Consider the following 112312-nt stretch of genomic DNA (forward strand, 5'->3'; position numbering starts at 1 on the left):
CAGCGAGTGCACGTACTCGTTGAACTTGGTCATCTTCACGCCGAGCACCGAGACTTCGCAGGACTTGCGCAGCACATTGAACAGGTTGGCGCGGAAGTAGCGGGCGAAACGGTCGTTGACCATTTCCAGGGTCGGCAGGCGACCACGGACGATGCGATCCTGCTGGGTGAAGTCGTAATCCAGGATGCCGCCGGGCGGCGGAAGCTCGATCTCGGTTTCGACCGAACCGCCTTCCACGCCGGCCAGGAGGGCGTCGATTTCTTCCTGGGTAAGGATGTCACTCATGGCCGAAGCGTCCCGTCACTGCATGATGAAGCTGGTGAAGTAGACCGCGTCCACACCGGGACGGCCGATCTTCTCCTTGAGCACGCGCTGGATCTCGCCCAGCGCGGCGGCCTGCAGCTTCTGTTTGCCCTTCACGTCGGACAGCGACTTGATGTCCTGCGCGGAGAACAGCATCAGCAGCGCGTTGCGGATCTCGGGATCGGCTTCCTTGGCGGCAGCGATGGCTTCGGGATCGTGGGACATCACGTTGACGCCGACCTGCAGAAAACGCAGGGCGGTGTCGTCCTGGAAGTTAACGACGAAAGCGGGATCCAGCTGCAGATAAACGGCCGGCTTGGACTTGGCGACTTCCGCCGCGTCGGCCCCCGCCTTGCCGTGGCCGCCCTTCATCAAGACGTAGCCGCCCGCGCCGCCGGCAACGAGCACGACCAGCGCGGCGATGAGCACGAGTCCGCCCTTGCCCTTTTTCTTGGGAGCGCCTTCGGCGGGATCTTTGGGTGCTGCAGCCATGCGTGGAACCTCTGGAATGCGAATACGTCGATGGTCTTGCCCGTGGGGCTTACGGGTATTGTTGCAAGCGACGTGCCATCTGCGTCACCCGTGCCTCGGATGGAAGGATGGCGCTGTGACGCGGTTCTCGGCGCGATCGTGATACCGGCGAATGAGGCGATAATTTGACGCTCGCCGATATCCCGTCACCGGACGGCGTCACGCCACCTCGTCGACCAGGCTTCGGGAAACACGCGACGTCGCCACCACGTCGGTCGCGGCCTTATCGTCGGCCACGGCCGTGCCCTGCCCGCCCGCTCCATTGCCCTGGCCCGTGTTCTGGCCCGGGTCGCGCTGGCCGACGTTGGTCTCGCCCAGGGACAGGCCATGGTGCGCAAGCATGGTGTCGAGCTGCGACAAGGTCTGCTGCACGGCATGCACGGCCGCGGGGTGCTGGGCGAGGATGGCCACGTTGACCTTGCCGCCGTCCATGCTCACATGCACATCCATGCTGCCGAGCTCTTCCGGGTGCAGCTTGATGCGTGCCGACTTGACGTCGCCCGAACCCATCCACGCGATCTGCTCACCCAGCTCCTGACTGAACTGCGGCGATGTGGCCGCCTGCGTCGCCTGCACCTGCACGGCGGGAGCGGCCACGCCGTTCATGGCCGGCGCGTGCATCAGGGGCATGGGGCTGGCCTTTGCCAGATCGATCGCCGGTGCATCGTCCTTGCTCACCGGCAGGTCGCCACCCTGGGCGGCAAGCAGGCTGGCGAAAGGCGACGCGACGGCCGCGGCAGCGGGTGCCGCTGCCGGCATGGCGTCCATGGCAGGCAGGCCCGCGGAAACGCCGTCCTTCGCGGCGGCCATCGCGTTCGCTGCGGCGCCGGCACCGGGCGTCGGAGCCGCACCGGTGATCGCACCCAGGGCATCGCCCAGCTTGCCAGCCGCGGTTGTCGCGGTGGCGACCGCCTTTGCTGCCAGCTCGCCGACCTTCGGTGGCACACCGATCAGGGCGAGGACGCTGGTGGCAAGCGATGTGTCGCCATCGGCCGTATCGTCTTTCTTCGTCGCATCGTCATCGGGATGCGTGTCGGACGCCTGCGCCGATGTCGTCTTGTCGGGGCTCGTATCCTTCGCCGCGGACGAAGCGCTGGACGTCGCCGAACCCTGATCCGACGAGGCGTCCTTGGTCTTGCGCGCATCGGCATGCGCCGCGTCCATCGCCGCGTCGAAGCGCTTGTTCGACGCCGTGTCGTCCGTCGACTTGCCAGCTACCGACGAAGCGGCAGCGCCGGCGACGGGCGATGCGGCAGGGGTGGCCGGGCGGGCGACGTTGAGGGCAAGCGTGGCGTTGTTCATGCGGAGTACTCGTTGAGGTCGTTCGGGAGGCGGCCGACGCACGCAGGCGTCATGCCTCGCTCCGGGGATTTCGGCGGTATTGCGAGCGTTCGTCGGCCTGCGCCTGCTCGCGGCGATCATCCGACTTACGCTCCTGCTCGCGATATTTCGTAGTCACCGAGTCCAGCGCCTTCGCGCGGCCCCGTGCGTCCGTCCACAAGCCACGCGCGTGCTCCAGCGCCTGCTCACGACGCTGTACCTCGCCCAGCTGCTGCACGATCGCCATGTCGATCTTCTGCAGGAACTGCTGGCGATTGAGCAGGGCGGCGATGCCGATGCCGTCGGGCATCTCGGCATATTCGTTACGGTATCGGCGCAACTCAACGAGCTGATGCTCGGCATCGGCCAGGGCGCGCTGCTGCGTGGCGAGCACACGCACCGCGTCCTCGGCCTTCTCTTCGGCCAGGTCGACGACGGGCTGCAGGCGGTCGGCGCGAGAGGGCATCAGCCGGCCTTCGTCGTGTCAGCGAGGCCGGATTCGGCGTCGGCGAGATTCACCGGCTCGTCGGTTTCCTGCTGTAGGAAGGCCGACAGGCGCGGGTAGAGCGCGATGGCTTCGTCCGTGCGCGGGTCGCTACCCTTCTGGTACGCACCCACGGCGATGAGATCGCGTTGCTGGCGGTACGCCGAATAGACCTGGCGGAACCGCTGGGCAGAACGCATGTGGTCCTTGCTGACCACGGCGGGCATGACGCGGCTGATCGAGGCCTCGATATCGATGGCCGGATAGTGACCGGCCTCAGCGAGATCGCGCGACAGCACGATGTGACCGTCGAGAATGGCGCGGGCGGCATCGGCGATCGGATCGTGCCGGTAATCGTCGCCCTCGGTCAGCACGGTGTAGAACGCCGTAATGGAACCACGACCCTCGGCATCGTTGCCGGCGCGCTCGACGAGCGCGGGCAGCATCGCGAACACGGACGGCGGGTAGCCCTTCGTGGCCGGTGGCTCGCCGATGGCCAGCGCGATCTCGCGTTGTGCCTGGGCATAACGGGTGAGCGAGTCCATCAGCAGAAGTACGCGCAGGCCCTGATCACGAAAATGTTCGGCCACCGCCGTAGCGACCTGCGCCCCGCGCAGGCGGCTGAGCGGCGGCGCATCCGCGGGCGCGGCGACGACCACGGCACGGCGGCGGCCCTCCTCACCCAAAGTATGGTCGACGAATTCCTTCACTTCACGACCACGCTCGCCGATCAGGCCGACGACGACGACATCGGCATCGGTGAAGCGGGTCATCATGCCCATCAGCGTGGACTTACCCACGCCCGAACCGGCGAACAGACCGATACGCTGGCCACGGCCAACCGTGAGTAGCGAATTGATCGCCCGGACGCCGACATCGAGCGGCGTATCGATCGGACGACGCATCATGGGATTGATGGGATCGCGACGCAGTGGCGCGCGCTCCCGGGCCAGCAGCGGACCCAGGCCATCCAGCGGCGCGCCGTCGGGACCGATGACACGACCCAGCAGCGAGTCGCCGACCGGGACGCCGGAGACGGCAGCCACCGGCGTCACGCGCGCATTGGGCAGCACGCCATGCATTTCACCCGTGGGCATGAGTAGCAGACGGCCATCGGAGAAGCCGACCACCTCAGTTTCGAGCTGCCGGCCGTCGGCACCGGCGACCATGCAACGGGCGCCCACCGGCGCTTCGCAGCCGACGGCTTCGAGCGTCAGTCCGACCACCCGGCGCAACTTGCCCTCCGCCTGCAGCGGACGCACGCGCTCCGCATTCGCCCGCTGGGCGGCGAGCGATTCGCGCCAGTGCGCGATACGGGTAGCCGTGTGGCTGTCGGCGCTCACGAGGGGTCGACCTGACCTTCGAGCACACTGTCGATCACGGCAGCCAGGCGCGTACGAACGCGCGCATCGAGACGCGACTGCTCGCTTTCCAGGCGGACATCGCCGCGTTCAAGGGCGGCATCGTCGACCACCGTGCCTTCATGGTCGACGCCGACGCGATGCTCGCGCACGAGTGCCGCGTCGGCGGGATGGAGATGGATCTTGAGATGACGTGTGGCGGCAGGCAGCGCATCGACGGCCTGGCGGACGACATCGAGGATTTTTTCCGGCTGTGTAGCGATTTCGTAACCCAGCACGCGTTCGGCGATGACCGTCGCCAACACGGCGAGGTCGCCGGCGACCTCATGATCCAGCTCGGCGAACGGACGCTCGACCGCGGCAAACAAGGCATCCAGGCGGGCAACCTGCTCGGCAAGCTCGCGCCGGGCCATGGCACGACCTTCGGCAAGCCCACCATTGAAGCCTTCTTCGCGCGCCTGGCGTTCGATCGCCTCGATCTCGGCCACGGTCGGCCGATGCGGACCGTCGTCTTCGACTTCTGCGCGCGCGGCAAGCGGATCCGGGCCGCCGACGACCGGCAGCTCCCAGCGCTCGAACTGGTCGACACGTTCGCGTGCGAGGATCGAGGTAAGGCTCATCAGACGAATTCTTCCCCGCCACCGGCGAGATTGATCTGGCCTGCGTCAGCGAGACGACGCGCCGTGGCCAGGACTTCCTTCTGTGCCGCGTCCACCTCGGAGAGGCGAACCGGACCCTTGACCTCGAGGTCGTCGCGCAGCATGTCGGCGGCGCGCTTGGACATGTTGGCGAAAATCTTCTCGCGGATGGCCGCTTCCGCACCCTTAAGGGCGGTGATGAGACGCGCCGAAGGTACTTCGCGCAGCAGCGTCTGCATGCTGCGGTCGTCGAGATCGGCAAGATCGTCGAAAACGAACATCAGCTCTTCGATGCGCTCGCCAAGACCGGTGTCGATGCCGCGGATCGAGGCCATCAGCTCGGCTTCGCGCGAGGTTTCCATCGCATTGAGGATATCCGCTGCGGCCTTGAGGCCACCGACGCTAGCCGACTTCAGCTTGTTGGAGTTACCCGAGAACTGGCGCTCCATGATTTCGTCCAGCTCATTTAGGGCGTGCGGCTGCACGCCATCGAGCGTGGCGATGCGCATGACGACGTCGCTGCGCGTCCGTGCCGGCAGGTAACCGATCACTTCGGCAGCCTGATCGGCCTCGAGGTGGGCCATGACCAGCGCGATGATCTGCGGATGCTCCTGGCCGATCATCTCGGCGATGGCGCGGCTTTCCATCCACTTCAGCGATTCCAGGCCCTTGCTGCTGCGCCCCAGAAGGATGCGGTCGATAAGGCCACCCGCCTTGTTCTCGCCCAGCGCGTTGACGAGGATGCGACGGATGTATTCCTCCGTGCCGACGCCGATCGAGGTGTGCTGACCGACGTCTTCCTGCAATTTGGTCAGGACGGTTTCGACCTGTTCCTTGGAGACATTCTTCAGCGCGGCCATGGCCGTGCCGACAGCCTGCACGTCGCGTGCGCCGAGGTGCTTGAGGATCGAGGCAGCGTCTTCCTCACCCAGGGTGAGGAGCAGGATCGCTGCCCGCTGCGCGCCCGTGAGCGCGTCTTTCGGTTCAAGCGCCATCGTCGGATACCCAGCTCTTCACGACTTGCGCAACCTGTTTGGGATTCTCGGCGGCCATGCGCTTGGCCAGGCCGACCTTCTGTTCGTAAGCCAACAGCGCGGGCGAGCCCAGCTGCGGCGATGTGCTCACGCGATCCGGCGTCATGTCGTCATCGTCGACCATGACCGACACCGTCGGCATCGGACCCGCGAGCGCTACGTTGTTCATCATCATCGGCGCCGGCTTGAGCAGGCCCTTGAGGATGGGACGCAGGACGAAGAAGCCGACGATCAGGGCGATCATCACGCCGAGGCCCTGCTTGATCAGGTCGAGCATGCCCGGGCGTTCCCAGAACGGCGTCGACTGCGGCTCCTCGTCGGCGATGGCGCCATGGAATGCCTCATTGATCACGCTGACGCTATCGCCGCGCGCGGCGCTGAAGCCGACGGCATTCTTGGTGAGTTCGGTCAGGCGGGACAGTTCTTCGGACGTGAAGGCGACGCTCTTGTTCTTGCCGTCCTTGTCCGGGACCTGCTTGTTGTCGACGACCACGGCGACGGACAGGCGCGCAACCTTGCCGGCGGGATCGGTGACATGGCTGACCGTGCGGTCGAGTTCGAAGTTGCGCGTGGCGCTCTGCGTCTGCTGCGTGGGGGTCTGTGCCGTCTGCGTGGCGGCATTCTGGCCCTGACCCGGCTTGGCACCGGCGCCAGCGGCAGGATTGGCGGCGGTCGCGTTCGCGCCGGTGTTCGGCGGCTGATTGCTCAGCGCACCCGGCACGCCACCGTTGTTCGCGGCGTCCGTACGCGTTTCGCTGTTGGTCTGCTCGCTGCGCAGCGCCGGGTTGTCGTGATTGAACGTTTCGCTGGCCTTCTCGGTCTGCGAGAAGTCGAGGTCGGCGAAGACCTGGGCGCGGACCTTGCCGGCGCCGACGAGCGGGGTCAGCAGGTCTTCAACGCGCTGCGTATAGGTGGCTTCGATACGGTTGGAAAGGCGCAGACGGCTGTCGCCGATGGCGGACGCGCTATCGGGATCGCTCACGGTCAGCAGGTTGCCGCCCTGGTCGATCACCGATACCTGGCGCGTATCGAGATCCGGCACGCTGGCCGCTACCAGATGCACGATGGCGGCGACCTGACCCTGGTCGAGCTGGCGGCCCGGATAGAGCGACACCACCACCGACGCGCTCGCCGGCTTGTTGTCGCGGACGAAGGCCGAAGGCTTGGGCAGCGCGAGGTGCACGCGCGCCGCGCGGATCGACTGGAGGCCGGCGATCGTGCTGGAGAGATCGTTCTCGAGCATGGACTGGTAGCGCGACCGCTCGGCCATGTCGCTCATACCGAACGGCGAGTCGGTCTGCGGTACGGCGCTCGCGGCGCTGCCCTGCGGCAAGCCCTGGCCGGCGAGCTTGAGACGGACGCCAGCCACGTCGGCGGCGGGTACGAAGATAGAGCTGCCGTCGTTGCTGAGCGTGTAAGGCGTGTTGCCCGCCTGCAGCGCCTGGGTCACGGCGGCGGCGTCTTTCTGTTCCAGGCCGCCATAGAGCAGGCCGTAGTTCGGCGCGCGCGACCACATCACCGCGGCGATACCGATCGCGACCGCGCCGGCGATACCCGCGAGCATGAAAAGCTGTCGCGCCGCCGGCGTCTGCGCCAGCGACTTCAGCGAGTCCATGCGCTTGCCGTCGTTGTTGTCCGTGGTGGCTACGCCGTTATCTGCCATGGTTCGACTTCAGTCCTTTCGGGAGACGCATGCCGCTTAGAGCGACATGTTCATGATTTCTTTGTAGGCATCGACCATCTTGTTGCGCACTTCGGTCATGGCGCGGAACGAGAGGTCGGCTTTTTGACCCTGGATCATCACCTGCGCCAGATCGATGCCGGGATCCCCACGCTCGAATCCTGCTGCCATCTGGCCGGCCTTCTCCTGAGTCTTGGCCACGCCGTCGATGGACTGCTTGAGCAGGTCACCGAACGAACTCTTCTCGGCGCCTGCGGCCTCGCCCACGCCGCGCAGGGCGGGCATCTCGGTCTGCGCGCTGATGCGGCGCATCTGGAGCAGGAGGCTGTTGACATCGATCGTGGTCATGACGGTTTTCCAACGCGTTATCGGCTTACTGACACTCGATGCACGAGCTATGCCAACCGAACGCGATCCACGCCGTGGGCGATCAGCCCACTTGCGCCGTCTCGGACAAACCGTACTTGCGCAGCTTTTCGACGAGCGTCGTGCGCTGGACACGCAGGAGCTTGGCAGCATGGGCGACCACACCGTTGGCCGAATTGAGCGCCTGACGGATCAGGCCGATCTCGATACCGGCCAGGTGATCCTTGAGGTCGAGGCCACCCAGCGGAAGCACGGCGGGATCGCCCTCGCCGAAGCCGAAGGTTTCGGTCACCGGCTCCGGCTCGGCTTCCATCATGGCGATCAGCGCGGCACCGGAAACTTCTTCCACCGGCAGTGCGCCACGGTATTTTTCCGGCAGGTCCCCGGCACGCACTTCGCCGTGCGGCATGAGGATGGCCATGCGCTCGACCAGGTTGGACAGCTCGCGCACATTGCCTGGCCAGGGGTGCTGGCACAGGGCGTTCATCGCGCTCGGCGAGAAGCGCACCGACGACAGGCCACGCTGGACCAGGCGCTGGTTGAACTCGGAAATGAGAGCCGGCAGGTCTTCGAGACGCTGACCGAGTGCCGGCATCTCGAGCGGGAAGACGCTGAGGCGGTAGAAGAGATCCTCACGGAAGCCGCCGCGCTCGATCGCCGATTCGAGGTCGCGGTGGGTCGCCGCGATGATGCGCACGTCGCAGCGCTGGGCACGATTGCCACCGACGCGCTCGAACACGCGCTCCTGCAACACGCGCAACAGCTTCACCTGCATCGGCAGGCTCATGTCACCGATCTCGTCGAGGAACAGCGTGCCGCCCTCGGCCATCTCGAAGCGCCCCTTCCGGGTGCTGATCGCACCGGTGAAGGCACCCTTTTCGTGACCGAACAGCTCGCTCTCGAGCAACTCTGCCGGGATGGCGCCGCAGTTGATCGCGACGAAGGGCTTGTCGCGACGCGGCGAGCAGTCATGGATGGTGCGGGCGACCAGTTCCTTGCCGCTGCCGGACTCGCCCAGCACCAGGACACTGGAGTCGAACGGCGCGACCTGGCGGATCAGCGCATTGACCCGCTGCATCGGGCCGGACTGACCGACCAGGCGACGGCTGGCCGGGGTTGGCTCGATGCGGGAATGGAGGGCACGCAGGGCTTCGGAAAGGCGCTCGTAGCGCAGCGGCACGTCGATCAGCTCGATGTTCTGGCTGCGCGCGTCGTCGCCGGCGATCAGCGGCGTGGCCATCGGCGAGTCCGCTGCCACGAGCAGCGGCAGGTGGCGACCATGCCGGCCGAGGCTGCTCAGGTAGCCTTCCATCTCGGCTTCATCTTCCACCGTGCCAACGAAGGCACCGCGCCAACTCTCGCTCGTGTCCAGCGTCGACATGCGATTCGCCAGCACCGGACGGTAGCCGAGGAAGGCCAGCGCGGAGACAACGTTGTCCGCGCGGGCGGCGTCGGATTCGATGACGAGAAAGTTGGAAGACTTCACCTGAAATACCTCACGTTGCGTGTGATCGAAGTGCCGGAGCAGGGTTCGCGGTGGAATCCCGTCGGCTTCGTTGCAAGGTATCAATCAAGGAGCGTGCCAACGTCGGAATTCCGGCGCCTCGCGGCAAGAACTCACGCTATATGGCGGTGTCGCCCGCCGTGAAGAAAACCTTTTCGGCAGGTCGAGGGCATGTGAAGAGGCGGCGCCACGTCAAGGCTGACGACACGCGTCACGAATGTGACGCAGGGCGCCACGCGACGTTAAGACGTCACGTGACGTAAAAGGTCACTTCACCCTTCCGAGGGTTCTTGCGGGCGGGCGTGCGCCCTGGCCTCGGCCACCTGGCGCCGGTGCTGGCGGAAGACCAGGCGCTCGATGCCGTCGCGAACCGGCTCGGTGAGCCCCTCGAAACCCAGGAAACCCTTGCCATCGGTCGGCCCGGCGAGGCGTACAGCCGGCAGTTCCAAAGGCAGCGCCCGGCAGGCGTCGAAGTGGATCTTCAGCAAGGCGGTCTGCCCCACAGGCGGCAAGCCATCCCAGGGCAGGACGGCTCCGGAGGCGTTGAAGCGCAAGGTGATACGGGGCGGCAGACCGGATTGGGGCAGGAGCAGCCGGTTGACGATTTCCATGAGCACATTGAGCTTGGCATCCAGCCGGGCCACTTCCTGGGTCAGCGGACTGTCGTCTTCGCTGATGTCGCTGCGGCGGTCCATCAGGGCCGAGACGGCGACCAGGACGCTGGCGTTGCGGTCGTTGATCAGGGCCAGGGCGGCGGCATCGGGACGCGGCCCCGGCTCGCAGGTCGCATGGAAGCGAGCGTCCCAGGCGACGCGTTCGGAAAATGCCAGCCAGCCTTCGTCACTCATGCGCCCGCCCCTGCCAGAGATACGTCGGTCAGAACGAACTATACGCGGCGACGGCCCGGCGCACGCGCCGGGAAGCGTCCCATGCGGCGGCCGCCTCGTCGCGCGCGGCAGATACCAGATCCTTGATCAGGCCGTCGGTCAACATGATCGCCTTGAGCGATTCGAGGGATTCCGGCGTGTCGCGCATACTGCCGCTGCGGATCACCGGCTCGCGCTCGGCCTCCAGGGCGGCCAGTTGGTCCCACTCGCTTTCACTGGCTGCGGCGTGCATCGCCTCGGTCAGCGTGAGTACCCGGTCGAGATCGCACCAGACCGTGTCGTTCACGCGCCGGTCCCGGCGACCTGGCGGGCTTCCACCGGAATGGCCACCCAGCTTTCGCGAATCTGGCCAAGCAGGTTGCTGACTTCGTCCAGGGCGCTGATGTCGTTATGGACATTGGCGTGGAGCAACCGGCGGCTCATATAGTCGTACAGGCTGTCGAGCTGATCGACCAGCGGCGTCTTCACGTTATGGTTCAGGCCCGCCTGCAGCGCACCGACGATCTCGATCGACTTGGAGATCGCCTCGCCCTTGCCGGCGATATTGCCATTGACCGTGCAACCGCGTGCGAAGCGGATGCGCTCGAGCGCGCCATCCATGAGCATGGTGACCAGACCGTGCGGGTCGGCGGTTTCGACGCCGCCGTGGGTACGGACCTGCTGATAGGCGCCAGCGCCTTGGGAATATCCGAGTGCCATGTGTGTGTCCTGGGGTGTCCGCTCAGCTCTTCGAGGCGGTCAGCGAATCGAACTGCTGCTGAAGGAAGCTGCTCGTACTGCTCAGCTTGCTCATCATCGTGTCGAGCGCGGTGTACTGCGTCGTCAGGCGTGTGGTGTAGTCCTGCATGGTGACGTCGTAGTCACTCTGCTGCTGAGCGATGTCCTTGGCTTTCTGGTTCAGATTGGCCGTGCGCTCGGTCAGGATGCCGCTGGACGAGGTCCAGCTGGTGATCATGGCGTCGAGCTTCGGCGCGATACCGTTCGTGCCGCTGAGCAGCGCCTGGGTCGCCTTGGGATTGGAGGCCAGCGCGGCCGTCAGTTTGGTCGAGTCGAAGGCCAGCGTACCGTCCACCTGGAACGACACACCGAGATTGCTGAGCGAGGTCGGACCTGGCGCGTTGCTCGAAAGCTGGGAGCCGATCAGGCTGGTCACCTGGCTTTTCAACGACGTGACCGTCGCATCGCCGATGAGGGCACCGACTTCGTTGGTGGTCGAGTCGTACTTCGTCAGCGACTGATAAGTCGAAACAAACGAGTTATACGAGGTCACCAGGCTCTGCAGTGCAGACGTCACCGCCGACGGATCGTTGGCGATGGTGAGCGAACTGGAACCGACCTTCGACAGGGTGAGCGTCACGCCGTCGATCGCACCGGTGACTGAATTGGTCGTGCTGGTGGCGGGCGTGCCGTCGATCGTGAACGTGGCGTCCTGCGCCTTGGTCGTCGGGGTGTCCGTGGCCGGATCGAAGTCGAGCTTCGAAAGATTGCCGTCGCCGCCACTGGTCGTGACGGTGAATGCGTTTGCCGCACCGGTCGCCGAGGACGTCAGCACCAGATGGGCGCCGTCCGTACCGGTGATGATGCTGGCCGTGACGCCAGGGTTGTCGGAGGACTTGTTGATCGAATCGCGGATGTTCTGCAGCGAGTTCGCGCCCGCCGCGACATTGAGGCTCATCGACTTGCCGCCGATGGAGATCGTCAACGTGCCGGTGCCCGCCGCGGAGGTCGCGTCAGTGAACCCGCCGGACGTGGTCTTCTGCACGGAAGCCAGCTGGCCAACGACGATGTTGTAGACGTTGGGCTGGGCCGTCGCATCGGCGGATGCGCCGATGATGGTCGAGTCGCCGACCGTGGTCTTCTGCGTGGTGAACGCGGAACCGTCGGTGAGCGCCTTGATCGCGGTCTGCAAACTCGTCAGCGAGGACGTGAAATTGCCGATCGCGGAAACCTGGGTGGTGTTGTCACTGGCCTGCGTGGCCAGGGCCTTGTCCGTCGCTGCGCGTTTGTTGGCAACCAGGTTGCTGACAATGGACGCGACGTCGATGGAGCTGGAGCCGAGTGTGATGGGGGTCGTGGCCATGAAGCTCTCCTGGTGGACGCCTCACTGCCCTGGGCGCCAATTTGTCGACGGCTGGCCCCCTTGCGAGGACCAGCCGCAGACAACTAAGCAATTACCCTGCCAAGCCTGTTACTGGAGCAGCTTGGTGACGATCTGCTGGCTCTGGTTGGCCTGGGCGAGGACCGAGACGCCGGCCTGCTGCAGGATCTGAGCCGAGGACATGTTCGCCGTTTCCTGGGCGAAGTCGGCGTCGGTGATGGCCGACTTCGACGAGGTCAGATTCTGCGAGATGTTCTGCAGGTTGGAGATGGTCGACTCGAAGCGGTTCTGCACGGCGCCGAGGGTGGAGCGCAGGCTGGAAACCGACTGCAGGGCGGCATCGATGTGGTTGATCGTGTCGTTGGCGCCGTCGACCGTCTTGACGCTGGAATCGGCCAGGGTCTGCGTGGTGCTGACTGCGTCGGTCTGGGTGGTGATACCCAGGGCCAGCGCGCCACCCGTGGTCTTGGCCGTCACGGAGATGTCGGAAGCCGACGAGAACTTCAGCGAACCGTCCGTCGAGACGTAGGCGTTGATGCCCTTGCCCGACTTCGAGTTGATCGCGTCAGCCACGTCCTGCATGGACTTGAACGAGCCGGTCAGGTCGAAGGAGTTGCCGCCGACGGTGAAGGAAGCGTCGCCAGCGACGAGGTCGATGCTGGTGGCGGTGCCCTTGACGGCGCCGGTCGACACAGCGCTGGTGTTACCCGCCGTCGTCGTCGCGGCCAGACCGAGGGCCGTGTTGGATGCGCCGCCGATGACGACGTCGCCCTGGCCGGCACCGGTACCCGTGGTGGCCGTGATCTTGATTTCGCCGGTCGTGGCATCGACGCCGGCCACGTTACCGCCCGCGGCCTTGTTGATGGCGGCCGCGAGGTCGGTGGTGTTCGTGTAGTTGCCAGCGGCAACGTTGACGGCGGCGCCGGTACCGACCTTCACGGTCAGGCCGCCAGCGGGCAGGGTCAGGCCGGTCGGGAAGGTGGCGGCGGCGATCGAACCGGTGGCCAGCTGGCCGACCTGGTTGGCCTTCATGCCCTGGTTGAGGCCGACGTTGATGACTTCACCGACGTTCGCGCCAACCTGGAAGCTGAGGTTCTGGGCGGAGCCGTCCAGGACCTTCATGCCGTTGAAGTTGGTCTGCGTGGCGATACGGGTGACTTCCGACAGACGCTGCTGGACTTCGGCGTCGAGAGCGGCGCGGTCGCTGTCCGAGTTGGACGCGTTGGTCGACTGCACGGCCAGCTCACGGATGCGCTGAAGGTTGTTCGTGACTTCGTCGAGGGCCGACTCGGTGGTCTGCGACAGCGAGATACCGTCGTTGGCGTTCTGCACGGCGCGGTTGAGGCCGTTGATCTGCGTGGTCATGCGGGTCGAAATGGCGAGGCCGGCGGCGTCGTCCTTCGCGCTGTTGATGCGATTACCCGACGACAGACGCTCGATAGCCGAGGCCAGCTTCGTCTGCGAAGTGCCCAGGTTACGCTGAGCGTTCAGCGACATGATGTTGGTGTTGATGGTCAGAGCCATGGGAATAATCCTTTGTAAGCGGAACCGAAATGCCGGAGGTTGTGCGGCGTAGTCCGGCGGGGTTCCGTGATGGAAGCCTTCCGCCTCAGAGAGGTTTACGGCACGCCGGGAAGAAACTTGAGAACTTTTTCTGCCTGTCAACAACTTTCTTGATCAGGGTCCGGAAGAAACTGCGTTCCCAGGCTCTGTCGGGTTCCTTATCGGCACCATGTGCTCCGGGTTTAGGCCCAATTTCATAGAGACATGTGGGAGCCGATTCATCGGCGAATGCTGAATACACCCGCGGCGCAGCCGCGACCTTGAGGTTGCTTGCCTCGATTTCCAGCGGAGGGCGAAGCAAGAGCTCGCCGATGAATCGGCTCCTACGAAGAGCGGTGTCGGCAGACATAAAGAAAGAGGCGACCCGAAGGCCGCCTCTTTCTTCAGCGAATCGCCGATGAATCGGCTCCTACATGTGCTGTGTCGCCGTTATTTAAGGTAATTGAACAGCGAGAGGTTCTGCATCTTTACGTAGGACTGCTGTGCAGCGTCGAGTGCCGCCTGTTGCTGCGAAAACTTGCTCGCGGCGCTGGCGACATCTAGCTCGGTCAGATCGGACAACGTGCCGGCGTACTGAAGCGACGTATCGGCACTGATCTGGGTCTGCTGGTCGAGGATGTTCATCCGCGCACCGATTTTGGTACGCGTATCGGTGAAGCTCGTCTGCGCCTGGTCGAGGTTCTGCAGCTGCGCATTGAGCTGGTTGTTCATGCCGGCGCCGCCGCCCGGCGTTTCGAATGCGGTGATGATGCCCGCCACGGTCGAGAAGACATCCTGCGACGACGACGGGGCCACGGCGAACGAATCGCCTGCGGCCGGGGTGCCGGTGATATTGAGCTGCGCGCCCTTGAAATTGATCGTGCCGCTGTCGCCGGAGTACGTACCGGTGGACAAGGCCGGACCGGTCGGATTGGTCGCGTCGTGTATCTCGTAGGTCGTCGCCGAAGTGAAGTTGACCGTGTAACTGCCACCATCCCACTGCGACGTGTCGGTGACCGAGGTGGCACCGACGACACCCGTGCCTGTGTTGGTCGCGCCGGCCGTTGTCACGAACGTGCCGTTGCCTCCGCGGATCGACATGAAGACGTCGGAACCGCTGTCGCCGGTGGCTACCTGCAGGCCTGCCGCGGCCGCCACCATGCGCTGGTTCTGGTCGCCGCCGTAGGTCACGCTGAGGTCGGACTGGGTGAAGGGCTGCGTGGACGTACGGCTGCCGGCGAAGAGGTATTCGCCCTGCCCGTCTTTCGTATTGCCAAGGGCGACCAGCTGCCCGAGCGTCTGTCGCAGCTCGGTGGCGATGGACTGGCGCGACTGGTCGGTCTGCGTACCGTTCATGCCTTCCAGGGTGAGCGTACGGATGCGATCGAGGATATCCCCCGCCGATGCCACCGTGCTCTCTTCGGCCGATAACTTGGTGTTGGCCGACTGGATATTCCGCGTGTACTGGTCGTTCTGTGCGCTGGCCGAACTGACGTCGACCGCACGGGCCGCCGCGGCGGGATTRTCCGAGGGCGTCTGGATGGCCTTGCCATTGCCGAGTGCGAGCTGGGTCTGCGACAGATCGTACTGCCGATCCAGCATCGTGTTGACGGCTTGCTGCGCGCCCCAGGAAGTTGAAATACGCATGATCAGCCCTGCACGGCGGTAAGGAGGGAGTTGAAGATCGTGTTGGCGGTGTTGATCACCTGCGCCGCGGCCGCATAGGACTGCTGGAAGCGCAGGAGATTGGCCGCCTCTTCGTCCATGTTCACACCCGAAAGGCTCTGCTGTGACGCCGTTGCCTGGTCGAGGATGCTCTGCTGCGCGGTCAACGCGGTATTCGCCTGGGCACCGGCCGTACCCACCTGGGCGATCAGCTGGCTATACGACTTGCCCACCGTGGTGACACCGTTGTCTAGCACGCCCTTGGTGGCGACGTTTGCCATGGCGAGCGCATTGCCGTTGTCACCACTGGCCGAACCCGCCGGTTTTACCGAGAACGTGTCGTTAGCGGCAGGCGAGCCCGTCAGCTTTAGCGTCCAGCCCGGACCGGTAATCGTGTCGCCGTCGGCGTAGGTCTGCGGCGCACCGCCATTGATCGAGTACGTGGTGGGCGAGGTGAAGGTGATCGTGGCGGGCGTATTGAAGGCCGGATTCGTCACGTCCGTCACCGTGAGGTTGCCGAGCACGCCCTTGCCGGTGTTGCTCGCGCCCTTCGTCGCGGCCAGCGGGCCCGATGCGGCGATCTTGCTGGTATCGGACACCGCGACACCCATCGTCGATGCCGCGTTGCGCGTCGGCTGGATCTGGAAGCTGTCACCCGCCACGGCGCCGGCGCTGACCGTCACGTTCAGGCCGCCGACCACGAACGGATCCGCCGCCGTGCCGGTACCGGTCATGGGTACCGTCACACCCGCCGTCGTCGTCGCGGACCAGTTCGTACCGTCGTAACGCATGATGTAGTCGGAGGCGTCGAGCTTCGAGACATCCGCGACCGTGGCCGCCACCGAACCCGTACCCTTGTTCGTCGTGCTGTTGAACACGGCGGGATCGGAGATGCTGAAGAAGTCGCCACCGGCGGCGCCATTGAGGTCGATGCCCTGCGCGCTCTGCTTGTTGAAGGCATCCGTCATGGCGATGGCGGCGCGACCGAGCTGGTTGCGCGCCGGATCCAGCACATTGGTACGGAAATCGAACGTGGCACCCAGCGAACCGGAGCCCAGTTGGTTGCTGATCACCGAGCCGCCGGGTCCCACGACTTCCAGCCGCGAGGCGTCGTACTGGTTGTTCGCCGTGCTCAGCTGGGTCGCATTGGTCCCGTTGACCAGCGGCTGGCCGTTGCCCACGGAGACCGTATACATATGATCGCTGGTCTGCGTGACGTTGACCCCGACGATCTGGGAAAGCTGTGACACCGCCTGATCGCGGGCATCGAGCAGGTCGTTGGGCACTGCCCCACCGGCGTAGCCCTTCTGGATCTGTCCGTTCAGGTCCGCGATGCTCTTGGCCAGCGAGTTGATGCTGTCGACGGCGGCGCTGATCTGCTGGTTGGTCTGCTGGTCGAGCTGTTGGAACTGCGAGGACAGCGACTTGAACGTGGCCACCAGCGTATTCGCCTTGCCGATCATGGCCTGGCGGCTCGCGGTGTCGATCGGCGCATTGGCCACGTCGCTCACCGAACCGAAGAAGCCGTCGAGTGCGGTCTGCAGGTTCGCCGAACCGCTCACCGCATTATTCACCGAGGCGGTGAGCGTGGCGTACTGCGATGCGCGGCTTTGCCCGGAACTGGCCGACCACACCGACTGAGTCAGGAACTGGCTGTAGGCGCGCTGGACGCTAATCGCATCGGCGCCCTGGCCGACGTAATAGCCGCCGTTGTATTGAGGCGTGCGCGCGTTGAATGTCGTCGTTTGCCGCGTGTAACCCGCGGTGTTGACGTTGCTGATGTTGTGACCAACGGTCGACAGGCCCACTTGCGAGGCAAGCAGTCCTGATACACCGGTGGAGAGCAGATCGGCCATCGTCTTTTCCTTCGCTTAACTATTCGTGGGCCCGTGCTTACAGTTCGCCGGCGACTTGCTTGAGCGCTGCGAGCGCCTGCTTCATCACTGGCCCGTTGGCGATATCGGTGAGCTTCTGCGCGTAGCTGGGATCGGTGGCATAGCCGCCGTTAGTCAGCGCGTGCGCGAAGCCGGCGATATCGTCGCCACGGCCGACAGCGTTCGCGAAGCGCGGGCTGCTGGCGACCATGTTTGCGTAATCCTTGAAGGAGTCCGACGGCGAGTCGTAGGCGCGGAAGCTATCCTTCTTGCGCACGGCGACGCCGTTTTCGTACTCGAGCGTGGGAACGTTGACGCGCTTGCCGTCCCAGCTGCTGCCGGCCTTGATGCCAAACATGTTGTTGCTCGCCGTCGTGCCCTGCGCCGGCATGTGCTTGCCCCAGCCGGTTTCGAGCGCGGCCTGCGCCAGCAGTGCCCGCACGGAAACGCCGAGCTTCTTCGCTGCCTCGATCGCATGCGGTGCGAGCTTCTGCACAAAGTCCTCGGGGCTGGAGATGGACATCTTGCCTACTGCGCTGACCACGGCATTCGCGCCGTCGCCGACCGCCTGCCCCGCCTTGCCGAGCATGCGCTCGAGCGAATCCATGAGACCGCTGTCCTGATCCGACTTCGACGACACGGCATCCGCCGTGCTGGCGCCGCCGGTGACACCGGCGAAGAGTCCGTTGTCCGCTGACGTGCTCTGGGTCGGCTGCGCCCCACCGAGCTGGCGCATCAGCATGTCGGCGATACCGATACCCTTGCCCTGCGACAGCGTCACCGACAACTGGTGATCGAACATGTCACGGTATGAGTTGGCCGCCTGCGAGCCCATCATGTCGTCACCCATCGCAGCGCTGGCGTCACGCATGGACTTCAGCATCATCTGGGTAAAGATGGATTCGAACTGTTTGGCGACAGTCGGCAGTGCCGCCTTGGAATCCTGCTTGGCGGCCGAGCGCAGGCCGGCAAACCCGGACATGTCCGAGTAAGTGCCAAGCCGCTGCGCGTCGACCGTGTTGGCCATGTCAGATCACCACCAGCTCGGCGTGCAGGGCGCCGGATTCCTTCAGCGCCTGCAGGATCGAGATGAGATCGCTCGGCGAGGCGCCGACCTGGTTCACCGCGCGCACGATGGCGTCGAGGCTGGTGCCCGGGCCGAACTTGAACATGTGGCCGCCGTCTTCGCTCACCGCCACCTGGCTGCTCGGTACAACGGCCGTCTGGCCACGCGAGAAGGCATTCGGCTGGCTGACCTGCGGTTGCTCGCTAATGGTGACCTGGATCGACCCGTGGGCCACGGCAGCGGCACCGACCTTGACGTCGGAACCGATCACGACCGTGCCGGTGCGCGAGTTGACGATGATGCGTGCCGGCGCGTCGCCCGGCGTGACTTCCAGGGCCTGGATCGTCGACAGCCAGGCCACGCGCTGGGAAGGATCCATCGGCGCGCGGACGGCGACCGAGCCGGAATCCATCGCATTGGCCGTGCCCGAGCCAAAGTTGTGGTTCACCGCCTCGGCGATGCGTGCGGCCGTGGTGAAGTCGGCCGTATTGAGATTGAGCATGAGGTCGCCGCCCTTGTCGAAGGACGACGCCACGCTGCGCTCGATGCTAGCGCCACCGGGAATGCGACCGCTGGCGGAGATGTTCACCTGCACGCTCGAGCCGCTCTTGCCTTGGGCGCTGACGCCACCGACGATGACACTGCCCTGGGCGATGGCGTAGACGTTGCCGTCGGCGCCCTTCAGAGGCGACATGAGGAGTTCGCCACCACGGATGCTCTTCGCGTTGCCGATCGAAGCGACCGTCACATCGATGCGCTGCCCGGGCTTGGCGAACGGCGGCAGCTCGGCGGTGATCGTCACCGCGGCGGCGTTCTTCAGCTGCGGGCGCACATTGGCGGGCACAGTGACGCCGAACTGCTGGAGCATGTTCTCCAGGCTCTGCGTGGTGAAAGGGGCCTGGCTGGTCTGGTCGCCGCTGCCGTCGAGGCCGACGACCAGGCCGTAGCCGATCAGCTGGTTGCTGCGCACGCCACCGACCTGGACCAGGTCGCGGATGCGATCGGCGTGCGCCGGAACAGCGGCGCCGAGAGCGAGGACGACGGCAGCCGTGCGAACGATGCCGCGAAGGTGAAGCGCGAAGGTCTCCATCAGAACGGCATCCACTTCGAATCGAAGAAGCGCGACAGCCAGCCGCGCGTATTCGAATCGGCCAGCGTGCCCTTGCCCACGTATTCGATGCGCGCATCGGCGACGCGGCTCGAGGGCACGACGTTGTCGTTGCCGATGTCCTGCGCGCGAACGATGCCCGAGATCCGCACGAGCTCTTCGCCCTGGTTGATCGTGAGCCACTTCTCGCCGCGCACGATCAGCGCGCCGTTGGACAGGCGCTGCGCCACCGTCACGGTGATCTGGCCGGTGAGCGCATTGCTCTGACTCGAGGAACCGTCGCCGGCGAATTCGTTGTCGCTCGACAGCGAGCTGTCGGCGGTCTTGCCACCGACCTTCAGGCCATGACCGAGCAAGGTCGGTGCAGCGATGTTGTTGCCATTCTTCTTGCTGGTCGCCGTCGTCGCCTTCTTGCTGGCCTGCGTGCTTTCCACCAGCGAGATGGTGAGGATGTCGCCGACGCGGTGCGCCCGCGGATCGGAGAACAACTCCAGCGAGGTCTGGTCGGCATAGATCGAGCCGGTCGCCTGCGGTGCGGTCGTCTGTTCGGGCGGCAGCGTGGCGGCGTACATCGGCTTCGGTGTCGGCGGCACGATCGCGCAACCCGTGAGGGCGGCGAGCGGCAGCGCGGCGAGCAGGATGCGGGCGAAGGAACGATTCATGACGTGTCTCAGGTCTTGTTGGAGATGAACTGAAGCATCTGATCGGCCGTCGAGATCGCCTTCGAGTTCATCTCGTAGGCGCGCTGGGTCTCGATCATGTTCACCATTTCCTCGACGACGTTCACGTTCGACGCTTCGAGGGCGTTCTGGTCGAGGGTGCCGAGGCCGTTGAGGCCGGCGGTGCCCGTCTGTGGAGCGCCGCTGGACGCGGTCTCCAGGTAAAGGTTGTCACCACGCGGCTGCAGGCCGGCGGGGTTGACGAAGTCGGCGAGCTGGATCGTTCCGACCTGCTGCGACGCGGCGTTGGCGGCGGTAGTGACGCTCACCGTGCCATCCTTGCCGATGGTCACCGTGCTGGCGTTCGCCGGGATCGTGATGGAAGGCTCGAGCGGATAGCCGTCGTTGGTGGTGATCTGGCCGTCCTGGTCACGCTTGAGCGAGCCGTCACGCGTATAGCCCACGGTGCCGTCCGGCAGGGTCACCTGAAGGAAGCCACGACCGTCGATGCGTACGTCGAGCGGGTTGTCGGTCTGCTGCGAACCGCCCTGGTCGAACATCTTCTGCGTGCCGACCACACGGACACCGGTACCCATCATGAAGCCGGTGGGCGACTGGGTCTGCTCGGTCGTCTGTGCACCGGCCTGGCCGCGGTTCTGGTAGGTCAGATCCTCGAACTCGGCGCGGGCCCGCTTGAAGCCCGTGGTGTTCGTATTGGCCAGGTTGTTCGAGACGACGTCCATGCGCGTCTGCTGCGCATCGAGGCCGGTCTTGGCGATCCAGAGGGACGAGAACATCGTTGACTCCTGCGCTTGGGCGCTTTACATGCCGGCGACGGAATTGCGTCGCGTGGCGGTGGTTAACCCACCTGTAGCAATTTCGATGCCGACTGGGCGTTTTCGTCGGCGGTCTTGATCGAACGCACCTGCATCTCGAACTCGCGGGACAGCGAAATCATCTTTACGAGCACGTCGGACGGGTTGACGTTGCTCGATTCGATCGTGCCGGAGACGACCCGGACATCGGCATCCGCCTGGGGCGTACTACCGTCTTTCATGTGCATGAGGCTGTCGCTGCCGTAGGTCAGCTGGTCGTTGCCCGGGTTGATGAGCTTGATCCGGTCGGTCGTGGCGATGGTGGACGGGGACTCGCCGAGCGGAACGACGGAAATCGTGCCGTCCGAACCGATCTTCACGCTGGAAGCCTGCGGGATGGTGATCGGACCGCCGCCGCCCACGACGGCATTACCACGCGCGTCCGTCAACAAACCGTCGGCGTTGATCCGCAGGTTGCCCGCGCGGGTATAGCCCTCGTTGCCGTCCGCACCCTGGACCGCGATCCAGCCGTCGCCCTGCACCGAGACATCCAGATCGTTGCCGGTCTGCATCTGCGCGCCGGCGGTCGTGTCCCAGCCGGTGCCCTGGGCCACGCCGTTGATGCGCGTCTGCATGCCGTCGCCCTGCACGGGCAGGCTCTGGAACGCCGACAACTCCGCCTTGAAGCCGGTGGTATTGGCGTTGGCGAGGTTGTGTGCCACTTCGTCCTGCGCGCGCATGATCTGCGTGGCGCCGGTCATCGCGACATATACGGAACGATCCATGACGGAACCCCTGTTCGACGGCGAAAACGGGCGTGCGCGGCCCGGAGGCCGCGCACGCGGTCACGCTTAGTTGCGGATGTTGATGATGGTCTGGGTCAACGTGTTGTCGGTCGAGATGACCTGGGCGTTGGCCTGGTAGTTACGCTGCGCCTTGATCATATTGACCAGCTGCGCGGTCAGGTCGGCCGTGTTGGACGCTTCGAGCGAACCGGACTGGATCGTTCCGAGGCCACCCGCGTTGGCCGTGCCGCGGATCGGCTGACCCGATTCCGACGACGGTGCCCAGTTGGTGTCATTGAGCTGGCGCAGGCCCTGGTCGTTGGCGAAGGTCGCGATGGCGAGCTGGCCGAGCGGCACGCTCGCGCCGTTGGAGTACTTCGCCGAGACCGTACCGTCCTTGGCCACGTCGATGTTGGAGAACGTGCCGGCGGCGTAGCCGTCGTTCGACACCGCGGTGGTCGACGAGCTGTCGCCGAACTGGGTGACCTTGGTCATGTCGATGCTGAGGTTCAGCGGCGTCGCGCCCGGGTTGGGCGAAACGGCGCCGAAGTTGAGCTTGCCGCCGGCGGGGGTGAGGATCGCACCGCCCGCACTGAAGGTCATCTGCTGCGCGGTACCGACCTGGGTACCGTCGACCGTCATATTGGCGCTCCATGTGTTCGGATTGGTCGCATCCTTCGTGTAGTACACGTTGACCGTGTGCGACGCGCCGAGGGAGTCATAGGCCTGGAACGTGGAGAGCGTGTTGTAGGTCTTGTCGTTGGTCGGATCGAACGCGCCGCCGGTCGGAGCCGTCGCGCTGGCGGCGAGGTTCGCCGTCAGGCCGATGTTGGTCGATGCCTTGGCGGGGCTCGAGCCCGTGGTCAGCTTCAGGTCGGCCAGGCTGCTGATGTCGAAGCCGCCATTGGCGGTCGGCGGATACACCTGCACGTTCTGGCCCGTTGCGTTGACGACATTGCCGTTGTCATCGGGATGGAAATTGCCGGCGCGGGTATACGAATAGCCTGAGCCGTCGCGCACCGTGAAGAAACCGGCGCCACTGATGGCGAAGTCGTAGGAGTTGCCCGTCTGCGTCGCGGCACCGTCGCTGAACTGCTGGGCGATGTTGGTCAGGCGCACGCCGCTGCCGGCGACCTGGGCGGAGAGATTGTTCCCGGCCGCCGAGTAGACCTGCGAGAACTCGGCGCGCGAGCCCTTGAAGCCGACGGTGTTGACGTTGGCGATGTTGTTCGCGGTGACTTCCAGGTCGGAAGACGCCGCGTTGATGCCGCTTAGGGCGATATCGAAAGGCATGGTGGGTTTTCCTTGCTGGAGTTACAGGATTTGCGCGATCTGACTGAGCAGGGCGCCGCCGTAGCCGGCTACCTGCACGTAGGTTCCGTCGGTACCGGAGGCACCGACGCCTTCCACCTTTCCGCGAGCGAAGGTATCGATCGCCGTGCCGCCGGAAGTGGCGGACATCTGGTAAACGCCGTCGGGCAGCTGCGTGCCGTCGTCGGACTTGCCGTCCCAGCTGAACTGGGCGAGGCCCGCGTCCGGCTGACCGAGGCTGATCGTGCGGACGACGTTGCCCGCCGTATCCTTGATCTGCACGTTGACGTAAGTACCCGAGGTACCCACGTTCACGGCGCCATTCATCGAGGAGTCCTCGAGCTTGCCGGCGGTCGACGGCACCAGCACTTCCTGGCCGACGAGCGCGGCGGCGCGTACGAACTGGTCACCGGTGAGGTTGGAGGCCAGTGAGTCGAAGGAGCTCTGCAACTCCTGGGTGGCGGCCACCTGCGAGAACTGCGCCATCTGGGCCACCATCTGCGTGGAATCCATCGGCTTGGTCGGATCCTGGTTGGTCATCTGGGTGACCATCAGCTTGAGGAAGTCAGACTGGTTCAGCGTCTGCTGCTGCAGCTGGCCAGTCGATGACGATGACGATGAAGACGAGGAACTGTTTCCGTTGACGGCGTCTACCATGAGGATTCCTTACTTGCCGAGGTCGAGCGTCTTCTGCATGAGCTGCTTGGCGCTGTTCATGACTTCGACGTTGTTCTGATAGGAGCGCGACGCGGAGATCATGTTGACCAGCTCGTCGACCGTATTGACGTTGCTTGAATAGACGTTGCCGTTGGCGTCGGCGAGTGGATTGGACGGCTCGTAACGCGCCTGGATCGGGGCCTGGCTCTCGGTGATGCCGAGCGTGCGCACGCCACCGTTTTCCATCTGCCCGTTKACCTGCTGCTGCACCGCCGAGAACAAGGGCTGTTTCGCGTGGTACGCGCCGGCTTCGCTGCTCGCCAGGCTGTCGGCGTTGGCCATGTTGCTGGCCGTGGTGTTGAGTCGGGCCGACTGGGCGGCCATGCCGGAACCGGCGACGTCGAAGATCTTGAGCAGGCTCATGAGCTGGATCCTGTGATAGCCATGCGCATCGCGTGAATCTGCGCGGTGATGAAGCTGAGCGAGGCCTGGTAATGGATGGCGTTGGCGGCGAACTGGGCCTGTTCGACCTGGGTATCGACCGTGTTGCCATCCATCGTGGGCTGGGTCTCGACGCGATACGCGAGCTTGTCGGCGTCGGCCGCGGCAAACGCCGGGTTGCCGCCGATGTGACCCGCCTCGGTGGCCGTCATCGACAGGCCGGGGCCATCGCTGGTCCCGCTGGCGGCGGTCATCGCCTTGCGAAAATCGAGGTCGCGCGCGAGAAAGCCCGGCGTGTCGGCATTGGCCAGGTTCGACGAAATGACTTCCGCACGGCGCTGCCACAGGCCGAGGGCCTGGGCGTGCATACCTAACAGCGGATCCGGTTTGTCGATCATGGGCGTGGCCCCCTCGTGAGCTTGGCCCGAAGGGTTGAGCAAGACGCGTGCCACGCGGGGGCCACATACACGAAACGGCGCCGCGGCGCCGTTTGCGATGAAGCGGGAGGACGTTTTCGGGGAGAGTGCCGGAAATCCGGCGCCACCCCCTGCCGCGTCAGCGACGGGTGACCGTCGCGATCGGCCGGAACGACGTCAGGCCGGCAGGAGGTCTAGCACGGCGGTGGCGAGGATGTCCGGCTGGAACTTGGCAATGAACTTGTCGGCGCCGACGCGGGCCACCATCGCCTCGTTGAAGACGCCGCTCAGCGAGCTGTGCAGGAGCACCTTCATGTGGCGCAGCTGGACGTCTTCCCGGATCGCGGTGGTCAGCGCGTAGCCGTCCATCAGCGGCATCTCGATATCGGAGACGACCAGGTCCACCCGCTCACCGACCGGCCCCATCGCCAGGGTGCGCAACGTGTCGAGTCCTTCCCGCCCATCCTTGGCGATCACGCATTCCAGGTCCATCTTGCGGAACAGGTCGACCAGCTGGGTGCGGGCGACCGCCGAATCGTCGACCACCAGGATCCGGCGGTTACCTGCCTGCTGCACGTGGGCCGCCTGCTGGACACGGTCGGAGAGCTGCACGAGCGGGGGCGAGACCGACGACAGCACCTGTTCGACATCCACGACGGCGAGCAGATCGCCGTCCAGCCGGGTCACCGCGTTGACGCGCGCGCCATAGCCGAGCGCGGCCGACGGCGCGGTCAGGTGGGCGCCATCCACGTGGACGATGCGGTCGACGTCCGAGACCAGGAATCCCTGCACGGAGAGGTTGAACTCGGTAACGATGAGATGCGCACCGTCGACGCTGGCCAGCGGCGGATAGCCCATGGCCGCGGCGAGATCGATAACCGGGATGGTGCTGCCGCGGTAGTCGAAACTGCCCGAGACCAGGGCATGCATGCTCGGCATCCGCTCCAGGCGCGGCCGGCGAAGCACTTCGCGAACCTTGAAGACGTTGATGCCGAACGCCTGGCGATCGCCCAGGCGAAACAGCAGCATGGCCACGCGATTGTGGCCCGCCAGGCGGGTAAAGGTATCCACGGTGTCGAGCAGCGGTCGGGCCATGACGTGCGAGGCATCTACAGAAGGTGTCGCCAACGGTATCGGCGGTGTTGGAGGTTTCTGTAGTCACGAGCATGGCACGCCGATTGCATGACTCAAGTCCTGACGCTCCCGACCGATTAAGTGGAGCGACCCTCCGACGAAAGCGAAATCATGACCCTCCTCTGGAGCCAGCACGTCCGCCTCCTCGCCCACGCCGCCTCCCAGGGCGATGCGGCGCGCGTTCGCGCCCTCTCCGCGCAGTACCCTGCCGCGGCCAGCGCCATGGGCGCCCTGCTCAAGCCAGCGGAGCCGCGCACCGCGCCGGCGACGACCATCCAGGCAATCGAGCAGCAAGGCATGGTCCTGACCAATGCACAGGCGCTCGGTGGCACCCTGCTGGAACTGGGCAAGGTGGTCGATGGCGCCCGCGATACCGCCGGACGTTTGACGGACGCCAGCGCCAGGATTTCGACGGCGCTCGATCAGGCCTACGCCGGCGCCGCCGGCATGGGCGACTCGGGCAGCCAGGGCCTCGCCACGGCCGGCGACCTCGATGGTCAGCTGCGCCTGTTGCGCAGCGCCCTTTCGGGCATGAGCCGCAACCACGCGCAGTTCTCCGAATACTTCACCGCGATCCGCAAACTGACCGCGACGGTGCAGGACATCGCCCACCAGACCAACCTCGTCGCACTGAACGCCGCGATCGAGGCGGCGCGCGCGGGTGAGGCGGGCCGCGGCTTCGCCGTGGTCGCCGACGAGGTCAAGCAGCTCGCCGAGAAGACCACCCAGGCCACCGCCGAGATCGATCAGACCACCGAGGCGGTCGGTCAGTTCGCCGGCCAGCTCGACGACGCCGTGCAGAACAGCCTGCGTCGCCTGGACCAGACCCAATCGGGTATCGCCGGCATGCAGACCTCGATGGGCCGCGTGGACGAAGCGGCTCGCGGGGCGCGCAGCAACATCGACGCAGCCCGCGAAGGCATGGGTGCGCTGCAGGGCCGCATCGCGGCCATCCAGGCGACCCAGGGAACACTCGGCCGGGTCACCAACGAAGCCCGTCGCCAGGCCGACGCCGCGGCGCGCGCTGCCGTGCTGGCCCACCGTCTGGGCCTGAGCCGCCTCGAAACCGAGGGCGACCTCGACGCCGCCAGCCTCAGCCAGATGATTCGTGAAGCCAGCCAGGGCCTTCGCTTCGCCGTGGAACTCGCCTCGCGCGACCCGGCCAGCCTCGACCGTCGCTGGCTCGACACCACGCCGCTCATGCGTTGCATCGACCAGTTCCGGCTGCGTCGGCCGGACAGCCCGACCGACGGCATCCGTGCCGCCGGCGAGCGCTTTTCGGTCCTCGCGTCGCACTACGCCATCACGTTGGGTGAAGGCCGTCATGCCGATGCCAGCCACATGGTCGCCGAGCTCAACAGGGAACTGGACGCGATCACCCAGGGCCTGTCCGCATCGCTGGCGGAACGCGCCGCGTGAGTTCATCGACCCTCGCCCGCGGCATCACCGCGACCGCCCTGCTCGTCCTGCCGCTATGCGCGCTGGCCGGGCAGTCGGTCGAGTCGGTGCGCGTGGCGGCGGTGACCTGGCTCCAGCAGAACCGCGCCCTTCCCGGCGCCCGTATGACCGCCGAGGCCGATCCGCTCGACAGCCGCCTGCGCCTGGCGGACTGCCCGAAGCCGCTCGAGTCGTCGCTTCCGGGCAACCGGCCGCTCGGTGCCCGGGCAAGCGTCGCCGTGCACTGCCCGGTCCCGGGCGGCTGGACCGTGCGCGTGCCGGTGCGGGTCAAAATGTTCTCCAACGTACTGGTCACGACCCGCCCGCTTGCGCGCGGCGACGGCATCGGGGCCGGCGATGTCCATGCCGAAGAGCGTGACGTCGCCAGCCTCGCCTACGGCTATGTCGCCGAGCTCGGCCAGATCGACGGCCGGTCGCTCGCCAGGCCCCTGAGCGCCGGCACGGTGCTGACGCCAGGCATGCTCGCCGGGCGCCAGGCCGTCCGCATCGGCGATTCGATCAGCATGCAGGCCGACGTCGAAGGCGTGGTCATCCGCGTCGCCGGCGTGGCCATGGGCGCCGGCGACACCGGCAGCCGCCTGAAGGTACGCAACGCTTCATCCGGGAAAGTGCTCGACGCCGTGGTCACCGGCCCGGGCACCGTCGCGGTACTGCCATGAACAAAATCCAAACCAGGTCACACTTCCCGGCCTAGGGCCAGTTAAAGTTCGCCGACAGACCGCCGATAAGGGGTTTGAAGGACACAAGCTCCGAGGAACACACTATGACGACGACGATCAAACCCGGTATCCAGGCTCCGCAGCCCCAGGTGCAGCTCCGCACCCAGAACCAGGCTGCCGGCTCGGCCGTCTCCACGCAGGGCGCCAGCGCCGTGCGTCCGAGCGACGACAGCGTCAAGATCACCGACTCGGCCAAGGCGCTCGACGCCGCCAGCCGTGGCGATGGCATCGACAGCAAGCGCGTGGACGAAATCCGCAGCAAGCTGGCCGACGGCACCTACAAGCCTGACGCCCAGGCCATCGCGAGCAAGTTTCTTGCGATGGAAGGCCAGATCGGCAGCAAGGCATGACCCACCCGCTCGACTCCGACTTCGACACGGCCGTTCGCGCCGTCATGGGCGACCTCGCCCGTGAGGTCGACGCACTGCACGCCATCCTGATCGACGAGCGCATGGCGCTCGATCAGGCTGACACGCATGCGCTCGACACCGTCAGCCGGACGAAGGGCAAACTGCTCGACCGCATCGAGAAGCTGGACGCCGAGCGTCGCCACCTGGGCGACGCCGCCGGCGTCGACACGCTCAACGATGCACGCTGGACACACACGATCGAACGCCTGGTCGAGTGCCGCAAACTGAATGAAATAAACGGCCGCATCGTCGGCCAGCGAATCGGTCACGTTCGCCAGGCGCTTGCGCTGCTCGCGGGCGATTCGCCGGGTGGTTCCACCTACGGACCGAAAGGTGACACCGCGCGGGTGAAACTGCGCTCCGCCACGATCGCGCAGGTTTGACCACCACCGAGACCAGTCCCCAGACTCACCCAGACGGCGCACCAACAAAGCAATGGCAGTGACCCCCCAGCCGACAGCGGTGAATGACGACGGCATCCTCCCGATCGTCCGCGTACCCATCCTGGACAGAAAGCAGGCGCTGTTCGCCTACGAACTCCTGTTCCCCCGCCCCATCGGCAGCGATATCGACGCCGCGGCGCTTGCACACACGCAGGCCACGCTGAGCGCTATCGCGGACGGCAGCCTCAAGCGCCTCGTTCGCGACAATCGCGCCTTCCTGCACATGTCGCCCCAGCTGCTCCTCGAGCACGCGGACATCCTTCGCCATAACGCGCGCCTCGGTGCGAGCATCAGTGCGGATGTCGGCACCGACGACCAGCTGCTCGAGAAGCTCCGCGAGTTGAAAGGTCATGGCTGCCTGTTCATGCTCGAGGACTTCAACCTGCCCGCCGACCCCGAACACCGGGCCGGCGTGGATGCGTTGCTGCGCATCGTGCAGTTCGCCAAGATCGCGGTGGATCATCGTCATCCGGTCGCGGCACGCGCGCACATGGACTACGTCCACGCCTTCGGCGTCAAGGTGATCGTTACCGGCATCGACACGCACGAGACCTTCGTCGACTACGCCGACCAGGATGTCGACGGCTTCCAGGGCAAGTACCTGCTGCGTCCCGAGCGCGTCGACATGCCACGTCTCGCACCGAGCAAGCTCGGCGTGCTGCGCCTCATGGGCGCGCTGCAGGATCCCGAGAACGGGCCCGTCGAGCTGGGCAAGATCATCCGCGACGACGCCGTGCTCAGCTACAAGCTGCTCGGTTGTGTGAACTCCGCCTATTTCGCCCTGCCCCGCCAACTGAAATCGGTGGAGCAGGCCGCGGTGTTCTTCGGCGTGAACCGCATGCGCAACTGGATCTTCACCATGGCCGTCTCCGGCATGGACGAGCGTCCGCCGGAGCTGCTTCGCCTCGCCCTGATCCGCGCGCACATGTGCGAGAAGCTCGCCCGCACGATCAAGCCCGAGCTGCAGGAAATGGCCTTCACCGCCGGCCTGTTCTCACTGCTCGATACGTTGATGAATGTGTCGATGGCCTACGTGCTCGAACACCTCCCGCTCGCGATCGAAATTCGCGAAGCGCTGCTCGAGGGTGCCGGCCCGTTCGCGCCGTTGCTCGACCAGATCCGCCACTGGGAACAGGGCGAACTGGAAAGCGACTCGGCGCTGCGCACGCAGCACCTGCAGACGATGGCCGCCATGTACGTCGAGGCCGCCAGCTGGGCCGACCATGTCTACGCCTTCGCCGACGGCACCGCCGTGGTCGAAGCCGAAGCCTGAAAGAAATGTGGGAGCCGATTCATCGGCGAAAAGCCAACGGAGCGATGACGCCGTCGCCCACCCATTCGCCGATAAATCGGCTCCCAGAAAGACCGGCGATCGGTCAGGTCACGCTCGCCGCAATCACGTGGATCACCACGTACTGCCAAAGCAGCATCAAGGCCATCAAGCCGATCACGACGAGGGTCAGTCCCGCCCCCACCGCGCGCCCTGGCGAATTGCCCGCCGCGCGCGACAGGCCGATCGCATGAACGACACGCGCCAGCACCAGGGCGATACCGAACGCGTGGAGTAACAGCGGTACCGTTTGGTCGAGTTCGAGAACCAGCAAGAGGACCAGCGCGAGCGGCACGTACTCGACGGCATTGCCATGGGCACGAATGGCGCAGGCCACGCTTCGGTCGCCGCCATCGCCCAGTCCGATCCGCGTACGCCGGCGAATGAGCATCACGCGCACCGCCAGACCAAGAATGAGCAGGGTCAGCAGTGCCGCGTAGAGTCCGGTGATACGCATGGTGTCGCTCCTGTCGGGGTCAGTCGGGCCGCAATGCCGAACGCTGCTGCACGCGCCAGATGGCGAGGCCGGCACCGAGCACGGCAACGAGCAACCATACGCTTGCCGTCATCGCGTCGCCAGCAAGCCATATCACCCCGGCAACGGCGGGCACTGCCACGGCACCGATGCCCGCGGCAAAGAGCACATCCCGGCGCAAACGGCTGCCGAGAGCCAGCAGGAAAGCCCCCAGGGCAGCGAACGCGAAGGCGCCCAGGCGAACCAGCAGGACGGCCTGAGGTGGCTCGGGCATGGCGGGCAGCACGTCGAGCAGGCTGCGATCGCCGACCTGCACGTCGAACCCGGGATCGCCGTCTTTTGCCTCGCGCGGGGCCAGCGTATCGCCGTCGATGCGCGCCAGCACGGTCATCGGCTGCACCGGCACGGCTTCCCAGCTGACCCGAAGGTCGCCCAGGCGAGGATTGGACGGCTTGCTGCTCGTGACGAGCTTGTCGTCCACCCGCTGGAAAGTCGCGGCAAGGTTCGGCGGCAGCTTGTGCTCGTCGGGCGCGATGTCGATACGCCCGGGAAACGCGCGAATGATCGGCGTAGAGAGTTTGAAGTTGCCCAGCTTCACTTCACCCGCTTCGAACTGACGGCCCTGGATCGGGAAAGCGCCGGGATTGACGTGCCCCGCCGGCTTGGCGAAATTCGTCGCATCGATCGGACGATCGACCCAGTCCAGCTCGTAATGCGTGCTACCGCCAACCGTTATTTCGCGCCACTGGAACATCTCCACATGGCGGATGAGGATCGGCGAATCCGCATGTACACCGAATTCCGGATCGCGCGGTGCGTCGAGGATCTGCGGCGTGCCGCTCACACGCGTCATCGAACCGTACTGCCCCGCGGACGGCCGCCCGGCGTCACCCAGATCCAGCACGGGTGAGCCATGGCGGGCCATGGCCGACCCGTAGTCCATCACCCGGTGTTCGTTCCAGGCGATCAGGCCCAGTCCCGCGAGCAAGAGCACCGCGCCGGCGACGCGCGCGCCCCAGGCCATCCCGCTGTCATTGGTCTTGTACTTCGACTTCATCCTGCCCCCGTGCCGGTCATCGGCGTCCTTACGCTTCGATGCCGCTTAGTCGTTCATGCGTATCGGCGGCCGTGTAACGGCCTTTACCGTCCTTTTCCACGGAGGCCATGGCACATCCGTGGTCGTGGGTAAAAAACAGCTTTACGCCACGAGCGATCTTGTCGTCGAGAAACACCCGCTTCTCGTCGATCAGCTTTTCCGGCCAGCGGTCGTAACCCATCGTCACCGGCAGATGTACCCAGGGCCGGCCGGGAATGAGGTCGGCGCAGAAGACCACGCCACCCACCTCGGCGAGCATGAGGCCCGGCGTGTGACCTTCGGAAAACTCGAAGCGCACAGCCTCGCCCAGGGACGACGGGTGCCTGGCCTCGACCAGTTCAAGTCGGCCGCTGGCTTCGAGCAGGCCAACCAGTTCGGGAATGAACGAGGCACGGTCGCGCGGATGCGGATCGCGTGCGCGCGCCCAGTGTTCGGCCCCGACCAGGAAACGTGCCTTTGGAAAAAGCAGCGTGGGCGCCTGTCCTTCCGCCCACGGGGCAAGAAGGCCGCCCGCGTGATCGAAATGAAGGTGCGACAGCACGACGGCATCGATGTCCTCGTGGCGAAGACCGGCTTCGGCGAGCGAATCGAGCAGGACGTGACGGTCCTCGACTACGCCGAACCGCTCGCGCATCGACGGATCGAAGAACGCGCCGATACCGGTTTCGAACAGCACGTTGCGGCCGTCCAGCCCGGTAGCCAGGAGGCAGCGGCAGGCAAGCGGGATGCGGTTTTCCGCATCCGGCGCCACCCAGCGCGACCACATGGTGCGCGGCGCGTTGCCGAACATCGCGCCGCCGTCGAGCCGCTGCGAATTGCCGATGAGTGACCAGAGTTTCATGCAGGCAACCTTACTGCACCTTGCCCAGGCCCGACGGGCGGCGCGGGTCGCTGGCGGCGTCGAGCGTGTTCGTCCGGTGATCCCAGGTCACCACGTTCATGAAACCCCAGGGCGAACGATTCCTCAGCACATGGCCCATGTCGGTCAACGCCTTGGCCGTCGCATCGTCGAAGACGCCGGCTTCCACATCCACACGATCGGGCAGGTACTGGTGGTGATAGCGCTTCTGCGCCGTGATCTCCGTGGCGCTCTTGCCATCGATGAAGGCAAGGATGCCCTCGAGCACCTGCGTGATGATGGTCGAACCGCCGGGCGAGCCGATCACCGCCGTGCGGTCGGCGCCGAAGACGAAGCTCGGCGACATCGACGAGAGCATGCGCTTGCCCGGCTCGGGCGCGTTGGCCAGCGCTCCGCGCAGGCCGAAGGCGTTCGGCTGGCCGGGCACGAGGGCGAAGTCGTCCATCTCGTCGTTGAGGACGACGCCGGTCCCCTTGGCGACGAAGGCGGAACCGAACTCGAGGTTCACCGTGAGCGTCGAAGCAACCATGTTGCCGTCGGCGTCGATCACCGAGAAGTGCGTGGTGTGCATGCCCGGCTCGGGCGCCATGGAGGTCGGCAGCAAGTCGGACGGCGTAGCCTTGTCAGGCGAGATCGTCGCGCGCAGGCCGTCGGCGTAGTACTTCGACAACAGCATGTCGAGCGGCATCTTCACGAAGTCGGGATCGCCGAGGTATTCATTGTGATCGCGGAACGCACGCCGCATCGACTCGATGGTCAGGTGCGTGGCGTGGCCGACGTCCAGCTTCGCGAGATCGAAGCCGGCAAGGATGTTGAGGATCTCGGCAATGGCGATGCCACCGGACGACGGCGGCGGCGCCGTGACGATGCGATAGCCCTTGTAGTCGACCGAAAGCGGCTCGCGCTCCTTGGCCTGGTACGCCTGGAGGTCAGCGGCCGTCCAGTTACCGCCAGCGCCGCGCGACGCGTCGACCAGCAGCTTCGCGGTCTCTCCCTTGTAGAAACCGTCGTGCCCCTTCGACGCAAGGCGCTGCAACGTCTTGGCGAGGTCGGGCTGCTTCAGCGTCCAGCCTGCCGAGGGCACCTTGCCACCCGGAAGATAGATGGCGGCCGAGGCGGGATAGCGCGAGAGGACATCCTTGCGGTCCTCGATGGTGCCGAGGAAGCGCGCGTCCGGCTGGAACCCCTCTGTAGCGATGCGGATCGCTGGCGCGAGGGAAACCGATAGCGGCAATTTCCCGTAATGCGCCGCCATCCAGACCAGGCCGGCCGGCTCGCCCGGGATACCGGCCGATAGCGGACCGTTAGTGGACGTGTCGCGATTGGGCTGGCCGTCCTTGCCGACGTAAACCTTCATGTCGACGGCCTTCGGCGCGGTTTCGCGTGCATCGATGAAGATGTCACGGTTGTCGGAGGCACGATGCAGCAAGGCCATGAAGCCACCACCGATACCCGAACTCTGCTGCTCGACGACGGCGAGGGTCGATGACACCGCGACCGCGGCGTCGAAGGCGTTGCCGCCCTTGCCAAGGACTTCGAAGCCGGCATTCGTAGCCAGGTAGTTGGCGCTGGCGATGGCGGCATGGCCAGGACCCTTGGCCATGGGCGGGGCGGTCTGTGCGGAGACGCTGCCTGCGCCAACGACAAGAAAAAGACTCGCGGCGAGGACGCGCCACGACGGGGCATGGACCATGGGGTTTCGCTCCGAAAGAGATATCGCTGTCGGCGAGATTAACCGATGACACCAGGCAAGGGCTTACGAGGCGGCTTTAGCCATCAGGTGTTCGTACTTGAGCATCAGTTGCTCACGCGATTCGACGCGGTCGGGATCGCCCGGGATGCACTCGACGGGACAGACCTCGACGCATTGGGGCACGTCGAAATGACCCACGCACTCGGTGCACAGGTCAGGGTTGATCTCGTAATAGACCTCGCCGAGCGAGATGGCCTTGTTCGGGCACACGGGTTCGCAGACGTCGCAGTTGACGCAGGTGTCGAGGATGATCAGGGACATAGGCGGCATTTTACCCCGAAGTCGGGGGCCGCGCGGGCAAAAAAAGGGCGCCGCGAGTGCGGCGCCCTTCATTCGACACCGTGAACGTCGATCAGTACGCGACGAAACGGAACGTGGCACCCGAGGGGGCCAGTGCGTCGGCGACGCGCTGCTGGTCGGCCTGGTCGCCGATGAACAGGACGATGACGTTCTTGAACGAACCGGCATTCGCGCCCTTGAAGGCCTCGATCACGAGGTCGGCGGTCTTGGCCGACTCCGGGCCACCGAAGACGAGCATGTTGCCCGGGGTGACGCCACGAGCGACCGTGCCCTGGACGTTCTCGAGCTGGCGGGCGCGACCGTCCTGACCAGCCTGGTCGTCACCGGCCGGCACGAAGTACGGGAACGGACGATCCGCCGTCATGCCCTGCATGTTCTTGCGCACGATCTGGCCGAAGTACTGGCTCCAGGCCTTGGTATCGGTCGGGTTGGTCGGCTTCGCGACGGCGGCTTCCTGCTGGGTGGCAGCCTGATCGGTGTCTTCCGACTTGTTGCAGGCCGAGAGAGCCAGGGCGGCGGTCAGGGCCACGGACGCGGCGAGGACGAACTTACGCATGATGATCACCTTTGTTTTCAAGAGTTGCGCCAGCGTTGGCGCATGGCCTGCTGCACCGCCGGATGCACGAAGCCGGAAATATCGCCACCCAGGCGACCGATTTCACGCACTAGCGAGGAGGAAATGAAGCTGTACTGCTCAGCCGGGGTCAGGAACAGCGTCTCGGCCTGAGGAATCAGGTGACGGTTCATGCTGGCCAGCTGAAATTCGTATTCGAAGTCCGACACGGCGCGAAGGCCGCGAAGGATCACCCCTGCGCCAATCTCGGCGACGAAGTGGGCGAGCAGGCAGTCGAAGCCGCGAACTTCGACGTTGGGCAGGTCTGCCAGGGCCAGACGAGCCAGCGCGATCCGCTCGCCCAGGCTGAAGCCTGGGCCCTTGTTTCGGCTCTCCGCCACGGCGACCACGATACGGTCGAACAGGGGCGCGGCACGGGACACCAGATCGGCGTGACCGTTGGTGATCGGATCGAACGTGCCGGGATAAACGGCAAGTCGCGGATTGGCCGGCAGAGAAGTCATGGAGGCGGGTCGAATGAAAGCGCGGGCTAGCTTAGCGGATCGGCCGGGGTGCGGCGATAGAGGGTGTAGGAGACTTCCCCGGCATGACCCTGGCGATGCATCAGCCAGTGGGCAGGCAGGCTGAAGACCGCGCCGCGCGGGGCTTCCACGTAAATCCAGCCATGGGTTGCGATCCAGCCGCCGTCTTCGAGCTGCCGCGCCGCGTCGGCCCAGGCATCGAGAGCGAACGGCGGATCCAGCAGAACCACGTCGAACGGCCGCGCGGGGCCGCGTAGCCACCGCGAAGCCTCGTCGCCGACCACCTCCCCGCCGACGGCCTTCAGTCTGGCCAGGTTGGCCTTCAGCGCGGCGGCAAGCCGCGGCTCGCGCTCGACGAAGGTCACCGATGCGGCGCCACGCGACAGCGCCTCGATCCCAAGCGCGCCGGTCCCGGCGTAGAGGTCGAGACAACGCGCCCCGCCCACCACGGGCTGCAGCCAGTTGAACAGGGTCTCGCGGACGCGATCCGCCGTAGGCCGGAGGCCTGGAAGGTCGGGGACGTCCAGGCGGGAGTTGCGCAGGGTTCCGCCGATGATGCGGACGCGGCCTGACGCGCTCATCGCTCAGCGGCCAGTGAGGGCGGGAGTGCTAGCATTCGCCTATTGTCTTTGAATCGCTGGCGCAATGCTCAAGTTCTGGAAGAAGAAGCCCGTCGAACCCACCGCGACGCCCGACGCCGTGACGCCCGAAGAGCGCGTGGAAAAGGTCGCCGATGCCGCCTCGATCGACGCTGGCCCGGTGGTCTCCGAGGCCCTGGCCGAAACCGTGCTGCCCGAGCCCGAGGCCCCCGATGTCGAACCCGACGCGGAGGAAGCCTCGATCGTCGAAGCAGCACAGCCGGCCAAACGGAGCTGGCGCGAGCGGCTCTCCGGCAGTGGCTTTGCCAAGAGCCTCACCACGCTCTTCGTTCGCCATCCCAAGCTCGATGACGATCTCCTCGACGAACTGGAAACGACGCTGATCACGGCCGATGTCGGCGTAGAGGCCAGCAGCCACCTGGTCGAGGACCTGCGCAAGCGCATGCACAAGCGTGAGTTCGCCGACGCGGGCGATCTGCTGAAGGCCTTGCGTCGGGAGCTGGTCGCCCTGCTCAAGCCTGTGGAAAAGCCGCTGGACGTATCCACGTCCACGCCTTTCGTGATCCTCACCGTCGGCATCAACGGCGTCGGCAAGACCACCACTATCGGCAAGCTGGCGCGCCGTTATTCGGATGAAGGACGCAGTGTCATGCTGGCCGCGGGCGACACGTTCCGTGCCGCTGCCGTGGAGCAGCTGAAGACCTGGGGCGAGCGCAACAAGGTTCCCGTGGTCTCCCAGGGCCAGGATGCGGATTCGGCCAGCGTCATCTTCGATGCCCTGCAGGCCGCTCGCTCTCGCGGCACCCAGGTGCTGATCGCCGACACGGCGGGCCGCCTGCACACGCAGGGTGGCCTCATGGACGAGCTCGGCAAGATCGGGCGCGTCATGAAGAAGCTCGATGCCGCCGCGCCCCACGAAGTACTCATGGTAATCGACGGCACGACAGGTCAGAACGCCATCAGCCAGCTCCGCCAGTTCCGCGAGACCGCAGGCGTCACGGGGCTGGTCGTGACCAAGCTCGACGGCACCGCCAAGGGTGGCGTGATGTTCGCCCTCGCGCGCGAATTCGGCCTGCCAATCCGCTACGTGGGCCTCGGCGAGACCGCTACCGACCTGCGCGTCTTCGATGCGGAAGCCTTCGTCGACGGTCTGTTGCCGGCGAGCCTCGGTGGCTGAGTGAGCGTCGTATCGCAAGCGTCGCGGTCATGAACCGTCGACTGCGCATCGGCCTGCTCGCCGCCGTCGGCATCGTCGCCGCGGTCATCATCGCGGCCCTGATCGCCATGTACGTGGTGCTGCAGCCCGAGCGCTTCACGGCACTCCTTCAGTCGCAGGCGCGCGCCTCTGGCCTTGAGCTCTCGCTGGCGAATCCGGCCAGCCCGACGCTCTGGCCGAAGCCTTCCCTGGAACTGGAAGGCATCACGCTGCGCGGCAACGGCGGCAGCACGCCATTGATCGTCGCCGCGCGAGGCAAACTGGTTCTCCCCTGGCGCACCCTGCTGGGTGGCGAGGCCACCATCTCGCGACTTGAGATCGAAGGTGCGCGCATCGACGTCGATGCCGTCTCCGCCTACCTCGACACGCTTCCGCCGCGCCCGTCGACGGCTGGCGCGATCCTGCCCACCATCGATGCCGGCTTCCGTGTGTCACGCAGCGCCCTGTTGCGCGGGAACCGCCTCCTGCTCTCCAACGTCGATATCGACGCGGGCCGCCTGGCCAACCAGCATCGCTTTACCTTGTCGATCGATGCCAGCACGGCGGATGAGGCGCCTTATGCCCTCGATCTCGCCGCGACCCCCTCGCTCGCGGACGGCGTGTTGACGCTCGGCGACCTCGACGTCGACGTGGTCGGCAAGGGCCGCTTCAGCGCGAAGCTGCACGGCGATGCGACCTGGCGAGGCGGCGCGGACATCGGCGGCTCGATGGCCGGGCGGGTGACGCGTACCGATGCTCCGCCTTACGACGTCGTGCTCGGCGTCGCGCCAGCCAACCAGCAGGATCCCCTGTCGATAGCGCTGAAGATCGACGGCGAACAGGACCACGCAGAGCTGCATCTGCCGCCGCTGGCGTTGTCCGACTGGTGGGCGGGAATGCACGCAGGCAAGCCGCCCTCCCTCCCTCCCGTGCAAGGAACGATCGACGCCGCGCAGGTCGACGTCGGCAGCGTGCATATCAAGGGCTTGCGCGTCCGCGCCACGCCGGGTTCGCCAGCGCCCGCAGGATCCTCGACACTGCCCCCGGCGTCGACCGCCGCCGCACCCGCCCGCTCGCCATGAACACCTTCGCCACCGAACTGCTTCGCTGGTACGACCATCACGGTCGCAAGGATCTGCCGTGGCAGCATCCGCGCGATGCCTATCGTGTGTGGCTGTCGGAGATCATGCTGCAGCAGACCCAGGTCGTGACGGTGATCGGTTACTTCGAGCGCTTCGTGCAGCGGCTGCCTACCCTCGCCTCGCTCGCCGAGGCCGATGAGGACACTGTGCTGGCCTTATGGTCCGGCCTCGGCTACTACCGGCGTGCGCGCTTCCTGCACCGTGCCGCACAGCTGTGCGTCGAACGCCATGACGGTGAACTGCCGCGCGACATCGATGCCTTGCTGGCGCTTCCGGGCATCGGCCGATCGACGGCGGGGGCCATCCTCGCGCAGGCCTATGGGCTTCGTTTTCCGATCCTGGACGGCAACGTCAAGCGCGTCCTGACGCGCTATCACGGCGTGGCCGGACACCCCGGCGAAAGCGCCGTCGAGAAGCGCCTGTGGCTGTTTGCTGACGAACACACGCCACCCACCCGGACGGCCGACTTCACGCAGGCGGTCATGGACCTCGGCGCAACCGTCTGCGTGCGTAGCAAGCCGCTGTGCCCCCTGTGCCCGCAGGCCGCGAGTTGCGTGGCGCTGCGCGACGGGCTGACCGCGACCTTGCCCACCGCCAAGCCCAGCAAGAAGATTCCGACCCGCGCGCTGTCGATGTTGCTGCTCCGCGACGCTCGCGGTCGCATCCTTCTCGAAAAGCGTGGCGCGCAGGGTGTCTGGTCCGGCCTGTGGAGCCTTCCCGAGGCAGCCGATGCGACAGTGGCCCCCGGTGTCGCGGCGCGTATCGCGCGCGTCGGCGACGCGGACCCTCTGCCCGCCTTCACCCACGTCTTCAGTCATTACCGACTGGACGTTTCACCCATCCTGTTCGACCATGCGGCCCCCCTCGCCGCCGTAGCAGACCGTCCCGACCAGCGCTGGTGCGATCGCGACGACATCGCCTCGCTCGGCCTGCCTGCCCCGGTACGCACGCTACTGGACAACCTTTCGGAGATATCCCCATGACGCGCATCGTTCACTGCGTGAAACTCGGCCACGACGCCGAAGGCCTCGACTTCGCCCCCTGGCCCGGTGACCTCGGCAAGCGCATCTACGAGAACGTCTCCAAGGAGGCATGGGCGCAGTGGCTGGCCCACCAGACCATGCTGATCAACGAGATGCGCCTCTCCCCGCTCGACCCGAAGACCCGCGGCTTCCTCAGCGGCGAAATGGAGAAGTACTTCTTCGGCGGCGACGTGGTCCAGCCCGCCGGCTACGTTCCGCCCGAACGAGAGGCTTGACGCCGACGCCCGCAACGGATTTAATACGCGGCTCCACTCGCCGCAACATTCGTTGCAGGCATCTGTGGCTCGGTAGCTCAGTTGGTAGAGCAGGGGATTGAAAATCCCCGTGTCGGCGGTTCGATTCCGTCCCGAGCCACCATTTATCAACGCTCCGCCTCGTCGCGAACACAGCGTTGCTAATAGCCTCCCCCCTTGCTACAAACGCTGCGTGTCTCGTCGCGCCCGTTCTCGCCGGCGCATGCTCAATCGCACGGATTCGGGGGTAGCGTCACATGGCAGCAGCGCGAATCGCTCTATCGATATTCGTCGTCGGCCTCCTGGCCGGATGCGCCGGATCCAGGCAGGTAACACTTCCCGATGGTGACCAGGCTCTTGTGGTCTCTTGCGATTCGGGCTCGCAAACCATCGGCGACTGCTACAACAAGGCAACCGGCCTCTGCCATGGACCCTACGAAGTGCTCGATCGCTCCGAAGGAGCCCAGGTCAACTACAGCTCCACACCATACAAGTCGGCGGGCGGCGTCATGCCGAAGCGAGACATCATGATTCAGTGCAGTGGCTGAGTCGCAAAGACCAGAAGCCATTCCGATCCTGTATCCGAAGGCCCGCCGACATGCGGGCCTTCTTGCATCACGGCGTTCCTCACTGACGACCGACATCATGACGTGGGCGCGCGCTACAGACGGACTTGCCTTCCACGGCCAGTCTTGTCCGGACGCTGCGGAGATCCTCCATGACAATCCTGAGCCCGACACCCGACACGCCTAAATCGGTCGCGATTCTCAATTCAGACGACTATCCACCCCGTTACGCTGACGCTCCCAACGCACAGCGAGCGGAGAACCATCCAGTGACTATCGAAACCCTGCTCAGGAGCATCGACGGAAGGCTCCAGAGCATGGACGGGCGTCTGGACAACATGGACAGACGCCTGGACAAGGTCGAACAACGTCTCGACAAAGTCGGCGAAGGCATCATCGAATTGAAGATCCAGACGGCAGCGATCGGAGTGAGGCTCGTCGGCGTTGAAGAACGCCTCGATCGCGTCGACGAACGGTTCAATCGCGTCGACGAACGGTTTAATCGCGCCGAAGAGCGGTTCGATCGACAGGAAGAACGCCAACGCGAAGCCGACAGGCAGCTCATTCGATTCGAAGGGCACCTTGCGCGCCTTCCTTCCTGGAAGAGCGTGGGCACGATCAGTACCACGGTCACGCTGGCTTGCTGCGGGCTCTTTGTCTGGCTCGCAGACGGCGGCGCGAAAACGCTCGCCAAATGGTTCGAGTAGTGCGAGTCGCTCTTCAGATATTCACATCACGACCCGGCTCGACCTCACACTGATGAAGCGCGCCTTCAAGACTCGTCTGCTCGTCGACCCGATCCAGGCCTTCGGGCTTTCCGGCAAGCACTTCCCCGACGCGCCGGACGCGCGCATCCATGGCCACCCGAAGCTGCTCCCGAGCCTGCTGACCGCAAGGCGTACGAGGCTTCCACGCCGATAGCGCTGCTGCGCGCGACGCCAGCATGCCCAGGCGCTGCGGCGCCTCGTCATGCCCTGCGCGCTGCGCCTCGGTCACCTGCGCCTGCCATTCGGCAAGGGCCGCTCGCAGGTCAGCGATGTCTGCGGTCTGCGCCGTGGCGTCCGCGGTACGCGCCCGATGCGAGGCCGTAAACGCCAGCATGGCCGTAGTCGCCGAGGCAACGAATGCAATCAGGATGACGACGAGCGCTACGCGACGACCGTTGGCGGCGGACCGCGGCACATCGGGCTCTGGAGGATTCATAGCGGTTCCGCTGCTGCGTAAGTTCGCCCCATTCTGACTGATCGGCAGGGCCGGTGGCCGCCATCGCCCGGCAATCGGGGCGCGGCATGGTGTCGCTCGCCGGCGGGACCCAGGTAACGGAAATCACCTTGTTACGTCGATATATTCGGAAGACTCCCCGTCAACAGGAATCCTCCAGGCATGATTCGGCTGTCCCGACTCGCACTTTTCGCCGCGCTCACCGCGACCATCGCGCAACCGGCTATTGCCGATGAACTGCGGGTGCTGTCGTTCAATGTCCGCACCATCACGGGCAAGGATGGTCCGGATCGTTGGGAGGCCCGGCGAGACCTCTTTGCCGACACGATCCGCCACCTCCATCCGGATGTCATCGGCACGCAGGAACTGGCGAAGGAACAGGGCGACGAGACCGTGGCGCGCCTTCCGGAATACACATGGTTCGGTCGCGACCGCTTCGGCGGTCACGCCGACGAGCACATGGGCATCTTCTACCGGAAGGACCGCCTGAAGCTCGTAGACAGCGGGGACTATTGGCTCTCCGATACCCCGGACAAGGTCGCCAGCATCACCTGGGGCAACATCTTTCCGCGCATGGTGAACTGGGCGTTGTTCGAGCGCGTCTCCGACCACAAGCGCTTCTATCTGCTCGACACGCACTATCCGTACCGCGATCAGGATGAAGAAGCGCGCACGCGCAGCGCCCGTGAAATGGCGGCGTGGATCGGCAAGTTGCCCGCTGGCGTACCCGTCATCGTTACCGGCGACTTCAACACCGGACCTGAGAGCGAAGCGCACGCCACGCTCACGGCGGCATTAAAGGACGCATGGTCGGCCGCACCGGAACGAGAAGGCCCGGAGAATACCTTCCACGGCTTTAGCGGCAAACCGACGAAGCGAATCGACTGGATCCTCTATCGTGGCGTGGAGGCTACGTCGGTGCAGACGGTGACCACCTCGAAAGATGGCCACTATCCATCCGACCACTTCCCGGTCGAGGCGAACTTCAGCCTCTAGACGACTTGTCAGCGAGGGGTGCTGTCGGCAATAGTCGGCGGCACACCTTGGGGGACAACGACATGCGTCATCTTCTTGCAGCTTTCCTGTTGGCACTGGGCGCCACCGGCGCTATCGCCGCGCCTGCCGCGCCTGCCGCATCGACCGGGACGTCGCCGAACTCATACTTCGATCACGCGGGGCACGACGATGTCCTGTCGGGTGGCGTCAAGATGATCACGATCGATACACCCAAGGGAAAATTCCGGGTCTGGACCAAGCGCGTCGGCAACAATCCGACCATCAAGGTGCTCCTGCTGCACGGCGGACCGGGCGCCACGCACGAATACTTCGAAGCCTTCGACAGCTATTTTCCGGGCGCCAGCATCGAGTATTACTACTACGACCAGCTGGGCTCCGCCTTCAGCGACAAGCCCACGGACGAGTCGCTGTGGGAAATCCCGCGTTTCGTCGATGAGGTGGAGCAGGTGCGCCAGGCGCTGCATCTGGACAAGGACAACTTCTACCTGCTCGGCCACTCCTGGGGTGGCGTGCTCGCGATCGAGTACGCCCTGAAGTACCCGCAACACCTCAAGGGCCTGATCATCTCGAACATGGTCGACAGCATCCCTGCCTACAACCAGTACGCGACCAAGGTGTTGATGCCCGCCATGGACCAGAAGAAGCTCACCGAGGTCAAGCGCATGGAAGCGGAGAAGAAAACCGCGGACCCGGCGTACATGGCACTCCTGATACCGATGCACTACGAGCAGCACATCCTGCGCATGCCGGCCGACCAGTGGCCGGAGCCGGTGCAGCGCTCGTTCGGTCATCTCAACGAGCAGATCTACGTGTCGATGCAGGGGCCCAGCGAACTCGGCGCCAGCGGCAAGCTGCTGCACTGGGACCGCAGCAAGGACCTGAAGACGATCAAGGTGCCGACCCTGGTCATTGGCGCGCAGTACGACACGATGGATCCGAAGTACATGGAAGCCATGGCGAAGAAAATGCCCAACGCCCGATTCCTGCTGTGCCCGAAGGGTGGGCACCTGGCGATGTATGACGATCAGGAGACGTATTTCACCGGGTTGGTCGGGTTTTTGAAGGATGTCGACTCTGGGAAGGCTTTGCGCTGAGGGTGGAGGGCACCGCTTCATTGCTTCGTTGGCTTTTCGCCGATGAATCGGCTCCTACATTTATCTATGGGTCTACACCTGTGAGACGGCTTTCTGGCAACATCACCCGGTTAACGACGCGCCTTAGCGCGCCAGCCGGACAGCCAAGCCCATGAATCTGCAAGCCAATTACGAACAGATCCCGCTCAAGGACTACGCTGAGCGGGCGTACCTCGACTATTCCATGTATGTGGTGCTGGACCGCGCCCTGCCCTTCGTGGGTGACGGGCTCAAGCCGGTCCAGCGCCGCATCATCTACGCGATGAGCGAGCTGGCCTTGTCGGCCACCGCCAAGCCGAAGAAATCCGCGCGCACCATCGGCGACGTGATCGGCAAGTTCCATCCGCACGGCGATTCGGCCTGCTACGAGGCCATGGTCCTGATGGCCCAGCCATTCTCGTACCGCTATCCGCTGGTCGACGGCCACGGGAACTTCGGCTCGCCGGACGACCCGAAGAGCTTCGCCGCGATGCGTTACACCGAATCGCGCCTGACCCCGATCGCCGAGGTACTCCTCTCCGAGCTGCAGCACGGCACGGTGGACTGGGTACCGAACTTCGACGGCACCATGGAGGAGCCCTCCTGGCTGCCGGCACGCGTGCCCCATGTGCTGCTGAACGGCTCGATGGGCATCGCCGTGGGCATGGCGACCGATATCCCACCGCACAACCTGCGCGAGATCGCGAGCGCCTGCATCCGCCTGCTCGACGATCCGGACGCGACGATTGCCGATCTGTGCGAACACGTACACGGGCCGGATTACCCCACGCTGGCCGAGATCATCACGCCGCGCCGCGAGATCATGGCGATGTACCAGACCGGTGGCGGCTCCATCCGCGCCCGTGCCGTGTACGAGCGCGATGAAGGCAACATCATCATCACCGCGCTGCCGCACCAGGTATCGCCGTCGAAGATCCTCGAGCAGATCGCCGCACAGATGCGCGCGAAGAAGCTGCCGATGATCGAGGACCTCCGCGACGAGTCGGACCACGAGAACCCGATCCGCCTCGTGCTGGTGCCGCGCTCCAGCCGCGTCGATGCCGACGAGATGATGCAGCATCTCTTCGCCACCACGGATCTGGAAAAGAGCTTCCGCGTCAACATGAACATGATCGGCTTGGATGGCCGCCCGCAGGTGAAGGACCTCAAGATGGTCCTGACCGAGTGGCTGCGCTTCCGCACCGATACGGTCACGCGTCGCCTCAACCACCGCCTGGGCCGGGTGGAGCGCCGCCTGCACCTGCTCGATGCCCTGCGCATCGCGTACCTCAACCTGGACGAAGTCATCCGCATCGTCCGCACCGAGGAAGAGCCCAAGCCGGTGCTCATCGCCCGCTTCCGCCTCGACGACGAGCAGGCCGACTACATCCTCGAGACCAAGCTGCGCCAGTTGGCTCGCCTCGAGGAAATGAAGATCAATGAAGAAAGCAACAAGCTCGAGGAAGAGCGCGCACGCCTCAACGTGCTCCTGAAATCACCCGCCAAACTGAAGAGCCTGATCAAGGAAGAACTGCGCAGCGATGCCGAGAAATACGGCGATGAGCGCCGCTCGCCGCTGATCGAGCGTAGTGTCGCCCAGGCCCTGGACGAGAGCGCCCTGGTCGCCTCCGAACCGGTCACCGTGGTGCTCTCGCAGAAGGGCTGGGTGCGCGCCGGCAAGGGCCACGATATCGACGGCGAGGCGCTCTCCTACCGCGACGGCGACAGCCTGCTGGCGATATCCCGCGCGCGTACGACACAACAGGTCGCCTTCATCGATTCCACCGGTCGCGCGTATGCGACGCCGGCACATACACTCCCGTCGGCCCGCGGCAATGGCGAGCCATTGACGGGCCGTTTCAGCCCACCGGCGGGCGCCCGCTTCGATGCGGTCGTCACGGCGGACAATGACACGCGGGTCGTGCTGGCCACCGACTTCGGCTACGGCTTCGTCACCCGCTTCGAAGCGCTGACAGGCCGGCAGAAGGCCGGCAAGCAGATCATCTCGCTGAGCGACGGTGCCCGCGTCCTGGCGCCCACGATCTCGGCCGATCCCTCGCGTGACCGCATCGTCGTGGTCACCGGCGAAGGTCACCTGCTGATGTTCTCGGTGGCCGAGCTTCCCGAACTCGACAAAGGCAAGGGCAACAAGCTCATCGAGATTCCGAAGGCAAAACTGGTCTCGGGCGAAGAACGCGTCGTCGGCGTCGCCGTGGTCACCGAGGGTAAGGGTGAGATCACTCTTTATGCGGGGCAGCGCAAGCTGACGCTGAAGTGGGCCGACCTCGTCGAGTACGGCGGTAGCCGGGCCACGCGAGGCGGTGTACTGCCTCGGGGCCTTCGTCGGGTGGAGCGGATCGAAACGACGGGCTGAGGCCAGGGGGTGGCCCCTGCCGGGGCCATCGCCGATTTATCGGCGATCTCCTACAGCCGCGTCACCCTCCAGGACACCATCCGCCCGTCCTTGTACGGCATCACGCCGTGAAACGGCCGGGGATCGTTGTCGAACACCAGCGGCAGAAAGTGACGATCGCCTTCCCACATCGGCAAGGCGTCGAGCTCATTCAAGGGAACCCACTCGAGCTTGCCCTCCGGGTTGGACTCGAAGGGCGTCCCTGTGTAGCGGTCGATGACGAAAATGAAGCCGAGCCAGTCCTCGCCCTGTTTACCGAAGCCCGGCCAGTTGAGCGTGCCACGCAGGCGCATCTCCAGGCACTCGATGCCCGCCTCTTCCATGATTTCGCGGCGCATGCAGGCGGCGATGTCCTCCCCGGCCTCCATCTTGCCGCCGAGACCGTTGTACTTGCCCAGGTGCTGGTCGTCCTGACGCGCGTTGCGGTGGATCATGAGGACGCGCTGGCCGTCCGGCGACATGACGTAGCCGAGCGTGGCGACGATGGGCGTATAAGGCATGGCGGTGGCAACAAGGCGGAAAAAAACCGAAGTTTACCCGCTCCCCACGCGAAGGCGGCGTTTCGCCTCTTGCGTGGCCGGGGCGACCCGGCGACCATCGACGGATGCCTCACCCGTCCCTTCCCCGTAAGACCCGCTCGTTTCTGGCTCGCCTGGCCATCGCAACCGCCCTGGCGGGCGCTGCCATGGGTTGCGTCGCGCCGGCCGACGCCGTCGACAGTCGCGACCTGGTATTCGACAGCCAGTCCTATTTCGCCGTGACGGTCGATACCCGCCGCGAAGACATCGAGCTGTACTGGCGCAATCCCGATACTGAGCAGCCCTTCAGCACGATCGACGCCCTACGCACCTGGACCACGGGAAAGGGCCGGCCGCTCTCGTTCGCGACCAATGCGGGCATCTACGATCGCGAGTTCAAGCCGCTCGGCCTGTATGTCGAGAACGGCAAGGCGCTCGTTCCGCTGAACCTGATTCATGGCAACCCGCGCTCGGGCAATTTCTCGTTGCTGCCCAACGGCGTGTTTGCCGTCTACGACGATGGCACCGCCGACGTCCACACCAGCGAAGGATTTCGCGACGCTGGCCGAAAAGCACGCTGGGCCACGCAGTCCGGGCCGATGCTGGTCATCGATGGTGAGATCAATCCCCAGTTCGACAACGGCTCCGACAGCATGAAATGGCGCAGCGGCGTCTGTGCAAAGACCGCGCACGAGGTGGTCTTCGTGGTCAGTCGCGTACCCGTCAATTTCCACAGTTTCGCCCGGTTGTTCCGCGACGAGATCGGCTGTCGGGATGCACTCTTCCTTGACGGCACGATCTCGCAGGCCTTCACGCCCGATGATGGTTATGCGGGCGCGCCGGCGTTCATGACCAAACCCTACGCGGGCATGATCGCAGTCTTTCCAAAGCAACGCTGAGCGATCAATCGTAAGGCAGCAGCAACGTGACGCGATCTTTCCAGCCGACACGGGCTTTGGCCTGCAGCGTGCGGTCCGGCGGACGCATGTACGACGTGCAGCCGGGGCCGTTGAAGCAGGTGTTCCATCCTGCCTCGTAGATTATGTTGTACGAGAGCTGCCGCCCTTCGTTGCCACGGAGCGGGAACTCCCAGACCACTTCGTACTGGGGATTGAGGGTGCCGGCGAGCGGCGTCGCCTGAACCAGGCTCCCATTGTGCCTGCGGGCGTTGACCCAGTTGTAGATCGCGGGAACATCCGGGGTCCATCGAGTGGTCCGGTAGAACCGCGTGTCAGCATTCGTCCGCGTCTGCACCAAGTGCATTTCCGATTGAGCGGTGTCCGTTCGCGCCTGGGCCAGGTTGAGGTTGAAGCTGATGTTCGGCGTGACCTTGCCTGTCGTGTCGACCGAAACCCCGGCCTGCGCGCTGCCGCCGACGACAAAGCGTTCCGCATGGGACACGCTGACGGCCCCATCGATGGAATCGGAAGGAAACAGTGTCCGCAGCCGCTGTCCCACTGGGCAGCCGAAGAGCTCCTGTCCACCCTCCATGTCGCAGAGAAACAGGCGGGTGTTCGCCGTAGCCGGAAAGGACGAATCGACGGGCCACGCCGACGTGACACCGTCGTATTCGATAGGCCCCCACCCGCTGTGGATGCTGGCATCGAGCAGGCGTCGCAAGCCACCCTGGACAGCATCGAACTTGCCTTCGGTACCCGCGCGCCGTCCGAAGCCCGTACCGGCACCGTCGCCGACGGTCTTCGCCCAGAACAGAAAGGTCGTACCGCCCGGGTCGACCGGATCGTCGTTGCGCAGCAGGACCCATTCCGATGCAAGGCTCAAGCGCGGCTCGTCCGTGCTACGGAAGGGCGCGATGGTGAACTGCGGTGGGGCCGCGACGTGCATCGAAAGGTTTCCGTACTGGCACCATCGGCGCAATTCCGTGGCGAGGACGAGGAGTTCGTCGCTGGCCGGAAGCCGCTGCCCGAATACGGCGGCGGCCATCTTCCGGCGGAAAGCCCGGCACACGGATGCCGGCGATGCCGCCAGCAGGTCGAAGTTCACATCCATCGAGCGCGATGTGGTGCTGGCGGAACGAACCGGACGCGGCGCCTCATCGATCTCGCCGCGTTCGGCCCACGCCCAGCCCGTCAGGACTGCCACACGATGGGCAGCGTCCGTGGCATCGAAACCGAAGATACCCAATCCCTCGGCCGGATCGAGGACGATGGTATTGGTTGCGGGCCAGGCATGGACGCCCCCCGGCCTGAGCAAACGAAGGAAGTACCAGGGTCCCGTCACGGCGAGCCGCTTTCCCTGGTCGAGCCATTGGCTGATTTTCGACTCGACGTCGACGAGATTGTCGTCGCCGCCCACGGTGACGATGGTGACGCCGGCGACACTGGCGCTGTCCACTGTGATGGCTGCCGCCGTCGGGCACATCGCAACGGCGATCAGCACCGCGAGCGCGGTGCACGCGTGAGTTCTCATGTCGTATCCCTGCTTCCACCCATTAGCGGGCGGGAAGAGCTTCGCGGTTGCGCACGCGACCACGTATCGGGCGCGCACTCCAATCGCTGTGGGGATTAGCTCAATTAGCTAGAGAAGCCGCTCACAAATGGCCAGATAAAGGTCGGGCAAGCGCTGGAGATCGGTGATCGATACGCACTCGTCCACCTTGTGGATCGTCGCGTTCACCGGCCCCAGCTCGATCACTTCGGCCCCCATGGACGCGATGAAGCGACCGTCCGAGGTGCCACCACCGGTGCTCTGTTCGGGATCGATGCCACACAGGTCGCGACATACACCGACGACGACTTCGCGCAGTTTTCCACCCGGCGTCGCGAGAAACGGATGTCCGGAAAGGTGCCAGTCGATCGAGAAGCTCACACCATGCCTGCGAAGGATCGCTTCGGTGCGCTCGCGCAGCTCCGCGGCCGTACTGGCGGTGGAGAAACGGAAATTGACCAGGGCCACCAGTTCACCCGGAATGACGTTGTTCGCGCCCGTCCCCGCGTTGATATTGGATACCTGGAACGACGTCGGCGGGAAGTCCGCATTGCCTTCGTCCCATCGTTCCGCCGTCAGCGCCGCCAGGGCGGGCGCGAAGCGGTGGATAGGATTCGTCGCCTTCTCCGGATAGGCAACGTGGCCCTGCACGCCCTGCACCGTCAACGTGCCCGAGAGCGAACCGCGGCGTCCCACGCGAATGAGATCGCCCAGCGTTGTCTTCGCAGACGGCTCGCCGACCACGCAGGCGTCGATGCGCTGGCCGGTCCGCGCGAAGTGTTCGACCACTTCGCGAACGCCATGCAGCGCGACACCCTCTTCGTCACTGGTCAGCAGCAGACCGACCGTACCGCGGTGGTCGGGCTGGGCGGTGACGAACCGTTCCAGCGCGACCACCATGGCGGCCACCGAGCCCTTCATGTCGGCCGTGCCGCGCCCATAGAGCAGTCCGTCGCGCTCGGTGGGCTCGAAGGGTGGCGAGGCCCAGTTCGCTTCCGGCCCGGTCGGCACGACATCCGTATGGCCAAGAAAGGCGAGCACGGTGCCGCAGGTGCCGTGGGTCGCCCACAGATTGTCCACATCGCCGAAGCGCAGGTGCTCGATCTGGAAACCGACCGCAGAGAGCCGCTCCGCGATCAGTGGCAGGCATCCCGCATCCTCCGGCGTCACCGAGCGTCGACGGATGAGATCGTGAGTGAGTTCGATGACGGGAGACATGGGCTCGCTTGCCTTACTTGCCGAATCGTTTCTTGAATGCATTGTCCGAGAAGCCAACGGCGACATCGTCACCGTCGACCACCACCGGCCGTTTGATAAGCGCCGGGTATTCCTTAAGCAACAGCGTCCACTCGGGATCCGTGCGCGGATCCTTGCGCTGCGGCAGGAGCGTGCGCCAGGTCGTGGATGCCTTGTTGATCAGCTTCTCCCAACCACCGACTTTCTCCGCCCATGCCTTGAGCGTGGCCGACGGCACGGGATGCGCGCGGTAGTCGACGAACTCGTGGGCCACCTCGAAACGCGTGAGCCAGTTGCGCGCCTTCTTGCACGTATCGCAGGTCGGCAAGCCGTACAGGATGACGGCCATGGTTATTCGCCGCTGCGCAGCAGTTCGTTGATGCCGGTCTTCGAGCGCGTTTTTTCGTCGACCTGCTTGACGATGATCGCCGCGTAGAGACTATGGCTCCCGTCCTTCGCCGGCAGGCTGCCGGCAACGACGACGCTGCCGGCCGGGACGCGGCCGTAGCTGACCTCGCCGGTGGCGCGATTGTAGATGCGGGTGGACTGGCCGAGGAACACGCCCATGCCGATCACCGAACCCTTCTCCACCACCACGCCTTCGACGACTTCGGAGCGCGCGCCGATGAAGCAGTTGTCTTCGATGATCGTGGGATTGGCCTGCAGCGGCTCGAGCACGCCGCCGATGCCAACGCCGCCGCTGAGGTGAACACCGGCGCCGATCTGCGCGCAGGAGCCGACGGTGGCCCAGGTGTCGATCATGCTGCCGGCCCCCACGTAAGCGCCGATGTTGGTGTAGCTGGGCATCAGCACCGCATCCTTCGCGATGTGCGCACCCCGACGGACCAGCGCACCTGGCACGATGCGCGCGCCGAGGCTGGCGTATTCGTGGGCGTCGCCGTCGGCGAAGCGCAGCGGAACCTTGTCGAAGGCGCTCGACGGGCCGCCATCCATGACGCGGTTACCATTCATGCGGAAATACAGGAGCACGGCTTTCTTCAGCCACGCATTGACTGTCCACCCACCCTTGCCATCCGGCTCGGCGACGCGACGCTCGCCGGACTCGAGCAGGTTGAGCACCTGGTCGACCGCGTCACGGAGACCGCCTTCGATTTCGGTCTGGTTGAGGTCGAGACGACGTTCGAAGGCGTCGTCGATAAGGGACTCAAGCGTTTGCATCTGCATTCAAACTGTTCCTGGGGTTTTCGAAACCGATATGACGAAGCAGGCACTCGCGCAGGATCTCACGGCGTGGCGGAGACAGCGGCGCGTTGCTGCGATCGGTAAGTTGGAAGAAATCTTCGACACGCTCACCGAACGTCGCGATACGCGCATCATGCACGCGCACCTCGGCTTCGGCCAGCGCCTGGGCCACGGCGGCCAGCAGTCCGGGCCGGTCGGTACATACCAGCGCAAGCTGTGTGCGTTCGCCGGCATCGACGAACTCGATGCGCGGTGTCATCTGAAAATGGCGAAGGTGCCGCGAAAGACTGCGTTTCGGCGGCCCCTGCCCGGCCGGCTGGTCGAGCGCCCGCAGCATGCGCGAGCGCAGTTCCTCGGCGCGCTGGAGCGACGCAGGGGCCTGCGATTCCGACTCGAGCAACAGGAAGGTATCCAGCGCCTTGCCGGTGCTGGAGACAAGGATGCGGGCCTCGACGACGGAGAAGCGCAGGCGATCGAGCATGGCCGTCACCGTGGCGAACAGGCCATCACGGTCGGGCGTGTAGATAAACAGTTCCGTGCTGCCGCGTACGGAGAACGGATGCACCTCGACCAGCGGTGTCGCGCCACGGGCGCGCAGGATCGCGGCGGTCTGCCACGCGATCTGTTCGGGGCGGTGCCGCAGGAAGCTGAGGTCCGGAAATTCCGCCCACACACCGGCGATGTCGTCTGCCGCCACATGCTCGGCGACCAGCATGCCGAGTGCACGCTCGCGTGTTTCACGCAGGCGCATGCCCGCGTGGGCCGGCGGCGTGAGGTCGCTACGCAGGGCGAAGCGCGTCGACGTGTAGAGATCGGCGAGCAGCCGGTCCTTCCAAGCGTTCCATAGCTTCGGACTCGTACCGATGATGTCGGCGATCGTCAGCAGGTACAGGTGGTCGAGGTGCTCCCAGTCCCCGACCGTCGCACCGAAGCGATGCACGACGTCAGGGTCGGTAATATCCTGGCGCTGCGCTGTCGTACTCATCAACAAATGATGGCGAACCAGCCACGCTACCAGGTCGGTATCTTCCTGCAGCAGGCCAAGACGCGCGCAGAACGCTCGCGCATCTTCTTCGCCCAGCGTCGAGTGATCGCCGCCGCGGCCCTTGGCGATGTCGTGGAACAGGGCCGCCAGGAGCATCAGCTCCGGCTTTTCGACATGCGGCCAGATTTCGCAGGCGATCGGAAAATCGCGGCGCGCCGCGGAATCGGCGAAGCGCGCCACGTTGCGCAACACGCGCAGCGTGTGTTCGTCCACGGTGTACACATGGAAGAGGTCGTACTGCATGCGGCCGACGACCTTGCCGAATGCTGGCAGGATCGCGGCGAGCAGGCCATGCCGGTTCATCCGCCACAGCGCTTCCACGGCGGGCGCGCCTCGCCGGAGCAGCGCCAGGAACGCGCAGAGCACCTGCGGGTCGTCCGCCAGGGATTCGCCGTGGAGGGAAACGGCATGCTGGATGCGCCGCATGGTTTCCGCGGTGAAACCGGTGATGCCCGGCTCGTCGAGCCGTGCGATGAAGATCTCCACCAGCGATGCCGGGCGGCGCACGAACAGCTGCGGGTTGCGCAACGAAATACGCGAACCGTGGCGCACGTAGTCGGTGCCTACCGGCAAGGCCTCGGTCGCGGGATCGAGCATTTCCTCGAAGCGTTCGACCAGTTGGGTGCCGGAGCGCTCGATCTGCGTGGCCGCGCGGTAATAGCCCTGCATGAACTGTTCGACGCCGAGGTTCTTGGCGTGCTCGTCCTCGAAGCCTAGCTGCTTGGCCAGGCCACGCTGGTAATCGAACAGCAGGCGCTCTTCCGCCCTGCCCGCTTCGAGATGGAGCGCATAGCGGTAACGACGCAGGGTCTCCTCGGCGCGAGCGAGCTTGGTGGCCTCGACAGGTTCCAGCAGTCCTTCCGCGACCATATCGTCGAAATCGGGAGCGTCGGCCAGGCGACGACCCAGCCAGCGCAACGCGTCGAGCGTGCGCAGCCCGCCGGGGCCGTCTTTCAAGTTGGGTTCGAGGTTCTGCGCCGTGTCGTCATAGCGCGCGTGACGCGCATCGCGTTCGGCGAGGCGCGCGGCGAGGTACTGGCGCGGGGGCCACAGGGCGGGGTCGTCGAGTATCCCGCGAAGACTCTCGGCCAGGATGGGCCAGCCGGCCAGGCGCCTCGCGTCGAGCAGGCTGGTGAACACGCTGGCATCGCTGGCGGCGAGCTCACGGCACTGTTCGACCGTGCGCACCGCGTGGCCCGGCTTCAGGCCGATATCCCACAGACAGCCGAAGAAGCTTTCCAGTGCGCGGTGCAGGGCGGGCGAGGTCTCGGCCACCAGGGCAAGCAGGTCGACATCGGACGCCGGAAACAGCATGCCGCGGCCGAAGCCACCGACGGCGAACAGGGCACCGGCCGCCATGTCGCCCAGGCAGGCGCCCCAGGCATGGACCACGATGCGGTCGACGATCTCGGACCGGCGACGGGCCAGGGCCGAGGCGTCTTCCCCCTCACGAAAGGCGACGGCGAGCGAGCGATCCACATCGCCAAGCAACTGGCGCAACGAACGCCGCGCCTCGGGCGAGACGCCCGATCGCGGCACGACGGCGGGCAGGCGTGGAAGCGGCGGAAGCGTCACGTCGGAGCCCTCTGCGGTGGTTGGCACATCGAGCGGACGGCGGTCCCGGGAGACTGCCGTCGATGGAGCGTCAGGCAGCGTGGGCGTCCGGCCAGGGCGTGAGGATCTCGAAGCCATCGTCCGTTACGGCAATGGTGTGCTCCCACTGGGCCGACAGCGAGTGATCCTTGGTGACCACCGTCCAGCCATCGGGCAGCGACTTCGTCTGCGGCTTGCCAGCGTTGATCATCGGTTCGATGGTGAAAGTCATGCCCGGCTTGAGCTCGAGGCCCGTGCCGCTGCGGCCGTAATGAAGCACCTGGGGCTCATCGTGATAGACCTTGCCGATCCCGTGCCCGCAGTACTCACGGACCACCGAGAAACCCGCCGCCTCGGCGTGCTTCTGGATGGCGGCGCCCACGTCGCCCAGGGTCGCGCCCGGCTTCACGGCGCGGATGCCCTGCATCATCGCCTCGAACGTAGTGTCGACCAGACGCTTGGCGAGGACACTCGGGGTGCCGACGAAATACATGCGACTGGTGTCGCCGTGCCAGCCGTCCTTGATCACGGTGACATCGATATTGACGATATCGCCGTCCTTCAGGACCTTGGTTACGTTCGGAATACCGTGGCAGATCACGTGGTTGACCGAGGTACACACGGTCTTGGGGAAACCCCGGTAGCCCACATTGGCCGGAATAGCCTTCTGCACGTTCACGATGTGGTCGTGGGCGAGACGGTCCAGCTCCTCGGTGCTGACACCGGGCTTGACGTGGGGCACGAGCATCGCCAGCACCTCGGCGGCCAGGCGACCGGCCTCGCGCATGTGCTGGATCTCTTCGGGGGTCTTCGGTACGACGGCCATGACGGTTCTCTCTTTTCCTTTGCCCTCAGGGGATTGGGCCTGCCACACGAGGTGGCGGCGCCCCTGCCGGAAATCCAGCCTCGGCTTGCGGCCGAGCGGGTCCGGAGGCTACAATTAGCGAGTTTTGCTGTCCGGCGAAGCCACTTTGAGGTGGCCACGGCGGCGATACGAAGCGCGATTGTAACCGTATGAAGCCACTATTGGCCCCACGAAAGCATCGCTTTTAACGCCACACACGCATCGGCACCGCCTTCGGGGTGCCTGGCCCGACAGGGCCGGGTCGAAGCCGGGGATGCGTGGAGGTCCCAACCCCCACAGAACCGCTCGATGCGGTTCGCCCAGGAGTTATTCCATGGCACAAGTCACCATGCGCGAAATGCTGGAAGCCGGCGTCCATTTCGGTCACCAGACCCGTTACTGGAACCCCAAGATGGCTCCGTACATCTTCGGCGCCCGCGGCAAGATCCACATCATCAACCTCGAGAAGACCCTTCCGCTCTTCACCGACGCGATGAACTTCCTCTCGGGCCTGGCCCAGAAGGGCGGCACCGTTCTCTTCGTCGGCACCAAGCGCTCCGCCCGTGAGTCGCTGGCCGAAGAAGCCGCGCGCGCCGGCCAGCCGTTCGTCACCGCCCGTTGGCTCGGTGGCATGCTGACCAACTTCCGCACGGTCAAGCAGTCGGTCGCCCGCCTGAAGGAACTCGAAGCCGCCGAAACCGACGGTTCGTTCGAGAAGCTGGTCAAGCACGAAGTGCTGGCCCGTCGCCGTGAGCGCGACAAGCTGCAGAACTCGCTGGGCGGCATCAAGGACATGAATCGTCTGCCGGACGCCCTGTTCATCGTCGACATCGGTCACGAAGACATCGCCGTCCAGKAAGCCCGCAAGCTCGGCATCCCGGTCGTCGCCGTCGTCGATACCAACTACGACCCGGCCCTCGTCGACTACGCCATCCCGGGTAACGACGACGCCATCCGCGCCATCCAGCTGTACGCCCGCGCCGCTGCCGACTCGATCCTCGAAGGCAAGGCCGCTTCGCCGAACGCCGCTCGTGGCGACGCCAACGAGTTCGTCGAACTCGACGAAGAAGGCAACCCGGTCGCCAAGGACAGCGCCCCGCGCGGCGATCGTCGTGGTGCCCCGGACAAGAAGGGTGCTCCGCGTCGTGAAGGTGGCCGTGACGGCGGCCGCGACGGTGGTCGTGGCCGCGCGTAAGCGCCCCACCCTGTCGAGCTCTTCCGTTTCATCCGGCGCCGCGGCATGACCGCCGCGGCGCCCATCAAAACTTTGAGGAACTACCATGGCTGAGATTTCCGCCAAGCTCGTCAATGAACTGCGTCAGCGTTCTGGCGTCGGCATGATGGAGTGCAAGAAGGCGCTCGTCGAAAACAATGGCGACATCGAAGTGGCGATGGAATGGCTGCGCAAGAACGGCATGGCCAAGGCTGACAAGAAAGCCGATCGTGTCGCTGCCGAGGGCCTGATCGCCGTCGCGCAGAAGGCCGGCGTTGCCGCCCTGGTCGAAGTCAACAGCGAAACCGACTTCTCCTCGCGCAACGAGCAGTTCATCCAGTTCACCAAGGACGTCGCCAACGTCGCCCTCGATGCCGGCATCAACGACATCGAGGCGCTCAAGGCGGCCAAGCTCGGCGAAAACACCGTCGAAGAAGGCGCCAAGACGCTCACCCTCACCATCGGTGAGAAGTTCGACGTCCGTCGCATGGCCAAGGTCGAGAGCGAAGGCACCATCGGCGCCTACTCGCACAGCGGCCGCATCGGCGTGCTGGTGGCCCTCAAGGGCGGCTCGGAAGAGCTGGCCAAGGGCATCGCCATGCACGTTGCCGCGATGAACCCGAAGTTCATCAAGGTCGACGACGTCCCGGCCGATTTCCTCGCGAAAGAGAAGGAAATCGAGCTCTCCAAGATGACCGACAAGGACAAGGCCAAGCCGGCCGACATCCTCGACAAGATCATCTCGGGCAAGGTCAACAAGATCCTCGCCGAAGTCACGCTCGTCGGCCAGCCGTACGTGCTGGACGGTGACATCACCGTCGCCGAGGCCCTGAAGAAGGGCGGCGCCGAGATCGTCTCGGTGCAGCGCCTGGCCGTCGGCGAAGGCATCGAGAAGGTCGTCGACGACTTCGCCGCCGAAGTCATGAAGCAGGCCGGTCTGGCGTAAGCCTTTCCTCCTGGCAGTAACCGAAAGAGCCGCGAGAGATCGCGGCTCTTTTTTTGCCTGCGGGAGCTCCCTGGCCACTGTGGGAGCCGCTTCAGCGGCGATAGGCCTAAGGCATCACCGCTCCGTTGGCTTTTCGCCGCTGAAGCGGCTCCCACATTTGTTAAACTAAGCCCGTTTTGCCCCACACAAACTGGAGATTCCCCATGAGCACCCCGCTGAAGAACCGCCGCATCCTGCTCAAGCTCTCCGGTGAAGCCCTGATGGGAGCAGAGGATTACGGCATCGATCCCAAGGTGATCGGTGGGTTGGCCAAGGAAATCCTAGAAGTCCGCGACGCTGGCGCGCAGATCGGCGTCGTCATCGGGGGTGGCAACATCTTCCGTGGCGCGGGCCTCGCCGCCGCCGGCATGGATCGCGTCACCGGCGACCACATGGGCATGCTCGCCACCGTCATGAACGCCCTGGCGATGCAGGACGCCATCGAGAAGCTCGGCGGCGAAGCGCGCACGATGAGCGCCATCAAGATCAACGAGGTCTGCGAGGACTTCATCCGCCGCCGCGCCATCCGCCACCTCGAGAAGGGCCGCGTCACCCTGTTCGCCGCCGGCATCGGCAACCCGTTCTTCACCACCGATTCCGCCGCCGCGCTGCGCGCCGTGGAAGTCGGCGCCGACTTGCTCCTGAAGGCCACCAAGGTGGACGGCATTTACTCGGCCGATCCAAAGCGTGACGCGACCGCCACGCGCTACGACCACCTCACCTACAACCAGGTGATCGAGCGCCGTCTCGAAGTGATGGATACCGCCGCGATCGCCCTGTGCCGCGAAAACAAGCTGCCGCTGCGTATCTACGACATGACCCAGCCGGGCAACCTCATGCGGATCATGAAGGGCGAGCCGGTCGGTACCCTGGTCGACGCCGGCTGACGAGCTGTCCGGCCGGGATCCCCTGGATTGCCGGCCCCTGCCTTGGCGCGCTGCGACAAGGCCGTACGCGCACGCACTGCTATACTCGCCTGCTGACCCGTTCGACCGGAAACGAGCCCATGATCAACGACATCAAGAAAGATGCTGAGACCCGTATGGGCAAGAGCATCGACTCCCTCAAGCACGACCTGAAAACGATTCGCACCGGCCGCGCGAATCCGTCCATCCTCGACAACATCGTCGTGCCCTATTACGGCACGCCGACGCCGCTGGCCCAGGTGGCCAACGTCTCCACGCCGGATGCCCGCTCGCTGTCCGTCAAGCCGTTCGACAAGGCCATGGTCGGTCCGATCGAGAAGGCCATCATGGCCTCCGATCTCGGCATCACGCCGACCACGATGGGCATGGACATCCGCCTCAACTTCCCGCCGCCGACCGAGGAGCGCCGCAAGGAGCTCGCCAAGAGCGTGTCGAAGGAAGGCGAGGCCGCCAAGATCGCCATCCGCAACGTCCGTCGTGACGCCGTCCAGCACGTGGCCAAGCTGCTCAAGGACAAGGCCATCACGGAAGACGACCAGAAGCGCGCCGACGGCGACATCCAGACCCTCACGGACAAGTTCGTGAAGGAAGTGGACGACGTGGTCAAGGAAAAGGAAAAGGAGCTGATGGCGCTCTGACGCGCCATCGGATCAGGGCCCCCATGGCAGCCAAACCCGACGCACGGGTTCCCCGCCACCTGGCTATCGTCATGGACGGCAACGGCCGCTGGGCGAAACAGCGCCTGCGGCCGCGCACCTTCGGCCATCACGCCGGCCAGAAGGCGGTCAAGGAAGCCGTGGAGTTCTGCCTGCGCCGGGGCATCGGGTCGCTGACGCTGTTCGCCTTTTCCAGCGAAAACTGGAAACGCCCCGCAACCGAGGTCTCGGCCCTGATGGAGTTGTTCCTCAAGGCGCTGGACAAGGAAGTGGACGAACTGCACGGCAACGGGGTGCGCATCCGTTTCGTTGGCGACCTCGACGCGTTCGCGCCCGAACTGCGCGCGCGCATGCTCGGGGCGATGGGCCGTACGGCCGGCAACACGGCGTTGAACATGAACGTGGCCGTGAACTACGGCGGCCGCTGGGACATCGCCAACGCCGCGCGCCTGGCCATCGAAGCCATCGCCCGGGGCGAATTCGCTGCGACCGAGCTCGACGAGGCCCGTCTCCAGCATTACACCTGTCTCGCCGACCAACCGCCGCTGGACCTGTTCATCCGCACCGGCGGCGAACATCGGGTCAGCAACTTCCTGCTCTGGCAGCTTGCCTATGCCGAGCTCTATTTCACCGACACCCTGTGGCCCGACGTCGACCAGGCCTGCCTCGCCGAGGCCCTCGACGACTATGCCCGCCGCGAGCGCCGTTATGGCCGCACCGGTGAGCAGGTAGCCACGGGTTAACGCCGGAAACTCATGCTCAAGCAACGCATCCTCACCGCCGCCGCACTGATCCCGGTCGTCCTGGCGCTGATCCTCCTGCCCCCCACCGGCATCTTCGCCGCGGTCGTCGCCCTCGTCTTCGTGGGTGCGGCATGGGAGTGGAGCCAGCTCGCCGGTAGCCGTACCGCTGTCGGGCGCGGCATTGTCGCCGCCGTTGCCGCCGCCATGCTGCTCGCCCTGCTCCTCGTCTGGACGCCGGGGCTCCTGACGGCGCTGACCCTTGCCGGCGTGGCCTGGTGGATTGGGTGCTGCTTCTGGTTGCGCCACTTCACGTTTGCGGCGGCACCCAATGCCGAGAACCGCATGTTGAAGCTGGGCGTGGGCGTGCTGGTCATCGTGCCGACCCTGGCCGCCGCCATGACGTTGCATACCAGCGACCACGGCCACTGGTGGACCCTGCTCGGCCTGGTCATCGTGTGGTTCGCCGACACCGGCGCGTATTTCAGTGGTCGCTACTTCGGCCGCCGCAAGCTCGCGCCGCGCATCAGCCCGGGAAAGACCTGGGCGGGCGTCTACGGCGCCATCGTCGCCGGTTCCTTCATCACCGTGCTCGGCGGCTACCTGATCGGCGTGCGCGAGACCTCCCAGCTGATCGGGCTTGGTGTGCTCGGCGTGATCACCGTGGGTTTCGCCGTGGTCGGCGATCTGTTCGAGAGCCTGATGAAGCGCCATGCATCCGTGAAAGACTCCGGCAGCCTGTTCCCCGGCCACGGTGGCCTGCTCGACCGCCTCGACAGCGTCTTTGCCGCCCTGCCCATCTTCGCGGCTGGCAAACTGCTGCTGGGCCTTTAACGCCATGGCCATCCGCCAGGTCGCCGTGCTCGGCGCCACCGGTTCCATCGGTGGCAGCACGCTCGATGTGATCGCGCGCCATCCCGACCGTTTCCGCGCCAGCGTGCTCGTCGCCAATCGCAGCAGCGAAGCGCTGGCTGCGCTGTGCGAGCGCTTCCGGCCCGACCTGGCGATCATCGCCGACCCCGGCATGGAGGGCGACCTCGCCCGTCGTCTCGCCGCGGCCGGCGTGCGCTGCGAGGTAGCTTCCGGTGCCGACGCCGTCACCGCTGCGGCGGCCGGCCCGCTCTGCGACACCGTGGTCGCCGCCATCGTCGGCGCTGTCGGGCTCGACTCCACCTTCGCGGCCGCGCGCGCCGGCAAGCGCCTGCTGCTGGCCAACAAAGAATCCATCGTCATGGGCGGCGCCCTGTTGCTCGAGGCCCTGCGCCTGGGCGGCGGCGACCTCATCCCGGTCGATTCCGAACACAACGCGATCTTCCAGTGCCTGCCCGGCGGACGCCCGGAACTCGCCCGCGCAGGCGTCCGGCGCCTTGTACTGACCGCCTCCGGCGGCCCGTTCCGCGGCCGCACCCGGGCCGATCTCGGCGCCATCACCCCCGACGAGGCCTGCGCCCACCCCAAATGGTCGATGGGCCGGAAGATCTCGGTCGATTCGGCCACGTTGATGAACAAAGGCCTCGAGGTTATCGAGGCCCACCACCTGTTCGCCGCGCCGGTCGACCGGATCGAGGTCGTAGTCCACCCACAGAGCCTGGTCCATTCGATGGTCGACTACGTCGACGGCTCCATGCTGGCCCAACTGGGCAACCCGGACATGCGGACGGCGATCTCCTGCGCCCTGGCCTGGCCTGAGCGCATCGAGGCCGGCGTCGCGCCGCTCGACCTGGCCGCCCATGCCCGCCTCGACTTCGAGAAGCCCGACCTGGATACCTTTCGCTGTCTCGCACTGGCCTTCCAGGCGCTGCGCGCGGGCGGCGATGCCACGACGATCCTGAACGCCGCCAACGAGATCGCCGTTGAAGCGTTCCTTGCCGGGACCCTGCCCTTCCTGGGCATTGCCGAGCTCGTCGAACGCGTTCTTGAGGAACTGCCGGCCGAACCCGTGGTCGATGTCCAGACCCTTGTGGAACGAGACGCCGCCGCCCGGCGGTCGGCGCGGAACGTGCTGCACCGCGCTTACTGCTAAACTCGCTCTACCCAACGACTTTTTTTCGAGACCCTCCCTCTCCGATGAGCCCCTTCCTAGGTTCCGTGTTCTGGCTGCTGGTCACGCTTGGCGTGCTGGTGACCTTCCACGAATTCGGCCATTACTGGGTCGCGCGCCGCTGCGGCGTGCGCGTACTCCGTTTCTCGGTCGGCTTTGGCCGTCCGCTGTGGCGGCGCGTCGCCAAGGACGGCACCGAATACCAGATCGCGGCCATTCCACTCGGCGGCTACGTGAAGATGCTCGACGCCCGCGAAGGCGACGTCGATCCTTCCGAGCGCGGCCAGGAGTTCACCGGCAAGTCGGTCTGGAAGCGCATCGCGATCGTGGCCGCGGGTCCGGCGTTCAACCTCATCTTCACCATCGCGGCGTTCTGGGCGATGTACATGATCGGCCGCCCCGACGTGGCGCCGATCGTCCAGGCCGTACCGGGCAGCCTCGCCGCCGGGGCAGGTATTCATGCGGGCGATCGCCTGATCACGATGAACGGTGAGCCGGTCGAGACCTTCAGCGATGCTTTCGACGTGCTGGCCAACGGCATGCTGGGAAGCGAGCCCATGCCGGTGCGCGTCAAAGGCAGCGACGGCACCGAGCGAGACCTCGTCCTGCCGCTGCAGAAACTGTCGTCCGACGGGGACATCTCCAAGAAGCTCGTCGAGTTCGGCCTGACCCCGCAGAGCAGCCCGTTCATCGGCGAAGTGGTGAAGGGAGATCCCGCGTCCCTCGCCGGCATTCGCACGGGTGACAAGCTGGTCAGCGTCAACGGCAAGCCTGTCGCCGACTTCGACGCGTTCACCAAGCTGGTCCCGGAGCTGGCGGCGGTTTCGCCGAAGCTTGCCGTGACGATCGAGCGTGATGGCAGCCCGCGAACCTTCGACATGACCGCCCGCCTGAAGTCCGAGCAGGGCCAGCCACCCCGCTGGATGATTGGTGTTGCCGCGCGCCCTGCGGAGACGGCCATCCTGCGCTACGGCCCGGTCCGCGCGTTCACCGAGTCGCTCAACGCCACATGGACGGGCGCGCAGAACACCTTCAACCTGATCGGCAAGATGCTCTCCGGCCAGGCGTCGACCAAGAATCTTTCAGGTGTCATCGGCATCGCCCAGGTCGCGAATTATTCGGCCAACCACGGCCTGGGGTGGTTCCTCAACTTCCTCGGCCTGGTCTCCCTGAGCCTGGCGATTCTTAACCTGTTGCCCATCCCGGTCTTGGACGGTGGACACCTGCTGTATTACCTTATCGAGTTGGTCAAAGGCAGCCCGGTCAGCGAACGCACCATGATCGCCGGCCAGTACGTCGGGCTCGCCTTGCTGTTCACGCTGATGGGGCTGGCGTTTTTCAACGACATCCAGCGAATGATCGTCTCGTGACGAGGCATCCGTATTACCCCGGTCCTGGGCGCTTGCGCGTCCATGGCCAGACGACGCCGGGCATGAGCCCTGCGCGTGCTCCTATTCGGTCGCCGGCCTCGTCCGCCGGCTTCTGGTCTTAACTCAACGGAATCGACGATGAAGCGTATCGCCGCCCTGATCCTGCTCGCCTCCCTGTCTGCCAATGCGCTTGCTTTTGAGCCGTTCGTCGTCTCCGATATCCGTATCGACGGTCTCACCCGCATTGCCCAGGGCACGGTGCTGAGCTATCTGCCGATCGAGAAGGGCGAGTCCTTGACCGACGAGAAAGCTCAGGCCGCGATTCGCGCCCTGTACCAGACCAAGTTCTTCAGCGACGTGGAAATTGAACGCCAGGGCGACATCCTGGTGATCAAGGTCACCGAGCGTCCGGCCATCGCCAAGCTCACGCTGCGCGGCAACAAGGACATCAAGGAAGACGACCTGCGCAAGGGCCTCAAGGAGATCGGCCTGTCCGAGGGTGAAACCTTCGACCGCCTGTCCCTCGATCGCGTCCAGCAGGAACTCATCCGCCAGTACTACAACCGCGGCAAGTACAACGTGTCGGTGATCCCGCACGTGACGCCGCTCGATCGCAATCGCGTGGCGATCGACATCGAGATCCGCGAAGGCAAGGCGGCGAAGATCAAGGAGATCAACGTCGTTGGCAACAAGGCCTTCACCGACAAGGCGATCCGCGACGGTTTCGAGTCGAACACGTCCAACTGGCTGTCCTGGTATTCCAAGGACGATCAGTACTCCCGCGAAAAGCTCTCCGGCGATCTGGAAAAGCTCAGCAACTACTACATGAACCGTGGCTACGCCGACTTCGGCGTCGATTCCACGCAGGTCGCGATCAGCCCGGACAAGCGTGCGATGTACATCGACGCCAGCGTGAAGGAAGGCGAGGTCTACACCGTCTCCGACGTCCACCTGCTCGGCGAACTGATCCTCCCGGAAGACACCCTGCGCAAGCTGGTGTACATCCACAAGGGCGACACCTTCAATCGTGCGGCGATCGAAGCCAGCACCGATGCGATCAAAGCCATCCTCGCCAACATCGGCTACGCCTTCGCCAAGGTGACGCCGGTGCCGAAGCTGGACAAGGACAAGCGCACCGCCGACCTCACGCTCTTCATCGAGCCAGGCAAGCGCGTGTACGTGCGCCGCGTGGTCTTCCAGGGCAACACCCGCACGGAAGACGAGGTCCTGCGCCGCGAAATGCGTCAGCTCGAAGGCGCCTGGTACTCGCAGGGCGCGATCGACCGCTCGAAGACCCGTCTGCAGCGCCTCGGTTACTTCAAGACCGTCGACATCGACAAGGCCCTCGTACCGGGTACGGTCGACCAGGTCGACCTGACCGCGAAGGTGGAGGAACAGTCCGCCGGCTCGCTGATGTTCGGCGTGGGTTACTCGCAGTACTCGGGCATCATCCTGTCGGCTTCGGTCTCGCAGAACAATTTCCTGGGTACGGGTGACCGCTTCTCCATCGGCGCGGAAACCAGCACGTACTACAAGCGCATCAACGCGAGCTACACCAATCCGTACCTCACCGATTCGGGTGTGCAGATCGGTTACAACGTCGGCTACAGCAAGCTCGATTACGGCGACACCGACCTCGCGAACTACACGTACAGCACCAAGTCGTTCCAGACGACGCTGTCCTTCCCGATCTCCGACTTCGATTCACTGACCACCAGCCTCGGTGTCAGCTCGAACCTGATCAACACGTCCACGTATACCCCGGGCCAGCTGGTGGCCTACCAGCAGGCCGTCGGTAACAAGACCATCCACTCGTGGACGTCGAGCCTTGGCTTTACGCACGATACGCGTAACAGCTACTGGGCCCCGACCCGCGGTGGTCAGTTGACGCTCTCGGTCGATGGCGCCCTGCCCGGTTCCACCGTGCAGTACTACAAGATCTTCGGCGAAGCCAACCACTACTGGCCGATCGGCAAGGGCTTCGTGCTCTATCTCGACGGACAGGTCGGCTACGGCAAGACCTACGGCCAGAGCTACGACAACGACGGTTTCGCCTACAACCCGAACGATCCGACCAACCCGATCAAGATCTACTCCAAGGGTGACAAGGTGGCGTTCCCGTTCTGGGAGAACTACTACGCCGGCGGCGTGCGTGACGTCCGTGGCTTCCAGGACAACACCCTGGGTCCCCGTCTCTGCGACGGCCTCAGCACGAACCCGGGTGGCAAGCCCGACAGCCACGGCAATTGCACGGGCGGCTACTACAGCTACGGCCAGCCGGTCGGTGGCGCCTTCAAGACGCTCGGCACGGCGCAGATGTTCCTGCCGCTGCCCTTCCTGAAGGACATCAACACCGCTCGTGTGTCCTGGTTCGTCGACGTCGGTAACGTCTACTCGTCGTACTCGACGTTCAAGGCCAGCGACCTGCGCGCCTCGACGGGTCTGTCGCTGCAGTGGCAGGCGCCGATCGGCCCGCTGATCATCAACTTCGCGGTGCCGTTCCGTAAGCAGTCCGATGACGGCCGCTTCGTCGAGCGTATCCAGTTCACCTTCGGCAGCCAGCTCTAAGGCTGACAAGTCGCTAGAATCGAGGGGTGGTGCGGCTCCGGCCCACCACCCCTTTTTTATGGAGTGCCTCGTGAGCGGAAATCCGCAATACACCCTGGCCGAGCTGGCTGAACGATTCGGCCTCGAGGCCCATGGCGATCCTGCCACGGTCGTGGATGGCGTCGGCACCCTGTCGGCGGCGACCGCCTCCCAGTTCACCTTCCTGTCGAATCCGAAGTACACCTCGCAACTGGCCGAATCGCAGGCCGGCATCGTCGTGCTGACCGCCGAGGCACTGGCCCTGCGCAAGGGCGCGGCCCTGGTGGCCAAGGATCCCTACGTCGCCTACGCGAAGATCGCGGCGCTGTTCGAACGGGTCGCCGCGGCACCGAGGGGCATCCACGCGAGCGCCGTGGTTTCACCGTCCGCCCGCGTGCATCCCACCGCCAGCGTCGGTCCATGTTGCGTCGTGGACGAGGGTGCCGTGATCGAGGAAGGCGCCATCCTCGGACCGCATTGCGCCATCGGCCCGGGCTGCGTGGTCGGTGCCAACTCGCGACTGGTTGGCCGGGTGACCCTGGTCATCCGCGTGACGCTGGGTAAGCGCGTGCTCGTGCATCCCGGCGCAGTCATCGGCTCCGATGGCTTCGGCCTCGCCTTCGACCGCGATCATTGGGTGAAACTTCCGCAACTGGGCGGCGTGCGCATCGGCGACGACTGCGAGATCGGCGCCAACACCACCATCGACCGCGGTGCGCTCGACGATACCGTGCTCGAGGACGATGTCCGCCTCGACAACCAGATCCAGATCGCGCACAACGTGCATATCGGCGCCCACACGGCGATGGCCGGCTGCTCCGCCGTCGCTGGCAGCGCAAAAATCGGGCGTTACTGCCTCATCGGTGGCAACGCGGGCGTCCTCGGCCACCTCGAACTGGCCGACCGGGTTACCATCACGGCGAAAAGCCTGGTCACCGCATCGATCAGGGAACCGGGCGAATACTCGTCCGGCACACCGTTGCAGGACAACCGCCAGTGGCGGCGCAATGCAGCGCGCTTCAAGCATCTCGACGAGTACGCGCGCCGTCTGTCGGCGCTGGAAAAGGAAAAAGGGCAATGACCGATTCGAACGCTGCCGTGAAGCTTCCGGTGGATGTGGAGCATATCCAGCGGCTGCTGCCGCACCGCTATCCGTTCCTCCTGGTGGACCGGGTGATCGAGCTCGATCCGGGCAAGAGCATCGCAGCGATCAAGAACGTCACGATCAACGAGCCGTTCTTCCAGGGACACTTTCCCGGGCATCCGGTCATGCCGGGCGTGCTGATCGTCGAGGCCATGGCGCAAACCGCCGGCCTGCTCACCCAGCTGACCAGCCAGATCGAAGGCCAGGGCGGCAGCCCGCTCTTCTACCTGGTGAAGGTGGACAACGCCCGCTTCTCGTCCGTCGTCGCTCCGGGCGACCAGCTGCGCCTCGAGGTGTCGCTCAAGCGGCTCCTTCGTGGCATGGGCCTGTTCGAAGCCCGGGCGCTGGTAGACGGCAAGCCCGTCGCATCCTGCGAGCTGATGTGCGCCGCGAGGAACGATAAATGATCCATGCCACCGCGCAGATCGATCCGTCCGCGCGCATAGCTGACAACGTCAGCATCGGCGCGTTCAGCGTCATCGGTGCTGACGTCGTCATCGGCGAGGGCACGACCGTCGGTCCGCACGTGGTGATCGAAGGGCCGACGACCATCGGCCGCGACAATCGCATCTCGCAGTTCGCGTCCATTGGCGGTCCGCCGCAGGACAAGAAGTGGCAGGGTGAACGCACCGAAGTCGTCATCGGCGACCGCAACCTGATCCGCGAATTCGTCACGATCAACCGCGGAACGGGTGATGGCGGCGGCGTGACACGCATCGGCAACGACAACTGGCTGCTCGCTTACGTGCACATCGCGCACGACTGCCAGGTCGGCAACAACGTGGTGTTTTCCAACTACTCCGCCCTTGCCGGGCATGCCGAGATCGGCGACTGGACGATCATGTCCGGTTATTCCGGCGTGCATCAGTTCTGCAAGGTCGGCGCCCACGCCTTCATCGGCATGGGCTGCCTGGTCGGCTCGGACGTACCGCCTTTCGTGATGATGGCCAACGAGACCCGTGGCCGTCCGCGCGGGATCAACAGCGAAGGCCTGAAGCGACGTGGCTTCGACACCGCGCGCATCGCCGCCATCAAGAAGGCCTACCGCACGCTGTACATGGCCGGCCTGCCGCTGGCCGAGGCGCGTGAACAGCTCCAGGCCCAGGCGGAAACCAGCGAGGACGTGCGCCAGATGCTCGAGTTCCTCGATCGCAGCGAGCGCGCGCTCGCCCGCTGACATCATGCCGCCGACGATGCCCTCCCCTGGCCTGCCGACCATTGCCCTGATTGCCGGGGAAGATTCCGGCGACCAGCTCGGCGCGGACCTCATCGACGCCTTGCGCGCACGCTATCCGGCGGCGCGCTTCATCGGCATCGGCGGCCCTCGCATGACGGCGCGGGGCTTCGAGTCCTGGTTCGATATCCGCGAACTGTCGGTCATGGGATTTGCCGAGGTGGTCAGTCACCTGCCGCGCCTGCTGCGCCTGCGCAAGGCGCTGCTCCGCAAGCTGTTGGCCGCGCGTCCCGACATCACCGTCGGCATCGACGCTCCCGATTTCAACCTCGGTGTGGAGCGCAAGCTCAAAGCCGCCGGGATGCGCACGGTCCACTACGTCAGCCCCTCCGTCTGGGCATGGCGCGAGAAACGCGCGGAGAAAATCGGCAGATCGGCCGACCGCGTGCTCTGCCTGTTCCCGATGGAGCCGCCGATCTACGCGAAGCACGGCGTCGACGCACGTTTCGTCGGCCATCCGCTTGCCGACCGTTTCCCGATGGTTTCCGACCGCGCCGCACCGCGCGACGCACTCGGCCTGCCACACGATGCACCTGTCCTGGCCGTGCTACCCGGTAGTCGGCCGAGCGAGATCGACCGGATCGGAGCGATCTTCATCGCCGCGGCGAAGCGTGTCGGCGCCACCATGCCCGACCTGCGCATCGTCGTTCCCGCAGCGAACGAACGTGTCCATGCCCGGCTCAAAACGTTGCTCGCGGACTTTCCCGGCACGCCGCCCCTGCTGACGGACGGCCAAGCCCACGAGGCCATGCTCGCGGCCGATGTGGTCTTGCTGGCCTCCGGCACGGCCACGCTCGAGGCCATGCTTGCCAAGCGGCCGATGGTCGTGGGCTACCGCGTCTCACCGACCAGCTACCGCATCGCCAAAGCGCTGCGCATGCTCAAGACCGATGTCTACAGCCTGCCGAACATCCTCGCTCGCGCCTGTGGCCTGGGTCGCCGGCTGCTCGTACCCGAATTCATGCAGGACGACTGCACGGCGGAGAACCTGGCCGACGCTACCCTCGCCCTGCTCGGCGACAGCGAGCGTCGTGGCGCCGTCGTCGCCGCGTTCGAATACCTCCACCAGGAGCTGCGTGGCGGCCTGGACGGTCGCGCGGCGGATCACGCAGCCGATGCCATCGCCGAGCTGATCGCGGAGCCCGCCTTGCCGGGCGGCGGCCGCCAGGCCTAGGCTGCGTCCATGCCCCGCAAGCGCAACGTCAGCAGCCAGCTCAGCCGCGACCTCATCATCGCCGGTGTGGACGAGGCGGGCCGTGGCCCCCTCGCCGGACCCGTGGTCGTCGCCGCGGTCATCCTCGACCCGGCCCGGCCGATCCGCGGCCTCAACGACTCGAAGCAACTTGCCGAGGACGTTCGCGAGAAGCTTTATGGCCGCATCGTCGAGCGTGCGCTCGCCTGGACCGTGGTCTTCGTGGAGCGCGAGGAGATCGACYGGATAAACATCTTCCAGGCGACCATGATCGGCATGACCCGGTCCCTGATGGGGCTGTCGCTTGCGCCGCAGATCGCCCTGATCGACGGAAACCGCCTGCCCCGTACCCTGCCCTGCGAGGCGCGCGCCATCATTGGCGGCGACGCGACGGAGCCGGCGATCAGCGCTGCCTCCATCCTGGCCAAGGTCAGCCGCGACCGGCACATGCATAGCCTCGATGCCGAGCATCCGGGGTATGGCTTCGCCAGGCATAAAGGCTATGGCGTGCCCGAACACCTGGATGCGCTGGGCCGCCTCGGCCCTTGCGCGGCGCACCGGCGCAGCTTTGCCCCGGTCAAGCGCTGGTTCGAGCCCGAGATCGAACCCATCGGCGACCTGTTCGCCACCGCCGTCTGAACCCCGGGGCGAATTCGCCCTAAAGTCGGAATTGATCCTGCCGATACGAAGGTTACGCGCCCTCACCAAGTGCGAGCCTTTCCCTATCGATGACAGGTAACACCCATGAAGAAGATCGCCATCGCCGCCGCGCTGTTCCTGGCCGCTCCGTTGTCCGCCCACGCCGCCTGTGCCGCCAAGGATTTCACCATCGACGGCTTCGCCGTGAAGGTGCAGCAGGGTTCGGGCCAGCCGCGCTTCAGCATGAAGGGCAACCTGGTCAACAAGTGCCCCGAAGCCGCCGCTGCACAGATCCGTATCGACGCGAAGGATTCGACCGGTAAGGTCATCGCCAGCAAGCAGGGCTGGCCGGCCGGCACCTCCAACATCGAGCCGGGCAAGAGCGTCGATTTCGACCTCGGCCGTCTCTTCCGCTACTCGGCGGACATGTCGGACTACACCGTGGTCGTGACGGACGTGAAAGCCTGGTAAGACCCTCGCGGTAGCTACGCTACCGCGATGTCTCGTCGGCTCAGATCACAGTCCACGAAACCCGCTCGCCGGGGGCAAAAGCCTCCGCGCGAGACGGTAGCCACACGAGGGCATGGGCCGACGCCAGGTTGCTCAGCATGTGCGAGTCCTGATGGGGCAGCGCCTCCAGCATGACCATGCCATCCTCGTTGCGCAGCCGCATGCGGACCAGCCGGTCACGCTCCGGATCCGCATCGACGGGGGCGCTCAGGATCCCGCGACGCCATTTCGGCTGATCAACGGCCTCCCCCTCCAGGCGACCGAGCACGGCTCGCGCATGGACGGCCAGACAGACCAGCACGGCCGCCGGATTGCCCGGCATACCGAGCAATACCTTGCCCTCGCGCATGCCGAACCACAGCGGCTTGCCGGGCTTCTGCGCGACTTTCCAGAACACCTTGCGCACGCCGAGACGATCGGCGACCAATGGCACGAAATCGCGGTCGCCCACGGATACGCCGCCACTGGTCACGATGAGGTCGGCGCTGTCCAGTGCGGCGCTCAGCGCTTCCTCGAGTGCACTCTCGTCGTCGCGGACATAGGCCACGACCGGTTCGCCATAGCCGTGCTCGACGAACCACGAACGCAGGAGCGGGCCGTTGGCGTCGTAGACCATGCCCGGCGCCAGGGGCTCACCCGCACGCACCACTTCATCGCCCGTGACGAGCACGGCGACACGGGGCCGGCGGTAGACCTCGACGCTGTCGATGCCCGCCATGGCCAAGGCGGCGACCAGACCGGCCGTCACCCGCTGGCCGGCGCTCGCAATGATGCTGCCGGACGCGAGCTCCTCGCCTTCGTAACGTATGGCTTCACCCACGCGTACCGCCTCGGTCAGGACGATGCCGGTTCCCGTGCGTTCGACGATTTCCTGGCGTGCCACGGCATCCGCGCCGTCGGGAACCACGCCGCCGGTCAGGATGCGAACCGCCTGCCCCGGACCGACGACGACGCCCGACGGTTCGCCGGCGGCAGCCGTACCGACCAGCGATCGCGGGGCCTGCCCATCGGCGGCAAGAACGGCATACCCGTCGACCGCACTCTGGGTGAACCGAGGCAACGCGATGCGCGCCGCGGCCGCTTCGGCCAGCACGGCACCGAGGGCGAGTTCCACCGGCAGGCGATGCGTCGGCAGACGGCCGACCCACTGGCGATAGAGTTCAAAGGTCTGCTCGATCGGCAGCAGGGCCATATCAGTGCGCCTCGCCGTAACCGCCGGGATGCTGTCCACCGGGCCGTCCGGTTTCCAGCAGATGGATCAGTCCCGGCAAGGTCGCAGCCAGCGACTCGCTGGCGCCGCCCCGGCTTCCGGGGAATGTGAGGATCAAGCTGTCGCGAACGTAGCCGGCGACACCGCGTGAGAGCATGGCGAACGGCATGCGTTGCTGCCCGAAGGCACGCGCCGTTTCCATGATCCCCGGGATCTCGACGTCGAGCATCGGGCCGACGGTATCGACGGTGATGTCGTGAGGACCCAGGCCGGTGCCTCCCACGGTGATGATCATGGCGGTGTCGGCGGCGATGAGCGAACCGAGCAGCTCGCCCAGCACCGCCGCGTCGTCGGGGATCACCGCGTATTCGACGGGCCCGAAGTTCGCCGCGATCAACGCATCGCGCACCCAGACACCTGCCGTGTCGGGCTTGGCACCGCTCGCCACGGTGTCGGACAGGACCACGACCGAGGCGCTGCGTGGCACCGACAAACGTCGTTTGTAGTGCGATTTACCGCCTGTCTTGCGCTCGAGCCGGCAGTCTTCGATGTGCAGTTCATCCGGCTCGGCGTAGGGCTTGAGCATGTCGTAGAGCGTGAGTGCGGCCAGGCTGGCGGCGGTCAGCGCTTCCATCTCGACGCCCGTGGGGCCGATGGTCTGCACTTCCGCGATGACCCGCACCGACGTGTCGGCCAGCTCATAGGTCACCTCGGCACGATGGATCGGCAGGGGGTGGCACAGCGGAATCAGTTCATCCGTCCGCTTGGCGGCCAGGATGCCGGCAACACGTGCTGTTTTTAGGGCATCGCCCTTTTCGGTATCGCCGCTGCGCAGTAGCTCGATGCAGTGGGCCGGTGCGTGAAGGGTGGCGGTGGCGCGGGCGACACGCAGGGAATCCGGCTTCTGGCTGACGTCTTTCATCCGTGGCTCGTATGCGAGTGGTGGCGATGCGAAGACGGCGGCGTGTCGTCGAGGTCGTCGCGGATGCAACATCCTTCGACGAAAGCGCTGCTGCCGTCGGTATAGAACTCTTCCTTCCAGATCGGCGCGCCGTGCTTCACCGCGTCGACCGCATAGCGGCAGGCGTCGAAGGCTTCGGCGCGGTGCGGTGCACRAACCACGCAGACGATGGCGACATCGCCGATCGACAGGTCGCCGAGACGATGCGCGATACGCACGTAGGGAACGCCGTATTTTTCGCGCGTCGCGGCTTCGACGTCACGAATGACTTTCGCTGCGAGCGGTTCGTGTGCCGTGTACTTCAAATGCCGGACCGAGCGCCCTTCATGGTGGTCGCGCACCGTGCCGACAAAAAGCGCCAGGCCACCGCACTCCGGATGGGCGTCCAGTTCGAGCAACGGCTCCACGCTCACCGGTTCATGGGAAAGCACCGCACGTTCCATGGTCAACCTCCCGCCACGGGTGGCAGCACGGCGATACGCCCATCGGCCGGAAGCGGATCGGCGCGACGCACGATGGTGTCGCCCGAGGCACAGGCGCACCGTTCCAGCGCGGAGGCCAGCTTCGGCTGTTCGTGGGCCAGCCGGGCAAGTGCGTCACCGACGGTGCGAATGTCGTCGCCTGCGTCGATCTCGCATGTGCGGGCGCCGGCCAGACTTTCCAGCGAGGCGAAAAACTCGAAAACGATCGATGTCATAGGGTGTCCGAAAGAAGGGCTCATCCGCCCATCGCATGCATGGTCAACGGCCTGTCCACGGGACCCGGCCGCGACGCGTAGCCCGCGTCCTTGAGCCAGACCGCCTTGCGCACCTGCTCGGCAAGCGGTTCGTCGGCGAGGCCATCACGCATCCGCGCGCCCAGCGGCGTGCCGATCGGTGAGAACAGGCAGGTAAACAGTTCGCCCGTCGCCGTGAGCCGCAGGCGGTCGCACGTGGAACAGAACGGGTTGGACACGGTCGAGATAATGCCGAGCGGATAATGGCCATCGACGAGATAGGGCGTCGCGGGATCGTGCCCGCGCGGCTGCGCGTCCACGGTGTGCCCCTCGCGGATCGCCGCCAGCATGTCCGCTTCGGATACCACGGCATCGCGTTTCCAGTGTCCGGGAGCGTCGAGCGGCATGTATTCGATGTATCGAAGGGGAAGCTTCCTGGCCATGGCCCATTCCAGCAGTGGGACGATGTCCTTCTCGTTATCGCCACGGATGACGACGGCGTTGAGCTTGACGTTGGCCCCCGCGGCGACGAGTGCGTCGATGCCGTCGAATACCGGTGCGATCTCGCGCAGGGTGAGGCGGCGGAAGGTCTCCGGGTCGACCGTGTCCAGGCTGACGTTGAAATCGTCGATGCCCGCCATGACCAGCTCACGGGCCTTCGGTGCGATACGGGACGCATTGGTGGTCATCGACAGCCGGCGAAGCCCACGCGCGCGGAGGGCGGCGATGTCCTGCACGCACTCCAACAGATCGTGACGCAGCAGCGGCTCACCACCGGTCAGCCGGATCTGGTCGATGCCCTGATCCACGAACAGTCTGGCGAGCCGCACGATTTCGTCGCGCGCCAGCAGACTGGCCTTGGGCAGCCAGTCGGGGTGCTCGGGCATGCAGTACGTACAGCGGAAATTGCAGCGATCGGTGAGCGATATCCGCAGCTTGCGCTTAGTACGTCCGTGACGGTCGATGAGTGGTGACATGTCGCCTCAGGAAAGCACAATGCGCGTAAGCGGGGTGTATCCGGCGCCGCCGGGCCCTTCACATGCAATCGTGCCAGACTTCGGGCATGAACGCCTTGAACCCTTCCGTCGTGCAAGCGTGGCCGGCCTGGCCGGACTATGCGCTGATCGAGGATCTGCTGCCCGCCCTGCGCGACTATGCCCACGAGGGTCGCGTCGCCCTGGCCACGCTGGTGGGCATCGAAGGCCCCTCGCCGCGACCGCTGCATAGCGAGATGGCGATCGCCGCGGACGGCCGTGTTGCCGGTTATGTGTCGGGTGGCTGCGTCGAGGCGGCGGTGGCCGAAGAAGCCGCCATGGCGATGGCCGAAGGCCGCCCGCGCCTCCTGGACTACGGGGTCGGCAGTCCCGTGCTGGACATCCAGCTCAGCTGCGGCGGCCGCATCGGCATCTTCGTTCGTGAACTGGTAGAGCCCTCCCGGTACGTCAATACGCTGGCCGTCGCCCGCCGGGAGCGGCGCACGGTCACCGTGCTGTCGGACCGCGACACCGGGGCCTGGAACATCGTCGAGGGGGTCGAGCCGGCCGACCACCGGCATTACGCCCGTATCCAGCGCCCACCCTTGCGACTCGTCGCGGTGGGCGGCGACCCCGTCACCCTCGCGGTCGCCCACCTCGCGCCGTTGCTCGGCGTCGAGGTGGTCCTGCTCCGTCCGCACGGCCCGCTCGAGCCACCATCGGGCGTGCCGCTGGCCGGCTACGATTCGCGCAGCCTGTCCGTCGCCCTGGGCGATCTCCGGCTGGACGACCGCACCGCCGTCTACTCGCTCAGCCACGACGCGGAGATCGACCACGCCGTGGCGACCCATGCGCTGCATTCGGATGCCTTCGCGGTGGGCATCCTCGGCAGTCGCAACAAGATCGGCGCGCGTGTCGAGCGGCTCAGGGACGACGGCGTCGCCGACGACGAACTGCAAAAGCTTCACCTCCCGGCCGGATTGCCGATCGGCGCGCAGACGCCGCACGGCATCGCGCTCTCGATCCTGGCCCAGGTCTGCCAGCGCGATCGCGCGCGGCTAACGTGACCGGTGCCGCTCACGACGCGGTGATCCTCGCCGCTGGCGGCAGCCAGCGACTGGGCCGGCCCAAACAGCTCCTCACCATCGCCGGCGAGCCACTCGTCGCGCGCGCATCGCGGATCGTCGCAGCGACACGGCCCGGCAGGATGGTGACCATTCTGGGGGCACACGCGGAGCGGATGTGTGGCCATCTCGCGGGCGCCCAGGCCGTCTTCAATCCCGCCTGGGCGACGGGCATGGCGTCGTCGCTCCGAGCCGCCGCCGATGCACTGGCGGGCCGCACGGACCCCGTCCTGATCGTGGTGATCGACCAGCCTGCACTCGATGAGGCCCACCTCTGGCGCCTCCTGGCGGCGCACGACGGCGCGCGCGACACCGTTACGGCCTACGGTGATGCCATGGGTGTACCTGCGGTCCTGCGAGCGGCAACATTGCGGCAAGCCATGACGCTGGAGGGCGATATGGGCTTTCGCGCGTTATGGCAGGACACCTTGCCCGCGACCGTTCGTGCCGACGCTTTCGCCGACGATCTGGACACCGAAGACGATCTCGCGCGCGCCGTTGCGGCAGGACGGATCGACCGGGACCGCGGGCCGATGTAAACGGAATGGCAAGTCCGACCGGACCTGCCGCCCCGCCCCGTTCACGCGCCAATGCTTACAACCGTGGAGCCCCCAGGCAGCGGCGCCTCGCGCCGCCCACCCACGGAGAACGGCATGCCGCCGAAACCCCTGCGATCCCCCGCCCGCGCGGCCCGACACGACACGATGTCCGGCGGCGTCATGCATCAGCATCAGCTCGCCGAACGCGTGACCGGTGTCGACACCGTCAAGGCGCGACTGCGTATAAACGGCACGGAACACGAACTGGACATCGATCCACGTGTCACCCTGCTCGATGCCTTGCGCGAGCACCTGGGCCTTACCGGTTCGAAGAAGGGCTGCGACCACGGCCAATGCGGCGCSTGCACCGTGCTGGTCGAGGGCCGCCGGATCAACGCATGCCTGACCCTGGCGGTCATGCACGACGGCGACACGATCACCACCGTGGAGGGGCTGGCCCGGGGCGAAGCGCTCAGCCCGTTGCAGGCTTCGTTCGTCAGGCACGACGGGTTTCAGTGTGGCTACTGCACACCCGGGCAGTTGTGTTCGGCCACCGGGATGCTCGACGAAGTACGCGCCGGATGGCCGAGCGTCGTGACCCAGGACCTGAGTTCGTCACCCTCGCTGAGCGACGACGAAATCCGCGAACGCATGAGTGGCAATCTCTGCCGCTGCAGCGCCTATCCGAACATCGTCGCCGCGATTGCCGATGCCGCGGAAGGTGCCGCATGAAGACGTTCACGTATGAGCGCGCGACGTCACTGGCCGACGCCACGCAGGCCGCCGTGGCGCATCGGCGAACGCGCTTCATCGCCGGTGGCACCAACCTCCTCGACCTGATGAAGCTGGATATCGAGACACCCGAGCATCTCGTCGACATCAACCGGCTGGGACTCGACGCGATCGAGGACAGTGCCGACGGCGGCCTGCGGATCGGCGCCATGGTCCGCAACAGCGACCTGGCAGCCGATCCACGCGTCCGTGAGCGTTACCCTGTCTTGTCGCGCGCCCTGCTCGCCGGGGCCTCGGGCCAGCTTCGCAACAAAGCCACCACCGGCGGCAACCTGCTGCAACGCACGCGTTGTTATTACTTTTACGACACCGCGATGCCATGCAACAAACGACATCCCGGTAGTGGCTGCGCGGCCATCGAGGGATTCAACCGCATTCATGCGGTCATCGGCGGAAGCGAGGCGTGCATCGCCACGCATCCGTCCGACATGGCGGTCGCCATGCGCGTGCTGGATGCGATCGTTCACACCCTCATGCCGGACGGTAGCGAGCGGAGCCTTCCGCTCGCTAACTTCTACCGGTTGCCGGGCGATACCCCGCAGGTCGAAAACGCGCTGGGCGCGGGGGAACTGATCACCCACGTCACCCTGCCCCCGCCGCCGCCGGGCCGGCAGATCTATCGTAAGGTTCGCGATCGCGCGTCCTACGCCTTCGCGCTGGTTTCCGTTGCCGCCATCGTGCAGATGAACGGCGACGGTGTCGCATCCGCGCGGGTCGCTTTCGGTGGCGTGGCACCCATGCCGTGGCGCGATGACGCCCTGGAAGCGGCGTTGCGGGGAACACCGGACGACGAATCGTCATTGCGTGCCGCGGCGAACACCGCGCTTGCGGGTGCGCGTGGTCATGGACACAACGACTTCAAGATCATGCTGGCTCGACGGACGTTGGGAGCGGTATTGGTCGAAGCGAGCGGGAGGACGGCGGCATGACCATTCGCATGGATACGGTGGTGGGACACACGCCGCTCGACGATCTGCCGGACGGTTTTACCGGAAAGCCCATCGATCGCGTGGATGGGCCGCTGAAGGTCCAGGGCAAGGTCGCCTACGCCGCGGAACATGGCGGTGTCGGCAACGTGGCGTACGCATTCCCCGTGCTGGCGACCATCGCCCGGGGTCGCATCCTGCGCATCGACGACACGGCCGCGCGGCACGCTCCCGGCGTGATCGAGGTCCTGACTGCGAAGAATGCGCCGAAGCAGGACACCTCGTCCGATGACGCGATCCCGCAACTCGTCGGCGACAAGGTCAAGCATTACGGCCAGCCGGTCGCGCTCGTGGTTGCGCGCTCGTATGAGCAGGCTCGCCACGCCGCCTCCCTGGTTCGCCCCGAGTACGACGCCACACCGGGTCGCTTCGACCTCGCTGCCGGCAAGGCGGGCGCACGTAAACCCGAGGATCTCTCCTTTGCCAAGGCGGACTCGGAAAAAGGTGATTTCGACGACGCCTACGCGTCGGCGGCGCACCAGCTCGACGTGGTCTACACGACGCCTTTCCAGTTCCACGCCGCCATGGAACCGCACGCGACGGTCGCCCATTGGAGCGAGGACCGGCTGGTCGTGCAGACGTCCAACCAGATGCCCACACCGGGTCGCAAGGCGCTCGCTGCCACGTTCGGTGTCGCGCCCGAAAAGGTTCGTCTTCTCTCTGCGTATATCGGCGGTGGCTTCGGCAGCAAGCTGGACGTCCAGCCGGACGCGGTGCTGGCGGCCCTGGCTGCCAGGGCCACCGGCCTCAGGGTCAAGCTCGCGCTCACCCGGCAGCAGTTGTTCCACGTCGTCGGCCATCGCACCAATACCATCCAGCGCGTGCGCCTCGGCACCGATGCCCAGGGCCGTATCGTGGCGGAGGCGCATGAGGCCTGGTCGGGTAACGAACCGGGCAATGACGAGTTCGAGCCGACCGTCCTCGGGACCCGCTCACGCTATGCGGGAGACAACCGCCTGAACACCCATCGCCAGGTCGATCTCGACCTGCCGCCGGCCATCTCCATGCGTGCACCGGGCGAAGCGGTGGGCCTGCTCGCGCTCGAAGGCGCGATGGACGAATTGGCCATTCAGCTGGACATCGATCCGATCGAGTTGCGCATCCGCAACGAGCCCGCCGTCGACCCTGAGCTGGGCCTGCCGTTTTCCTCGCGCCAGGTGGTCGAGTGCATGCGCGAAGGGGCGCGACGCTTCGGCTGGGACAAGCGGGTCGCCCGACCACGGCAGGTGCACGATGGACGGTGGTATGTCGGGATCGGCATGTCGTCCGCCGTCCGCGGCAATATGTTGCAGGCGTCGAAGGCGAACGTACGCCTCGACCCGTCCGGCAGGCTCACCGCCCGCATGGCGATGACCGATATCGGTACGGGCTCGTATACGGTCTTCACGCAGATCGCTGCCGATCTCCTCGGCTTGCCGATGGGGCGCGTCACTATCCTCCTGGGCGATTCGGACTTTCCCGAGACGCCGGGGTCTGGCGGCTCGTTCGGCGCCGCGAGCGCGGGGTCGGGACTCTACGATGCCTGCATGCAGCTGCGCAGCAAGCTTTGCCAGTCCGCCGGCATCGACCCGGCGCACGCGCGCTTCGAGGATGGCCATGTCACCGATGGCCGCAAGCGCGTGAGCTACGTGGCCCTCGCCGGTGAGGACGGTGTAGAGGCCGACGGCGCGATCGAGCCGGGTAGCAACAATACGAACTACAACCAGAACTCCTACGGCGCTTTCTTCGCCGAGGTCGGCGTCGACATGGACACCGGCGAGATTCGGCTTCGCCGCATGCTCGGCGTGTTCGCCGCAGGCCGCATCCTCAATGCGAAGACGGCGCGCTCGCAGGCGCTCGGCGGCATGATCTTCGGCGTCGGCTCCGCCCTGTCCGAAGAAATGGTCCTCGACCCGCGCTACGGGGCGTTCGTCAACCACGATCTGGCGGAGTACCACGTGCCGGTGAACGCGGATATCGGCCCCATGGAAGCGATTTTCCTGCCCGAGCTGGATGACAAGGCCAATCCGCTGAAGATCAAGGGACTGGGCGAGGTGGGCATTTCCGGGGCGGGGGCATCGATCGCCAATGCGGTGTATAACGCCTGCGGCGTAAGGATTCGCGACTACCCGCTGACACTGGACAAGGTGCTCGCCGGTATGGTGTAACGCATGCCATGACTACGCGCCTCGTCTATCGACATCGCTGGCCGGTGCGCGTGATGCACTGGATCAATGCCGTGTGCCTGTGCGTCCTGCTGGGTAGCGGCCTGCAAATCTTCAACGCGCATCCGTCGCTCTACTGGGGAAACCGATCCGATCCTGGCCAGGCGTGGTTATCGTTGCACGGTGGCCAGGACGCCATGGGCAACGTGCGCGGCATGACCGTCCTCGGCGGGCATGCGATCGATACCACCGGTGTCCTGGGCGCGTCGAAAGTCGATGGCCAGTGGGCCGAGCGCGGTTTTCCCTCCTGGGCGACCATCCCCGGCCCGGGATGGCTTTCAATGGGCCGCCGCTGGCATTTCTTCTTCGCCTGGTTATTCGTCCTCAATGGCCTCTCCTACGTCGGCTGGTCACTGGCCAGCCGACATCTCTCCCGCGATCTCGTGCCGGACCGACGCGACTGGCGAGGCCTGGGCCGATCGATCGTCGACCATCTGCGCCTTCGCCATCCCGACGGTGAGGAAGCGCTGCGCTACAACATTCTCCAGCGCCTGGCTTACCTGATCGCCATTTTCGCCTTCGGCGGCGGGATCGTCCTGATGGGCATCCTGATGTCGCCGCGCATGGACGCCGTGCTCGGCGGATTGCTCGAGGCTGTAGGCGGTCGGCAATCCGCACGCTCGATCCATTTCATCATCGCGATGGGATTCCTCCTCTTTGTCCTGGTCCATGTGATCGAGGTACTGATCAGCGGGCCCCTGAACCAGCTGCGCGGCATGATCACCGGCTGGTATCGCATTCGTAACGGTCGCAACGAGACACACCCTCATGAATGACCGTCGCGGCTTCCTGCGCACGACGCTTCTGGCACTCGGTGGCGCCGCGCTCGCCGGTTGTGACCGGATATCCCAGAGCGAAACCGGTTCCCGGATCCTGGAAAGCGCGGAGGCCGTGAACCGGCGCGTGCAGCGCTTCCTGTCGCCCTCCCGGGCCCTTGCCCGTGAGTACACCGAAGCCGACATCTCGGCGGTGTTCAAGCCGAACGGCACGCTCATGCCCGATACACCCCTTTACCAGGGGTTGATGAAAGGTGGATTCGCCGATTACCGCCTCGAGGTCGACGGACTGGTCGAAACGCCTTCACGTTTCTCCATCGACGAGCTCAAGGCCATGGCGGCGCGCACCCAGATCACGCGCCACGACTGTGTCGAGGGCTGGAGCGCCATCGGAAAGTGGACAGGCACGCCTCTTGCCGCCGTACTGGACCACGTCAAGCCCAGATCCGAAGCGCGCTACGTGGTTTTCCATTGTTTCGACGACATGGAAGAAGACACGCCCTATTACGAGAGCGTGGACCTCGACGAGGCCCGTCACCCACAGACGTTGCTCGCCTATGGCCTGAACGGTGACGCGCTGCCCGTCGCCAACGGCGCCCCGCTACGCCTGCGCGTCGAACGCCAGCTCGGCTACAAACAGGCGAAATACATCCGACGCATCGAACTGGTCGCATCGTTCGCGGACATCGGCGATGGCAACGGCGGCTACTGGGAAGACAACGGTTACGAGTGGTATGCAGGCATCTGACAGCCCGTTTTTCCGCAGTGCGTCACCGGGATCCTAAAAAAAAGGACTCCAAATGCAAAAAATCTTCGCAAACCCTATTTTCAGCGGACCAAAGCAACGCTAGAGTGAGTCGCCCGCTGGGCACCGGCCGGAAAGGCCGCCTCATTCGATTCAGTGACAAGGATAACCATGGCCACGACCAAAAAAACGGCGGCGAAGAAGGCTGCCAAGGCTCCTGCCAAGGCTGCCGTGAAGGCTGCAAAGGCCCCGGCCGCGCTCAAGCCGATCAAGGATCCGCTTTCGAAGTCCACGCTCGTCTCGCACATCGTCGAGCAGAGCGGCATTGACAGCAAGAGCGTGAAGGCCGTTCTGGCTTCGCTCGAAGGCGCGATCTCCGCGTCGGTTCACAAGAAGGGCGCCGGTACGTTCACGCTGCCCGGCCTGCTGAAGATCACCTCCGTTGCCGTCGCTGCCAAGCCGAAGCGCAAGGGCAAGGATCCGTTCACGGGTGAAGAGCGCTGGTTCGCAGCCAAGCCCGCCTCGGTCAAGGTCAAGGTCCGTCCGCTCAAGAAGCTCAAGGACGCGGCCGCCTGATCTTTCCGCGGTGGCTTGAGCCGCCGCGATCGACGAGGTACCCGAAAGCCCCTGCCGCAAGGCGGGGGCTTTTTTCATGACCCCTGCCGAAGGTCATGGTTGACTACACTTGTCGTCAGGCGCACGCTGCCTACATGTGTAGTCAGGAGTGCGCGGCATGAGCAAGAAGACCATCGGCGACCAGGAACTCGCGCTACTGCAGTACATCGGCGAGTCGCCGAAAAGCACGGTGGCCGAGGTCTGCGCCGGTTACGGCGAAGCGCGCGGCCTGGCACGCTCCACGGTCCTGACGATGATGGAGCGACTCCGCGCGAAGGGCTATCTCGGACGCCGCAAGATCGAAGGCATGTTTCGTTACAGCGCCACGAACGAGTCGGGCGAAGTCATGACGGGCGCGGTGGCGCGCTTCGTCGAAAAAACCTTGCAGGGCTCCGTCTCGCCCTTCGTCGCCTGGATGTCCGAACGCGGCCAAGTGAGCGATACCGAACTGGCCGAGCTCGAGGCCCTGGTCGATACGTTGCAGTCGCGCCGGAAGGGTCGCTGAGATGGACGCCTTTCTCGACACCCTGCTTTCCCGTCTTACACACGCCTCCGTGCAGGCCCTCCTGCTTGCCGCTCTCGTCTATCTCGCCTGCCGCGCCGTACCTTCGCTCTCCGCCGCCGCGCGCAGCATGCTGTGGTGGCTGCTGGGGGCACAGCTGATCGTCGGCATCGCATGCCCCACGCTGCTCGGCGTACCCCTGCTTCCCGCAGTTGACCCGACACCCGTGATGACCATGACGGCCCTCGGCGATACCGATGCCGTCTCGGCTACGATCGACGCCGGCTGGTCGTTTTCGTGGACGTACGCCCTGTTGGGGCTCTGGCTGGTCGCCGTCCTCGCCCAGTGTGCCGTTGCCGCCGTCCGCTGGCGGCGCCTCCTTGGAGTAGCCCGCCGCGCCATGCCGCACGACGACGTACGCGTCGACACACTCTGCGCACGCCGCGCACGGGAGCTTGGCTTGCGTCGCTCACCGCGGCTCGCCGTATCCGATGAAGTCGACTCGCCGCAGGTCATCGGCCTATGGCGCCCGACCATCCTGTTGCCGCTGGAAGATCGTCTCGGCGACGACGATCTCGACATGGCCCTCATGCACGAGTTGGCGCACGTCCGCCGCGGCGATCTCGTGCTCGGCTGGATACCCGCCGTCGCGCGCACGCTGTTCTTCTTTCACCCACTCGTCCACTTCGCCGTTCGCGAGTACGCACTGTGCCGGGAAGCCGCCTGCGATGCCCTGGTCGTATCGCGCGGCCGACAGGCGCCGAAGACCTATGGACGCCTGCTGCTCCGCCTCGGTGTCGCACCGCATCCCCACCATGCCCTGCCCGGTGCCTCACCCACTTTCCAGAACCTGAAAAGGAGACTCGACATGCTAGGTCACGCCACTGACGCGCCGCCGCGTGTGCTCACCGTCTCACTCGTTATCGCCATCGCTGCTATCGGCGTGATGCCCTGGCGCGTCGTTGCCGCCGATAACGGCGGTAAGCACCCTGTCGCCTATGCGCCGGTCACACCCGTGGCACCGGCCGCTCCTGCTGCGCCGCCGACTCCTGCCGCGCCCGCCACGCCCTCGGAGCCCGCCACACCACCAGAGCCCACCCTGCCACCGGCACCGCCCGAGCCGGCACTCGACGCATCGGTATACGTCGAGCCGACGCCGCCTCCGCCGGTGCCGCCCGTGCCCGCCGTGGAAGCCGTCGACGTCCGCGGGGGACAGCCGTCGCACGCCCTGGTCTTCTTCGGCGACGATGTCAGCGTGATCAACGGCAGTAGCCACGACATCCGCCGTGCCGAACTGCAGCGCAATGGCTCGAAGGACTATGTGTGGTTCCGCAACGGCGACCAGGCATGGACGCTTCGCGACCCCGCCTACGTGAAGCGCATCACCAGCGCGCTGGCGCGCAGTGCACAGCCTGCCGACATGGCCGCCATGAGTGCGGACAAGCAGGCCGGGCTCGACAGCCAGCAGGCCATGCTCAACGAACAGATGGCCAAGCTCGGTGCCCGCCAGGCAGAACTCGCCGTCCGGGAGAGCGATCCTTCCAGGCCTCGAGACCCCGGCGCCTTCGCCGCCGGCCACGATGCCATTGCTCGCGAACAGTCGGCGATCGCGCAGAAGATGGCGCAGATCGGCCAACAGCGTGCCGAGCAAGGCAAGGTCCACGCCGAGTGGGGCCGTCGCCAGGCCGAGGCTGCACGCAAGGCCACGAAGGAGGTAAACGACATCCTCGCCGAGTCCATCCGCAACCACGTCGCCCAGACGTCCCGCTGACGGGATCGACGCCCTCCGGTATGGTGAAGGCCTTCACACGTCCCCACGTGTCATGTCTTTCCCCCTCCCGGAGGCGTCATGCAACTTGAATCGGGCACGGTCATCGAGGCCAGTGCGCTACTGTTCGATATGGATGGCACCCTGATCGACTCGCGTGTCGTCGTCGAGAAGATCTGGAAACGCTGGTGCGACGAGAACGGCATCGACTGGCACGTCGTGCTTCCACGCCTGCACGGCGTGCGCATGATGGACTCGGTGAAGATGTTCGCGACGCCTGGCATGGACGTCGACGCGGTGTTCGAGCGCCTGTATCGCGAAGAGGTCGAGGATGTCGACGGCATCGTACCGATCCCCGGCGCCCATGCCCTCCTCGCCGCGCTACCGCCCACGGCGTGGACCATCGTGACCTCGGCCGACACGGTCCTGGCAAAAGCGCGTCTCGGCGCCGCTGGCATCGTCCCGCCGCCACTCATGGTCACCGGTGAGATCGTCACCAACGGCAAGCCGGATCCCGAGGGCTATCGGCTCGGCGCGAAGCGCATGCACGCCGCCCCGAAGGACACCTTGGTCTTCGAGGATGCCAAGGCCGGCATCGACGCTGGGCTGGCTGCCGGGGCGCGCGTCATCGCCATCGCGGGTGACCATCCGGAAGAGATTCCCGAGAACGTCGAGTGGGTGACGGATCTGACGGCGTTGCGTGTCGAAGGCGTTTTCGGCGGGAAGGTGCGACTCGTTGTCGTTTGAATGGCGCCTCACGCTCGTGCTGCGCGGAGTTGCGGGCGGTGTGCTCGACCACACGCCGCCTCAGTGTTCGCCGCCGCGAGCTATCCGATGTCAGTACACGTCGCGACGATAACGACCCGCCGCGGCGAGTTCGTCGACGCGCGTGTCGCCGAGGATGTCGCGCAGTGCGGCATCCACGCCTGGCGCCATGCCGGCGAGGCTGCCGCAGACGTATAGGCTTGCACCGTCGGCCACATAGCGGCGCACGTCATCGGCGACGGCGCGCAGGCGATCCTGTACATAGCGGGAGCCTCGTGACTGCCGCGACCAGACGAGGTCGATGCGTTCGATGCCGCCGGTCTCCTGCCACCGAAGGAATTCGTCCACGTGCAGGCGGTCAGCCTCGGCGTGGCGTTCGCCGAAGACCAGCCAGTTACGAGCATGACCTCGCGCCATGCGCGCCTTGATCAGTGCGCGCAGCCCGGCGATGCCGGTGCCGTTGCCGATGAAGAGGGCGGGACGGTCGTCGGCGGGGACGTGGAAGGTTTCGTTGCGGCGCACGCGCACATCGATCGTAGCGCCGACGGCCGCGTACTCCGTCAGCCAGCCAGAGCCGAGCCCGAGCGTGCCATCCGCCGCACGCATCTGTCGCACGACGAGATGCAACGCTCCCTCGGAGGGCAAGGAAGCTATCGAGTATTCGCGGTGCGGCAATGTCGCGGATTCACCGTTCGCGGGACGCGGACCGATCTCGACGATATCACCGGCCTGCCAGTTCAGTAGCGCCGCGTCCTCCGGCGCGAGCGCCAGATGGAAACACGGGCCGCCGACGCTGCCGGGATTGAGCAGCCGACGTTCGAGCAATCGCCAGGGCTGGTACGCGGGGCGCGACCAGTCCGGCTGCGTCTTCACACCCGACAGCAGGGCGACGTGATGCTGCCAGTGACGCAGCGCGCCTTCGTCGCCGTTGTCCACTTCGACCAAGTCAAACAACGGCAAGGCACCGCTAGCGTGGAGCCAGCGTTCCAGGTCGTGCCCGAAAGCGCAGAAGTCCTCGTAATCACGATCGCCCAAGGCGAGCACGCCGTAAGCCAGTCCGTGCAGGGAGAGYGGCGCGTTCATCGCCRCACGACGGAATCCCGTGGCCATGTCCGGCGCGTCGCCCTCTCCCGTCGTGCTGACGACGAACAGCACGCGCGACGCCTTGACCAGCATCGCCGCCGTCAGCGTGCCCATATCGCGCAAGTCGACGACACGACCGCCGCTGCGCAGCAATTCAACCGTGCGTCCGGCTACTTCGCTGGCGAATCCCGTCTGCGACGCATGGACGACCAGGATCGCGTCCGGCGGCGTCGCGACCGCCGCGTCGACCGTCGCGACGCCCTCACGCGTCTCCCGCAGCAGCAATGCGGTCATCGCCGCCCATGCGACGCCGAGCGCGCTTGCCCAGCCGGCGCGCGGCAGCGAGGCGGGATATACGCCGGAAAAGTCGTGCATCCCGGCGAACCCTACGACGGCAGCCAGCAGAAGCCCGCCGATGATCATCTGGCCGACGGTCGCTTTCACCGCTCGAGCGCCGCGGTGAATGCCGGCGACGCCCGCTCACTGACGCTGCCGTCGTCGTTGTACAGAATGAAGAGCGCGGCGATGCCGTGCTGCTTTGCGTAGGTCATGCCTTCGTCAGGCCCGAGCACGGTGAGCGTGGTGCCGAGCGGATCGGCGAGCATGCAGTCCACCGCGATCACGCTGACCGAGGCGACGCGGTGGGATACCGGATAACCCGTGCGCGGATCGATGTGATGCGAGAAGAATCGGCCGCCGCTTTCGAAGAAGTGGCGGTAGTCGCCCGACGTAGCGATGGCCCGGTCGGTAAGCGACACGATCCGCTCGACTTCGTCAGGATTGTCGACCGCCCCCGCCGCGGCACCGGGTCGCTCGATCCCGACATGCCAGGACGAACCGTCCGGCTTGTGTCCGCGACCGCGAAGCTCACCACCGACCTCCACCAGATAGGCATGCACACCGGCACGATCGAGGTAGTGCGCTACCTGGTCCACGCCGAAGCCCTTGGCCACCGACGAAAGATCGACATACACACCGCCTGGCTGAAACGCCCGGTGGCCGGCATCGTCGAGACGAATCTTCGCCCAGCCGACGCGTGCCTTGGCGGCGGCGATTGCTGCCGCGTCGGGTGCCTCGCGTGGACGCTTGTCCGGACCGAATCCCCACAGGTTCACCAGCGGCCCGACCGTCGGGTCGTAGGCGCCGCCGGAGGACTTCGCCAGGTCCAACGCGTAGCGCAATACGGTGTAGAAATCCGGCGGCAGTGTCTGCCATGTTCCTGCCGGAGCGCGATTGAACCGGCTCAGGTCCGAGTCCGCGTCGTAGGTACTCATCTGCGCGACGACACGATCGAGCTCGGCCTGGATACCGGTCTCGATGGCCTGGTCGTCCGAACCATCGGGCAACACGGCATTGACCGACCAGGTCGTGCCCATCGTCTCGCCTTCGAAGCGGCGGACGTCCTTGCCGGACGCCGCCCCCGAAACCAGGAGGAGGACGAACAAGCATCCTTTCACGGCGTGACGCATGCGGCTTACTGCGGCAGCACTTCGAGCGTCGCCGTGTAACCCAGCCGGCGCTGCTTCGCTTCCTTCACGGAGGTCTTGTCGTCTTCGCTGGACGCATTGACCCAGTACATGCCGGCAGTCGGCCAGGTGAAGGAGAATTTGCCGTCCTTGTCGGTGCTCGTGTCCATCTCGTCCTGCGCGTTGCGGTAACGCGTTGCCCCGTTGATCGCGATCACTTTGATGTTGGCGGCCGGCTTGCCGTCGAGCAGCAGCTGGAAGGTCGCTTTCTCGCCGGTCATGAGGTCGTTCGGCTTCGTCACCGGAACGAGTTCGAGGCCCTTGTTGGTCGGCTTCAACGCCCCGTCACTGGGCGTGCCCTGGGTGACGAAGGTCTCCACGCGTGAGGCCATCTCGCTGACCTGCACGTTCTTCGCGTTCGCGGGAATGGCGGTCTTCAGTTCATCCGCCTTGCCGCGCCAGCGCTTCTTCTGGCCATCTACTTCGTAGTTCGCAAACACGCCCTGGTTGACCAGCGCCAGCCGGTACGTGCCCTTCTGCGGGACGGCCAGATCGAAGGTGCTGCGGTATTTGCCGGTGGCGGCGTTCTCGGGTTTCACCGTCGTGCCGTCCGGCGCCGTGATCACGAGTTGGTCCAGCTGGGCGGGGAAGTGATCCGGGTAATAGAGGTCGTTGGACACGGCGGCGTCCACGGTCACCCAGGCGTCGTCGCCGGAGATGACGGTAGCCGACGGCACCATCCACATCTTGTGGGCCTGGGCCGCGAGCGGCAGGAGCAGGGCGGCGCAGAGCGCGGCGCGAACGAAAGCGTGCTTCATGGATGACTCCGGTTACGGATTGAGGTCGAGCGTGATCTGGCCGAGTTCGTCACTGCCCTTGGCGGACAGGTGCATCGGGGTCTTCGCCGGCCAGTCGAAGGCGATGCGCTGCGCCTCGCGGCCGCCGACTTCGCGCGCGGCTTCAACGACCAGTTCGTAATGACCCGGCGCGAGCGTGCCCAGTGGCGGCTTGCCGTCGGTGAAACGCAGCTGGTGCTGGCCGGCCGGACGCGTGGCGCCCGACACACCGTCGATCGGCATGGTCTGGTCGCGGCCACTGCGGCGCCACCACTGGCGCATGTCCTTCAGCCATTTGGTGCCTTCGCCATCGGCTTTCTTCATGTCGTACCAGACCGCCAGATTGGCGGCGACGCTGTGGTCGTCGCGTTCGACCCACACGGCCACATAGGGGCGGTGGTATTCGGCCACCTTCAGCGCGGGAATCTCCACGGTGAGGTTCAGGTCGGCGGCAGCGGCGGGAAGTGTCGCGGCAAGGCAAAGGACGAGCGGAACGAGACGACGCATGGCGGATCCGTCAGTGGATGAAGAGGAGGGCGACGACGACCGGGAGCACGAGGCCGAGGGCCACCATCGGCCAGGTCATGCGGCGCTGGCCGGCATGCAACTGGAGCAACAGCAGGCCGGTGAACGCGAAGACGACGCAGGCCAGGGCGAAGACGTCGATGAACCAGCTCCACACCGGGCCGGTGTTGCGTCCCTTGTGCAGGTCGTTCACGTAAGCGAGCCAGCCGCGGTCGGTGGTTTCGTATTGGATCTCGCCGGTTTCCCGGTCGATGCTCACCCACCCATCGCCACCGGGCCGTGGCAGCGACACGGCCACTTCGTCGTCGCTCCAGTCGCCTGCCCGGCCGCCGACCGGCGCGCCGGTCTGCGTGGTGATGAAGGTCGCGACCGCTGGCGGCAAGGGCGCCGACTTGGGGCGTTGCGCAACGAGTTGCCCGAGCAAGTCGGGTGGCAGGGTCGCGGCATGCCTCTCCACRTGGGGCGATGCTTCGATGCGGGCCGCGTGATTGAGGGTGAAACCGGTGACCGAAAACAGCAGCAACACCACCAGCGAGATGGCGGAACTGATCCAGTGCCAGCGATGCAGGTGTTTGAGCCAGAACGCGCGGCGTTGCCGGTCGACGGTGTCGCGCATGCGGTTGAAGGCCCCTGCAGCCAATGGTCGGGAAAGCCCCGCAAGCCTAACAGCAATGCGAATCGTTCGCAATTGGAGCAAGGTGAACGAAGCCGAAAATCCTGTCGTGGCAGCATGCGTCTGCCCGCCATCAAAGCGTATCCTTGCCCACCATGCGCATTCTCCTAGCCGAAGACGACGCCGCCATCGCCGCGGCCGTCCGCTCCTCCCTCGAACAAGGGGGGCACGCCGTCGACCACGTCGCCGATGGCGCCAGTGCAGACAACGCCCTGCGCGATCACGACTACGACCTCTTGGTACTCGACCTGGGCCTGCCCATGCTCGATGGCAGCGAAGTCCTGTTGCGTGCCCGGAAACGCGGCGCCGGGCTACCGGTGTTGGTGGTCACCGCACGCGAAGGCCTGAAGGAGCGCGTACGCGTGCTCGATCTCGGCGCCGACGACTATCTGGTGAAGCCCTTCGCATTGGCCGAGTTCGATGCCCGCGTGCGTGCCCTGCTCCGCCGTCGCACCAGCCACGGCACGCCGGAATTCCGCATCGGTCGCCTGCGCCTGGACATCCCGGGACATCGCGCGTGGATCGGCGAAACACCGCTCGACCTGACGGCGCGCGAATTCGGACTGATCGAGGCACTGGCCATTCGCGCCGACAAGGTCACCAGTCGCGCCCAGCTGGTCGAGGCCCTGTGCAACTGGGACGAAGATCTCACCGACAACGGCCTGGACATCGCCCTGCACCGCCTGCGTCGCAAGCTCGGCGGCTCGGGTACCAGCGTGCGTACGATCCGCGGCCTGGGCTATCTGCTCGAAGAATCCACGGATGCCTGAGCGTCGCCATGCGGGGCACCGCCCTTCCCGCCCCAGCCTGCGCCGTCGCCTGCTTACCTTCCTGCTGGTACCCGTCCTCGGCGTACTGCTGCTCGACGCGGTGCTCGGCTATTTCGTTGCGCTTGCCTACTCCAACCGGGTGCACGACTCGGATCTTTCCGACTCGGCCCTGACCCTGTCCGAGATGATCGGTAACGACGCGCTGCGCGGCGAGCTCACTGCGCAAGCGCGGTTCCTGCTCGAGTACGACCCCGACGGGCGTAACTACTACACGGTGTTCAGCGACCGGCACGGCCGCCTGATCGGCAATGCCGAGCTACCCGGCGCCGAAGGCAGCGTGCCCACCGATGGTCCACCGCGACTCTACGACACGGCCCTGGGTCGCAAGCCCCTGCGTGCCGCGGTCATGCGCGTGAGCAGCCGCCATGAACCGGGCGACGTCCTGACCATCACCGTGGCCGAGAGCCTGCGCGACCGACATACCCGCGCGCGCGAAATCCTTCTTCTCACCTTGCCGATGCAGGCCCTGCTGATCGCAGCCGTGTTGTGCCTGGTGTGGTTCGGCGTGAGCCACGGCCTGCGCGTACTGGACCCGTTGACGGCACGGCTGAGCCGGCGGGAACACGACCTGGGCCCGATCGGTGAGGAAGACGTGCCGATCGAGATCCTCCCGCTGACCCGCACCATCGACGACCTGTTCGCCCGCATGCGCAACATGCTCGGCCTGCAGGAGCGCTTCATCGCCGATGCCGCCCATCAGTTGCGCACACCGCTGGCCGGCATCCAGTTGCACGTGGAATCGCTGGACAACGCAGCGGACCCTACCCAACGCAGCGAGGCCCTTGGGCACGTGCACCGCCTTGCCGCGCGCGCGGCACGGACCTCGGCGCAACTTCTTGCGCTCACGCGCACCCAGGCACCCGACCTGCCCGACCACGACGGCATGGCGGTGATCGACCTGTCGACGGTGGTCCCCGAGGCGGTGTCCATGCGCGTCCACCAGGCGCTGGCCCTGAACGTGGACCTCGGGTACGAAGGCCTCGACAGCGCCTGCCTGGTACGCGGCGATGCTCTGCAGATCCAGGAGATCATCGACAACCTCGTCGACAACGCCTTCCACTACGCCGGCCGGGGCTGCACCGTGACGGTGTCGGTGTCCCGCGACGTGGATGAGTTCGTGCTGGCCGTTGAGGATGACGGCCCCGGCGTTGCCGACACCTTCCTCGCCCTGCTGGGCGAGCGCTTCTTCCGCGTGCCTGGCGGCGATGAGGACGGGACGGGCCTGGGCCTGGCCATCGTCGAGAGCATCGCCGAGCGGCACGCTGCCCAGGTCGCCTTCCTGCACGCGGCTGCGGGTGGGTTGCGGGTGGAGGTGCGGTTCCCCGCGATACCAGGAAAGCCAACTGAAACCACGCACTGAGACGATGCTCTCCATGAGCAATCCAGGTGACGAGGCCTCCGCGTGAGCAACCCGACGGAATTCCGGTTTGAAGGAGGGCGCGATGGCGTCCTGCTGATCCACGGTCTGACGGGCACGCCGACCGAAATGCGCATCCTCGGCAAAGGACTCAACCGTGCCGGCTTCACCGTGGTCGGCGTACGCCTGGCCGGCCATTGCGGGACGGAGGAAGACCTCCTCGCCACGACATGGGAAGACTGGTACGCCAGCGTTGAGGCGGCCGCCGAGGAGCTTCGCGGCCGGGTGGACCGTGTCTTCGTCGCCGGCCTCTCGATGGGCGCCCTGCTCGCCCTGCGCCTTGCCGCGGTGCGCCCCGATTGGGTCGACGGCGTCGGTGTCTTCGGCGCCACCTTCCGCTATGACGGCTGGTCCATCCCGTGGACGGGAAAATTTTCGTTCATGCTGCCGCTGTTCAAACGACTTGGCATCGGCCGGAACCGCGTTTTTATCGAGCAGCCGCCCTACGGCATTCGTGACGAGCGCCTCCGTGCGCAGGTAAGTGCAGCGATGTTCTCCGGCGACAGCGAAGCGGCGGGCCTCCCCGGCAATCCCTGGGATGCGCTGGCCGAGATGGTCAAGCTGTCGCGCGACGTCCGTCGCCGCCTGCCGGATGTCGTGGCACCGTGCTTCGTCGCCCATGCGGCGGACGACGACGTAGCGAGCGTCGCCAATGCGGATCTCGTCGCCCGCCGCGTTCGCGGACCGATCGAGATGCTCCTGCTCGGCGACAGCTATCACATGATCACGATCGATCGCGAACGCCGCATGCTGATCGAGCGCACCGCCGACTTTTTCAGCCGCGTCTCCCGCGACGCGCGACCTTCACGCATGGCAGCCTGATCGGATGCACGGCCTGGCCCTGGCGTTATTGATCGCCTACGTCGTGCTCGATACTGGTGGCCAGCTGGTTTTCAAGCGCGCCGCGAGCGACGATCGCGCCGGCGATGGCCTGGCGCGCTGGCGCCACATGCTCGCGCGACCGTGGATCTGGATCGGTATCGGCTGCTACGTCGCCGTCTTCCTCGTGTGGATCGCCTTCCTCTCGTTGGTGCCCCTGTCCGAAGGTGTCCTGCTCGGCGCGCTCAACATCGTTGTCGTCATGCTCGCCGGTCGCATCCTTTTCAACGAAAACCTTACGCCGATGCGCGTCACCGGCATCCTGCTGGTGGCTGCGGGCGTGGCCATCGTCGGGGCTGGATCTTGAAGCGCTTCTACCTCATCGGCTTCACGCTGCTGCTGGCCTTCGACACGCTCAACCTGCTCTGCTTCAAAGCCGCCGGCATGCATGCGCTGCCACTGGAAATGAGCGCGGCATGGCTGGGCCGCGTCTTTTCGCACCCCTGGGTCTACGGCGCGATCGGGGGCTACATCGGCGCCTTCGTTACCTGGATGAGCCTGCTCAGGCACGCACCGATCGGACCTGCGTTTGCTGCGTCCCATCTCGAAGTGGTAACCGCGATGGCACTTTCGTGGTGGGTGTTCGCTGAACCGGTGACGACAACGCAGATCGTCGGTGCGCTGGTCATCGTCGCCGGCATCGTGTGCCTGGCCTTCGCCGAGGGTGGCGGCGAGGCAGCCGATGCTCATCTGGCTCCCCACGAAGTATAGCGCTGCACCAGCACTTGCTCGGGGATGGATCCGCCAGCGCCATTGCCCGTCAGGATTTCAAAGGTCAGGTGAGCGTCCGTCACATCGATGCCGAAGAACAGGAAGTTCAAACCTTTGAGGGCGACATCGATGGTGAAAAAGCCTCTGCCATGACTGAACGACGGATCCAGCACACCCGATAGATCGTGACGCCCCACGATGACACGCTTCACCAGCGTTCCATCGTAGTCGGCCCGCCCCACCACGGTGACGCCCTGTCCCGAGCCTTCGATATGCATCGGATACGCCAGGATGCCTACGCCATCTGTCCCGCCGTAATCGAGTTCGAGACACTTGCCACCGTTGAAACCGACCGGGATCTTTCCGTCGTCATCCAGCGCAAGCAGCAGGCCCGCGGCGGGTGGACGACTCATGATCGTACCCGCGGCCCAAAGGCCAGCTTCTTTCGACCAGGTCAGTCGCTCGATCTCGTTACGACCGGCACCATCACCCTCGACCACGAAGGCGCCATTCGTCCCGAACGCGGGATCGGGCTCACCCGTGGAAAGGAGGCGGACGATGCGCGAGTGACCTGCGACGGTTGCGGTGCTGAGAAGGAGCTTACCGTCGTCCTGAACGACGGCATCGGTGACCCTTCCCGACGTTCCAAGCGGAATATCGACCAGCGTGTAACCCTTTCCGGCGAAGGCGGAACTCAGGTGACCGGACGCATCGAAGCGCAGCACGATGCCGCTGTGTTGCTCGGCGTTCCTCACCGTTCCGACGAAGAAGAATTCGTTTCTACCTGCAGGAATGATGAAGCCCTTGACGACCCCTGGCTCCTCGGGCGGTCGAATGCCGTCCAGGTTCACGTAGCCATCGATGCCGAACGATGTGTCGATCGTGCCCGCACCATTCCGGCGCGTCAGCATCCATGTATCGCTCCCTTGCGACCTGAGTACCAGAACCGTCCCGTTCCCGCCGACCGGAAACGGTTGCGCACCCTGCAAGGTCTCCCCCGGCAACGGCGGTTCGATGACGACGCCCTGGTTTCCGAAGGAGGGGTCGAATCGCCCTTCGGGCGTTACCCTCGCCAGCCCGTACTGCCAGGTGCCTTCGGAGAGCTTGCAACCCATGGCCAGCATGATGTGACCGTCGTCGGTCCGCGCTAAGGCGCGCAGGCGCTCATTAGCGCCAGGCTCGATGACATAGCCATCGACTTTGAGTTCGAATGTACCTTCGATGCCGAACGACGTGTCGATATCGCCCTGCTTGTACGTGCCGGATCCGCTCATGGCCGATTCCTTTCGTCGAATAACTGTCCATGTCATCCGGTGACAATCCGTTCGCACCGGAGATCGCCCTGACCCGGCGCGAATCGAAACCGTAGATCCAGCGAGCCACATGCGCCATACGTCAAAGGTCGTAGGGGCGAGTTAAGCCCGCCCTTGCTCCACCAGCGTGAGCGCCACCTTGTCGCGCAGGTAGACGGGCAGCGCGAGTTCCGGCGCCACCGCCAGGCCGTCACGGAAACGCCGTGCCGCGACTTCGGCGACGTGTCTGGCCTGGGGGAAACGCGCACCGTCCGCCGAGCGGATGGATCCGCGTATGCGTTCCCGGAGGATCGCCTCGTAGGTCGCCCATCCGGTGCCGACAACGTGCCATGCGACGGCGTCGGGAAGCTCCAGTGCCGCTGCCGTATCGACGCGTTCGCGATCGATCAGCGTGATGCTGCCGTCGTCCTCGCGGCGCCACGCAGCCACGTAGATCTCGCCCATTCGCGCATCGATCACCGACAGGATCGCGGCATCGTCCTCGGGCGCTTCCAACGCCAGTGCTTCGAGCGAGGACACCGTGACCACCGGTACGTCCAGCGCCATCGCCATGCCCTGCGCCAGCGACACGCCCAGGCGCACACCGGTGAAGGCACCCGGGCCGCGACCGACCGCGATGCCATGGAGCGCTTCGCGACTGAGGCCCGCCTCGGCGAGCAAGGCGTCTGCCATCGGCAGGACGAGTTCGGCATGCCGGCGCGGTGCGATTTCGCTGCGCTCGATCACTTCGTCGCCGTGGACGAGGGCGACCGAGCAGGCTTCCGTGGAGGTTTCGATGGCGAGGAAGTTCATGGCGTTTCCGACGTGGGGTTGAGCGGCGCGCCCTGGGCGTACCAGTCGATCCGGCGGGTCAGGTACATCAGCAGGGCGATCACTGCCACGAGGACGACCGACCCGATCAGCAGCGCGTACTGTTCTGCGCCGATCAGGCCATACAGTATGGCGTATACCAGGGTGAGCACGCCGCCCAGCGCCAGGCCGGCCGTGCGCGCCCGAAGCGCCGCCATGGCGTATCCGCCCACGATCAGCACGACCGCGGCGGCGGCGACGGCGTAGGCCGGGCCAAAGCCGATCTGTTCGGACAGGGCGAGCAGCAGCACGTAGAAGCTGGTCATCGCGGCGCCTACCAGCAGGTACTGCACCGGATGCAGGCGCAGGCCCTTCAGCACCTCGAAAAGGAAGAACGCAACGAAGGTCAGCGCGATGAACAGCAGGCCGTACTTACCGGCGCGATCGTTTTGCTGGTACACGCCGCCGGGTTGGTAGAGCTTCACGCCGAAGGACGAAGGCGCGAGGCGCTGGTCCACGTCCGGGCTGGCGGCATCCCAATGCTGGCCATAGGCGCGATTGAGGTCGAGAATCTTCCAGGACGCATCGAATCCGGCCGGTGTCACGCTGCGCTTTGTCGGCAACAGCGAACCGGTGAAGCTGGGATCGGGCCATGCCGAGCGCATCCTCACGCTGTTCGTACGCGCCAGCGGCAACGACGAGAACGATTCCGTGCCGGCGACACTGAGCTTGAGTTCGAATTCGATCGGCGCCTCGCGATCCGGCTCGATGATGATGGGTGCCGACAGCACCGTGTACGGGCCCATGCGCGCGGTGGATGACGACAATCGCGTCGCATGACCATCGACCATCACCGAGGTAATCCCCTGCAGTCCACGCGTATCGGCGATCAGCACGCGGACTTCCGCCTTGCCGGTGAACCACGTGGCGCCCGTTTCGGCCGCGAAACGACGCAGGTCGGCGGGCAGGAAATGACCGCGCACGGTGACTTCGCCCGTATAGGTCGGCACGACGTACATGCCGGACGAACGCTTGTCGACCGTGAGGTCGGCGACGGTATCCAGGTCATCGGCCAGGACGATTTCCGTGCCGTCGATCACCTTGGCGACGGCACCCCCGGCATCGTGGCTCTCCCGCTGCGTCGGCACGGCGAGCACCAGGCCGCCGATCACCTGCGGCCCACCCCAGCCTTCCGCCACGCGGGCCACGGCGGTATCGCGCATCGCCTGACGTTCGCGCACCAGGCCATCGGCCTGCGTCAGCGGAATGAGCATGAGCAAGGCCAGTAGCCCGATGCCGAGCACCTTGGCGGTTATCGATTGCATCCAGCGAAACATCGGTCTCTCCCTTCCTGATAGATGGGAACGATGCTCGGTGCCCCGGGGGTGCGCCAGCGGCGCCCACCGGGGCGAAGTGCGGGCAAGGAGGGGCGAAACGCGGCCCAGTGCCATGGAAAGAATCAGGTCGGGGAGGACACCGGCGCGAAGAAGGCCGTGACATCGGCGAGCTCGCGCGTGCGCGGCATCGGCGGCAGGCTGGCCAGGAACAGCCGCCCGTAGCCCTTGGTACTGAGTCGCGGATCGCACAGGACCAGGACACCGCGATCGTGCACGTCACGGATCAGGCGTCCCGCGCCCTGCTTGAGGGCGATGACGGCCGTGGGTACCTGCCAGCCCATGAAGGGATTGATGCCGGCTTCTTCGAGCGCTTCCAGCCGCGCCTGGAGCACCGGATCGTCCGGCATGGCGAAGGGCAGCTTGTCGATGACGACCACGCTCAACGCTTCGCCGGCCACGTCGACGCCTTCCCAGAAACTCGCGGCACCAAGAAGCACGCCACGCCCGCTGGCACGGAATTCCTCGAGCAGGCGATGCCGTGGCGCGGTGCCCTGGACGAACAACGGCCACGGCACACGACCTTCGAGCAGTTCAGCGGCACGCCGCAGCGCGCGATGCGAGGTGAAGAGCAGGAAGGCGCGGCCGTCGGACGCATCGAGCACGGGCCGGATCGCCGCGATGACGCGGTCGGTGTAGTCGCGCGCCGCCGGGTCGGGTAGATCCTTCGGCAGATAAGCGAGCGCCTGGCGTGGGTAGTCGAACGGACTCTCGACATGCAGCGTCTGCGGATCCTCGATGCCGAGCTGGCGGGCGAAGTGAGCGAAGTCGCCGGCGATCGACAAGGTCGCCGAGGTGTGGATCCAGGCGGCATCGGTCGCCATGCGCATCGCGCGCAGCGGCGTGGCGAGGTCCAGCGGCGTGGCATGCAAGGCGAACCCGCGTGGCCAGGTTTCGTACCACCGCACGTCGGCGGCCGAATGCTCCTCGGCAATCCGGTCCAGGCGCAGGCTGAGCATCTGCGCCCGCTCGAAGACGTTGGCCAGTCCGCGCGAGCGCTCGCCCAGCGATGAAAGCAAATCGGAAAGTGCGGCCATGACGTCACGCAGTTCGCCGAGCAGCTCGTGGACCGTCGCGTCCCGGTCGAGCGCGCCGAAGGGACCGCGAGCGGGCAGCGGGTCCATGGCCAGGCGCAGGCGCTTGATCAGGTCCTGCACCACTTCCACCGGTTCGAGCAGCTGGCTGGTCGCGCCGGTCACGCCCTGGGCTTCGGCCAGCGCGTCCTGGGCGAGATCGGTCATCTGCCTCGCGCTGACGCTCTGCGAGAAGAACTGGCCGGCCAGCTCGGGAATCTGGTGCGCCTCGTCGAGGATGAAGGCATCGGCGCCGGGAAGGATCTCCCCGAAGCCTTCCTGTTTGAGCGCGAGATCGGCCATCAGCAGGTGATGATTGACCACGACGATGTCGGCCTCCATTGCCTCGCGCCGCGCCTTGACCACATGGCAGTCCTCGAAGAACGGGCACTCCGTGCCCAGACAATTCTCAGGCGTGGAGGTGACGCGCGGCCAGACCGGGGAATCCTCGGGGATGTCGATCATTTCCATGCGGTCGCCGCGACGCGTGCGCGCCGACCAGGCACGGATCGCCGACAGCTGGCTGGCCAGCTGGCGATCGGGGTTGCCCTCGCGAACCGCCTGGTCCAGCCGGTAGAGGCACAGGTAGTTGGCCCGCCCCTTGAGCAGGCTGGTCTTCGCACGGCTGCCCAGCACGGCGTGCACACGCGGCAGGTCGCGGAAGAACAGCTGATCCTGCAAAGCCTTGGTGCCCGTGGAGACGATGACCTTGCGCCCCGACATCAGGGCGGGGACCAGGTAGGCGAAGGTCTTGCCGGTGCCGGTACCGGCCTCGGCAATCAGGACATCGCGGTCCTCGATGGCGGTAGCCACCGCCCCCGCCATGCGCTCCTGCGCCTCGCGAGGCGCGAATCCGGGTACTTCACGGGCAAACGGGCCCTCCGCGCCGAGGATCGCGGCCACATCGGATGCAGTCATCCCTCAAGTATCGCCTACAATGGCCGTCTTTTCGTCTTCCAAAGCGCGCCCCTTCGCGGCGCGAGCCGAGAGCCCACGCATGGATAAGAGTTTCGAGCCCAGCCAGATCGAGTCGAAGTGGTACGCCCAGTGGGAGTCCAGCGGCTATTTCAAGCCGTCGGGCAAGGGCACGCCCTACACGATCATGCTGCCGCCGCCCAACGTCACGGGCACGCTGCACATGGGCCATGCGTTCCAGCACACGATCATGGACACCCTGGTCCGCTATCACCGCATGCGCGGCTACGACACGCTGTGGCAGCTCGGCACCGATCACGCCGGCATCGCCACCGAAATGGTCGTCACCCGCCAGCTCAACGCGGAAGGCAAGCAGCGCTCGGATCTCGACCGCGATGCCTTCATCAGCCGTGTGTGGGAATGGAAGGCCGAGTCCGGCGACACCATCGGCCGGCAGATGCGCCGCATGGGCGTCTCCGGAGACTGGAGCCGCGAAGTCTTCACGATGGACCCGGGCCCGTCGAAGGCCGTCGTCGAAACCTTCGTGCGCCTGCACGAGGAAGGCCTGATCTACCGTGGCCAGAAGCTCGTCAACTGGGACCCGGTGCTGAAGACCGCCATCTCCGACCTCGAAGTGGTCAGCGAGGAAGAAGACGGCTCCATGTGGTCGATCCGCTACCCGCTCGCCGACGGCTCGGGTGAACTGGTCGTCGCCACCACCCGCCCGGAAACCATGCTCGGCGACGTGGCCGTCGCCGTCCATCCGGAAGACGAGCGCTACGCCCATCTGATCGGCAAGATGCTGAGCCTGCCGCTGTCCGATCGTCAGATCCCGATCATCGGCGACGACTACGTCGAGAAGGATTTCGGCACCGGCTGCGTGAAGATCACTCCGGCACACGATTTCAACGACTACGCCATCGGCCAGCGCCACAACCTGCCGATGATCAACATCCTCACCGACGACGCGAAGATCAACGACGCGGCGCCGGAAAAATACCGCGGTCTCGATCGTTACGTCGCCCGTAAGGCCGTGCTCGCCGATCTGGAAGCCGCCGAGCTGCTGGTCGAGACGAAGAAGCACAAGCTGCAGGTGCCGCGCGGCGATCGTACCGGCCAGGTCATCGAGCCGTACCTCACCTGGCAGTGGTTCGTGAAGATGGACACGCTCGCCGCGCGCGGCCTGCAGCTGGTCGAGCAGGGTGACGTGAAGTTCGTCCCCGAGAACTGGATCAACACCTACCGTCACTGGCTGGCCAACATCCAGGACTGGTGCATCAGTCGCCAGCTGACCTGGGGTCACCAGATCCCGGCCTGGTACACCGCCGATGGCAACATCGTCGTCGCGCACGACGAAGCCGAGGCGACGGCGAAGGCGGCCGCGCTCGGTTACACCGGCGCGTTGCGGCGCGACCTCGATGTGCTCGAGACCTGGTTCTCGTCGTCGCTGTGGAGCCACTCCACCCTCGGCTGGCCCGATCCACAGGCGCAGGCCGAGCGCGGATTCGACCGTTACCTGCCGACGAACGTGCTGGTGACCGGTTTCGACATCATCTTCTTCTGGGTCGCCCGGATGATCATGATGACCGACCACTTCACCGGCGAAGTGCCGTTCAAGGACGTCTACGTCACGGGCCTCATCCGCGACAAGGATGGCCAGAAGATGTCGAAGTCCAAGGGCAACGTGCTCGACCCGCTCGACCTCATCGACGGCATCACGCTGGATGAGCTGCTGGCCAAGCGCACGCGCGGGTTGATGCAGCCGAAGATGGCCGAGAAGATCGAGAAGGCCACGCGGAAGGAATTCGCCGAAGGCATCCCCGCCTTCGGTGCCGACGCGCTTCGCTTCACCTTTGCTTCGCTGGCCACGCACGGTCGCGACATCAAGTTCGATCTCGAGCGCGCGGCCGGCTACAAGGCCTTCGTCAACAAGCTCTGGAACGCCTCGCGTTTCGTGCTGATGAATGTTGGCGAGGACGCGAAGCTCGCACCGACAAAGCCGACGACCGAAGCCGAGCGCTGGATCCTCACCCGCCTGCGTGACACGCTGGGCACGGTGAAGGAGCAGTTGGCGGGCTATCGCTTCGACCTCGCCGCACAGGCGCTGTACGAGTTCACCTGGAACGAGTTCTGCGACTGGTTCCTCGAGCTGTCCAAGCCCGCGTTGAATGGTGACGACGCCGCTGCGGCGGCGTCCACGCGCTACACGCTCGTGCATGTGCTGGAAACCTTGCTGCGCGCCTTGCATCCGATCGTTCCGTTCGTTACCGAAGAGATCTGGCAGAACGTGCGCCCCGTCCTCGGCATCGAAGGCGACACGATCATGCTGCGTCCCTACCCCGAAGCCACGGACGTCGAAAGCGACGCCACGGCCACGGCCGAGATCGAATGGGTCAAGGATGTGCTTACCGGCGTGCGCCGCATCCGCGCCGAGATGGGCATCGCGCCTGGCAAGGTCATTCCGTTGCTGTTCGCCGATGGCGATGACGCCGATCGTAAACGCGCGAGCAAGTTCGCCGCTCAGATCGCCTTTCTCGGTCGGGTGGAGACACCGGTCTGGGTCGATGGCGATGAGCCGGCCTCGGCCGTCGCCGTCGTCGGCGCCATGCGCGTGCTGATTCCACTGGAAGGCCTGATCGATCTGGGCGCGGAGAAGGCTCGCCTGGCCAAGGAAATCGCTCGCGTGGAAGGCGAGGTGCGCAAGTGCGAGGCCAAGCTCGGCAACGCCAACTTCGTAGCGAACGCCCCGGCAGAGGTGGTGGCACAGGAGCGCCAGCGCATCGCGGACTGGAACCAACAGGCCCAGGCCATGCGCGAGCAGGCACTGAAGCTCGGCGGCTGACGCCGCCTCGCGCTTCAGGTAGAAAAAATCCCGCCGGATGGCGGGATTTTTTTTGTGGGAAGCCGCAGGCCTCACATATCGTGCTTGTTCACCTCGAAGCCGGCCTTCTTGTACTCGGTCCAGCGGCTGCGCGAGCCGTCGCGTTCCGCCGGATCCGCCGCGACCACCTCGAGCACCCGGTCGAAGCGGCCGGGAGCGCACACCTCGCGAAGGTTGATCACCATCGGGCGGTCCGCCACCTCGACACCCGGCGGCACGATCAGCACCGCCGTGTTCACGTCATCGTCGTCACCGGCAAGCTGGTGCGGGATGAAGCTGTCCTCGTCGAACGACCACAGGTACTCGTCGATCGCCTCGGCCTGCTCGAAATCGCGGGTGAGGATCAGGGTCGGCTGCTGCGCTCCGAAGGCGCGCTTGGCCAGCTCGCAGACCAGTAGCAGGGGATCCTCGCGAAACCGCGGCTTGTCGATCAGGTAGAAGTCGGCGCGAGGCATACGGGCCGGATCAGCCAGCGGCGACGCGGTCGAGCAGCCACTGCGTCAGCAGGGGCACCGGACGACCCGTGGCCATGCCCTTGCGACCCTCGTCCCACGCTGTGCCTGCGATGTCGAGGTGCGCCCAGCGACGGCCTTCGGTGAAGCGAGCCAGGAAGCAGCCCGCCGTAATCGCGCCGGCGTACTTGCCACCGATGTTGGCCACGTCGGCAAAACCCGAATCCAGCTGGCTCTGGTAGTCGTCCCAGAGCGGCAGGCGCCACGCGCGATCGAGCGTGGACTCACCGGCGGCGAGCAGCTCGGCCGAGAGCGACTCGTCCTTGGTCATCAGGCCGCTGGCGTGCTTGCCCAGCGCGACCACGCAGGCACCGGTCAGGGTGGCGGCGTCGATCATGGTGTGCGGATCGAAGCGCTTGCCGGTATAGGTCAACGCGTCGCAGAGGATCAGGCGACCCTCGGCGTCGGTGTTGAGCACCTCGATGGTGATCCCCGACAGGCTGGTCAGGACGTCGCCGGGACGGTAGCTGTCACCGTCGGGCATGTTCTCCACGGCGGGGACCACGCAGACGAGGTTGACCGCCAGCTTGAGCTTCACGGCCGCGACGAAGGCGCCGAGCACGCCGGCGGCGCCGCACATGTCGAACTTCATCTCTTCCATGCCCGGGCCCGGCTTCAGGCTGACGCCGCCGGTATCGAAGGTGATGCCCTTGCCGACGAAGGCATAGGGACGTTCACCGTCCTTGCCGCCGTTCCACTGGAGGATGACCAGGCGCGGCGCGTTGGCCGAGCCACGGGCCACGGCGAGCAGCGAACCGAAACCCTCACGCTCCATGTCGGCGCGGTCCAGGGCCTCGAAGGTCACGCCCTCGTGGGCGTCAGCGAAGGCCTTGGCCTGATCGGCGATGTAGTCGGGGTTGCAGATGTTCGGCGGCAGGTTGCCGAGTTCCTTGGCATAGCGGACGCCTTCGGCGATCGCGCGGGCCTCGGCCAGGCCGGCCTCGCCGTCGGCTGGGCCGACCAGGGTCATCGTGGCCAGCTCCGGCAGGGCCTTGTCGCGCGGCTTCACCGTGGCGGTGTAGCGGTAGGCGGCGTGGTCCGTGGCCAGAGCGGCGACGCGCAGGCGCCAGGCGGCATCGCGGCCGGGGACCTCGACCTCGGGCAGCCAGCTGACGGCTTCCGTCACCGGCAGCCGGCCCACGGCGCGCGCGGCTTCCAGGGTCACGCGCTGGTAGCGGGCAGCATCGAAGGTCTTCTGCGCGCCGAGGCCCACCACCAGCACGCGGGCGGCGGCGACGCCGGCCGGGTGCAGAAGGGTGACGAGGTTGCCGACCTTGCCGGTGATATCACCCGCCTCGACCAGGCGCTTGATCGCCCCGCCGCCGGCGGTATCGATCCGCGCGGCAGCGCTGGTCAGGACACCGTTCTCATAGACGCCGACCACGGCGACCGGGGTCGTGGTGGATTCGGGAGCGTTGGAACCGAGGCTGAACTGAACCGTCATAGCTAACTGTCCTGCAAAAGCCCGCCGGGGCCCGGACAGGCTAGACTTGTGGTTTGCCGGCCAGGACTGACGCGGCACGAACCGCCAATTCTACCAAATGCTCAGCATCCTCGACCGATACTTCCTGCGCGAACTTGCCTACGGTGTCATTGCGACCGCCGTGGTCCTGCTCGTCATCTTCGCGGGCGGCGCCTTCGCCACGGTGCTGCAGAAGGTGGCCAACGGCAGTATCCAGCCGAGCGTGATGTTCGAGGTGCTCGGCCTGCAGATGGTCGACCTGCTCTCCACCCTGCTGCCCATGTCGGTCTTCCTGGGCACGCTCACCGCCCTCGGCCGGATGTACCGCGAAAGCGAGATGCACGTCCTGGCCTCGTCCGGCATGGGCCCGCGGGGCCTGCTGCGCCCGGTCACCCTGCTCGCCGTGATTGCGACGATCGTGGTCGGCCTGGTCTCGCTCTGGCTCGGGCCACTCTCTGCCCGTTCGGCCGATACGATCATCGCGACCGCAAACAAATCCGTGATCGCCGCCGGCCTGGATGCCGGTCGCTTCACCGAGCTGCCGGGCAAGGGCGGCATTATCTTCGTCGACACGCTCAGCCGTGACGGTACCGTCCTGGGCAAGACTTTCATCGCCACCGACCGCGTGGACAGCGACAATCGGCCGCAGGTACGCGTGGTCAATGCCAAGAGCGGCCACATGTACCAGGAAAGCGATGGCGTGAACCGCTTCCTCGCGCTGTACGACGGCTGGCAGTTCGAAATCCCGCTGGGCATGGATAACTGGCGGCGCATGAAGTACGAACGTAACGATGTGTCGCTGTCGAACATCTCCGATGACGATGACGATTCGGATCCGGCGCATGAATCGACCACCAGCGATCTGTTCAGGACGCCCACGGCGGACGGCCTGGGCGAGCTGGTGTCCCGCTTCGCCGCCCCGGTCAGCACCCTGGTGCTGATGATGATGGTCCTGCCGATGTCCCGGCAGGCACCGCGCGACGCGCGCTATGGCCGCCTGCTGATCGCCGTGCTGGCTTACTTCCTCTACGTCATCTGGCAGCTGATCGCGCGGACCCAGATCATCAAGGGCAACCTGCATACTTCGGCGCCGATCTGGCTCCTCCACATCATCGTATTCGGCGTGGCGGCGTGGTTCTTCTGGCGTCAGAATTCGCCACGGCAAGTGAAGGTAACCGCCTGATGGCCACCCTGACCGTCAAGCGGGCCGACCGGCTCATCGGCATGACCGTGCTGGGCACCCTGCTCCTGGTCTGGCTCGTCCTGACCGGCTTCGATGCCCTCACCCAGTTCGTCCGTCAGCTCGGCAACATCGGCAAGAACGGCTTCACGCTCTACGACGCCATCGCCTACATCATGCTGACGGTGCCGCGGCGCCTCTACCAGATGTTCAGCAATGCCGCCCTTATCGGCGGCCTGCTCGGCCTCGGCAGCCTGGCCGCCACCGGCGAGCTGACCGCACTGCGTGCGGCGGGCATGTCGAAACTGCGCATCGCCGCTTCCGCGGCTGGCGTGATTGCCGTCCTCACCCTCGGCGTAGTGGTGATGGGCGAGACCGTGGCGCCTTATGGCGACCAGCACGCACAGGCCATCCAGGTGCGCATGCGTTCCAGCAACCTGGGTGCGACGGCCAGTGGGCTATGGGCACGCGACGGCGGCAAGATCATCAATGCCAAGTCGGCCATCGCCTTGCAGGAAGACGATCGCACCACGGTGAAGCTGGTGGACGTGCGCGTCTACACCTTCACCCCCGACGGCCAGGTGCTGGAGTTCTCGCACGGCGACAGTGCCATCCACGACGGCAACCGCTGGGTGATGACCAACGTCCGCACGACCACGCTGGACGCCAAGGGCACGCATGCCACTCAGCAGGCGACGCAGACCTGGGCCTCGCATCTCAACCCGCACGTACTCGAGCAGTCGGTCATCCATCCCGAGTACCTGTCGATGGCCGACCTGCGCAGGAACATGCGCTACCTCCAGGCCAACGGGCAGAATCCAGGTGCCTATGCGGTCGCCTTCTGGGGCCGCGCGCTGTTCGCGGCGAATACGCTGATCCTGGTGCTGTGCGCAATGCCCTTCGCCTTCGGCTCGCTGCGCTCGGGTGGTTTCGGCAAACGCCTGTTCCTCGGCGTGATCATGGCGATCGGCTGGTACTTCCTGCAAGGTGCCATGGTCAACTTCGGCACCGTGTATGGACTGCCACCGCTGTTGGCGAATTTGCTACCGACAAGTTTGCTGGTGATCGGTGCGCTGACTTACTTCAGGCGATTCGGCTAGCCCGTTCGGGCATCGTTACCGATTCGAGTACCSCGTCCAGCTGCTCGCCGGTCATTGGCTTGCGCAACAGCGCGTTCATGCCGGCATCGCGGATCGCGGTCGCCTCGTCACCTGCCGACCGCGCCGTGACGGCGATGATGGGAAGGTTCGCGAAGCGCTCCATGCGACGCAGCATGCGCGCCACCTGGAAGCCGTCGACCAGCGGCAGGTCGAGATCGAGCAGGACGACGTCGTAGGCTTGTCTCGACACCTCGGCCATCGCTGCAAGGCCGTCAGCCACCGCCTTGACAGCATGTCCGCGCTGGTCCAGCAGCGCTGTCACGACAGCAGCGACGACCGCATCGTCCTCGACAAGAAGCAACCGGCGGCTGGCAGGTGTCCGCACTGTCGAAGGCGTCGCCACACAGGAGCTTCCCTCACAGGCGCAGGCGCAAAGCGGAAGTCTCACGACGAAGGTGGTGCCGGCGCCGGGGGTGCTCTCGACCTCGATGCTGCCGCCCATGAGCGCGCATAGCTCGTGACAGATGGCCAGCCCCAGTCCACAGCCCTGGGCTCGTTCCGGTGAGCCGCCCTGTTCGAAGCGTGCGAAGAGGCGACCACGCAATTCCTCGGAAATGCCCGGACCCGTGTCGGTCACCGACATCGACAAGGTCTCACCGCAGCGGCGCAGGTGAACACTCACCGAGCCGGCATGGGTGAATTTCACTGCATTGTTGACCAGATTCTGCAGTATCTGCCGCAGGCGAATGGCGTCCCCGCGAATCGTCGCCGGTACATCGGGTTCGACGTGGACGGAAAGCGCCAGCCTCTTTCCACGCGCGTTGCCCGAGGCCAGGGCGATGACTTCATCGGCCAGCGCACGCACCGTCACGCATTCGACTTCCAGCAGCAGACGGCGGGACTCGATCCGGGTGAGGTCGAGCGCATCGTTGACCAGCCGCAACAGAGTCGTCCCCGATCGCCGCACGGCGTCGACGTAACTGCGTTGTGTCTCGTCCAGCCGCGTCTGCGCCATCAGCTCGGCCATGCCCAGCACACCCGTCATGGGGGTACGAATCTCGTGACCCAGTGTCGCCATGAATTCGGTCTTCGCGGCATTGGCTTCTTCGGCAAGGCGCTTCTGCTGCTCCGCAAGCCGGAGGCGCAGCGCCTGCCGCACGCGACGCCGCGCGGCAACGACGCCACCGCACACGAGCACGACCAGGCATACGACGTAGATCATCCACGCCCACCAACGCAGCCACGGCGGGGCATCCACGACAAGGATCAACGACAGTGGGCCACTCTCCAGGTCGTGTCCCGCGCCGGAGATCGTAAGGCGATGTGTACCGGGACTCAGCGGACCGAACGTGCGCTCACCCTGCTTGCCCGTTCGCAGCACGGCGATCGTGCCTTCGTGGTCGAGGGCGAAGTCGATATCGTTCCGCTCGGGATTCACATAGGACAGCGCACGCGTACGCACGATCAGGTCACGATCGTTCCAGTCCAGGTGCAGCGTGTTGCCGATGACAGCGAGCGAACGGCGCGTGCCGGCGCGCGACACACTGGCGCCGAGCAGGACGATGAAGGGCCGGCGGGGATGATCCCGCTGCCGGTCCGGCCTGAATCCGACCAACCCGCCGAGAGTCGCGCCATACATCGTGCCATCGGACAGCAACACGGTCGTCGCGTTGGTGAATTCGCCATTCGCGAGGCCATCGGCGAGCCCGAACGGACGAAAGTTTGCCGGCGCAGGATCGAATCGCCAGACCCCGGTCTGTCCGTACAGCCAAAGACGCCCCATCAAGTCCTTGCGTACGTTGAGGATGTCGGCCGAGGGGAAGCCCTGGGTACCRCCGAGACTTCGTTCTAACCGGGCGCGGCTGCCGTCCCACCGGTAGTGTTCCAGCGCGGCGGGACGGACGATCCAGAAGCCATCACCGTCCGGCTCGAACGCACTGACGCGCCCGGGCGTGACCCCTTCGACGTAATGCATGCTGCCGGACGCGCGATCCAGACGCGCCAGGCCCGCGGCGCTGGCCTGCCATAGATGGCCGTCGACCATTTCGATTTGCCGCGTATCGGTCGCACCGCGTCGCGTCTCCGCGAAAGGTACGGCGACGGCCGTCGCCAGTGATGGGTCGAGGGCGAACAGTCCTTGACCGATCGCTGCGACGTACACCGTACCGTCCGCCGCGGAAGCCATCGCCGTGACAGCGTGATCGATGGTGCCCCGAAACAGGGGTTGTGCGGCGCGACCGGACGCGATAGTGAGGCCGTCCACGCCACCCGCCAGAAGGCGTCCATCCGCCATCTCCTGGAGGCTCTGCACACGAGCGGGACCCAGGTCGAATCCGCCGGAGGCACGGCCGGTCGCCGGGTCGAAACGGCGGATCCAGCCGCGGAAGCCGCCTACCCATAACTCGCGATCGCCGTGCGCCGCGACCGCCGTCACGGCACGGCCGGGAAAGCTCCAGGGATCGGTCGCTACGTGCGCAAAGCGGGTGAAATCCTCCCAACCGGGCCCGAGATACGCCAGCCCGCCATCACTGAGGGCGAACCACAGTCCGTGTTCGCGATCCTCGATCATGTCGCTCACGGTGCGCCCGGGAAGACCGCCCGGCGCGGTCCACGAGTCGGCGATGGCGTGCCGCCGTCCCAGACGATCGATCATCGACAGCCCATCGAGAGCGGCGATCCAGAGGCTGCCGTGGCTGTCGACCAGGGAACCACGGATGTGCTGCGGTGCCACCCGCGTGTCGCGTGCGATGCGCCCGTCCTTGGCGAGACGGTAGAGCCCGACGTCGGTCGCGAACTGCAACTCGCCACCGACGCCGGCTATCCGTGTGACCCGTGGTGCCGCACCGTTGGCGAAGGGCACCGCGTGCGGCTGTCCATCACGATCGATCACGTCCACGCCGGCGTCCCCGGCGACCCAGACGCGTCCATCGTCCGTCGCATGCAGCGCCCGGATCGTCGTCGATGACATGCCAGCCCGAAGGATCGACCGGTGTTCGAACCCGCTACCGTCCGGTCGCATGCGATCGAGGCCCTTCGACGTGCCCACCCAGATCGATCCGTCCCGCGCCTGCGTCACCGCGCGCACGTCGTCATCGGACAGGCCATCGCGCCATTGCACGAAGCCACCGGTGACGGGGTCGTAGCGTGCCAGGCCGATGTCCGGGCCGCCGATCCAGATGCGGTCGTCGCGATCGATGTAAAGCGCGGACAGCGCGCCGGCCGGCATCGCGTGGTCTCGTTCGGCGCCGATCCCGGGGACGATGAATTCGACGCCATCGAAGCGGGCGAGGCCCATGGCGGTTGCGACCCAGATGAAACCGTGCGCGTCCTGGGCGACCGCCTTGACCTTGCTGCTTGGCAGGCCTTCATGGAGCCCGAAGCCGCGGAACTGGGGCGTGGGTACCGGTGGCATGGCCGTACTGGCGGAGACCGGCGCGACCGCGGCCAGAAAGACCGCGGTCACGAGAATCCATCTCGTGAAGAGCGTGTGGCGCATACGCTTTATTCCTTGTTCGATCCCGATCATGCCATACCGTCGTCGAGGCAGAACAGGCGCAACGCGCCGACAGTGCGTAGGCATTCGTCGGGGGCGGTTACGTCTAGAATGCCGGTATGTCACGCCGACTTCGTACCCTGATCGCGGCCATCGGCATCGCCGCCCTCGCCTGGCTCCTCTTCGCCACGCTCGAGCGCGCGCTAGCCCTGGCGCAGCGCTTCATGAACCTGCCCGAAGGTCTGCGCTGGCTGATCGGCGGCCTCCTGGCTGTCGTGGTCGTCGTCGGTGCAGCGTCGGCCGTGTGGTGGCTGCGGCCACGCAAGCAGCGCGTACCGGTCACCGCACCCGATCGCGCGTCGCTCGAATCGCGCCTTGCCGCGCTCCGCGATTCGGACACCGGGGTTGAGGAACTTCGTAGCGAACTCGACGAACTCGATCGCCGACGTGCGTCCGCTTCCCTCTATCTGGCCGTCTTCGGCGAGATCTCGACGGGCAAGTCCACGCTTATCGCCGCACTCGTGCCCGGGTCTGCACCGGTGAGCGACGTACGCGGCGGGACGACGCGACAGGTCACCCACTACGAAGGGCATACGCCGGCGGGTGAGCACTGGACGGTGGCGGACGTGCCGGGCTCGGCCGAGGCGGGCGGCGACGATCGCGAACGCGTGGCACGTGAAGAAGCCCTGCGTGCGCACGCGGTGCTCTACGTCTGCGCCGGCGACCTCACCCGGACGCAGGCCGCGGAGCTCCATTGGCTCGGCGATTTCGGCAAACCCCTCGTACTCGTCGTTAACAAGGCCGACCAGTGGACGGACGAGGAACGCAAACACCTGGTCGCGCGCCTGCGCGAACGTAGCGAAGGCATTCCCGATGCGATCGTCCTGGTCAGTGCGGGCGGCGAGGAAYGATTCACGCGCGTTCTCGCCGATGGCACGCGCGAGGACGTGCGAAGGACGCGTCGTGCCGACCTCGGTCAGCTCCCCGACGCCCTGCGCCGCCTGGTCGCGCCGGGCGCAGCGGCGCTCGAAGCCCAGCGCGAAAACGCGGTGCTCGCCGGATTGCACGAACGCACCAGCGCGCAGGAAACCGTATGGCGCGCGGCAGAGGCCGAGCGCATCGTGCGGCGCTACGCGCGGCGCGCCATCGTCGGCGCGATGGCCGCCGTGGCGCCGGGTACGGACCTGGTCATCCAGGGCGCCTTGGCGGCTGGTCTCGTCCGCGCCCTGGCAGGGCTATACGGCGTTCGCGTCACCGATGTGGAAATCGAGGGGCTGCTACGGCAGGCGCGGCTGACCCTGCGCACGGGAACCTCCGTGGTGCTGGCGGTGGCCGGCAACGCGCTGAAGGCTCTCCCCGGGCTGGGTACCCTGGGCGGGGGTGTACTGCACGCCTTCGCCTACGCGCTGATCTTCGACAGTCTTGGCCGGGCCCTCGCCGCAAGCCTCGCGGAACGCCAGGCACTGGACCAGGCCGACGCGGGCGCGCGCATGCGTGATCTTCTCGCCGACGGCGGCAGCTCCCGTCTGCGCCGGCTGGCGGAACTGACGGGCGAGGCGCTACGGGATCGCTGAGTGAACGATGCGTTCCCCGCGGACGGGCTGACAAGGCGCCCGCCGTCGGCCACACTGCTCGTCATTGGCGGCCCCACGGCCCCGTTGGAACAGGCCTTTACGCATGCGTCCCGCCGGCTTCCTTCTCCTGTTCGGCATGGCTGTCGCGCCGGTCGCGGCCAGCGCCGAAGCGCTCAGCTATCACATCGACCCCGTGCACACCCAGGTCGTCTTCAACGTCGAGCACAACGGTTTCTCGCGCTCGTTCGGACGACTTCGTGTCACCGACGGCACGATCCGCTTCGATCGCGACGACTGGTCGAAGTCCTCCGTCGACGCCACGATCGACCTCACCTCGGTCGACATGGGTGACGGCGACTGGGACAAGGTCGTCCAGGGGGCCGACCTGCTCGACGCCGGGCGCGCCCGCACGGCCCGCTACGTCAGCGACAGCGTGGAGAAGAAAAACGACGATGAGGGCATCGTGCACGGCAAGTTGACCCTCCGTGGCCTGACCCTCCCCCTCGACATTCCGTTCCGGGTCAACCGGGTCGGCAAGACCATCTACGGCCTGCACACGGTCGCCGGCTTCTCCGCCCAGGTGTCGATCGACCGGACGACCTACGGCATGACATCCAATCGGAACTCGATCGGCACTAACGTAGCCGTCTGGCTGGAAATCGAGGCCATTCGCGGCGGCGAACGCACCCCCTCCACCGACAAGGAAAAGACCGATGCCCCTGCGCAGTGACCACACCCGCTGGAGCACGGCTGCCAAGACCTTCCACTGGCTCATGGCGCTACTGATCCTGGGTAACGGTGCGTTCGCTCTGTGGATGGACGGTCTCAAGCCGTCCCTGCAGAAGATCAACATGTTCGCCCTGCACAAGTCGATCGGCCTCACCGTGCTCGCCCTGTTCCTGTTGCGCGTACTCTGGCGTGCGATCGACCGGCGCCCCCCGGACGTGCCGGCGCCGCGCTGGCAGCACCTCGCTGCGAAAGCCGTCCACGGTTTCCTCTACGTGTTGATCGCCGCCATCCCCTTGTCGGGCTGGGCGTTCAATTCCGCACACGGCTTTCCGCTCCAGTATTTCAAGCAGTTCAATCTTCCGGCACTGGTGGAAAAGAATCCGGAGCTGTCCGATACCCTCGGTACGGTCCACGTCTACCTGTTCTGGTTCCTGCTGCTGGTCCTCGTCGCCCATGTGGGTGGCGCGTTCAAGCATCACTTCATCGATCGCGACGATACGCTCCGCCGCATGCTGCCGT

111 protein-coding genes and 1 tRNA gene (2 of these 112 only partly in view) are annotated in these 112312 nt (G+C 65.8%); 52 read left to right on the forward strand and 60 right to left on the reverse strand.

What is annotated here, in order from left to right; genetic code table 11:
* The 27 genes from fliM to AC1DYM_RS01400 form a co-directional block, all read right to left on the reverse strand.
* A protein-coding gene (gene fliM / locus AC1DYM_RS01270; RefSeq protein ID WP_477335174.1) for a flagellar motor switch protein FliM crosses the window boundary here: on the reverse strand, window positions 1-285 show its 5' end (the start). The gene continues 738 nt to the left of window position 1, outside the view; only the first 285 of its 1023 coding nucleotides appear in the window; its start codon is at window positions 283-285; its stop codon lies off the left edge, out of view.
* Window positions 286-300: 15 nt separating this feature from the next.
* Window positions 301-795, reverse strand: a complete 495-nt coding sequence (locus tag AC1DYM_RS01275) for a flagellar basal body-associated FliL family protein (RefSeq protein WP_477335176.1) — start codon at window positions 793-795, stop codon at window positions 301-303.
* Between the two features lie 198 nt (window positions 796-993).
* Complete coding sequence (locus tag AC1DYM_RS01280) at window positions 994-2136, reverse strand: flagellar hook-length control protein FliK (protein WP_477335178.1); 1143 nt, start codon at window positions 2134-2136, stop codon at window positions 994-996.
* A gap of 49 nt (window positions 2137-2185) precedes the next feature.
* Window positions 2186-2620: a flagellar export protein FliJ gene (fliJ, locus tag AC1DYM_RS01285; protein WP_046966187.1), complete on the reverse strand. Its 435-nt coding sequence runs from the start codon at window positions 2618-2620 to the stop codon at window positions 2186-2188.
* Entirely contained in the window at window positions 2620-3981 is a 1362-nt protein-coding gene (gene fliI / locus AC1DYM_RS01290) for a flagellar protein export ATPase FliI (RefSeq protein ID WP_477335180.1), read from the reverse strand. The genes fliJ and fliI overlap by 1 nt, the downstream gene beginning before the upstream one ends.
* The gene (locus AC1DYM_RS01295; RefSeq protein WP_477335182.1) at window positions 3978-4619 is read right to left on the reverse strand and encodes a FliH/SctL family protein; all 642 of its coding nucleotides are present in this window, start codon (window positions 4617-4619) and stop codon (window positions 3978-3980) included. Before AC1DYM_RS01295 ends, fliI begins: the two co-directional genes overlap by 4 nt.
* Entirely contained in the window at window positions 4619-5632 is a 1014-nt protein-coding gene (gene fliG, locus AC1DYM_RS01300; RefSeq protein ID WP_477335184.1) for a flagellar motor switch protein FliG, read from the reverse strand. Before fliG ends, AC1DYM_RS01295 begins: the two co-directional genes overlap by 1 nt.
* The gene (gene fliF / locus AC1DYM_RS01305; RefSeq protein WP_477335186.1) at window positions 5622-7334 is read right to left on the reverse strand and encodes a flagellar basal-body MS-ring/collar protein FliF; all 1713 of its coding nucleotides are present in this window, start codon (window positions 7332-7334) and stop codon (window positions 5622-5624) included. Before fliF ends, fliG begins: the two co-directional genes overlap by 11 nt.
* Before the next feature lie 36 nt (window positions 7335-7370).
* Complete coding sequence (gene fliE, locus AC1DYM_RS01310) at window positions 7371-7700, reverse strand: flagellar hook-basal body complex protein FliE (protein WP_477335188.1); 330 nt, start codon at window positions 7698-7700, stop codon at window positions 7371-7373.
* Between the two features lie 82 nt (window positions 7701-7782).
* Window positions 7783-9204 carry a sigma-54 dependent transcriptional regulator gene (locus AC1DYM_RS01315; RefSeq protein ID WP_477335190.1) on the reverse strand — a complete coding sequence of 474 codons (1422 nt, stop codon included), beginning with the start codon at window positions 9202-9204 and terminating at the stop codon, window positions 7783-7785.
* A gap of 290 nt (window positions 9205-9494) precedes the next feature.
* The gene (locus tag AC1DYM_RS01320) at window positions 9495-10070 is read right to left on the reverse strand and encodes a PilZ domain-containing protein (protein WP_477335192.1); all 576 of its coding nucleotides are present in this window, start codon (window positions 10068-10070) and stop codon (window positions 9495-9497) included.
* A gap of 28 nt (window positions 10071-10098) precedes the next feature.
* A complete protein-coding gene (locus AC1DYM_RS01325; RefSeq protein ID WP_053057348.1) occupies window positions 10099-10395 on the reverse strand; it encodes a flagellar protein FliT in 297 nt (98 codons plus the stop codon).
* Window positions 10392-10808 carry a flagellar export chaperone FliS gene (fliS, locus tag AC1DYM_RS01330; RefSeq protein ID WP_477335194.1) on the reverse strand — a complete coding sequence of 139 codons (417 nt, stop codon included), beginning with the start codon at window positions 10806-10808 and terminating at the stop codon, window positions 10392-10394. Before fliS ends, AC1DYM_RS01325 begins: the two co-directional genes overlap by 4 nt.
* A 22-nt stretch (window positions 10809-10830) precedes the next feature.
* The gene (gene fliD / locus AC1DYM_RS01335) at window positions 10831-12189 is read right to left on the reverse strand and encodes a flagellar filament capping protein FliD (protein ID WP_477335196.1); all 1359 of its coding nucleotides are present in this window, start codon (window positions 12187-12189) and stop codon (window positions 10831-10833) included.
* A 108-nt stretch (window positions 12190-12297) separates the two neighbouring features.
* Window positions 12298-13731 (reverse strand): flagellin N-terminal helical domain-containing protein, encoded by a 1434-nt coding sequence (locus tag AC1DYM_RS01340; RefSeq protein ID WP_477335198.1) that lies wholly within the window; start codon window positions 13729-13731, stop codon window positions 12298-12300.
* Window positions 13732-14199: 468 nt separating this feature from the next.
* Entirely contained in the window at window positions 14200-15396 is a 1197-nt protein-coding gene (gene flgL, locus AC1DYM_RS01345) for a flagellar hook-associated protein FlgL (protein WP_477335200.1), read from the reverse strand.
* Window positions 15397-15398: 2 nt separating this feature from the next.
* On the reverse strand, window positions 15399-17270 hold the full coding sequence (flgK, locus tag AC1DYM_RS01350) for a flagellar hook-associated protein FlgK (RefSeq protein ID WP_477335202.1): 1872 nt from the start codon (window positions 17268-17270) through the stop codon (window positions 15399-15401).
* A 37-nt stretch (window positions 17271-17307) separates the two neighbouring features.
* Complete coding sequence (gene flgJ, locus AC1DYM_RS01355; protein ID WP_477335204.1) at window positions 17308-18315, reverse strand: flagellar assembly peptidoglycan hydrolase FlgJ; 1008 nt, start codon at window positions 18313-18315, stop codon at window positions 17308-17310.
* 1 nt (window position 18316) lies between these two features.
* Window positions 18317-19444: a flagellar basal body P-ring protein FlgI gene (locus AC1DYM_RS01360; protein WP_477335470.1), complete on the reverse strand. Its 1128-nt coding sequence runs from the start codon at window positions 19442-19444 to the stop codon at window positions 18317-18319.
* On the reverse strand, window positions 19444-20124 hold the full coding sequence (flgH, locus tag AC1DYM_RS01365) for a flagellar basal body L-ring protein FlgH (RefSeq protein ID WP_477335206.1): 681 nt from the start codon (window positions 20122-20124) through the stop codon (window positions 19444-19446). Before flgH ends, AC1DYM_RS01360 begins: the two co-directional genes overlap by 1 nt.
* An 8-nt stretch (window positions 20125-20132) precedes the next feature.
* A complete protein-coding gene (gene flgG, locus AC1DYM_RS01370) occupies window positions 20133-20918 on the reverse strand; it encodes a flagellar basal-body rod protein FlgG (RefSeq protein WP_046966172.1) in 786 nt (261 codons plus the stop codon).
* Between the two features lie 62 nt (window positions 20919-20980).
* The gene (gene flgF / locus AC1DYM_RS01375; RefSeq protein ID WP_477335209.1) at window positions 20981-21721 is read right to left on the reverse strand and encodes a flagellar basal-body rod protein FlgF; all 741 of its coding nucleotides are present in this window, start codon (window positions 21719-21721) and stop codon (window positions 20981-20983) included.
* 66 nt (window positions 21722-21787) lie between these two features.
* Window positions 21788-23014 carry a flagellar hook protein FlgE gene (gene flgE, locus AC1DYM_RS01380; RefSeq protein ID WP_046966170.1) on the reverse strand — a complete coding sequence of 409 codons (1227 nt, stop codon included), beginning with the start codon at window positions 23012-23014 and terminating at the stop codon, window positions 21788-21790.
* Window positions 23015-23035: 21 nt separating this feature from the next.
* Complete coding sequence (locus AC1DYM_RS01385; RefSeq protein WP_477335211.1) at window positions 23036-23689, reverse strand: flagellar hook assembly protein FlgD; 654 nt, start codon at window positions 23687-23689, stop codon at window positions 23036-23038.
* A gap of 9 nt (window positions 23690-23698) precedes the next feature.
* Window positions 23699-24112 (reverse strand): flagellar basal body rod protein FlgC, encoded by a 414-nt coding sequence (gene flgC / locus AC1DYM_RS01390; RefSeq protein ID WP_046966168.1) that lies wholly within the window; start codon window positions 24110-24112, stop codon window positions 23699-23701.
* Window positions 24109-24528, reverse strand: a complete 420-nt coding sequence (flgB, locus tag AC1DYM_RS01395; RefSeq protein WP_477335213.1) for a flagellar basal body rod protein FlgB — start codon at window positions 24526-24528, stop codon at window positions 24109-24111. Before flgB ends, flgC begins: the two co-directional genes overlap by 4 nt.
* A gap of 195 nt (window positions 24529-24723) precedes the next feature.
* A complete protein-coding gene (locus AC1DYM_RS01400) occupies window positions 24724-25641 on the reverse strand; it encodes a chemotaxis protein (RefSeq protein ID WP_477335215.1) in 918 nt (305 codons plus the stop codon).
* Window positions 25642-25791: 150 nt separating this feature from the next.
* Here AC1DYM_RS01400 and AC1DYM_RS01405 point away from each other — a divergent pair, with 150 nt between their 5' ends.
* From AC1DYM_RS01405 to AC1DYM_RS01425, 5 genes are all read left to right on the forward strand, one after another.
* Window positions 25792-27099 carry a methyl-accepting chemotaxis protein gene (locus AC1DYM_RS01405; RefSeq protein ID WP_477335217.1) on the forward strand — a complete coding sequence of 436 codons (1308 nt, stop codon included), beginning with the start codon at window positions 25792-25794 and terminating at the stop codon, window positions 27097-27099.
* Complete coding sequence (flgA, locus tag AC1DYM_RS01410; protein WP_477335219.1) at window positions 27096-27797, forward strand: flagellar basal body P-ring formation chaperone FlgA; 702 nt, start codon at window positions 27096-27098, stop codon at window positions 27795-27797. The genes AC1DYM_RS01405 and flgA overlap by 4 nt, the downstream gene beginning before the upstream one ends.
* Window positions 27798-27901: 104 nt before the next feature.
* Window positions 27902-28207 carry a flagellar biosynthesis anti-sigma factor FlgM gene (flgM, locus tag AC1DYM_RS01415; protein WP_477335221.1) on the forward strand — a complete coding sequence of 102 codons (306 nt, stop codon included), beginning with the start codon at window positions 27902-27904 and terminating at the stop codon, window positions 28205-28207.
* Window positions 28204-28650 carry a flagella synthesis protein FlgN gene (locus AC1DYM_RS01420; protein WP_477335223.1) on the forward strand — a complete coding sequence of 149 codons (447 nt, stop codon included), beginning with the start codon at window positions 28204-28206 and terminating at the stop codon, window positions 28648-28650. The genes flgM and AC1DYM_RS01420 overlap by 4 nt, the downstream gene beginning before the upstream one ends.
* Window positions 28651-28702: 52 nt before the next feature.
* Window positions 28703-29983, forward strand: coding sequence for an EAL and HDOD domain-containing protein (locus AC1DYM_RS01425; RefSeq protein ID WP_046968697.1), 1281 nt, complete (start codon window positions 28703-28705; stop codon window positions 29981-29983).
* A gap of 103 nt (window positions 29984-30086) precedes the next feature.
* Here the strand turns inward: AC1DYM_RS01425 and AC1DYM_RS01430 are convergent, their stop codons facing one another.
* The 8 genes from AC1DYM_RS01430 to rsmD form a co-directional block, all read right to left on the reverse strand.
* Window positions 30087-30497 carry an MAPEG family protein gene (locus AC1DYM_RS01430; RefSeq protein ID WP_477335226.1) on the reverse strand — a complete coding sequence of 137 codons (411 nt, stop codon included), beginning with the start codon at window positions 30495-30497 and terminating at the stop codon, window positions 30087-30089.
* Between the two features lie 19 nt (window positions 30498-30516).
* A complete protein-coding gene (locus AC1DYM_RS01435) occupies window positions 30517-31572 on the reverse strand; it encodes a TMEM43 family protein (RefSeq protein WP_477335228.1) in 1056 nt (351 codons plus the stop codon).
* A gap of 28 nt (window positions 31573-31600) precedes the next feature.
* A complete protein-coding gene (locus AC1DYM_RS01440) occupies window positions 31601-32452 on the reverse strand; it encodes an MBL fold metallo-hydrolase (RefSeq protein ID WP_477335230.1) in 852 nt (283 codons plus the stop codon).
* 10 nt (window positions 32453-32462) lie between these two features.
* Entirely contained in the window at window positions 32463-34163 is a 1701-nt protein-coding gene (gene ggt, locus AC1DYM_RS01445; RefSeq protein WP_477335232.1) for a gamma-glutamyltransferase, read from the reverse strand.
* Between the two features lie 63 nt (window positions 34164-34226).
* Entirely contained in the window at window positions 34227-34484 is a 258-nt protein-coding gene (locus tag AC1DYM_RS01450; RefSeq protein ID WP_046968693.1) for a YfhL family 4Fe-4S dicluster ferredoxin, read from the reverse strand.
* A gap of 91 nt (window positions 34485-34575) precedes the next feature.
* A complete protein-coding gene (locus tag AC1DYM_RS01455) occupies window positions 34576-35079 on the reverse strand; it encodes a hypothetical protein (RefSeq protein WP_477335234.1) in 504 nt (167 codons plus the stop codon).
* 17 nt (window positions 35080-35096) lie between these two features.
* Complete coding sequence (coaD, locus tag AC1DYM_RS01460; protein WP_046968692.1) at window positions 35097-35600, reverse strand: pantetheine-phosphate adenylyltransferase; 504 nt, start codon at window positions 35598-35600, stop codon at window positions 35097-35099.
* Between the two features lie 26 nt (window positions 35601-35626).
* On the reverse strand, window positions 35627-36199 hold the full coding sequence (gene rsmD / locus AC1DYM_RS01465) for a 16S rRNA (guanine(966)-N(2))-methyltransferase RsmD (RefSeq protein ID WP_477335237.1): 573 nt from the start codon (window positions 36197-36199) through the stop codon (window positions 35627-35629).
* 64 nt (window positions 36200-36263) lie between these two features.
* Between rsmD and ftsY the strand changes: the two genes are divergently transcribed.
* The 6 genes from ftsY to AC1DYM_RS01495 all read left to right on the forward strand — a co-directional run bounded on the left by ftsY (window position 36264) and on the right by AC1DYM_RS01495 (window position 41103).
* On the forward strand, window positions 36264-37394 hold the full coding sequence (gene ftsY, locus AC1DYM_RS01470) for a signal recognition particle-docking protein FtsY (protein WP_477335239.1): 1131 nt from the start codon (window positions 36264-36266) through the stop codon (window positions 37392-37394).
* Between the two features lie 29 nt (window positions 37395-37423).
* Window positions 37424-38494 carry an AsmA family protein gene (locus tag AC1DYM_RS01475; RefSeq protein ID WP_477335241.1) on the forward strand — a complete coding sequence of 357 codons (1071 nt, stop codon included), beginning with the start codon at window positions 37424-37426 and terminating at the stop codon, window positions 38492-38494.
* Entirely contained in the window at window positions 38491-39537 is a 1047-nt protein-coding gene (gene mutY, locus AC1DYM_RS01480) for an A/G-specific adenine glycosylase (RefSeq protein ID WP_477335243.1), read from the forward strand. The genes AC1DYM_RS01475 and mutY overlap by 4 nt, the downstream gene beginning before the upstream one ends.
* Window positions 39534-39812, forward strand: a complete 279-nt coding sequence (locus tag AC1DYM_RS01485) for an oxidative damage protection protein (RefSeq protein ID WP_477335245.1) — start codon at window positions 39534-39536, stop codon at window positions 39810-39812. Before mutY ends, AC1DYM_RS01485 begins: the two co-directional genes overlap by 4 nt.
* Window positions 39813-39878: 66 nt before the next feature.
* Window positions 39879-39954: transfer RNA gene (locus AC1DYM_RS01490), tRNA-Phe, on the forward strand.
* Window positions 39955-40548: 594 nt separating this feature from the next.
* Window positions 40549-41103, forward strand: coding sequence for a hypothetical protein (locus AC1DYM_RS01495; RefSeq protein WP_477335247.1), 555 nt, complete (start codon window positions 40549-40551; stop codon window positions 41101-41103).
* A gap of 13 nt (window positions 41104-41116) precedes the next feature.
* Here the strand turns inward: AC1DYM_RS01495 and AC1DYM_RS01500 are convergent, their stop codons facing one another.
* Window positions 41117-41599 carry a hypothetical protein gene (locus AC1DYM_RS01500; protein WP_477335249.1) on the reverse strand — a complete coding sequence of 161 codons (483 nt, stop codon included), beginning with the start codon at window positions 41597-41599 and terminating at the stop codon, window positions 41117-41119.
* 180 nt (window positions 41600-41779) lie between these two features.
* Between AC1DYM_RS01500 and AC1DYM_RS01505 the strand changes: the two genes are divergently transcribed.
* The 3 genes from AC1DYM_RS01505 to parC all read left to right on the forward strand — a co-directional run bounded on the left by AC1DYM_RS01505 (window position 41780) and on the right by parC (window position 46120).
* A complete protein-coding gene (locus AC1DYM_RS01505; protein ID WP_477335251.1) occupies window positions 41780-42613 on the forward strand; it encodes an endonuclease/exonuclease/phosphatase family protein in 834 nt (277 codons plus the stop codon).
* Between the two features lie 62 nt (window positions 42614-42675).
* On the forward strand, window positions 42676-43728 hold the full coding sequence (locus AC1DYM_RS01510) for a proline iminopeptidase-family hydrolase (RefSeq protein WP_477335253.1): 1053 nt from the start codon (window positions 42676-42678) through the stop codon (window positions 43726-43728).
* Between the two features lie 151 nt (window positions 43729-43879).
* Window positions 43880-46120, forward strand: coding sequence for a DNA topoisomerase IV subunit A (gene parC / locus AC1DYM_RS01515; RefSeq protein WP_477335255.1), 2241 nt, complete (start codon window positions 43880-43882; stop codon window positions 46118-46120).
* A gap of 50 nt (window positions 46121-46170) precedes the next feature.
* On the opposite strand, the gene AC1DYM_RS01520 is transcribed toward parC, so the two are convergent.
* A complete protein-coding gene (locus AC1DYM_RS01520; protein ID WP_477335257.1) occupies window positions 46171-46659 on the reverse strand; it encodes an NUDIX hydrolase in 489 nt (162 codons plus the stop codon).
* A 104-nt stretch (window positions 46660-46763) separates the two neighbouring features.
* Between AC1DYM_RS01520 and AC1DYM_RS01525 the strand changes: the two genes are divergently transcribed.
* On the forward strand, window positions 46764-47576 hold the full coding sequence (locus tag AC1DYM_RS01525) for a phosphodiester glycosidase family protein (protein WP_477335259.1): 813 nt from the start codon (window positions 46764-46766) through the stop codon (window positions 47574-47576).
* Between the two features lie 4 nt (window positions 47577-47580).
* Here the strand turns inward: AC1DYM_RS01525 and AC1DYM_RS01530 are convergent, their stop codons facing one another.
* The 6 genes from AC1DYM_RS01530 to map all read right to left on the reverse strand — a co-directional run bounded on the left by AC1DYM_RS01530 (window position 47581) and on the right by map (window position 55028).
* Entirely contained in the window at window positions 47581-49107 is a 1527-nt protein-coding gene (locus AC1DYM_RS01530) for a hypothetical protein (protein ID WP_477335261.1), read from the reverse strand.
* A gap of 108 nt (window positions 49108-49215) precedes the next feature.
* Window positions 49216-50343, reverse strand: coding sequence for a succinyl-diaminopimelate desuccinylase (gene dapE / locus AC1DYM_RS01535; protein WP_477335263.1), 1128 nt, complete (start codon window positions 50341-50343; stop codon window positions 49216-49218).
* Window positions 50344-50356: 13 nt separating this feature from the next.
* A complete protein-coding gene (locus AC1DYM_RS01540) occupies window positions 50357-50710 on the reverse strand; it encodes a Spx/MgsR family RNA polymerase-binding regulatory protein (protein WP_477335265.1) in 354 nt (117 codons plus the stop codon).
* Between the two features lie 2 nt (window positions 50711-50712).
* Window positions 50713-51540 (reverse strand): 2,3,4,5-tetrahydropyridine-2,6-dicarboxylate N-succinyltransferase, encoded by an 828-nt coding sequence (gene dapD, locus AC1DYM_RS01545; protein WP_477335472.1) that lies wholly within the window; start codon window positions 51538-51540, stop codon window positions 50713-50715.
* The gene (gene glnD / locus AC1DYM_RS01550) at window positions 51527-54184 is read right to left on the reverse strand and encodes a [protein-PII] uridylyltransferase (protein ID WP_477335267.1); all 2658 of its coding nucleotides are present in this window, start codon (window positions 54182-54184) and stop codon (window positions 51527-51529) included. The genes dapD and glnD overlap by 14 nt, the downstream gene beginning before the upstream one ends.
* Window positions 54185-54254: 70 nt before the next feature.
* Window positions 54255-55028, reverse strand: a complete 774-nt coding sequence (gene map / locus AC1DYM_RS01555) for a type I methionyl aminopeptidase (protein WP_477335269.1) — start codon at window positions 55026-55028, stop codon at window positions 54255-54257.
* A gap of 352 nt (window positions 55029-55380) precedes the next feature.
* Here map and rpsB point away from each other — a divergent pair, with 352 nt between their 5' ends.
* The 15 genes from rpsB to AC1DYM_RS01630 all read left to right on the forward strand — a co-directional run bounded on the left by rpsB (window position 55381) and on the right by AC1DYM_RS01630 (window position 70243).
* Window positions 55381-56241, forward strand: a complete 861-nt coding sequence (gene rpsB, locus AC1DYM_RS01560) for a 30S ribosomal protein S2 (RefSeq protein ID WP_477335271.1) — start codon at window positions 55381-55383, stop codon at window positions 56239-56241.
* An 85-nt stretch (window positions 56242-56326) separates the two neighbouring features.
* Window positions 56327-57205, forward strand: a complete 879-nt coding sequence (tsf, locus tag AC1DYM_RS01565; RefSeq protein ID WP_477335273.1) for a translation elongation factor Ts — start codon at window positions 56327-56329, stop codon at window positions 57203-57205.
* Between the two features lie 203 nt (window positions 57206-57408).
* Window positions 57409-58131, forward strand: a complete 723-nt coding sequence (gene pyrH / locus AC1DYM_RS01570; protein ID WP_046968675.1) for a UMP kinase — start codon at window positions 57409-57411, stop codon at window positions 58129-58131.
* A 119-nt stretch (window positions 58132-58250) separates the two neighbouring features.
* Entirely contained in the window at window positions 58251-58808 is a 558-nt protein-coding gene (frr, locus tag AC1DYM_RS01575) for a ribosome recycling factor (protein ID WP_477335276.1), read from the forward strand.
* Between the two features lie 23 nt (window positions 58809-58831).
* Window positions 58832-59569 carry a polyprenyl diphosphate synthase gene (uppS, locus tag AC1DYM_RS01580; protein ID WP_477335278.1) on the forward strand — a complete coding sequence of 246 codons (738 nt, stop codon included), beginning with the start codon at window positions 58832-58834 and terminating at the stop codon, window positions 59567-59569.
* A gap of 12 nt (window positions 59570-59581) precedes the next feature.
* Window positions 59582-60400, forward strand: a complete 819-nt coding sequence (locus AC1DYM_RS01585) for a phosphatidate cytidylyltransferase (protein ID WP_477335280.1) — start codon at window positions 59582-59584, stop codon at window positions 60398-60400.
* 4 nt (window positions 60401-60404) lie between these two features.
* Window positions 60405-61589 carry a 1-deoxy-D-xylulose-5-phosphate reductoisomerase gene (locus AC1DYM_RS01590; protein WP_477335282.1) on the forward strand — a complete coding sequence of 395 codons (1185 nt, stop codon included), beginning with the start codon at window positions 60405-60407 and terminating at the stop codon, window positions 61587-61589.
* A 44-nt stretch (window positions 61590-61633) separates the two neighbouring features.
* Complete coding sequence (rseP, locus tag AC1DYM_RS01595) at window positions 61634-62977, forward strand: RIP metalloprotease RseP (RefSeq protein ID WP_477335284.1); 1344 nt, start codon at window positions 61634-61636, stop codon at window positions 62975-62977.
* Window positions 62978-63115: 138 nt separating this feature from the next.
* Window positions 63116-65545 (forward strand): outer membrane protein assembly factor BamA, encoded by a 2430-nt coding sequence (bamA, locus tag AC1DYM_RS01600; protein ID WP_477335286.1) that lies wholly within the window; start codon window positions 63116-63118, stop codon window positions 65543-65545.
* 70 nt (window positions 65546-65615) lie between these two features.
* On the forward strand, window positions 65616-66644 hold the full coding sequence (gene lpxD, locus AC1DYM_RS01605) for a UDP-3-O-(3-hydroxymyristoyl)glucosamine N-acyltransferase (protein ID WP_477335288.1): 1029 nt from the start codon (window positions 65616-65618) through the stop codon (window positions 66642-66644).
* Entirely contained in the window at window positions 66641-67114 is a 474-nt protein-coding gene (fabZ, locus tag AC1DYM_RS01610) for a 3-hydroxyacyl-ACP dehydratase FabZ (RefSeq protein WP_046968667.1), read from the forward strand. Before lpxD ends, fabZ begins: the two co-directional genes overlap by 4 nt.
* Window positions 67111-67884 (forward strand): acyl-ACP--UDP-N-acetylglucosamine O-acyltransferase, encoded by a 774-nt coding sequence (gene lpxA, locus AC1DYM_RS01615; protein WP_477335291.1) that lies wholly within the window; start codon window positions 67111-67113, stop codon window positions 67882-67884. The genes fabZ and lpxA overlap by 4 nt, the downstream gene beginning before the upstream one ends.
* Window positions 67885-67888: 4 nt before the next feature.
* Entirely contained in the window at window positions 67889-69115 is a 1227-nt protein-coding gene (lpxB, locus tag AC1DYM_RS01620; protein WP_477335293.1) for a lipid-A-disaccharide synthase, read from the forward strand.
* 9 nt (window positions 69116-69124) lie between these two features.
* Window positions 69125-69772 carry a ribonuclease HII gene (rnhB, locus tag AC1DYM_RS01625; protein WP_477335295.1) on the forward strand — a complete coding sequence of 216 codons (648 nt, stop codon included), beginning with the start codon at window positions 69125-69127 and terminating at the stop codon, window positions 69770-69772.
* Window positions 69773-69877: 105 nt separating this feature from the next.
* Entirely contained in the window at window positions 69878-70243 is a 366-nt protein-coding gene (locus AC1DYM_RS01630) for a hypothetical protein (protein ID WP_046968663.1), read from the forward strand.
* Between the two features lie 40 nt (window positions 70244-70283).
* Here the strand turns inward: AC1DYM_RS01630 and AC1DYM_RS01635 are convergent, their stop codons facing one another.
* The 5 genes from AC1DYM_RS01635 to moaA are packed head-to-tail and all read right to left on the reverse strand — an operon-like array spanning window position 70284 to window position 74145.
* Window positions 70284-71474 (reverse strand): molybdopterin molybdotransferase MoeA, encoded by a 1191-nt coding sequence (locus AC1DYM_RS01635; RefSeq protein WP_477335297.1) that lies wholly within the window; start codon window positions 71472-71474, stop codon window positions 70284-70286.
* A gap of 1 nt (window position 71475) precedes the next feature.
* A complete protein-coding gene (gene moaCB / locus AC1DYM_RS01640) occupies window positions 71476-72414 on the reverse strand; it encodes a bifunctional molybdenum cofactor biosynthesis protein MoaC/MoaB (RefSeq protein ID WP_477335299.1) in 939 nt (312 codons plus the stop codon).
* Window positions 72411-72896 (reverse strand): molybdenum cofactor biosynthesis protein MoaE, encoded by a 486-nt coding sequence (locus tag AC1DYM_RS01645; protein WP_477335301.1) that lies wholly within the window; start codon window positions 72894-72896, stop codon window positions 72411-72413. The genes moaCB and AC1DYM_RS01645 overlap by 4 nt, the downstream gene beginning before the upstream one ends.
* A gap of 2 nt (window positions 72897-72898) precedes the next feature.
* Window positions 72899-73150, reverse strand: coding sequence for a MoaD/ThiS family protein (locus AC1DYM_RS01650; RefSeq protein ID WP_477335303.1), 252 nt, complete (start codon window positions 73148-73150; stop codon window positions 72899-72901).
* A gap of 20 nt (window positions 73151-73170) precedes the next feature.
* Window positions 73171-74145, reverse strand: a complete 975-nt coding sequence (gene moaA / locus AC1DYM_RS01655) for a GTP 3',8-cyclase MoaA (RefSeq protein ID WP_477335305.1) — start codon at window positions 74143-74145, stop codon at window positions 73171-73173.
* 86 nt (window positions 74146-74231) lie between these two features.
* Between moaA and AC1DYM_RS01660 the strand changes: the two genes are divergently transcribed.
* From AC1DYM_RS01660 to AC1DYM_RS01710, 11 genes are all read left to right on the forward strand, one after another.
* Window positions 74232-75209: an XdhC family protein gene (locus tag AC1DYM_RS01660; protein ID WP_477335307.1), complete on the forward strand. Its 978-nt coding sequence runs from the start codon at window positions 74232-74234 to the stop codon at window positions 75207-75209.
* Window positions 75206-75805, forward strand: a complete 600-nt coding sequence (locus tag AC1DYM_RS01665; RefSeq protein WP_477335309.1) for a nucleotidyltransferase family protein — start codon at window positions 75206-75208, stop codon at window positions 75803-75805. The genes AC1DYM_RS01660 and AC1DYM_RS01665 overlap by 4 nt, the downstream gene beginning before the upstream one ends.
* 165 nt (window positions 75806-75970) lie before the next feature.
* On the forward strand, window positions 75971-76537 hold the full coding sequence (locus AC1DYM_RS01670) for a 2Fe-2S iron-sulfur cluster-binding protein (protein ID WP_477335473.1): 567 nt from the start codon (window positions 75971-75973) through the stop codon (window positions 76535-76537).
* Window positions 76534-77526, forward strand: a complete 993-nt coding sequence (locus tag AC1DYM_RS01675) for an FAD binding domain-containing protein (RefSeq protein ID WP_477335311.1) — start codon at window positions 76534-76536, stop codon at window positions 77524-77526. The genes AC1DYM_RS01670 and AC1DYM_RS01675 overlap by 4 nt, the downstream gene beginning before the upstream one ends.
* Window positions 77523-79730: a molybdopterin cofactor-binding domain-containing protein gene (locus tag AC1DYM_RS01680; RefSeq protein WP_477335313.1), complete on the forward strand. Its 2208-nt coding sequence runs from the start codon at window positions 77523-77525 to the stop codon at window positions 79728-79730. The genes AC1DYM_RS01675 and AC1DYM_RS01680 overlap by 4 nt, the downstream gene beginning before the upstream one ends.
* Window positions 79731-79738: 8 nt before the next feature.
* Complete coding sequence (locus AC1DYM_RS01685) at window positions 79739-80563, forward strand: cytochrome b/b6 domain-containing protein (protein WP_477335315.1); 825 nt, start codon at window positions 79739-79741, stop codon at window positions 80561-80563.
* Window positions 80556-81311: a molybdopterin-binding protein gene (locus tag AC1DYM_RS01690; RefSeq protein ID WP_477335317.1), complete on the forward strand. Its 756-nt coding sequence runs from the start codon at window positions 80556-80558 to the stop codon at window positions 81309-81311. Before AC1DYM_RS01685 ends, AC1DYM_RS01690 begins: the two co-directional genes overlap by 8 nt.
* Window positions 81312-81479: 168 nt before the next feature.
* Window positions 81480-81884, forward strand: a complete 405-nt coding sequence (locus AC1DYM_RS01695; RefSeq protein ID WP_046968653.1) for an HU family DNA-binding protein — start codon at window positions 81480-81482, stop codon at window positions 81882-81884.
* Window positions 81885-82041: 157 nt separating this feature from the next.
* Window positions 82042-82428: a BlaI/MecI/CopY family transcriptional regulator gene (locus AC1DYM_RS01700; protein WP_477335319.1), complete on the forward strand. Its 387-nt coding sequence runs from the start codon at window positions 82042-82044 to the stop codon at window positions 82426-82428.
* A 1-nt stretch (window position 82429) separates the two neighbouring features.
* Window positions 82430-84196 carry a M56 family metallopeptidase gene (locus AC1DYM_RS01705; RefSeq protein WP_477335321.1) on the forward strand — a complete coding sequence of 589 codons (1767 nt, stop codon included), beginning with the start codon at window positions 82430-82432 and terminating at the stop codon, window positions 84194-84196.
* A gap of 78 nt (window positions 84197-84274) precedes the next feature.
* Window positions 84275-84940: an HAD-IA family hydrolase gene (locus AC1DYM_RS01710; protein WP_477335323.1), complete on the forward strand. Its 666-nt coding sequence runs from the start codon at window positions 84275-84277 to the stop codon at window positions 84938-84940.
* Between the two features lie 90 nt (window positions 84941-85030).
* Here AC1DYM_RS01710 and AC1DYM_RS01715 read toward each other — a convergent pair whose 3' ends face one another.
* From AC1DYM_RS01715 to AC1DYM_RS01735, 5 genes are read right to left on the reverse strand one after another with little or no spacing between them, the layout of a single operon-like run.
* Window positions 85031-86485, reverse strand: a complete 1455-nt coding sequence (locus tag AC1DYM_RS01715) for a sulfite reductase subunit alpha (protein WP_477335325.1) — start codon at window positions 86483-86485, stop codon at window positions 85031-85033.
* Window positions 86482-87510 (reverse strand): FAD:protein FMN transferase, encoded by a 1029-nt coding sequence (locus tag AC1DYM_RS01720; protein ID WP_477335327.1) that lies wholly within the window; start codon window positions 87508-87510, stop codon window positions 86482-86484. Before AC1DYM_RS01720 ends, AC1DYM_RS01715 begins: the two co-directional genes overlap by 4 nt.
* Before the next feature lie 5 nt (window positions 87511-87515).
* Window positions 87516-88325 (reverse strand): DUF4198 domain-containing protein, encoded by an 810-nt coding sequence (locus AC1DYM_RS01725; protein ID WP_477335329.1) that lies wholly within the window; start codon window positions 88323-88325, stop codon window positions 87516-87518.
* A gap of 12 nt (window positions 88326-88337) precedes the next feature.
* Window positions 88338-88850 carry a DUF2271 domain-containing protein gene (locus tag AC1DYM_RS01730; protein ID WP_477335331.1) on the reverse strand — a complete coding sequence of 171 codons (513 nt, stop codon included), beginning with the start codon at window positions 88848-88850 and terminating at the stop codon, window positions 88338-88340.
* A gap of 10 nt (window positions 88851-88860) precedes the next feature.
* Window positions 88861-89484: a PepSY-associated TM helix domain-containing protein gene (locus tag AC1DYM_RS01735; RefSeq protein ID WP_477335333.1), complete on the reverse strand. Its 624-nt coding sequence runs from the start codon at window positions 89482-89484 to the stop codon at window positions 88861-88863.
* 152 nt (window positions 89485-89636) lie between these two features.
* Between AC1DYM_RS01735 and AC1DYM_RS01740 the strand changes: the two genes are divergently transcribed.
* From AC1DYM_RS01740 to AC1DYM_RS01760, 5 genes are read left to right on the forward strand one after another with little or no spacing between them, the layout of a single operon-like run.
* Window positions 89637-90311: a response regulator gene (locus tag AC1DYM_RS01740; RefSeq protein ID WP_046965946.1), complete on the forward strand. Its 675-nt coding sequence runs from the start codon at window positions 89637-89639 to the stop codon at window positions 90309-90311.
* Entirely contained in the window at window positions 90304-91731 is a 1428-nt protein-coding gene (locus AC1DYM_RS01745) for a sensor histidine kinase (protein ID WP_477335336.1), read from the forward strand. Before AC1DYM_RS01740 ends, AC1DYM_RS01745 begins: the two co-directional genes overlap by 8 nt.
* 42 nt (window positions 91732-91773) lie before the next feature.
* Window positions 91774-92610 carry an alpha/beta hydrolase gene (locus AC1DYM_RS01750; RefSeq protein ID WP_477335338.1) on the forward strand — a complete coding sequence of 279 codons (837 nt, stop codon included), beginning with the start codon at window positions 91774-91776 and terminating at the stop codon, window positions 92608-92610.
* A gap of 4 nt (window positions 92611-92614) precedes the next feature.
* Window positions 92615-92974 carry a DMT family transporter gene (locus AC1DYM_RS01755; protein ID WP_477335340.1) on the forward strand — a complete coding sequence of 120 codons (360 nt, stop codon included), beginning with the start codon at window positions 92615-92617 and terminating at the stop codon, window positions 92972-92974.
* Window positions 92971-93378 carry a DMT family transporter gene (locus tag AC1DYM_RS01760; RefSeq protein ID WP_477335342.1) on the forward strand — a complete coding sequence of 136 codons (408 nt, stop codon included), beginning with the start codon at window positions 92971-92973 and terminating at the stop codon, window positions 93376-93378. The genes AC1DYM_RS01755 and AC1DYM_RS01760 overlap by 4 nt, the downstream gene beginning before the upstream one ends.
* Here the strand turns inward: AC1DYM_RS01760 and AC1DYM_RS01765 are convergent.
* The 4 genes from AC1DYM_RS01765 to AC1DYM_RS01780 form a co-directional block, all read right to left on the reverse strand.
* A complete protein-coding gene (locus tag AC1DYM_RS01765; protein WP_477335344.1) occupies window positions 93354-94652 on the reverse strand; it encodes a hypothetical protein in 1299 nt (432 codons plus the stop codon). The genes AC1DYM_RS01760 and AC1DYM_RS01765 overlap by 25 nt on opposite strands.
* 141 nt (window positions 94653-94793) lie before the next feature.
* A complete protein-coding gene (tsaB, locus tag AC1DYM_RS01770; RefSeq protein ID WP_477335346.1) occupies window positions 94794-95483 on the reverse strand; it encodes a tRNA (adenosine(37)-N6)-threonylcarbamoyltransferase complex dimerization subunit type 1 TsaB in 690 nt (229 codons plus the stop codon).
* A complete protein-coding gene (gene creD / locus AC1DYM_RS01775) occupies window positions 95480-96817 on the reverse strand; it encodes a cell envelope integrity protein CreD (RefSeq protein ID WP_477335348.1) in 1338 nt (445 codons plus the stop codon). The genes tsaB and creD overlap by 4 nt, the downstream gene beginning before the upstream one ends.
* A gap of 122 nt (window positions 96818-96939) precedes the next feature.
* Window positions 96940-98865 (reverse strand): ATP-dependent DNA helicase, encoded by a 1926-nt coding sequence (locus AC1DYM_RS01780; protein ID WP_477335350.1) that lies wholly within the window; start codon window positions 98863-98865, stop codon window positions 96940-96942.
* A 79-nt stretch (window positions 98866-98944) separates the two neighbouring features.
* Here AC1DYM_RS01780 and AC1DYM_RS01785 point away from each other — a divergent pair, with 79 nt between their 5' ends.
* Window positions 98945-101704: a valine--tRNA ligase gene (locus AC1DYM_RS01785; protein WP_477335352.1), complete on the forward strand. Its 2760-nt coding sequence runs from the start codon at window positions 98945-98947 to the stop codon at window positions 101702-101704.
* A 71-nt stretch (window positions 101705-101775) separates the two neighbouring features.
* Here the strand turns inward: AC1DYM_RS01785 and AC1DYM_RS01790 are convergent, their stop codons facing one another.
* Both AC1DYM_RS01790 and AC1DYM_RS01795 read right to left on the reverse strand, forming a co-directional pair.
* On the reverse strand, window positions 101776-102198 hold the full coding sequence (locus AC1DYM_RS01790; RefSeq protein WP_477335354.1) for a DNA polymerase III subunit chi: 423 nt from the start codon (window positions 102196-102198) through the stop codon (window positions 101776-101778).
* A 10-nt stretch (window positions 102199-102208) separates the two neighbouring features.
* A complete protein-coding gene (locus AC1DYM_RS01795) occupies window positions 102209-103699 on the reverse strand; it encodes a leucyl aminopeptidase (protein ID WP_477335356.1) in 1491 nt (496 codons plus the stop codon).
* Window positions 103700-103796: 97 nt separating this feature from the next.
* On the opposite strand from AC1DYM_RS01795, the gene lptF reads away from it, so the two are divergent.
* The gene (gene lptF, locus AC1DYM_RS01800) at window positions 103797-104900 is read left to right on the forward strand and encodes an LPS export ABC transporter permease LptF (RefSeq protein WP_477335358.1); all 1104 of its coding nucleotides are present in this window, start codon (window positions 103797-103799) and stop codon (window positions 104898-104900) included.
* The gene (lptG, locus tag AC1DYM_RS01805) at window positions 104900-105997 is read left to right on the forward strand and encodes an LPS export ABC transporter permease LptG (protein ID WP_477335360.1); all 1098 of its coding nucleotides are present in this window, start codon (window positions 104900-104902) and stop codon (window positions 105995-105997) included. The genes lptF and lptG overlap by 1 nt, the downstream gene beginning before the upstream one ends.
* Here lptG and AC1DYM_RS01810 read toward each other — a convergent pair.
* Window positions 105981-109493 carry a hybrid sensor histidine kinase/response regulator gene (locus AC1DYM_RS01810; protein WP_477335362.1) on the reverse strand — a complete coding sequence of 1171 codons (3513 nt, stop codon included), beginning with the start codon at window positions 109491-109493 and terminating at the stop codon, window positions 105981-105983. The genes lptG and AC1DYM_RS01810 overlap by 17 nt on opposite strands.
* Window positions 109494-109609: 116 nt before the next feature.
* On the opposite strand from AC1DYM_RS01810, the gene AC1DYM_RS01815 reads away from it, so the two are divergent.
* The 3 genes from AC1DYM_RS01815 to AC1DYM_RS01825 all read left to right on the forward strand — a co-directional run.
* The gene (locus AC1DYM_RS01815) at window positions 109610-111064 is read left to right on the forward strand and encodes a GTPase (protein ID WP_477335364.1); all 1455 of its coding nucleotides are present in this window, start codon (window positions 109610-109612) and stop codon (window positions 111062-111064) included.
* A gap of 103 nt (window positions 111065-111167) precedes the next feature.
* Window positions 111168-111794: a YceI family protein gene (locus AC1DYM_RS01820; RefSeq protein WP_477335366.1), complete on the forward strand. Its 627-nt coding sequence runs from the start codon at window positions 111168-111170 to the stop codon at window positions 111792-111794.
* Window positions 111778-112312: the 5' portion of a cytochrome b gene (locus AC1DYM_RS01825; protein WP_477335368.1), read on the forward strand. It continues 50 nt past the right edge of the window; the window shows 535 of its 585 coding nt (coding positions 1-535); the start codon lies at window positions 111778-111780; the stop codon falls past the right edge of the window. Before AC1DYM_RS01820 ends, AC1DYM_RS01825 begins: the two co-directional genes overlap by 17 nt.

The organism is Luteibacter sp. P1_D3, assembly GCF_056406135.1.

Excerpts from the sequence above, each read along its gene's own strand:
- lptG (WP_477335360.1), top strand. The coding sequence starts at position 104,900 with ATGGCCACCCTGACCGTCAAGCGGGCCGACCGGCTCATCGGCATGACC.
- moaCB (WP_477335299.1), bottom strand. The coding sequence starts at position 72,414 with ATGAAAGACGTCAGCCAGAAGCCGGATTCCCTGCGTGTCGCCCGCGCC.
- fliD (WP_477335196.1), bottom strand. The coding sequence starts at position 12,189 with ATGGCCACGACCCCCATCACACTCGGCTCCAGCTCCATCGACGTCGCG.
- AC1DYM_RS01455 (WP_477335234.1), bottom strand. The coding sequence starts at position 35,079 with ATGCGTAAGTTCGTCCTCGCCGCGTCCGTGGCCCTGACCGCCGCCCTG.
- AC1DYM_RS01475 (WP_477335241.1), top strand. The coding sequence starts at position 37,424 with ATGAACCGTCGACTGCGCATCGGCCTGCTCGCCGCCGTCGGCATCGTC.
- AC1DYM_RS01790 (WP_477335354.1), bottom strand. The coding sequence starts at position 102,198 with ATGCCTCGCGCCGACTTCTACCTGATCGACAAGCCGCGGTTTCGCGAG.
- mutY (WP_477335243.1), top strand. The coding sequence starts at position 38,491 with ATGAACACCTTCGCCACCGAACTGCTTCGCTGGTACGACCATCACGGT.
- AC1DYM_RS01690 (WP_477335317.1), top strand. The coding sequence starts at position 80,556 with ATGAATGACCGTCGCGGCTTCCTGCGCACGACGCTTCTGGCACTCGGT.
- AC1DYM_RS01630 (WP_046968663.1), top strand. The coding sequence starts at position 69,878 with ATGAAGAAGATCGCCATCGCCGCCGCGCTGTTCCTGGCCGCTCCGTTG.
- AC1DYM_RS01650 (WP_477335303.1), bottom strand. The coding sequence starts at position 73,150 with ATGACATCGATCGTTTTCGAGTTTTTCGCCTCGCTGGAAAGTCTGGCC.
- AC1DYM_RS01280 (WP_477335178.1), bottom strand. The coding sequence starts at position 2,136 with ATGAACAACGCCACGCTTGCCCTCAACGTCGCCCGCCCGGCCACCCCT.
- AC1DYM_RS01495 (WP_477335247.1), top strand. The coding sequence starts at position 40,549 with ATGACAATCCTGAGCCCGACACCCGACACGCCTAAATCGGTCGCGATT.
- flgE (WP_046966170.1), bottom strand. The coding sequence starts at position 23,014 with ATGCCTTTCGATATCGCCCTAAGCGGCATCAACGCGGCGTCTTCCGAC.
- AC1DYM_RS01795 (WP_477335356.1), bottom strand. The coding sequence starts at position 103,699 with ATGACGGTTCAGTTCAGCCTCGGTTCCAACGCTCCCGAATCCACCACG.
- AC1DYM_RS01420 (WP_477335223.1), top strand. The coding sequence starts at position 28,204 with ATGACCCACCCGCTCGACTCCGACTTCGACACGGCCGTTCGCGCCGTC.
- flgM (WP_477335221.1), top strand. The coding sequence starts at position 27,902 with ATGACGACGACGATCAAACCCGGTATCCAGGCTCCGCAGCCCCAGGTG.
- AC1DYM_RS01425 (WP_046968697.1), top strand. The coding sequence starts at position 28,703 with ATGGCAGTGACCCCCCAGCCGACAGCGGTGAATGACGACGGCATCCTC.
- AC1DYM_RS01740 (WP_046965946.1), top strand. The coding sequence starts at position 89,637 with ATGCGCATTCTCCTAGCCGAAGACGACGCCGCCATCGCCGCGGCCGTC.
- AC1DYM_RS01340 (WP_477335198.1), bottom strand. The coding sequence starts at position 13,731 with ATGGCTCTGACCATCAACACCAACATCATGTCGCTGAACGCTCAGCGT.
- fliF (WP_477335186.1), bottom strand. The coding sequence starts at position 7,334 with ATGGCAGATAACGGCGTAGCCACCACGGACAACAACGACGGCAAGCGC.
- lpxA (WP_477335291.1), top strand. The coding sequence starts at position 67,111 with ATGATCCATGCCACCGCGCAGATCGATCCGTCCGCGCGCATAGCTGAC.
- bamA (WP_477335286.1), top strand. The coding sequence starts at position 63,116 with ATGAAGCGTATCGCCGCCCTGATCCTGCTCGCCTCCCTGTCTGCCAAT.
- fliS (WP_477335194.1), bottom strand. The coding sequence starts at position 10,808 with ATGGCACTCGGATATTCCCAAGGCGCTGGCGCCTATCAGCAGGTCCGT.
- AC1DYM_RS01275 (WP_477335176.1), bottom strand. The coding sequence starts at position 795 with ATGGCTGCAGCACCCAAAGATCCCGCCGAAGGCGCTCCCAAGAAAAAG.
- AC1DYM_RS01400 (WP_477335215.1), bottom strand. The coding sequence starts at position 25,641 with ATGGCCCGACCGCTGCTCGACACCGTGGATACCTTTACCCGCCTGGCG.
- AC1DYM_RS01505 (WP_477335251.1), top strand. The coding sequence starts at position 41,780 with ATGATTCGGCTGTCCCGACTCGCACTTTTCGCCGCGCTCACCGCGACC.
- AC1DYM_RS01820 (WP_477335366.1), top strand. The coding sequence starts at position 111,168 with ATGCGTCCCGCCGGCTTCCTTCTCCTGTTCGGCATGGCTGTCGCGCCG.
- AC1DYM_RS01435 (WP_477335228.1), bottom strand. The coding sequence starts at position 31,572 with ATGAAGTCGAAGTACAAGACCAATGACAGCGGGATGGCCTGGGGCGCG.
- flgG (WP_046966172.1), bottom strand. The coding sequence starts at position 20,918 with ATGTTCTCGTCCCTCTGGATCGCCAAGACCGGCCTCGATGCGCAGCAG.
- AC1DYM_RS01440 (WP_477335230.1), bottom strand. The coding sequence starts at position 32,452 with ATGAAACTCTGGTCACTCATCGGCAATTCGCAGCGGCTCGACGGCGGC.
- AC1DYM_RS01295 (WP_477335182.1), bottom strand. The coding sequence starts at position 4,619 with ATGAGCCTTACCTCGATCCTCGCACGCGAACGTGTCGACCAGTTCGAG.
- AC1DYM_RS01765 (WP_477335344.1), bottom strand. The coding sequence starts at position 94,652 with ATGAGCGGATCCGGCACGTACAAGCAGGGCGATATCGACACGTCGTTC.
- AC1DYM_RS01685 (WP_477335315.1), top strand. The coding sequence starts at position 79,739 with ATGACTACGCGCCTCGTCTATCGACATCGCTGGCCGGTGCGCGTGATG.
- flgF (WP_477335209.1), bottom strand. The coding sequence starts at position 21,721 with ATGGATCGTTCCGTATATGTCGCGATGACCGGCGCCACGCAGATCATG.
- flgB (WP_477335213.1), bottom strand. The coding sequence starts at position 24,528 with ATGATCGACAAACCGGATCCGCTGTTAGGTATGCACGCCCAGGCCCTC.
- AC1DYM_RS01430 (WP_477335226.1), bottom strand. The coding sequence starts at position 30,497 with ATGCGTATCACCGGACTCTACGCGGCACTGCTGACCCTGCTCATTCTT.
- AC1DYM_RS01590 (WP_477335282.1), top strand. The coding sequence starts at position 60,405 with ATGGCCATCCGCCAGGTCGCCGTGCTCGGCGCCACCGGTTCCATCGGT.
- AC1DYM_RS01500 (WP_477335249.1), bottom strand. The coding sequence starts at position 41,599 with ATGAATCCTCCAGAGCCCGATGTGCCGCGGTCCGCCGCCAACGGTCGT.
- AC1DYM_RS01745 (WP_477335336.1), top strand. The coding sequence starts at position 90,304 with ATGCCTGAGCGTCGCCATGCGGGGCACCGCCCTTCCCGCCCCAGCCTG.
- frr (WP_477335276.1), top strand. The coding sequence starts at position 58,251 with ATGATCAACGACATCAAGAAAGATGCTGAGACCCGTATGGGCAAGAGC.
- AC1DYM_RS01725 (WP_477335329.1), bottom strand. The coding sequence starts at position 88,325 with ATGAAGCACGCTTTCGTTCGCGCCGCGCTCTGCGCCGCCCTGCTCCTG.
- rseP (WP_477335284.1), top strand. The coding sequence starts at position 61,634 with ATGAGCCCCTTCCTAGGTTCCGTGTTCTGGCTGCTGGTCACGCTTGGC.
- fliG (WP_477335184.1), bottom strand. The coding sequence starts at position 5,632 with ATGGCGCTTGAACCGAAAGACGCGCTCACGGGCGCGCAGCGGGCAGCG.
- AC1DYM_RS01520 (WP_477335257.1), bottom strand. The coding sequence starts at position 46,659 with ATGCCTTATACGCCCATCGTCGCCACGCTCGGCTACGTCATGTCGCCG.
- dapE (WP_477335263.1), bottom strand. The coding sequence starts at position 50,343 with ATGTCTCCCGTCATCGAACTCACTCACGATCTCATCCGTCGACGCTCG.
- AC1DYM_RS01585 (WP_477335280.1), top strand. The coding sequence starts at position 59,582 with ATGCTCAAGCAACGCATCCTCACCGCCGCCGCACTGATCCCGGTCGTC.
- dapD (WP_477335472.1), bottom strand. The coding sequence starts at position 51,540 with ATGCAAACGCTTGAGTCCCTTATCGACGACGCCTTCGAACGTCGTCTC.
- AC1DYM_RS01360 (WP_477335470.1), bottom strand. The coding sequence starts at position 19,444 with ATGGAGACCTTCGCGCTTCACCTTCGCGGCATCGTTCGCACGGCTGCC.
- AC1DYM_RS01680 (WP_477335313.1), top strand. The coding sequence starts at position 77,523 with ATGACCATTCGCATGGATACGGTGGTGGGACACACGCCGCTCGACGAT.
- flgJ (WP_477335204.1), bottom strand. The coding sequence starts at position 18,315 with ATGGCCAACACGGTCGACGCGCAGCGGCTTGGCACTTACTCGGACATG.
- AC1DYM_RS01705 (WP_477335321.1), top strand. The coding sequence starts at position 82,430 with ATGGACGCCTTTCTCGACACCCTGCTTTCCCGTCTTACACACGCCTCC.
- creD (WP_477335348.1), bottom strand. The coding sequence starts at position 96,817 with ATGTTTCGCTGGATGCAATCGATAACCGCCAAGGTGCTCGGCATCGGG.
- map (WP_477335269.1), bottom strand. The coding sequence starts at position 55,028 with ATGGCCGTCGTACCGAAGACCCCCGAAGAGATCCAGCACATGCGCGAG.
- AC1DYM_RS01385 (WP_477335211.1), bottom strand. The coding sequence starts at position 23,689 with ATGGTAGACGCCGTCAACGGAAACAGTTCCTCGTCTTCATCGTCATCG.
- AC1DYM_RS01710 (WP_477335323.1), top strand. The coding sequence starts at position 84,275 with ATGCAACTTGAATCGGGCACGGTCATCGAGGCCAGTGCGCTACTGTTC.
- tsf (WP_477335273.1), top strand. The coding sequence starts at position 56,327 with ATGGCTGAGATTTCCGCCAAGCTCGTCAATGAACTGCGTCAGCGTTCT.
- coaD (WP_046968692.1), bottom strand. The coding sequence starts at position 35,600 with ATGACTTCTCTGCCGGCCAATCCGCGACTTGCCGTTTATCCCGGCACG.
- AC1DYM_RS01320 (WP_477335192.1), bottom strand. The coding sequence starts at position 10,070 with ATGAGTGACGAAGGCTGGCTGGCATTTTCCGAACGCGTCGCCTGGGAC.
- AC1DYM_RS01785 (WP_477335352.1), top strand. The coding sequence starts at position 98,945 with ATGGATAAGAGTTTCGAGCCCAGCCAGATCGAGTCGAAGTGGTACGCC.
- fabZ (WP_046968667.1), top strand. The coding sequence starts at position 66,641 with ATGACCGATTCGAACGCTGCCGTGAAGCTTCCGGTGGATGTGGAGCAT.
- AC1DYM_RS01660 (WP_477335307.1), top strand. The coding sequence starts at position 74,232 with ATGAACGCCTTGAACCCTTCCGTCGTGCAAGCGTGGCCGGCCTGGCCG.
- ftsY (WP_477335239.1), top strand. The coding sequence starts at position 36,264 with ATGCTCAAGTTCTGGAAGAAGAAGCCCGTCGAACCCACCGCGACGCCC.
- AC1DYM_RS01405 (WP_477335217.1), top strand. The coding sequence starts at position 25,792 with ATGACCCTCCTCTGGAGCCAGCACGTCCGCCTCCTCGCCCACGCCGCC.
- AC1DYM_RS01530 (WP_477335261.1), bottom strand. The coding sequence starts at position 49,107 with ATGAGAACTCACGCGTGCACCGCGCTCGCGGTGCTGATCGCCGTTGCG.
- rsmD (WP_477335237.1), bottom strand. The coding sequence starts at position 36,199 with ATGAGCGCGTCAGGCCGCGTCCGCATCATCGGCGGAACCCTGCGCAAC.
- lptF (WP_477335358.1), top strand. The coding sequence starts at position 103,797 with ATGCTCAGCATCCTCGACCGATACTTCCTGCGCGAACTTGCCTACGGT.
- AC1DYM_RS01485 (WP_477335245.1), top strand. The coding sequence starts at position 39,534 with ATGACGCGCATCGTTCACTGCGTGAAACTCGGCCACGACGCCGAAGGC.
- fliE (WP_477335188.1), bottom strand. The coding sequence starts at position 7,700 with ATGACCACGATCGATGTCAACAGCCTCCTGCTCCAGATGCGCCGCATC.
- AC1DYM_RS01755 (WP_477335340.1), top strand. The coding sequence starts at position 92,615 with ATGCACGGCCTGGCCCTGGCGTTATTGATCGCCTACGTCGTGCTCGAT.
- moaA (WP_477335305.1), bottom strand. The coding sequence starts at position 74,145 with ATGTCACCACTCATCGACCGTCACGGACGTACTAAGCGCAAGCTGCGG.
- tsaB (WP_477335346.1), bottom strand. The coding sequence starts at position 95,483 with ATGAACTTCCTCGCCATCGAAACCTCCACGGAAGCCTGCTCGGTCGCC.
- uppS (WP_477335278.1), top strand. The coding sequence starts at position 58,832 with ATGGCAGCCAAACCCGACGCACGGGTTCCCCGCCACCTGGCTATCGTC.
- parC (WP_477335255.1), top strand. The coding sequence starts at position 43,880 with ATGAATCTGCAAGCCAATTACGAACAGATCCCGCTCAAGGACTACGCT.
- pyrH (WP_046968675.1), top strand. The coding sequence starts at position 57,409 with ATGAGCACCCCGCTGAAGAACCGCCGCATCCTGCTCAAGCTCTCCGGT.
- AC1DYM_RS01780 (WP_477335350.1), bottom strand. The coding sequence starts at position 98,865 with ATGACTGCATCCGATGTGGCCGCGATCCTCGGCGCGGAGGGCCCGTTT.
- ggt (WP_477335232.1), bottom strand. The coding sequence starts at position 34,163 with ATGGTCCATGCCCCGTCGTGGCGCGTCCTCGCCGCGAGTCTTTTTCTT.
- AC1DYM_RS01675 (WP_477335311.1), top strand. The coding sequence starts at position 76,534 with ATGAAGACGTTCACGTATGAGCGCGCGACGTCACTGGCCGACGCCACG.
- lpxB (WP_477335293.1), top strand. The coding sequence starts at position 67,889 with ATGCCGCCGACGATGCCCTCCCCTGGCCTGCCGACCATTGCCCTGATT.
- AC1DYM_RS01730 (WP_477335331.1), bottom strand. The coding sequence starts at position 88,850 with ATGCGTCGTCTCGTTCCGCTCGTCCTTTGCCTTGCCGCGACACTTCCC.
- fliJ (WP_046966187.1), bottom strand. The coding sequence starts at position 2,620 with ATGCCCTCTCGCGCCGACCGCCTGCAGCCCGTCGTCGACCTGGCCGAA.
- AC1DYM_RS01525 (WP_477335259.1), top strand. The coding sequence starts at position 46,764 with ATGCCTCACCCGTCCCTTCCCCGTAAGACCCGCTCGTTTCTGGCTCGC.
- AC1DYM_RS01695 (WP_046968653.1), top strand. The coding sequence starts at position 81,480 with ATGGCCACGACCAAAAAAACGGCGGCGAAGAAGGCTGCCAAGGCTCCT.
- AC1DYM_RS01540 (WP_477335265.1), bottom strand. The coding sequence starts at position 50,710 with ATGGCCGTCATCCTGTACGGCTTGCCGACCTGCGATACGTGCAAGAAG.
- AC1DYM_RS01635 (WP_477335297.1), bottom strand. The coding sequence starts at position 71,474 with ATGGCCCTGCTGCCGATCGAGCAGACCTTTGAACTCTATCGCCAGTGG.
- AC1DYM_RS01450 (WP_046968693.1), bottom strand. The coding sequence starts at position 34,484 with ATGTCCCTGATCATCCTCGACACCTGCGTCAACTGCGACGTCTGCGAA.
- flgH (WP_477335206.1), bottom strand. The coding sequence starts at position 20,124 with ATGAATCGTTCCTTCGCCCGCATCCTGCTCGCCGCGCTGCCGCTCGCC.
- flgK (WP_477335202.1), bottom strand. The coding sequence starts at position 17,270 with ATGGCCGATCTGCTCTCCACCGGTGTATCAGGACTGCTTGCCTCGCAA.
- AC1DYM_RS01510 (WP_477335253.1), top strand. The coding sequence starts at position 42,676 with ATGCGTCATCTTCTTGCAGCTTTCCTGTTGGCACTGGGCGCCACCGGC.
- AC1DYM_RS01720 (WP_477335327.1), bottom strand. The coding sequence starts at position 87,510 with ATGCGTCACGCCGTGAAAGGATGCTTGTTCGTCCTCCTCCTGGTTTCG.
- AC1DYM_RS01700 (WP_477335319.1), top strand. The coding sequence starts at position 82,042 with ATGAGCAAGAAGACCATCGGCGACCAGGAACTCGCGCTACTGCAGTAC.